This is a genomic window from Cupriavidus sp. FW306-1B-F12B, assembly GCF_058781795.1.
The window spans coordinates 1-96,079 of the sequence record NZ_JBYSXC010000021.1; the positions used below are offsets into that span (position 1 = coordinate 1).

Here is a 96,079-nt window from a genome sequence, read left to right on the forward strand (position 1 = left end):
GCCAGTTCGGATTTGGTCGGCAGCTTGCCGTGCACCAGCAGGTGGGCGATTTCCTCGAACTCGCAGGTCTCGGCGATGTCGAGGATGTCGTAGCCGCGGTAGTGCAGGTCGTTGCCGGTGCGGCCGACGGTGCACAGCGCGGTATTGCCGGCGGTCACGCCCGACAGGGCGACGGATTTCTTGGGCTTGGGAGTGACGAGCGGTTGCGCTTCGGACATCTGGGTCTCCTTTGTGTGACGCCTGGTATTGCCTGTCTGTTGTCGTGCAAGCGGCCGGGACAAAGCCCGGCCGCGCGTGAGTCTTGCTTACTTGCCCTTGCCTTGTGCGAAGAGCGCGTCAAGCTTCTGCTCGAAGTCATGGTAGCCGATGCTCTCGTAGAGCTCGGCGCGGGTCTGCATGGTATCGACCACGTTCTTCTGCGTGCCGTCGCGGCGGATGGCCGCGTAGACGTTCTCCGCCGCCTTGTTCATGGCACGGAAGGCCGACAGCGGGTACAGCACCATCGACACGCCGGCGCCGCCGAGTTCCTCGGTGGTGAACAGCGGCGTGGCGCCGAATTCGGTGATGTTGGCCAGCACCGGCACCTTCACCGCATCGACAAACTTGCGGTACATGGCCAGGTCGGTCATGGCTTCCGGGAAGATGGCGTCGGCACCGGCTTCCACGCACGCGACGGCGCGCTCGATGGCCTTGTCCAGGCCTTCGACGGCGAGCGCGTCGGTGCGGGCCATGATCACGAAGTTCTCGTCGGTGCGGGCGTCGACGGCGGCCCTGATGCGGTCGACCATTTCACCTTGCGAGACGATTTCCTTGTTGGGGCGGTGGCCGCAGCGCTTGGCGCCGACCTGGTCTTCGATGTGCATGGCCGCCGCGCCGAACTTGATCAGCGACTTCGTGGTGCGGGCCACGTTGAAGGCCGAGGCGCCGAAGCCGGTGTCGACGTCCACCAGCAGCGGCGTGTCGCACACGTCGGTGATGCGGCGGATATCGGTCAGCACGTCGTCCAGGTTCGAGATGCCCAGGTCCGGCAGGCCCAGCGAGCCGGCCGCAACGCCGCCACCCGACAGGTAGATGGCCCGGTAGCCGGCGCGCTTGGCCAGCAGGGCATGGTTGGCATTGATGGTGCCGACTACCTGCAGCGGATGCTCGTCGGCAAGCGCCTGGCGGAAGCGGGCGCCAGCGGAGCGCGCGAGGTCGGAAGCGGAGTAGGTCATGGCGTATGCGTTGGTGAACGGGACGGGCCTAATACTGCAAGCGGTGTGCCAGGCCTTTGCCTGGCCACACGGAATATCCGCCAGCCCTTGCCAGCGCTGGGCTGGCGGGCAGGGCGGCTGGCCTGGCCACCGATTTCATGTCATCCTTTCAACACAATTGAATTCCAAAATCACAAGTTTGGAATTCAAAGTTGAAATCCCAGGCCGCGTGGCGGACAATGTGCCAGCACTGTACGCCTGTTCGTCCCGGGTTTCACCACGCATTCCTTCCGCATTGCACCATGGCTCCTCCCGTTTCCACGCAAGCCCGTCCGCGCATCTGGGCCATCGGCATCAGCCGCCTGGCGCGCGCCTTTGCCGACCTGATTCCGGCCTACGCCGACCGGGCCGAATTCCGCATCGTCGGCAAGGGTTTCGAGGCCGCCGCCAGCGCCGTGGCGCGCGAGGCGCGCGAGGGCCGGCTCGACGTGGTGGTGGCGGGCGGCTCCAACGGCGCCTACCTGCGCCAGCACGTGGATGTGCCGGTGGTGCTGGTCAAGGTCACGGGCTTCGACGTGATGAGCGCGCTGGCCACCGCGCGGCGCATCTCGCCGCGGGTGGCGCTGGTCACGCACGCGTCGACGTATGCCGAGGTGGATGAATTCGTGCGCGCGTTCTCGCTGTCGGTCCCGGCCTATACCTACCTGACCGAGGACGACGCCGTGGCGCGCGTGAAGGCGCTCAAGCAGGAAGGCATCCAGGTCGTGGTCGGCCCCGGCCTGGTGACCGACCTGGCCGACCGCTATGGCCTGACCGGCGTGTTCCTGTACTCCGGCAACTCGGTGCGCATGGCGCTCGAAGACGCGATCGAGGCCGCGCGCCTGCGCCGCATCGAGGCCACCCGGCGCGACTACGTCAACACCATCCTGGCGCACCTGAACGAGGGCGTGGCGGCGGTGGATGCCGAAGGGCGCATCCAGTCGTTCAACCCGGCGATGGAGCGTTTTCTCGGCACTTCCGTTGCTGCCGCGGTCGGGCGCAAGCTGCAGACGCTGGCGCCAAACCTGGCGCTCGAAGGCGTGATGCAGAGCGGCGACAAGGAACTGGAAGCGATCCACAAGCTCGGCGACAAGATGGTGGTGGTCAACCGCATCCCCATCATCGGCGAGGCCGGCACCGCCGGCGCGGTGCTGACCATCCAGGACGCCAGCGCGATCCAGCGCGTGGACCGCAACCTGCGCTCGCGCGCCCGCACGCGGCCGGCCGGGGTGCGCTACAGCCTGGACGACCTGGCCGGCACCTCCGCGGCCATGACCGAGCTGCGCGAGCTGGCGCGGCGCTACGCGGCAGTCGATTCCACCGTGCTGATCGGCGGCGAAAGCGGCACCGGCAAGGAGGTGCTGGCACAGGGCATGCACGACGCCAGCCCGCGCCGCGCCTTCCCGTTCGTGGCGGTCAATTGCGCGGCCTTCCCCGAGGCGCTGCTGGAGAGCGAGCTGTTCGGCTATGAAGAGGGCGCCTTCACCGGCGCGCGCCGCGGCGGCAAGGCCGGCCTGTTCGAGTCGGCCCACAACGGCACGCTGTTCCTCGACGAGGTGGGCGACATGCCGTCCGCGCTGCAGACGCGCCTGCTGCGCGTGCTGCAGGAAAAGCAGGTGCTGCCGATCGGCGGGCTCGACGCCGTGCCGGTCAACGTGCGCGTGATCGGCGCCACCCACGGCGACCTGGCCGCGATGGTGCGCGATGGCTCATTCCGGCAGGACCTGTACTACCGCCTCAATATCCTGCGCATCGAGATGCCGCCGCTGCGCGACCGCTCCGAAGACCTGCAGGAACTGGCCGAGCTGCTGTACCGGCGCGCCCAGGAGCGCCTGGGCATGGACCGGCCGCAGCGCCTGCCCGCCGCGGCCCGCGCGCGGCTGGCGCACTACCGCTGGCCGGGCAATATCCGCGAGCTGGAAAACGTGACCGAACGGATCGCCGTGCTGGTGGCCGGGCGCCGGCTGGACAGCGACGCGCTGCAGCGCGAGCTGCAGGCAGCCGTGCCGGAGCTGTTCGGCGATGGCGTGCTGGCGCCGGCCGAGGCCGACGCTGAGCCCGCCGCGCCGGCAACACGCCCGCGCCGTTCACTGGCCGGCGTGAAGCAATCCAGCGAAGTCGAGCATATCCGGCGCGTGCTGGCCGAGTGCGGCGGCGACCGCGCCGCGGCCTGCCATGTCCTCGGCATCAGCCCGACCACGCTGTGGCGGCGGCTAAAGGCGGCGTGAGCCGCGCAGGCATTTACCCGGCGGGGCCGGCACGCCGGAACGGAATCGGCTGCAGCCCCTTGCCCTCCAGCCAGGCCTCATTGAACAGCCGTGCCATGTACAGGTCACCGCGGTCACATAGCAGCGTGACGATGGTATGGCCCGGCCCCATCTCGCGCGCCAGCGCCACCGCGGCGCCGACGTTGATTCCCGACGACCCGCCCAGGAACAACCCTTCCTCGCGCAGCAGGCGGTAGACCATGTCCACGCAGGTCTGGTCGACGATGCGCACCGCATCGTCGATGGGCGTGTCCTGCAGGTTGGCGGTGACGCGGCTGGTGCCGATGCCCTCGGTGATCGAACTGCCCTCGGACTTGAGCTCGCGGTGTTTGACGAAGTTATAGAGGGCGCTGCCGTGCGGGTCGGCCAGCACGATGCGCACGCCGGGCTTGTGCTCTTTCAGGCAGCGCGCGATGCCGGCCAGCGAGCCGCCGGTGCCGGTGGAGCAGGTGAAGGCATCGATATGCCCGCCGGTGGCGTGCCAGATCTCGGGGCCGGTGGTCTCGTAGTGGGCCTGGCGGTTGGCCAGGTTGTCGAACTGGTTGGCCCAGATCGCGTTGTCGGTCTCGTCGGCCAGCCGGCCGGCAATCTTCTGGTAGTTGTCCGGATCGGCGTAAGGCTTGGCGGGCACCGCGCGAACTTCGGCGCCGAGCATGCGCAGCCGCTCCATTTTCTCGGGCGACTGCGTATCGGGTATCACGACGATGCAGCGGTAGCCGCGCGCCGCGCACAGGTGGGCCAGGCCGATGCCGGTATTGCCGGCGGTGCCTTCGATGACCGTGCCGCCGGGCGTCAGCAGCCCGCGCCGTTCGGCGTCACGGATGATGTAGAGTGCCGCGCGGTCCTTGACCGAGCCGCCAGGATTGAGGAATTCCGCCTTGCCGTAGATATCGCAGCCGGTCTCGGCGCTCAGGCCGGCCAGCCGGATCAGCGGGGTGTGGCCGATGGTGCCGGCAAATCCATCCCTGACTTCCATGGTGCACTCCTGCCGTGCCCGCTGCGGGCGTCACATTGAGTGATAGATCGGTGCGGCGGGAATGACAAGCAGGGGGATGGCAGAAAGTGATCGGGATTGCCCGTGGCCGGGCGGATCAGGCGGCGTTGAGCCAGCGGAAACTGAAATCGCCTTCGACGAAATCCGCGCGCGATGCGTGGAAATCGCGCATATAGGGCCGGTTCAGGTGCGATTCGAGCGCGCGCTTGGAGTCCCAGACCATGTAGATCACGAATACCCGCGCATCTTCGGCGTCTTGCCCGACGTGGTAGTCCAGGCAGCCGGGCTCGGTCAGCCCGCGCGAGCGCAGCGTGGTGAGCTGGGATACCAGCGCCTCGCGGCGGTGGGTCTTGGCACGGGCGATGCCGACTAGCGTGTACGTTCCGGACATGGGTGAACGGGGGCGACTGGCTGGCGTCTGTGAGCACTGGGCAGGCCATTGTAGCGCCGGCGGCACCGCCCCCGGCAATGCCCGAGGACGCCGTCCGGGCATTCGGGCGGCGCTTGACAAGGGCGGGCGGCACGGTTCTTCCCCCGCAATGGGGGCTAAAGTCCTGCCGGCGGCTGCCGATAACCGGATCGACAACAAGAAAACCATCATCCGAGGGGGTAACGCATGTTGAGACGCATACGGTCGGAGCAACTGCAGGTCGGGATGTTTGTCGCCAGGCTTGGCGGCCCGTGGATCAACCATCCGTTCTGGCGCGCAAAGTTCCTGGTCGCCAATGAGGACCAGGTGCGGCAGATACAGTCGGCAGGGGTGCAGGAGGTCTGGATCGACATCCTGAAGGGCCGCAACATAGCAGCGCCGGACACGCCGGACACGCCGGAAATACCCGGACCGGTCCCGGAGTCCGCGCCCGACGCCATGGACCCGGCCACCGCGCCGCCACCCGCGGCCGCCCTTGATGCCGAGATTGTCCGCGCGCGCGAGCTACTGCAATCCGGCAAGGCCGTGATCGGCTCGATGTTCGCCGACATCCGCATGGGCCGGGCGCTGGAGGTCAACGGCGCGCTGCTGCTGGTCGATTCCGCCTCACGCTCCCTGTCGCGCCATGGGCAGGCGTTGCTGGCGCTGGCGCGGCTCAAGGCGCGTGGCGACGAAAACTACATGCACGCCTTCGCCGTCTGCGCGCTGATGATCGCAGTCGGCCGCACGCTGGGCCTGCCCGACGACGAGGTGCGCGAGCTCGGCCTGGCCGGCCTGGTCCACGACATCGGCAAGCTGACGCTGCCCGATACCCCCATGCACAAGGCCAGCGAACGCACGCCCGAGGAAGAGGAGATCTACCGCCGGCATCCTTCGGCTGGCTACCGCATCCTGAACGAGGCCCGGCTCTATTCGAACATCCCGCTCGATGTCTGCGTCCACCATCACGAACGCGTGGACGGGCGTGGCTTTCCCTACGGCCTGGCGGGGAGCGAACTGAGCGTGCACGCCAAGATCGGCGCAATCTGCGATGCCTATGACTCGCTCACTTCCAGCCGCCCGGGCCACCAGCCGTGGTCGCCGGCCCGCGCCATGGAATACATGGCCGTGCGTGTCGACACGCTGTTCGACCGGCGCGTGTTCAAGGCCTTCACCCGCACCGTCGGCATCTACCCGCTCGGCACCGTGCTGCGGCTGCGTTCGAACCGGCTGGCCGTGGTCTGTGCGCAGAACGAGGCCGACCCGCTGCGGCCGAAGGTGATGGCGTTCTATTCCGTGTCGCAGTCAAGGCCCGTCCCAACCGAACTGATCGACCTGCGCCATAGCGACGAAACGGTGGTGGCGTTTGAGAACGCGGCCGACTGGGGGTACACAGATGAGCAGTTGATGGAGATGTATGCGGCGGCGGCCTGAACCGGGGGCAAGTCTTCAGCCCGCCACCCATTCCCCTTGCCTCAGCCGCTCATACAGGAAATCGCCCAGCACCCGCACGCGCGCGCTGTGCCTGAGATCCGGATGCGTCAGCACCCATAAATCGGTATCCATGGCTTCATCGACTGGCGCCAGCCGCACCAGGTCTGGGTCGGCCCCGGCCAGCAGGCACAGCAGCATGCCGGCGCCCATGCCGTGCCGCACGGCATCCGCCATCGCCACCAGGCTGTCGGCACTGACGGCGCGGCGGGGTTCGGGCACGTGGTCGCGTATCCAGCGCGCCTGGGCAAGGTGTGACAGCGCTTCGTCCGGCACGACCCAGTCATAGGCCGCCCAGTCCGCCAGCCGCGGATGGTCGGCTTCCGTTGGCAGGCCGAGTTGCTGCAGGTAGCGCCGCGCCGCGTATGGTGCCGTCTGCAGCCGCCCGATACGACGGCCCACCAGGTACTCCGGCGGCGCATTCGCCGGCCGGATCGCCACATCGGCCTCGCGCCGGCTCAGGCTCAGGAAGCTGTTATTGATGACGATCTGCAGCTGGATGCGCGGGTGCATCGACCGGAATTCCGCAAACAGGGGCATCAGCAGGCCACCCAGCAGCGTGTCGGTCGTGGTCACGCGCAACGGGCCGCTCAACTGGCTGTCGAGGCCGGACAACTGGCGCTGGGCCGCATCGATCTGCTCGCCGACGCCGGCTAGGCGGTGCGCCAGGGCCTCGCCGGCAGCGGTCATGGCATAGCCGGTGGCATGGCGTTCAAAGAGCAGGGTGCCCAGGGTCTCTTCCAGCCGCGCCAGCCGGCGCAGGACCGTGGAATGGTTGACGTGCAGGGCGCGCGCGGCGCCAGCGAGCGAGCCGGACTGGCCCACGGCAAGGAAGTACTTCAGGTCGTCCCAGTCTGCTTCCTGCATGTTTGCATAGCCCCTTTGCAGAATTCGCCAGTTTTCGTGCTGATCTGCACAGCCTACAGTGGCGTGGCGTGCCCGGCAATGGGTGTCGGGCGGCACACCTGGATGAAAGACATGGCGATGGCGTGGATGCTGCTGGTGCTGGCGGGCCTGATCGAGATCGTGATGGCGCTGGCGCTCAAACATACCGACGGCTGGACGCGGCCCGGGCCGACGGCACTGGGCATCGGGGCGGCGCTGGTCAGTATCTTCCTGCTCAGCGCGGCGCTGCGGCATCTGCCGGTCGGGACGGCATACGCAATCTGGACCGGGATCGGGGCGATCGGGGTGACGGTGATCGGCTTCCTGTTCCTGGGCGAAAGCGCCGCGCCGATGCGGCTGGTGCTGATCGGGCTGATCTTCGTGGGGATTGGCGGATTGAAGCTGCTGCCGGCGTAGGACCTTGGGGGGAATCCGTTACGGATTCGGGGTGTGGCGGGCACGTTCTGTACACTATCTGGCCAACTCCCAGGCTATAAAGTCGCCCCTCCATGAGTTTCGATGCCCTGCTGGAGCTGTTCCAGCAACGTATTCCGGCCCATCCGTGGGCCCAGATTGCCTTGTACCTGCTGGTGCTGGTGCTGATCGCCGTGGTCGCGCAGTGGCTGTTCGGCCATGTGATGTCGCGCATCGCCCATCGCTTGCTGACGGTATGGGGCAAGGCGCCCTGGAGCAAGGCGCTGACGCGATATCGTGCCTATCGGCGCTTCGGCTATGCGGTCGGGTTCGGGGTGATCACCGTCGGCATTGGCGAAGTGCCGCACATGGGCCGCTATGCGCTGGCCATCGAGCGCCTGGCCCATGCCGGCCTGTGGATCTGCTTCTTCCTGATGCTTGGCGGCGTGCTGAGCGCCTGGCAGGACGTATACGCCAGCAGCCGCCAGGCGCAGACGCGCTCGATCAAGGGCTATATCCAGGTGGGGCGCCTCGGGCTGGGGCTGGTGTGCTCGGTGCTGGTGCTGTCGATCCTGATCAACCGCTCGCCACTGTGGATGCTGTCTGGCCTGGGCGCGCTGTCGGCGGTGCTGCTGCTGGTGTTCAAGGACACACTGCTGTCGCTGGTGGCCAGTACCCAGCTGACCTCCAACGACATGCTGCGCATCGGCGACTGGATCGAGATGCCCCAGTGCAATGCCGACGGCTACGTCAAGGACATCGCGCTGCATACCGTCAAGGTGCAGAACTGGGACAACACCGTGACCACGGTGCCGACCTACAAGCTGTTCTCCGAGAGCTACCGCAACTACCGGCAGATGTTCGAATCCGGCGCGCGGCGCATCAAGCGCACGTTGCGGCTGGATGCGGGCAGCGTGCGCTTCCTGGAGGACCGGGAAGTGAAGGCGCTGATGCGCTTCCGGCTGCTGCACGACTACCTGGAAGAGAAGCAGGCCGAGGTCGACGAGGCCAACCGCCTGCTGATTGCCGCCGGCAATGACCCGGTCAACCGGCGCCGGCTGACCAATGTCGGCACCTTCCGCGCCTATGGCATTGCCTACCTGAAGGCGCACCCGGAGATCCACCACGACCTGCTGCTGAACGTGCGCATGATGGAGCCCGATTCGCAGGGCATCCCGGTAGAGATCTACTGCTTTACCGCGCTGACCGCGTGGATGGACTATGAGCGCATCCAGGGCGATGTCTTCGACCACCTGCTGGCGATCCTGCCCGAACTGGGCCTGCGCCTGTACCAGGCGCCGTCAGGCGCGGACCTGACCGGCGTGCGCATCTCGCCGGTGCTGGCCGCGGCGCAGGTGGCGGCGGCACAGGCCGCCGTCCATCATGCGCCTGCCCACGGCGCCGCCGCGAGCAGCCATCCGATCTGAGCTGCGCCTGACGCTCAGCCGACCGCGCGCGGACGCACGCGGCTGGCAGCTTCCTTGGCGCGGGTGCGGGCGGTGTCGACATCGTCGGCGTACGCCAGCGCCACGCCCATGCGGCGCTTGACGAAGCTCTCGGGCTTGCCGAACAGGCGCACCTCGGTCTGCGGCACGCTCAGTGCCTGGTCCACGCCATCGAAGACCACGCCCTGGGCATCCACGCCACCGTAGATCACGGCGCTGGCGCCGGGGCTGCGCAGCGTGGTGTCGACCGGCAGGCCCAGGATGGCGCGGGCATGCAGCTCGAACTCGTTCTGCCATTGCGTGGCCATGGTGACCATGCCGGTGTCGTGCGGGCGCGGGCTGACTTCGCTGAACCAGACCTGCTCGTCCTTGATGAACAGCTCCACGCCGAACAGGCCCATGCCGCCCAGGTCTGCCGTGACCGCCTGCGCGATGCGCTGGGCGGTTTCCAGCGCGGCGGGGTGCATCGGCTGCGGCTGCCAGCTTTCGACGTAGTCGCCGCTGACCTGGACGTGGCCGATCGGGGCGCAGAACTGCGTTTCCACCTGGCCGCTGGCGCCCATGGCGCGCACGGTCAGCAGCGTGATCTCGTAGTCGAAATCGATAAAGCCTTCCACGATCACGCGGCCGTGGCTGACGCGGCCGCCGGCCATGGCGTAGTCCCAGGCCGCCTTGACGCCCTCGGGGCCGTCGATCTTGCTCTGGCCCTTGCCGGAACTGCTCATCACCGGCTTGACCACGCACGGGTAGCCGATGCCGCCGTCGATGGCAGCCTGCAGTTCATCCAGCGAATCGCAGAACTTGTACGGGCTGGTGGGCAGGCCGAGCGATTCGGCGGCCAGGCGGCGGATGCCTTCGCGGTCCATGGTCAGGCGCGCGGCGCGGGCGGTGGGGATCACGCGCACGGTGCCGGCGGCTTCCAGGGTTTCCAGCATGGGCGTGGCGATGGCCTCGATCTCGGGCACGACCAGGTGCGGCTTTTCCGCCTCGATCAGCGCCTTGAGCTGGTCCGGGTCGCTCATGGCGATGGTGCGCGCGTGGTGGGCTACCTGCTGGCCGGGGGCATTGTCATAGCGGTCGACGGCGATGGTTTCCACGCCCAGGCGCTGCAATGCAATCAGCACTTCCTTGCCCAGCTCGCCGGAGCCGAGCAGCATCACTTTGGTGGCAGAGGGGGAGAGGGGCGTTCCGAGTGTGGTCATGGCAGCGGGTGGGACGGGAAGGAAAGCCGAGATTGTACGTGCTGGGGGCTGTCTGCGGCGCCGAAGGGGGGCGCATATTGGTATGGGCCAGGGAAGGGCGCCTGGCGCGCGTGCCACCCAATTCAGCGACGAACCATAAAAAAACCCGCGCGGGGGCGGGCTTGAAAAGGCCTGAGGATCCAAGACCGGACCGCTCAGTGTTCATGCTAGGTGCTAAGCGCGCCCTCCGCATCCCCCGTTCGGGGCGGCCCGGCACAGTGTTTCAGGAAGTGGCCATCAGCGGTGGCTGCCGCCGCGTGGCCACGGCAAATGCAATTTGCGCCAGACCCGCGGCCAGCCCCAGCGTCACGCCGACCTGCCACGCCACGGTGTAGGAACCCAGCGCGTCGTAGACCAGCCCACCGCCGAAGGCGCCGAAAAAGCTGCCGATCTGGTGGCTGAAGAACGCCACGCCGCCCAGCATGGCCTGCCAGCGCAGGCCGAAGGTCTCGGCGATCCAGCCCGATACCAGCGGCGCCACGCCCAGCCACAGGAAGCCCATCACCGCGGCGAACACCAGCGTGCTCTGCGGCGTGGGCGCCGACGTGAAGTACCAGGTCAGCGCCAGCGAGCGAATCGTATAGATGCCGCCCAGCAGCATCAGCTTGTTGAAGCGGCCGCCGGCCCAGCCGAAGAAGATGCTGCCCAGCACGTTGAAGCCGCCGATCACGCCCAGCGCCTGCGCGCTCAGCATCGGGTCCATGCCGCATACGTCCAGATACGACGGCAGGTGCGTGGTCAGGAAGACCAGCTGCATGCCGCAGACGAAATACGCCAGCGCCATCACCACGAACGGCGCGTGCCGCAGCGCGGTGCCCAGCGCTTCACGCGCGCTGTCCTGGCCGCGCCCTGCGGGCGACACCAGCGGCAGCCGGTCCACGCGCCCGGCAAACCACGCCGCGGGCAGCATCACCAGCGCCAGCAGCACGAACGCTGCCAGCCCGGCGCGCCAGCCGTAGGCCTGCGTCACCATCTGCCCGATCGGCGCCGCCAGCAGCGCGCCCAGCGAGCCCGCGCCAGACACCAGCCCCAGCACCGTGCTGCGCAGTGCCGCCGACACCGGCCGCGCCGCCACCGCCATCGCCAGGGCGCTGCCGGTGCAGGCCATCGACGCGCCAATGGCCACGCCCGCGCCCAGCGTGACGCCGACCATGCTGTGCGCGGTCGCCAGCAGCACCAGTCCGGTCACATAGAGCAGCGAGCCGGCCAGCATCAGCGGCCGGAAGCCGATCCGCGTGGCCCAGGCCCCGGCCAGCGGCTGCAGCAGGCCCCACGCCAGGTTCTGTACCGCGATGGCGATGGTGAAATCCGATACCGAGATGCCGATGTCCCGCGTCAGCGGCGGCATGAAGATGCCAAGGCTCTGGCGCAGGCCCATGGCCAGGCTGAGCATCACGGAGGCGCCGATCAGGATCGGCAATGCCGGGCGCAGGGCTTCATAGCGGGAAGGCGCGGTGGGGGTAGGCACGGTGTGGTCTCGTCGCTTGTCGTTATCGTTGTGAGCCCCGGGGCGCTTTCCATGTCTTTACATTTAAGTGTGCGCTGAATATACCGCAGGGTAGGGCGAGGGTATGCCCCAGGCCCAACCGTGTCAATTTGGCTTTGGGCGGGTCCGCCTTCCGCTTTGCCAAAGGCGGCCCCACACCTCGCTAGTCCAGACTGACCTTGGATGCCCGGATGGTCTCGCCCCAGCGCTTGATGTCGCCGCTGACCAGCGCGGCGAACTTCGGCTGCGGTTCGCCGCCCGGGATGCCGCCCATGTCGCGGAACCTGGCCACCACCTCGGGGTCGCGCATGGCCTTGCCCAGCGCTTCCTGCAGCGTGGCGGCTATGGCCGGCGGGGTCTTGGCCGGCGCAAAGAAGCCCAGCCAGCCCATCACCACGAAATCCTTCACGCCGGCCTGCGCCATCGTCGGCACGTCCGGCAGGGCCGGCAGGCGCTCGGCGCTGGTCACCGCGAGCGCGCGCAGCTTGCCGGCGCGGATCTGCGGCAGCGCCTGCGTCAGGTTGTCGAACATGAAGGTGGTTTCGCCCGCCAGCACCGAGGTGGTGGCTGGTGTCGACCCCTTGTACGGCACGTGAATCACTTCGGTGCCAGTGCGCAGCCGGAACAGTTCCGCCGTCAGGTGCGTGGTCTGCCCGATGCCGGCCGACGCGTAGGAATACTTGCCCGGGGACTGCTTGAGCTGCGCCACCAGCTCGGCCACGCTGCGCGCCGGCGCCTGCGCGCCGACCACCAGCACGTTGGCGAACGAGATCAGGTCCGTCAGCGGCATGAAGTCCTGCGGCTGGTAGGACAACTGCTTGTAGGCGCTGTAGTTGATCGCGTGCGAGCCGGTATTGCCGACCAGCAGCGTGTAGCCATCCGGCGCCGCGCGCGTGAAGGCCTGCGTGCCGATGATGCCGCCGCTGCCGGGCTTGTTGTCGACCACCACCGGCTGGCCCAGGATGGCCGATAGCTTCTGCGCCACCAGGCGCGTCGGGATGTCCGTGGTGCCGCCCGGCGCGCCGGGCACGATGATGGTGATGGGGCGCTCAGGCCAGGCCGCGGCGCTGGCGGGCAGCGGCAGCGTGGCGGCGGCGGACGCCAGCAGCAGGGCCGCGGACGTGTTGAACAGCGATTCTGGCAGCTTGTGTTTCATGGGTCTCCTCCATGTTCTGGTCTGTGTGCTGCTTGGAATGTGCGAACGGCCGGCTTGCGGCCGGCCGTTCTCTAGCCCAGGGCGGATGACATCGATGCCCTCGGTCTGGCGTGGGCCATCACTTGCCCGTCCACACCGGCTTGCGCTTCTCGGCGAATGCGGCGGCACCCTCGCGGGCATCGGCCGAGGTGAACACCGGCGCCAGCAGCGGGCGCTGGCGCTCGAACATCTCCTCGGCGCTCCAGTCGGCGGACTCGGCCACGATCTGCTTGCTGACCGCTACTGCCAGCGGGCCGTTGGCGCCGATCTCGTCGGCCAGCGCCAGCGCGCCAGCCAGCGCCTGGCCCGGTTCGGTCAGGCGGTTGATCAGGCCATAGGCGTGGGCCTGCTCGGCGCCCAGCATATTGCCGGTCAGCGCGTATTCCATGGCGATGTGGTACGGCACCCGGCGCGGCAGGCGCATCAGGCCGCCGGCGCCGGCCACCAGCCCGCGCTTGACTTCAGGCAGGCCGAACTTGGCCGCCTTCGACGACACGATCAGGTCGCATGCCAGCGCCAGCTCGAAGCCGCCGGCCAGCGCATAGCCTTCCACCGCGGCGATCAGCACCTTGCGCGGCGGCTTCTCGGTCAGCCCGCCAAAGCCGCGGCCAGGCAGGCTGGGACGCTTGCCTTCCAGGAAGCCCTTCAGGTCCATGCCCGAGCAGAAGGTGCCGCCCGCGCCGGTCAGGATGGCCACGCTCAGGTCGTCGCGGCTTTCCAGCTGGTCGATGGCGGCGGCCAGCGCGGTCGCGGTCTCGAAGTCCATGGCGTTTTTCGCCTGGGGCCGGTTCATGGTGATCAGCAGCGTATTGCCGCGGGTTTCCAGTTGCAGCGTGTCGCTCATGGGTTCTCCAGTTTTTGTCCTTATCCGGCTCAGCGCGGTGCCATGCGAATGGCGCCGTCCAGGCGGATGGTTTCGCCGTTGAGCATGGGGTTCTCCAGGATGTGCAGCGCGGTGGACGCGTATTCATCCGGTGCGCCCAGGCGGGGCGGGTGCGGCACCATGGCGCCGAGCGAGGCGCGCACGTTCTCCGGCAGCTTGGCCAGCAGCGGGGTGTCGAACAGCCCCGGGGCGATGGTGCAGACGCGGATCGCGCGCTGCGCCAGGTCGCGCGCGGCCACCAGGGTCATGCCGACGATGCCGGCCTTGGCCGAGGCATAGGGAATCTGGCCGATCTGGCCTTCGTACGCGGCCACCGACGCGGTCAGCACGCACGCGCCGCGCTCGCCGTCGATCGGTTCGTTCTTGGCCATGCGCGCGGCCCCCAGGCGCAGCGCGTTGAAGGTGCCGATCAGGTTGATGCGCACGATCGACTCGTACTTTTCCAGCGAACCCGGCGAGCCGTCCTTCTCGACCACGCGCACCGGGCCGCCCAGGCCGGCGCAATGGATCAGCGCGCGCAGCGGGGCAATGGCTTCGGCGGCGTCGTAGACGGCGTTCATCTGGTCGGTGTCGGTTACGTCGGCCTTGAGGAAGCGGACCTTGCCGCCGAATTCGTCGACCGCGGCATTGCCGCGCTCTTCCGACAGGTCGGCGATCACGACGTCGACGCCGCGTTCCACCAGGCGCCGCACGCAGGCCAGGCCCAGGCCGGAAGCGCCGCCGGTCACGACGGCGGACATATTGGTCAGTTTCATGTTGTGTCTCCTTGACTGGATGTCTGGTTCAGGCGCCGCTTACAGGCGCTCGATGATGGTGGCGTTGGCCATGCCGCCGGCTTCGCACATCGACTGCAGGCCATAGCGCTGGCCGCTGTCTTCCAGCGCATGCAGCATGGTGGTCATCAGCCGCACGCCGGAGGCGCCCAGCGGATGGCCCAGCGCAATGGCGCCGCCGCGCGGGTTCAGGCGTGCCGGGTCGGCGCCGAGCGCGCGCTGCCAGGCCAGCGGCACGCAGGCAAAGGCTTCGTTGATCTCGTAGTGGTCGATCTGGTCCAGCTTCAGGCCGCTCTTCCTGATCGCGCGCTGGCTGGCGGGGATCGGGGCGGTCAGCATCATGACCGGATCGTCGCCGCACACGTCGAACGCCACGAAGCGAGCGCGCGGCTTCAGGCCCAGGCGCTGCGCCATCGATTCGCTCATCAGCAGCATGGCGGAGGCGCCGTCACTGATCTGCGAGGCATTGCCCGCGGTCACGTTCCAGCCGATCTGCGGGAAGCGCGCGCTGAGTTCGTCATTGCGGAACGAGGCCTGCAGCGTGCCCAGCTTTTCCACCGAGGTGCCCGGGCGGATGGTTTCATCCTGCTCGACCAGCCCGTTGGGCGTGCTGATGCCGAGGATCTCGCGGCGGAAGGCGCCGCTTTCGCGCGCGGCGGCGGCCAGCTCGTGCGAGCGGGCCGAATAGCTGTCCATGTCGTGGCGCGACAGTTCGTACTTGGCGGCCACCAGCTCGGCCGCAACACCCTGTGACACCAAACCCGGCGCATAGCGCGCTTCCATCGACGGGCCGTACGGGTTCTGGCCGATGCGGGCCGAGCCCATCGGCACGCGGCTCATCGACTCGATGCCGCAGGCGATGACGATGTCATAGGCCCCGGCCATGATGCCCTGCGCGGCGAAATGCACCGCCTGCTGGCTGGAGCCGCACTTGCGGTCGATGGTGGTGGCCGGCACGTGGTCAGGAAAGCCTGCCGCCAGCCACGCCACGCGGCCCGGGCCGGCGGATTGCTCGCCCGCCTGGGTCACGCAGCCGGTGATGACGTCGTCGACCAAACCCGGGTCCAGCTGGTTGCGCTCGACCAGGCCCTTGAGGACCTGGGCCAGCAACTCGGTGGCATGGAGTTCGGTGAAGGCCGAGCCGGGCTTGGAGCGGCCCATCGGGCTGCGGATGGCGTCGACGATGACGGCTTGTTGCATGCGGTGTCTCCTGAAAAGGCTGAGCGTTGCGAGTCGTGGCTGGGATATTGAGACGTTTGTACCGAAATTTGATCGTCCAATACGATGAATTGGGATTCTGGCTTCGGAAAATCGTCCTGTAAACTCAAAAACCACGGTTTGACTTTGGGAAAGGCGAAGGGCAACATCCGGGTTTTGAGACTCGCGTATCAAAAAACCTTGAATCAAGGCAATAACATGACGAATGCACCACAAGCCTCCCTGGCCCCGCCGCCCGCCGATGCCGACGGCGAGGCGCGCCTTGTCAGCGCGCTGGCGCGGGGCATTTCGATCCTCAACTGCTTTTCGCCGACAGTGCAGGAGCTCAGCAGCCGCGAACTGATGGAACGCACCGGCCTGGCCAAGCCGACCCTGTTCCGGCTGCTCGACACCTTGTGCGAGCTGGGCCTGCTGCACTATTCGGAGCGCTTGTCGCGCTACGTGCCCGGGGTCGGGCTGATCAACCTGGCCGCGCCCGCGCTGGCACGCATGACGATCCGCCAGCTGGCGCGCCCGGCCATGCAGGAGCTGGCCGACCATATCGCCGGACAGGTCGAGCTGATCGTCGGCAGCGGCAATGCGCTGACCTACGTCGAAATCGCCCAGGGCGTGGGCAGCCATGTGTTCCGGCCCGAGGTCGGCACGCGCGTGTCGGTCTCGCGCACGGGTTCCGGACGCGGCTACCTGATGCTGTTGACCGAGGCCGAGCGCGAGGCGTATCTCGCCCAGCTCCGCGCCGCCGATCCGCAGCGCGCCGACTGGCTGCAGGAACGCCTGGCCGATGCCGCCCGCGACCTGCAAGACCACGGCTTCTGCCGCGGCCACCGCGACCTGCACCGCGAGGTCGAATCGGTTGCCGTGCCGATGCGCACCCGCCGCGACGGCGAGGCGTGGATCTTTGCCGCCTCGGTGCCGGTGTTCAGCCAGCAGAGCAAGCAGATGGAGGAAGACATCGGCCCGCGCCTGGTGAGCCTGGTGCGCAATGTAGAGGGGGCGCTGGGCGTGGCCGGATAGTCGCCATGGCTTGCTCCGAGTGACTTAACTTGGCCCTGCCATGCCCTGCGACTATTCTGAGTCGCATGTGCCACGGGAGGGGAATCCGATGCAGCAGATCCGCTTGGCGGTAACGGTTGGCGTGCTGGTGCTGCTGGCGGCGTGCGTGTCGCGCACGCTCGGGCAAGTGGCAACCGAGGCCGTACCGGTGTGGCTGGGCAGCGGCGTCACCTTTGCCGCGCTGCTGGTGTGCGCGCGCTGGTCGTGGCCGGCGGTGCTGGCTGGTGTCGGCATCGCGCTGGCGGGGTGGGGCACGGTGATCCATGGCCTGCCGCTGCCCGGCGCGGCGGCATTCGGGCTGATCGAGGTGGTCAGCCTGGGCACGGCGGGCTGGGTTGCCACCTATGGGCGGCGCGATCCGCAAAGCCCGCTCGGTGCCACGCTGCTGATCGCTGGCGCGCTGGCGGGCGCCGCGCTGGGGGCTACGCTGGCGGTCGAGTTGTGGCGCTGGCAGCGGCCCGGACTGGATTTGCCGATCGAGTGGCGCGCCTGGTTCTTCTCCACGGCCGCGGGGCTGCTGCTGGTGGCCCCCGTGGTGGTAGCGTTCCGCGGCTTTCGCGTGCGCCGCTCGGGCGGCATGCCGATGCAGCAGTTCGCCGCCGGCGGACTCGCCTTCATCATCTTCGTGCTGGCGGTGCTGGTGGTGTTCTCGGCCAATGCCACGCAACGCTTCGGCGGCCTGGCCTCCACGCTGGCCTATGTGCCGATGCCATTCCTGCTGGCCACGGCGCTGCTGTGGGGGCCGCGCGGCGGCGCCGTCGCCACGCTTGTCGGCTGCCTGCTGATCATCTACCGCACCGCGGGCGGCGCGGGTCCGTTCAATGTCATCGAAGGCTTTCCCGGCGAGGCCGTGGTCGAGGTGCAGGGCTTTGTCATCGTCTGGGCACTGGTGATGCTGCTTGGCCGCGCACTGTCCGAAGGGCGCCGCTCGGCGCTGGAAGATGCCCGCGCCTGGCGCCTGCGCTACGCGCGCACGCTGCAGGCAGTGGGCGTGGCCAGTGTCGAATATGACGCCGTCACCGGCCGCGCCACCTGGAGCGAAGGCGCTGCCGAACTGCTGGGCGGCACCATCCGCCAGGTCAACAGCGTCGATGAATGGCTGGACCGCGTCGATGCCGCCGAGCGCGGGCTGGTGCAGGCCAACTGGTCGGCCGTGGCGCGCGGCGACGCGCCCGACAGCGTGCAGGAATACGCGGTGACGCTGCCAGACAGCGGCAAGGTGCGCATCCATGAGCGCCTGGCCGGCATCCGCGGCGCCGACGGCCAGGTGGAGCAGGTTGCCGCCTTGCTGCGCCGGGCCACGCCGGAGCCGGCCCATGGCTGAGCCCGGGGTGTTCCTGATCCACGGCCTGGGCGGCACGCAGTATGACCTGGGCTCGATGCACAAGCGCCTCAAGCGCGCGGGCTTCGTCACCCATTCGCTGACGCTGCCCGGCCACGGCTCGCGTCCCGAGGACCTGTGCGGCGTGCGCGCCGAAGACTGGCTGGAGGCGGTGCGCGTCAAATACCGCGAGATCGTCGACCAGCATGACACGCTGCACGTGATGGGCATGTGCATGGGCGCGCTGCTGGCGGTGGAAACGGTCAAGCGCGAGCAGCACACCAAGGGCCGCCTGGTGGCGCTGGCGCCGCCGGTCTATATCGACGGCTGGGCCACGCCCTGGTACCGCGCGCTGCGCACCGTGCTCTACCGCGTTCCCGGCGTGGCGGACCGCATGAAGGTCGAAGAGGAAGAGCCTTACGGCATCAAGAACGAGCAGCTGCGCGAGATCGTCAAGGCCAAGTTCGCGCGCGGCGAGAACTTCCACTACCGCTGGGTGCCGCTGGCCTGCCTCCGCGAGGTGAACCGCCTGCGCGGCTTCGTGCGCCAGGGGCTGCAGCGCATCGCCTGCCCGACGCTGGTGGTCCATGCGCGCCTGGACGAGCTGACCAGCCTGCGCTCGGCCAACTACCTGGTCGAGCAGATCGGGCACGGCAAGCGTGCCGGCCAGGCGCGCATGCTGGTGCTGGAAGACAGCTACCACATGGTCTGCGTCGACAACGACCGCGAACTGGTAGCGAGAAGCGTGCTGGAGTTCTTCGAGGCCAGCGTTCCCACCTCGCTCGGCATGCCCAGCGACGACGCCCGCATGACCCCGGCGCAGATGACCGAGCTGCTTGCCGCCGCGCGCGCCGACCTGGAGCGCGGCGATTTTGCCGCGCTGTATGCACGCGGCAAGGGCGATTTTGCGTGGTTCCAGCCCGGCAGCAACCGCGCCAGCGGCGTCTACCGGGGCGAGCGTGCGCTGCCGCGGCTGCGCGCGTGGGCGGATGCGGGAGCGGCGTTTACCGCGTTCGGCGCGCCGGTGCTCAATGCCGGCATGGCGGTGGTGCCGGCCACGCTGCGCAGCGGCTCGCTGGACTCGCAAGGCGTGCTGGCGTTTGCGCTGCGCGACGGCAGGCTGCTGGAGGGGCGCTGGTTCCCGGACGAGATCGCGCTGGAAGACGCGCACTTCGGCGGCGCGCTGGCGGCGCAGGGGCCAAGCCCCGCCGAACAGGCCTTCGAAGCCGCGGCAGCCTTGTCGAAGACCCTGCGCCACGCACCCGGCAACGACACGCTGCTGGACCTGTACGCGCTCTACAAGCAGGGCAGCGTGGGCGATGTCAGCGGCGAGCGGCCGGGCCTGATGGACATGGTCGGCCGCGCCAAGTACGACGCCTGGGCCGCGCGCCGCGGGCTGGCACGCGAGCAGGCCATGCGCGACTACGTGACGCTGGTCAACCAGCTGAAGTCGGCGGAAACGCAGTCCGCCTGAACCACAGTTGCCCCTCAGTTGCCGGTAAACACCGGGGTGCGCTTATCCAGAAACGCCTGCACTGCCTCACGGTGGTCGGCGGTCTGGTGCGACAGCGCCTGGAAGCCGGCGGACAGTTCCAGCAGCGTATCCAGGCGGGTATGCATGGCCTCGCGCATCAGGCGCTTGGCCAGGCGCACCGCGTGCGGCGGGTTGGCGGCGATGCGGCCGGCCAGTTCATAGGCCGTGGGCAGCAGCGCCTCGGGCGCGACCACGCGCGACACCAGGTTCCATTCCAGCGCCAGCCTGGCATCGATCGGCTGGCCGGTGAAGGTCATTTCCGCCGCCCGCGACAGGCCGATCACGCGCGGCAGCAGCCACGCGCCGCCGTCGCCGGGGATGATGCCGAGCTTGACGAAGGACTCGGCAAACTGCGCCCGCTCCGAGGCAATGCGGATGTCGCACATGCACGCCAGGTCCAGCCCCGCGCCCATGGCCGCGCCATTGACCGCGGCGATGACCGGCACTTCCAGGTTGAACAGCGCCAGCGGCAGCCGCTGGATGCCGCAGCGGTAGTCCTGCCGGATTTCCATGCCCGGCACTGCGCCGGAGGCCTGGCGTTCCATGTCCTTGATATTGCCGCCAGACGAGAACGCCGTGCCCGCGCCGGTAATGACCACCGCGCGCACGCTGCGGTCGCCGTGGATGCGGTCGATCGCGGCCAGGAACTCCGCCACGGCGGTATTGCCGGTCAGCGGGTTGCGGCGCTCGGGCTCGTTCATCGTCAGCGTGACGATATGGTCCTGCTGCTCGTAGAGAAGGAAGTTGCTCATGGTGATGTCTCCGGATACGGCGATGCGGGCTGGTTGCCTGCCTTGGCGCCAAGGCTAAGCCACCGGCGCCTGCACCGTCCAATATTCATTTCTTCATCAGCAATATCCGACGCATATCGCTCGGCAGGCTCGGGACGCCAGCCGCCTTGCGCCGGCTGCACGACTTTCTGCGGGTAATCCCTGTACCCATAATCGAATCGCTCACCGATTATCTATAGGCCCAGGCCACCGCCCGGCATCGCGCAGTTCCGTAATCCTGCAGTCCCGAATTCCAACAAGAATGCCCTCCAGGAGACGATATGAGCCATGCGTTGACGCAGGCGACGGACCCCGTTGCCCCCGATGTTGCAATCCACACCCACCGCGTCATGAGGCGCGCCACAGGCTTCCTGGCAGCGGCCCTGGCGCTGGTGATGCAGGTCTTGCCCGCCGGCGCCGCGGCGCCGCGCAATGCGGCAGCCAAGGTTGACGGCGCCTTTATCAGTGCCAACGCCAGCACCGCCCGCGACTGGCCCAGCCACGGCCTGGACTATGCCGAGACCCGCTTCAGCCGGCTCAGGCAGATCGATGCCGCCAACGTGCGCGACCTGGGACTGGTGTGGACCTACAACCTGGAGTCGACCCGCGGCGTGGAGGCAACCCCGCTGGTGGTGGACGGCGTGATGTACGTCACCGCGTCATGGAGTGTGGTGCATGCGGTCGATGCGCGCACCGGCAAGCGGCTCTGGACCTTCGATCCCAAGGTGGACCGTTCGCTCGGCTATCGCGGCTGCTGCGACGTGGTCAACCGCGGCGTGGCGCTGTACCAGGGCAAGGTGTTCGTGGCTGCCTACGATGGCCGGCTGATCGCGCTGGATGCGGCGAGCGGCCGCAAGCTGTGGGAGAAGGACACCATCATCGACCGCAAGTACTCGTACACCATCACCGGCGCGCCGCGCGTGTTCAAGGGCAAGGTCATCATCGGCAACGGCGGCGCCGAATATGGCGTGCGCGGCTACATCACCGCCTATGACGCCGGCAGCGGCGAGCAGAAGTGGCGCTGGTTCACGGTGCCGGGCGACCCTTCCAAGCCGTTCGAGGATGAGTCGATGGCTGCGGCGGCCAAGACCTGGGACCCCAGCGGCAAATACTGGGAGGCGGGCGGCGGCGGCACGGCCTGGGACACGCTGGCCTTCGACCCCGAGCTGAACCTGATGTACGTGGGCACCGGCAACGGCGCGCCGTGGTCGCACAGCAAGCGCAGCCCGGCCGGGGGCGACAACCTCTACCTGGCGTCGATCGTCGCGCTCGATCCCGACACCGGCAAATATGTCTGGCACTACCAGGAGACCCCGGGCGACAACTGGGACTACACCTCGACCCAGCCGATGATCCTGGCCGACCTGAAGCTCGATGGCCAGATGCGCAAGGTCATCCTGCACGCGCCCAAGAACGGCTTCTTCTTCGTCATCGACCGCACCAACGGCAAGTTCATCTCGGCAAAGAACTTCGTCGACGTGAACTGGGCCACCGGCTATGACGCCAATGGCCGCCCCATCGAGCGGCCCGAGGCACGCGCGACCGACAAGCCTTATGACTCGGTCCCCGGTCCGTACGGCGCGCACAACTGGCATCCGATGTCGTTCAACCCGCAGACCGGGCTGGTCTACCTGCCGGCGCAGAACGTGCCGATCAACCTGATGGACGACAAGGCCTGGAACTTCAATGAAGGCAAGCCCGGCACGCCGCATGGCAACGTGGGCTGGAACACCGCCAAGTTCCTGAACGCCGAGCCGCCCAAGGGCAAGCCCTTCGGCCGGCTGATTGCCTGGGACCCGGTGCAGCAGAAGGCCGCGTGGACGCAGGAACATGTGTCGCCGTGGAACGGCGGCACGCTGACCACGGCCGGCAGCCTGGTGTTCCAGGGCACCGCCGACGGCCGCTTTGTCGCCTATGACGCGCGCAGCGGCGACAAGCTGTGGGAGTCGCCCACCGGCACGGGCGTGGTGGCGGCGCCGGTCAGCTTCGAGTTGAACGGCACGCAGTATGTGTCGGTGGCAGTGGGTTGGGGCGGGGTCTACGGACAGGCCCAGCGCGCCACCAACCGGCAGGGGCCGGGCACGGTCTACACCTTCGCCCTCGGCGGCAAGGCACCGCTGCCGGCCTTTGCCGAGTACCGCACCGCCAAGCTGCTGCAGGGCGTGAAATATGACCCGGCGCAGGTCAAGGCGGGCACCGGCCTGTACGTCAGCAACTGCGTCCTGTGCCACGGCGTTCCCGGCGTGGACCGCGGCGGCAATATCCCCAACCTGGGCTATATCGATGCCGCCTATATCGAGAACCTGGACAAGGTGGTCTTCAAGGGGCCGGCGATGGCGCGCGGCATGCCGGACTTCACCGGCAAGCTGACGCCGGACGATGTCGAGAAGATCAAGGCCTTCATCCAGGGGACCGCTGACGCGGTGCGGCCCAAGCCCTGAGGGCTGGGCCGGCCCGAGCCTCAGTCCTCGGCCTGGAAGCCGGTCGCCTCCACGATCGGCTTCCAGGCGGCGCGTTCCAGCTGGATGCGGCGGCGGCCCTCCTGGCCGGGGCGGGCCACCACTTCCAGGCCCAGCGCTTCCAGCTTGGCCGCAGTGGCGGCGTTGGCCGAGGCGGCGAGGAACATCTTTTCCACCTGCGCCACCACGTCAGGCTGCGTGCCAGCGGGCACGAACACGCCGTACCAGCTGGTGGCGTGGTCGTACTGGCTGAAGCCCTGTTCCTTCATGGTGGGCACTTCGGGCAGCGCCTTGGCGCGGCGCGTGCCGCTCACCCCAAGGAAGCGCAGCTTGCCGCCCTTGTACAGCGGCATCATGCTGGCCACGGCATCCCAGCCGATCGACACATTGCCGCTGACCACATCCACCAGCATCGGCGATGCGCCGCGATACGCCGCGGGCGTGATGGCGATGCCTTCGGCCTTGCCCAGCGCCACCGTGCCCAGGTGGCCGGCGCTGCCGATGGTGGCCAGGCCCAGGCTGGCGCCGCCCGGGTTGCGCCTGGCCCAGCTCACGTATTCCTTCATGTTCTGGTAAGGCTGCTGCACGCCGGTCGCGACCGCGGTCGGCACATCGGTCAGCACCGCCGCGGGCACAAGGTCCTTGTCGGCGTCGTAAGACAGCTTCTTGTAGGTCAGAGGAAAGATCGTGAACAGGGGCGAGGGGCCAATGAACACGGTCTTGCCATCGGGCCTGGCACGCTTGACGTAGTCGAGCGCAAGGCGCGCCGACGCACCGGGGCGGTTTTCGACCACCACCGTGCCGTGGCCGTCCTGGCGCAGCTGCTCGGCATACAGGCGGGCGAGGCTGTCGGCGGCGCCGCCGGGGGCGTAGCCGACGATGATATGCATCGGCTCGGCATCGGCCGCGCTAACCGGAGCGGTCATGGCGAAGGTGGCGGCAGCGACGGCGGTCATGGCCAGCAGCCGGCGCGTCAATCGGACTTGATCAGTCATGGCAGTCAGGGAACGATGTTGAGAGGGTGTCAGGGCAGGGTGGGCCACTGGCCCGTGAGGTCATGGATCGATTCATACAAGGCCGCCGCACGCAGCAGCGGCGCGTCGCCGCGGAAGCGCCCGACCAGCTGCAGCCCGATCGGCAGCCCGTCGCCGCCAAAGCCGCAGGGCAGGCTGATGGCCGGATGCCCGGTCATGTTGAACGGCATGGTCCACGGGAACCAGTTCGCGCGCACATCGGGATAGTCCTGGCCGTCGATTTCGATCTGGCCGAACAGGTCTTGCTCCAGCGGCAGCGCGGTGCGTGTGATGGTGGGCATGGCGAGCAGGTCGGCGCGTCCCAGCAGCGCCTGCACGCGCAGGAACAGTTGCGAGCGCTCGAACATCGCCTGCTGGTATTCCACTGCGGTGAATGCGGCGGCGGATTCCACCTGGCGCACGAAGGTCGGGCTCAAGGCATCGCGATGCTGCGCCACGATCGGCGCAAAGCGCGTGCGCCACACCGTGTGGTTGATGGCACGCCAGACGGGCTCGACGTCGAACCCTTCGCCGCCGAAGGGCTCCAGTTCGGCGCCCAGCGCGCGCAGTTTGTCCAGGCTGGCCTCGAATGCGCGTGCCACGTCCGCCGACAGCGGACGGCCCGGCGGCGCCAGGCAATACAGGATGCGCCGGCCACGCAGGTCGCCCTGCGGTTGCGCTGCGGCCACGTAGTCGGCGGCGGGCACGCCGATCGACCACGGGTCGCACGCATGCTCGCCGGCCATGGCCTGCAGCATCAGGCCGGTGTCGGCCACCGTGCGCGTGGTCGGCGTCACGTAGGTCTGGTTGCCGAACAGGTCCTGCGCCTGGCTGTGCGGAATCACCCCCTGGCTCTGCTTGATGCCCACCACGCCATTGCAGGCGGCGGGAATGCGCGTGGAGCCGCCGCCATCGGTCGCCACCGCCAGCGGCGCGATGCCGCTGGCCACTGCCACCGCGGCGCCGCCGCTGGAGCCGCCACTGGTGCGCTCGGCGTGCCAGGCATTGCAGGTGCGCCCGAACAGCGGCGAATCGGTCAGGCATTTGGAGCCGAATTCCGGCGTGGTGGTCTTGCCGACCAGGATCGCGCCCTGCGCGCGCAACCGCGCCACCGCCACGGCGTCGTCGGCCGGCACGTAGTCGCGCATCGGCACGGCGCCAAAGGTAGTGCGCACGCCGCGCGTGTTGACGATGTCCTTGGCGGTGAACGGAATGCCGTGCAGCGGAGGCAGCGGCCGGCCGGACATCACTGCCGCTTCCGCCGCGCGCGCCGCGGCCATGGCCTCGTCCGCGCACAGCGTGATAAAGCAGTTCAGCACCGGCTGCAGCCGCTCGGCGCGCGCCAGCACCGCAGCGGTCAGTTCCACCGGCGAGATTTCCTTGCGCCGGATGCGCTGCTGCAGTTCGGCGGCGCTGGCAAGACAAAGCGCTTCGCTCATTGGACGGGCGTCTCCTGAAGATGGCCGCGCGTGCCGGTATCGGCGCGCGCAGGCGTGATGGCGATAAGCCAGGGCCTGTTCACATATAGAACGTTTTATATGTGAACAGGCCCTGGAACAGCCATCTTACAACCGGCCCGCACGCGGGGACTATCGCCGCCAGGTGCCATCGGCGAGGAAGCGTTCGGCAAGCTCCGGGATGCACTGCGCCACCGTGCGCGCAGCCTGCGTGAACGGACGCAGGCTGCTGGCCGCCAGCACCACCGACTGGCGCATGGCGCGCTCGCCCAGCGGCAGGGCATCCATCAGGCCGCTGGCCAGTTCTTCCGCCACGGCGTGGTAAGGCAGTACGCTGAAGGCCATGTGATCGGCCATGATCCGCTTGATCACGGCGGAGGAGCCGGCCTCCATCACCACCGCCAGGCTGAATTTCTGCCGCGTGGCGAGGTCGTCGAGGAGCGTGCGGATGGCATTGGGCGGCACCGGCAGCACCAGTGGGAAACGCGCCAGCTGCCGCGTGGCCAGCGGACCTGGCCCGATGCCCAGCTCGCGGCACCGTTCGGCCAGCCGCTCGCGGTGCCCGACCAGCATCAGCGGGGTCTCGAACAGGCGCCGGTAGCTGTTGCGCCCGGCGGCGCGGTAGCGGTTGACCACGCCGAGATCGATCTCGCCCTGCGACAGGCGCGTTTCGATATCGCCGCTATATCCCTCCACGATGCGCAGACGCACACCGGGATAGCGCGTGCCGATCTCGGCCAGCAGTGCACTGGACAGCGCCGGCGACACCGCTGGCACCAGGCCGATGGTGACCACGCCGCTGACATGGCCGGCGTGGCCGCGCGCGGTGTCCAGCAGCTCGGTCGCGCCGTCCAGCAGCGGCACGGCCTGCGCCAGCAACTGGCCGGCGAGCGAAGTCAGCGCCACGCCGCGCCCGTTGCGATAAAAGAGGGCCCCACCGATCAGGCGCTCCAGCGCCGCGACTTGCCGGCTGACCACCGACTGCGCCAGCCCCAGCCGTGCCGCGGCGCTGGTGACGCTGCCGGTGCGGGCCACCTCCACAAAGATGCCAAGTGCCTTCAGGGTAAGTTCGTCTTGCATGTTGCAGCGTTTTCGAGGTCAGCCTGGATTTGCTGTTAGTGGAATTCTGCTATGCATTGTAGACATTGATCGATGCCATCGGAGGCGTCTATCGTCCCCTCTACGCCATGGCCGTGCCCGATGGCCAGACCAAAAGGAGACATGCAGCATGCCAATCCACGCCGAACATCATCCGCTCATCTCACTGGAAGCCCCGGAAGCCGACATGCTGGCGCGGGTCCAGGCCCTGGTCCGGGAGCAGATCGGGCCGCAGGCCGAGCAGGTCGGGCGCGAGGACGTTTTTGCCTGGGACACGTTCCGGCTGCTGGCGGCCGAGGGCGTCATCGCCACCGCCTTTCCGCGCAGCCTGGGCGGCACCGGGGCTTCGATGCTGCTGCGCGTGCGCATCATCGAGGAACTGGCGCGGGCATGCAGCACGGCCGCGTCGCTGGTCACCGGCACGGACCTGTCGTCGCGGCCGATCGTCGCCGGTGGCTCGGATGCGCTGTGCAGTGCCATGGTACCGAAACTGGCATCGGGCGAGTTGCAGGCGGCCTTTGCGCTGACCGAGCCGGGTGCCGGGTCGGACCTGGCCGGGCTGCAGGCCACGGTCCGACGCGATGGCGGCCACTATGTACTGAACGGCACCAAGAAGTTCATCACCCGCGCGGGCGTGGCCGACATGTACGTGGTGGTGGCGCGCCTGGCGGACGGCCCGGCCGGCAGCAAGGGGCTGAGCGCCTTCCTGGTGCCGCGCGCCAGCGCCGGGATCTCGGTGTCGCCGACCATCCCCAAGATGGGCTGGAACGGTGTGCCGATCGCCGAGGTGTATTTCGATGAGGTAGCCGTGCCGGTCGGGAACCGCCTGGGCGAAGAAGGGCAGGGGATGGCGCTGGCGCAGGATACGCTGGTGCGGGCGCGCATCGGGCACGCCGCCATCGCGCTGGGCCGCATGAGCGGGGCGCTGCAGATCGCGGCCCAGTACGCGGATGTGCGGCAGGTATTCGGGCGCACGGAGGGAGAGCACCAGGGCATCCAGTGGATGCTGGCGGACATGGGCGCACGCATCGAGGCCGCCCGCTGCCTGGTCTATGCCTGCGCGCAGCGCTACGACCGGCAGGATCCCGATACCTCGATCCATGCCTCGATCGCCAAGATGCACAGCACTGACCTGTGCATGAAGGTGGTGGTGGACTGCCTGCAATTGCTCGGCGGCAACGGCTACCTGAAGGCCTATCCGCTGGAGCGCTTCATGCGCGACGCCAAGATGAACCAGATCGGCGAGGGGACCAGCGAGGTGCACAAGAACCTGATCGGGCGCTACCTGATGAAGACCGCGGCGGCAATGCCATGCCACCCGTGCCTGGACCTGGCACCCGACCTGTTCGGAGCCGCATGATGACGCACACGCCTGAGCAAGCGCGGCAGCAGGACGCCGGCCATGATCCGCTCACCAATCCCCTGTGCCGGCGGCTGGGCATCCGCTGGCCCGTGTATGGGCTGGCACACAGCATCGAAGTGGCCGCCGCCATCTCCAATGCGGGCGGGCTTGGCGTCTACGCGGCCGCGCGCGACGGCCCCGACGAACTGGCCGGCAAGCTGCGCGACCTGCGCCGCCTGTGCCCGGATCGCCCGGTCGGCGTGGACCTGCTGTTGCCCACCGCCTTGCCGGGCGCGGTGGATGCGGACACCGTCGCCGCGGCGGTGCCCGAAGGGCACAAGGCATTCATCGACACCCTGTTTACGCGCTTCGCGGTGCCGCCAGCCACGCAGGGCAACTTCTTCTCGCAGTATGTCCGCTCGCAGGCGCTCTTCGAAGAGCAGGTCGAGGCCGTGGCGCAGAGCGACATCGAAGTCTTTGCCGCCGGCGTGGGGACGCCGGCCGGCACGCTGGCGCGCGTGCGCAAGGCCGGCAGGACCACTATGGCGCTGGTCGGCTCGGCGCGGCATGCGCACAAGGCCATCGAGGCCGGCGTCGATATCCTGGTGGCACAGGGCTATGACGCCGGGGGCCATACCGGCCCGATCGGCACCTTCACCCTGGTGCCGCAGATCATTGCCGCGGCGCAGGGGCGGCCGGTGCTGGCCGCCGGCGGGGTCGGCACCGGAGCGCAGATTGCCGCGGCGCTGGCAATGGGTGCGCAAGGCGCATGGCTGGGCACGCTGTGGCTGGGCACCAGCGAGCAACAGCTGGCCGGCCCGCTGGCCGACAAGCTGATCGCCGCCGGCAGCGAAGACACCGTCATCACGCGCGCACATAGCGGCAAGCCTTGCCGCGTGGTGCGCAGCGCCTTCTCGGACGCGTGGGAGGAACCGGGCGCGCCTGCCCCGCTGGAGATGCCATACCAGCAGGCGCTCACCGGGCGGCTGCTGGCAGCCGTTGAACAGCATGCCGTGGCGCCGCTGATGTACGAAGCAGCCGGCCAGAGCGTGGCCTGGGTCCGCCAGGTCGAACCGGTGGCAACCGTGATGCACCGCCTGGTGCAGCAGACGCGCGAGGCACTGGCGGCGCTGCGGCCTTACCTGGAGGCCCGCAGCGCCTGACGTCCCGCAGACCCTCAAACGGCAAAGACCGTGACACGCATGGAGACCCGCATGAACCGCAGACAATTCACCATTTCGACAATGCAGGCGGCACTGGGACTGTCCGTGCCGGCATGGCTGCCAGCCGCGGCGCGCGCGTCCGCGCCGCCCCCGCCGGCTGGCTACCCGGGCCGCGTGGTGCACGCCGTGGTGCCATATCCGGCCGGCGGCGTGGTCGATATCACCATCCGCACCGCCACGGACCGCATGTCGCTGGCCATGCCGCAGCGCATCCTGGTGGAAAACCGGCCAGGCGCCGATGGCAAGATCGGCGTTGAGGCCGTGTCGCGGGCCGAGCCGGACGGCTACACCTTGCTGGCGGCCACGCCGGTACTGTCGGTGAGCGAGAGCCTGTATCCGCAGACATCGATCCGGGTCAGGGACTTCCGTGCCATCGGCGCCGTGGCCGCGGTGCCGGCCATATTCGTGGTGGCGGACTCGGTGCCTGCCAGGACGCTGGCGGAGTTTGTCGCCTGGGCCCGCGAACGGCCCGGCCGCATCAACGTGCCCAATCCCGGCACCGGCAGCTCCATCCACCTGGGGCAGGAGCTGTTCTTCGAGGCCACCGGCATCAAGGCCGTCAATATCGGCTACAAGGGGCAGCCGCCGTCCGTTCCGGACCTGGGCCAGGGGCAGCTGCATTTCGCGCTGTTGTCGCAGTCGATTGCCTTGCCGCTGATCAAGGCCGGGCGCGTGCGCGCGCTGGCCGCCAACGCCGGGCAGCGCACCCAGTCGCTGCCCGAGGTGCCAACCATTGCCGAGGCCGGCTACCCCGGCGTGCTGGTGCGCTCCTGGTATGGCCTGGCGGCGCCGGCGCGCACCCCGGACAAGGTGATCGCCTACCTGAGCGGGGTGCTGCAGCAGGCCATGGGAACGGCCGACGTGCGCACCAAGCTGGCCGGACTCGATGCGGAGATCCTGGCGCTAGACGCGCCGGCCTTCGACCGGCTGATCGCGGCGGAGCAGGTCCGCTGGGCCGCGCTGATCAAGGCCCGCAATATCCAGGCAAGTGCCTAGTGTCTCGCGGCGCGTCACAACTCAGGGACGCGCCGGGGATGCCAGGTACGCCTGAAGGCCGTCTGCCGGCAAGGCGCGTGAAAACAGCCACCCCTGGCCGAACTGCGCACCGCGCTCGCGCAGGAAGCGCGCCTGCTCCTCATGCTCGATGCCCTCGGCCACGACCTCGAAGCCCAGCGCCTCGGCCATGGCGATGATGTGCGGCGCCACCGAGCTGGAAGCCGCCTCGCGGCCGATGGTGTCGATGAACGACTTGTCGATTTTCAGCACATCGACCTTGAATACCTGCAGGTAAGACAGGCTGGAGTAGCCGGTGCCGAAGTCGTCGATGTAGATCGGGTGCCCGGCATCGCGGAAGGCCTGGATCACTTCGAGCGCGGTCTCGGCGTGCAGGAAGCTGCGTTCGGTGATCTCGATGCGGATCTGCCGGGGCGCGATCCCGGTGCCCCTCAGGCGCGCGGTAAGTACGTCGAGAAAACGCGGCGAACTGACGTCATCCGCGCAAACATTGATTGACACATAGAAGCCGGGCCTGGCGCGCAGCAGCGGACCCAGTTCGGCGATGGTGCGGTCGAGCACGAGGTCGGTGATCTGCGGCATCAGCCCGGCCTGCTCGGCCAGCGTGATCAGCAGGTCGGGCGGCACCGGCTGGCCGTCGCGCTTCCAGCGCAGCAGTGCCTCCGCGCCCACGCAGCGGCCGTCGTGCAGCGCGACGATCGGCTGGTAATGCACCTCCAGCCGGCGGCGGCGCACGGCATTGCGCAGCGCGCCCTCCATGGTCACGCGGCGCGACATGGCGCGAAATACCAGCGCGGCCAGCAGCACGCCGATCGCCAGCCCGGCCACGACGAAGGAGCCTACCAGCATTGGCCAGGTGGCCAGCAGCGCGGTGGGCGGCGCCAGAACCACGGCCGCGAACGGAATCCGGGTGGAACGGCGCACGGAACTGCCGGGATTGTCGAGTTCGTCGGCGCCGTTGGCGTTGCGCCGGTATTCCCGCTCCATCTGCGCCACGTCGGAGCCGGTGGTGGTGGCGATGAAGACGCCCGTGGCGGTATTGACTGCACCGATGTGCCGGCCATCGAGCTCAACGATGTCGACGAATGACTTGGGGTCGATCGATACGTAGTGGCCGTGGCGCCCTACCAGCATGGCGGGGCCGGGCGCGCCAAACGGGTTGTCGAGGTCGAACCAGTATTCAAAGCCCTGGGTGTCGCGCCAGTCTGGCTCTGGCAATGTCATATGCCGCCGGAAGACGTCGCCCAGCAGTGCCGAGCACAAGCGGTAATTGCCGGCATAGCGCCCGGCATCGCGCAGGTGGTGGAAGGTGAAGGTGATTCGCCTCAGGCTGGCCAGGTTGCCGTCTGAGCAAGGCGCGTCGGGCAGGTCTTCCATTTCATGCAGCGCGCCGGTGGCGTCTGCCATGACCATCCCCATGCGGGCGACGGCAGCATTGGCAAGCATCTGCAGTTCCGCCACCTCGCGCCGTGCGACCTCCTCTTCGGCCACGCGCATGCTGGCCGCAATCGGCAACACGGCCGCGGCAAACGCCAGTATCACTGCCATCGCAAGGAACAAAGGCCGCTTCATTGTTGTCCTGTCAGCCATGCGTTGTCGAAGGGTACTACGCGCCGTCGCTGCTGCGCAGCATGCGCCATCGTCGCGCGCATTCAGATTCTTTTTGCAAAGCGATGAATTTTTTCGTGCGCCGCGCAATAAGGCAAGCATGACTTGCGCAATGCCGGCAGAATCCGGAAAGTAGGGGGCACGAATGCCCGCATAGAGGACTTGGCCCATGACCACCGCCCCATTTGCAAGACAATTACCATCGGCCCGGCTTGCCGCCCGGCGCGTCGGCGGCCGGCACGCGCCGGCCGTGCCCCCGGGCAACGGCTGAGGGGGGCGCATGGCGCTGGTGCTGCTGATCGCGCTGCCCCTGCTGGCCGCGGCGCTGACGTGGTTGATCGGCATGCGCGCCGCGCGCATGCTGGCGCCTGTCGTCATCGGCTTGCCGCTGGCCGCGCTGGTGCTGCTGCTGAGCCTGCGCGGCGCGGTCTTCGAGCAGCCGGGGCATGCGCTGGGCTGGCGCGTGGCGTGGCTGCCGCAGCTCGGGCTGGACCTGTCGCTGCGGCTGGACGGCCTGTCGTACCTGTTTGCGCTGCTGGTGCTCGGCGTGGGCCTGCTGGTGATCCTGTACGCGCGCTACTACCTCGCGCGCAATGAATCCGCGGTGCGCTTCTTCTGCCTGCTGCTGCTGTTCATGGCGGCCATGCTGGGCGTGGTGCTGGCAGGCAACCTGCTGCTGCTGGTGGTGTTCTGGGAGCTGACCAGCATCCTGTCGTTCCTGCTGATCGGCTTCTGGTCATGGCGCACCGATGCGCGCCAGGGCGCGCGCATGGCGCTGGCGGTCACGGGCGGCGGCGGGCTGGCGCTGCTGGCCGGGGTGCTGCTGCTGGGCCATATCTGCGGCAGCTTCGAGCTGTCCGTGGTGCTGGCGCAGGCCGGCAAGGTGCAGCACGACCCGCTGTACCTGCCGATGCTGGTGCTGGTCCTGCTGGCGGTCTTCACCAAGTCAGCGCAGTTCCCGTTCAGCTTCTGGCTGCCGCATGCCATGGCCGCGCCCACGCCGGTCTCGGCCTACCTGCACTCGGCCACCATGGTCAAGGCCGGCGTGTTCCTGCTGGCGCGGCTCTATCCGGTGCTGGACGGCACCAACGGCTGGTTCTACCTGGTCAGCATGACCGGGCTGGCCACGCTCATCGTGGGCGCCGGCCTGGCGCTGCTGCAGCGGGACCTGAAAGGGCTGCTGGCTTATTCCACCATCAGCCACCTGGGCCTGATCACGCTGCTGTTCGGGCTCGATACCCAGCTCAGCACGGTGGCGGCCATCTTCCATATCATCAACCACGCGGTGTTCAAGGCGTCGCTGTTCATGGCGGCAGGCATCATCGACCATGAAACCGGCACGCGCGACCTGGACCGCCTGCACGGGCTGGCGCGCTACATGCCGCACACCGCGGTGCTGGCCATCGTGGCATCGCTGTCGATGGCGGGGGTGCCGTTGTTCAACGGCTTCCTCAGCAAGGAAATGTTCTTCGGCGAGACCCTGGCGCAGGGCCTGCTGGGCGACTTCAACTGGGTGATCCCGACCGCGGCGACGCTGGCGGGGGCGCTGACGATGGCCTATTCGCTGCGCTTTATCTACGGGGTGTTCTTCGGCGCCCGGCAGCCCGACGTGCCCAACTACCCGCCGCACGAGCCGCCGCGCTTCATGAAGGTGCCGGTGGAGTTCCTGGTGGTGATCTGCCTGGTGGTCGGGCTGGTGCCGGCCTATACCGTGGGCGACCTGCTGGCGGCGGCTTCGCTGGCCACGCTGCGCGCGCCCCTGCCGGAGTACAGCCTGAACCTGTGGCACGGGGTCAACCTGCCGCTGCTGATGAGCCTGGTGTCGATAGCCGGCGGCGCGGCGCTGTTCTTCCTGCGCCGCGACGCGCTGCGGCGCCTGCAGCAGGCGATCGACCACCTGAGCGCGCGCCAGTCGTTCGAACATGGCATGCATGCGCTGGAACGCGTTGCCGCGGCCGTCACGCGCTGGCTCGAGAACGGCTCGCTGCAGACCTATGTCGCCTGGATGCTGCTGGCGCTGCTGGCCGTGCCGGCATACTTCCTGGCCGACCTGGAATGGCTCGGCGGCAGCGTGCCGGCGGGCGCCATCGACCTGATCGGGGCCGCCACGCTGGCGCTGCTCGGGCTGTTCGGGGTAAGCGTGGTGGTGACGCACCGCCAGCGGCTGCTCGCGCTGGTGCTGCTGGGCGGCTGCGGGTTGATGGTGTCGATGGCGTTCCTGCGGTTCTCCGCGCCGGACCTGGCGCTGACGCAGATCTCGGTTGAGGTGGTGACGATCCTGCTGCTGGTGCTGGCGCTGTTCTACCTGCCGCGCGACACGCCGGAGCACGCCGGGGCTGCGCGCCGCGGGCGGGATGCGGTGCTGGCGCTCGGCGGCGGCACTTTGCTGGCAGTGGCGGCCTACGCGGTGATGACACGGCCTTATGACCCGGTGTCTGCCTTCTACATCGACCAGTCCGTGCCCGGCGGCGGCGGGCACAACGTGGTCAACGTGCTGCTGGTGGATTTCCGGGGCTTCGACACCATGGGCGAGATCTGCGTGCTGCTGATCGCAGGGCTGGCGGTGCAGGCGCTGCTCAAGGGCATGCGGCTGGACACGCCGTCGGCAGCGCCCGATGGCCTGCCGTGGAGCAGCCAGGCGCATCCGCTGCTGCTGGCCATGCTGGCGCGGCTGATGCTGCCGCTGACGCTGCTGGTGGCGGTCTTTATCCTGCTGCGCGGGCACAACCTGCCGGGCGGCGGCTTTGTCGCGGCGCTGATCACATCGGTGGCGCTGCTGCTGCAGTACGTTGCCAGCGGCGTGCGCTGGACCGAAGCGCGCATTGCGCCGGACTATCGCGCTATTGCCGGCGGGGGCATCCTGCTGGCGGGCCTGACCGGACTGGGCAGCCTGGCCTTCGGCTATCCGTTCCTGACCACCGCCTTCGGGCATTTCCACATACCGGGCATCGGCGAGGTGGAACTGGCCACGGCGATGCTCTTTGACCTGGGAGTCTTCTGCACCGTGACCGGAACCACGCTGGTGATCGTATCGCACCTGGGCGTGCGCAACCTGCCGCCGGCACAGGCCGCGGAGGACGCCTGATGGCCGCGCTCTACGCCATCACCGTCGGCATCCTGGCCGCGGGCGGCATCTACCTGCTGCTGCGCGAGCGCGTCTTCACCGTGGTGCTGGGGCTGACGCTGCTGTCGTATGCGGTCAGCCTGTTCCTGCTGGGCATGGGCCGCCTGTCGATCGGGCGGCCGCCGGTGATCGTGGCGGGCGCCAGCTATGCCGATCCGCTGCCCCAGGCGCTGGTGCTGACCGCGATCGTGATCGCGTTCGGCATGACGGCGTTCGCGGTGGTGCTGGCGCTGCGCTCGCTGGGGCTTACCGGCAGCGACCACGTCGACGCCGCCGGCCAGCCCGAGGGGCGCGCCGCCGATGGCGGTAAGCAGGGGCCGCGGCCATGAACCACGCCGTGCTGCTGCCCATCCTGATCCCCATGTTTGCCGGTGCGCTGCTGACCGCGATGCCGGCCCAGCGGCTGCGCGCGCAGCGCATCGTCTGCGCCGTGGCCACGCTGATGCTGGCACCAGTGGCGGTGCACCTGCTGCGCCAGGCGGCTGGCGGCGAGATTGCGGTCTATGCGGTGGGCAACTGGTCCGCCCCGTTCGGCATCGTGCTGCAACTGGACCGCACCGGCGCGATGATGCTAGCCCTGACCGTGGTGCTGGCCGTGGCAGCGCTGGCGGCGGCGGGAGAGGGCACGGCCCGGCAGGGCCGGCATTTCCATGCGCTGTTCCAGTTCCAGCTGATGGGCCTGAACGGCGCCTTCCTGGCGGGCGACCTGTTCAACCTGTTCGTCTTCTTCGAGATCCTGCTGATCGCGTCCTATGCCCTGCTGGTGCATGGGGCAGGGCGGGCGCGGGTCGGCGCCGGGCTGCACTACGTGATCCTGAACCTGGTGGCGTCGTCGTTCTTCCTGGTGGCGGTCGGCGTGCTGTACGGGCTGTCGGGCACGCTGAACATGGCGCACCTGGGCCTGCGCCTGGCCGGCCTGCCGGCCCAGGACCTGCCGCTGGCGGTGGCCGCCGGCGCCATGCTGATGCTGGTCTTTGCGCTGAAGGCGGCGTTGTTTCCGCTGTATTTCTGGCTGCCGCGCGCCTACGCCAGCGCCACCGGCCCGGTCGCGGCGCTGTTTGCCATCATGACCAAGGTCGGCATCTACGCGATGCTGCGTTGCGATGCGCTGATCTTCGGCGGCCCGCAGGGGCTGCTGGGGCCGTTCCTGCATGACTGGGTGTTCGTGCTGGCGCTGGTCACGCTGGCGGTCGGCGCACTGGGCGCGGTCGCCGCCGGCACGCTGCGCGCGATGACCAGCTACCTGGTGGTGGCATCGGTCGGATTGCTGGCCGCCTGCGTATCGATGCAGACGCAAGCCGGCTGGGCCGCGGCGATGTTCTACCTGCTCAGCACCACGCTGTGCACCGCCGCGCTGTTCCTGCTGGCCGACGCGCTGGAGCCGGAGCCTGGGCGCGAGGACGGGGCCCCGGTCAGTGCCTCGCGGCTGGCCGGGCTGCTGTACCTGGTGGGCGTGGTGGCAGCGGTGGGGCTGCCGCCGCTGTCGGGCTTCCTCGGCAAGGCCATGGTGCTGCGCGCGACCCCGCCGCCGTGGTTGCCTGCGCTGTGGTCCGCGGTGCTGGTGTCGGGCCTGCTGCTGCTGATTGCCGTGTCCCGCACCGGCACGCGGCTGCTGTGGCGGCTGCCGCATGAGGCGGAGCGCGTGCCGGAAGGGGATGAATACCTCGACGAAGACCATCCCGGCGCGGCACGCGTGCGCGTGCGGCCCGACGCGCGCAAGCTGGCCTGCTGCGCACTGCTGCTGGCGGGCAATGTCGCGCTGACGGTATGCGCGCGGCCGGTCAGCGACTATGTGGCCGACGCGGCGGCGCAGTTGCTGGACCGCGCCGCCTATCTCCGGGCAGTGCTGCCCGGGCAGCCGGGGTAGGCCATGCTGCAGCGCCTGCTTCCCCATCCCTGGCTGAGCCTGATCCTGATGATCATGTGGCTGCTGCTGACCAACAGCCTGGCCCCCGGGCACTGGCTGCTGGGGGCACTGCTGGGCTGGGCCATCGGCCGGCTGGCCGACCGCTGGCTGGTGCTGGGCGCCTTCCGCTTGTCGCGGCCGGACCTGATCCTGCGGCTCAGCATCCATGTGCTGTTCGATATCGTGAAAGCCAACGTGGAAGTGGCCATCATGGTGCTGGGCCCCACCGCGCGCCTGCGCCCCGCCTTTATCGTGGTGCCGCTCGATGTCGAGCACGAACTCGCCACCACCGCACTGATCAGCATCGTCTCGCTCAGCCCCGGCACGCTGTGCGCAGAACTGAGCGACGACCGCCGCGCCTTGCTCGTGCACGTGCTGGATCTGGAGGAAGAAGCCGCGCTGGTCGAGCTGATCAAGTCGCGCTATGAAACCCCGCTCAAGGAGATCTTCCAATGCTTGCCATCGTGATACCGGTCTGCCTGGTGATCCTGGGCCTGGCCTTCCTGCTGACCCTGGCGCGGCTGCTGCGCGGACCCAGCCTGCCGGACCGCATCGTGGCGCTGGACACGCTGAATATCAACGCCATCGCGCTGATCGTGGTGCTAGGCATCAGCCTGGATTCGGCACTGTTCTTCGAGGCCGCGCTGCTGATCGCGGTGATGGGCTTCGTCGGCACCGTGGCGCTGTCCAAGTACCTGCAGCGCGGCGACATCATCGAATACTAGGGAATGTCAGATGCTGCATCCTGTTGCGGAATTTATTGTGTGCGCGCTGCTGCTGGTGGGCAGCGTGTTCATGCTGGTCGGGGCGATCGGGCTGTTCCGGCTGCCGGACTTCTTCATGCGGCTGCATGGGCCGACCAAGTCGACCACGCTGGGCGTGGGCGGGGTGGTGCTGGCCTCGGTGGCGTACTTCAGCTTCCGGGGCGATGCCAGCCTGCATGAACTGCTGGTGACCGCCTTCCTGTTCCTGACCGCGCCGATCAGTGCCCACATGCTGGCCAAGGCCGCGCTGCAGCGCCAGCTGCCGGTGGATCCGCGCACGCGCGGCAGCGGCTGGATGCCGCGCATCCGCGATTAGGAATGGCCGCCACGGTTTACTTTCGCTCCAATGTGTCCTACACCCAGTCAGGCGATGCCGGCATCTTCCACGCCAGGGCAGGGGGTTTCATGGACTTGCAACACTCGGACAAAGTCTTCGCGGGCGCGATTCCGGAAGTCTATGAGGCCCTGATGGTGCCGATGATCTTTGCGCCATACGCTGCCGACATGGCTGCCCGCATCGCCGCGCTGCAGCCGCGCCGGGTGCTGGAACTGGCCGCCGGCACCGGCGTGCTGACCCGGGAAATCGCCGGGCGGCTGCCGGCCGATACCCTGATCGTTGCCACCGACCTCAACGCGCCGATGCTGGCGCGGGCGGAGCAGGCCGGCACCAGCCGTCCGGTGCACTGGCGCGAGGCCGACGCCATGGCGCTGCCGTTCGCTGATGGCAGCTTCGACATGGTCGCCTGCCAGTTTGGCGTGATGTTCTTCCCCGACAAGGGCCGCGCCTTCGCCGAAGCCCGCCGCGTGCTGGTGCCGGGCGGCACGCTGATCTTCAATGTCTGGGACCAGCTGGAGTTCAACGCATTTGCCCGCGATGTCACCGCGGCGCTCGCCACGCTGTTTCCCGACTCACCGCCCGAGTTCATGGCCCGCGTTCCGCATGGCTACCACAGCCAGGCCGCCATCGAGCAGGACCTGCGCCTGGGCGGCTTCCAGTCATCCCCGGTCTTTGAAACCGTCGCGGCAACCAGCCGCGCCAGCGCCGCCCGCATCCCGGCGGTCGCATTCTGCCAGGGCACGCCGTTGCGCGCCGACCTTGAGCGGCGCGGGCCGGATGCGCTCGGCCGGGCAACCGACCACTGCGAACAGGCACTCCTGAAGGCTTACGGCGCGGGTCCACTGGCTGTGCCGATGCAGGCGCACGTGGTGATGGTAACGGCGCCCGCCGGGTAAAGCTGCCTCGGCAGTTTGTCGCGGCGCCACCTGGGCAGTGGCCTGGCTGCAGCGGCTGGCTGCAGCGGCTGGCTTGAGACAGCACGGATCGTCGGCTACCATCAGCGCGGCGCGGTCCGGATTCCCTGGCGCGCACTGTCGGACGTTGACTACGATGCCCCTTGTACGCGTGCTCGCGATCGGTCTGTCCCTGGCTTCGCTGTCGGGATGCGATTTCCTGCGCGGCTATGCTGAAGGCGAATCCGCGGTCATGCGGGACTTCCGGGCCGGGGATCGTGCCGATGACCTCGGGGCGGCGCGCTTTGTCTTCGAGGACTTCGGCGGCCTGAGCACCGATACCCTTGAGACCAATGCACTGCCGTGGAAGCTGGCGACGACGGCGCTGCTGCTGGCCGGCGGCCCCGGCGTTCCGGTCACCCAGGATGCCTTGCGCCGGGCCCTGCGCGAGTTCGGCTTCATCTATCCCGATGCGGTCCGCAACTGGCCGCGCCAGCAACAGCCCAGGTTCGACAAGCCCCTGGGCGTGGTCAGCGGAATGATCGGCCGGAACCTCCCGAAGATCCGCCTGGAAGTGTCCAACCTGGGATGCGCATCGTGCCATGCGGGCATCACCTACGGCAAGGACGGGCGTCCCACCAACGATGTCTGGCTGGGCCTGCCGAATACCTCCCTCAACCTCGACGCCTTCGTCGCCGCGGTCTATCAGGCGGTGAAGCGGGTGAAATCCGATCCGGAAAAGCTCCTCTCGGCCATCCACCAGCTTTACCCCGAAACCAGCAAGGAGGAACTGGATACCATCCGGAAATTCGTCTGGCCGCGGCTGGTAAAACGGGTGGCGGAACTCGAAGCCAGCGGTGACGAGCCGCTGCCGTTCAGCAACGGCGCGGCCGGCAGCACCAATGGGGTCGCGGCACTCAAGTTCCAGTTTCATCAGCTCTCGGCGGGCACGGCCGCCAGTGGTTCCACCTCGATTCCGGAACTGGGCTACCGCAGCCTGCGCTCATCGCTGCTCTACGACGGCGTCTATACCAGCAAAGGCACGCCGCGCTTTGCGCCGGTGGCACCCGGTGCCGCCAGCGATGCCGGGAGGCTGGCGCATATCGTGGCCTTCTTTACCGTGCCGACCATGGGCATGCCACCGGATCGCGCCGGCCGCGCGATTCCGCAGGTGGAAGACGTCATGCGGTTCATGGCGGGCTACACCCCGCCGCCGTTTCCGGGGCCGGTTGACCGCTCCCGCGCCGCGCGCGGCCGCGCCGTCTTTGATGCCAACTGCGCCCAGTGCCATGGCAGCTACAGCCAGGACCCAGAGCGCCCGCGCCTTGTCAGCTTCCCCAACCGGCTGGTGGCGCAGGCGGATATCGGGACTGACCCGACGCGCTGGCAAGCAATCGATCCCGGCCTGCTGCAAGCCATCTCGCGCTCCGAGCTGGGCAGGCATATCGACGCGGCAAACACCGGTGGCTATGTCGCGCCCATCCTCTCCGGCGTATGGGCGACGGCACCATACCTTCATAACGGCTCCGTGCCCACGCTCTGGCATCTCATGCATCCGCAGGCGCGGCCCAGGCGCTTCTGGGTCGGCGGTCATGCACTGGACTACGGCAAGCTGGGCATCGCCGGCAGGCTTGATGCCGACGGTACCTGGGCCTATCCGGCCAGCTACCGGCCGTGGTCGAAACCCGTGCTCTACGACACGGCGACAGCGGGGCGCGACAACCGCGGCCATGAGAAGGAATTCTCTACCCTTGCCGAAAGCGACAAGGATGCGCTGCTGGAATTCCTGAAATTGCTCTAGCTGCCGTCAGAAATCCTGCAGCAGTTCCGCGACTGGGAGCCGGGCGCTTTGCGCAATGCCACGATCCGGCACCGGCCCGAAGCGCATCACATTGACGAGCCGATTCCCCCGCGGCAAGCGCTGGCTTTCGGCAAGCATGGCGGCATGGCCAGGTGAATCGGCCAGCGCCGACATCGGCACGCCGGCAAAGCCCCTGGCAGTCATGGCCAGCCAGAACCGGTACCAGCGGCGCCCGATGTCAAAGCTCGTGACCTCGGGTGCGGCATGGATCAGGACGATCCGCGCCGCGCTTTTCACTTTTGCGCTTTCCGATGTCAGCAGGCCGCTTAGCGAAAGCGCCGAGAGCAGCCGGAGCACACGAGGTCTCAGCGCAATCGACGCGCCCCAGGCTTCCCACCGCGACAGTGCCATGCATTCGGCCGAAAGCCCGTCGCGCGGCCAGCCTGGATCGTGCGGTGACAAGCGCAGCCAGTGGCAGAGCTCCTCGGCAAACCGTGGGTCATTCAATCCCGCAGCCGCGGCGTCGTCATACCATCTGGCGATTTGCGCCGTGCTGTTCTCGCTGGCCAGCGTGACGAACTCCGCGTGGGCTGCAGCGCATTCGCCCAACGACTTGATCTGTGCCGGGGTCGCACGGAGAAACTTGCCTCGATAGGCGCGGCGCGCGTCCACGAAGGCGGCTAGGGGATCCGGGCCCGCACCTGATGTGATCAGGCCGGATGCGGCCGCGCGCAAGCCCGGGGTAGCGGGCGGGTAGGGCAGGCCGGAGACCGCAGGCTGCGTGAGCCCCAACCCGAGCGTCGACAACGCCATGGCCATGCCTTCCCAGGCCATGCCCAGGGCGATCTGGTTGTCCCGCCCGGTGGGGTCGCCCACGGACAGCCATCGCGCAGGCTCTTCAAACAGTTCAACCTTGTCGCCGGCAAAGCGCCAGCGCGCGGGCTGGATATTGTGCGCGCTGGGAGCGCGGCCAGCCTGGGCAACCAGGGTGAGATGCTGATCGAGCGTGAGCATGTCGCTAGATGGCCTTTTTGAAGAGATGCAGCCGATGCAGTGGCCTGGCGCACATCTTCTCCATTTGCTTCTGGCTGGCGCCATTCGAATCCGACACCCAGCTGATGCCCAGGTGCGAGTACCCGGCACCGCGCATCGCCGTGAGCAGATGGTGCAGCATGACGCCGTTGACGCCGCGGCTGTGGTAGTCCCTGCGCACGGAAAAGAAGATGATCGCCGCACGCTTGCGGCTGGCGCGGAACCTGATCAGATGCCAGAGCGTGGACAGCTTCAGGCGGAAGCCGGTGGCGCGCAGAAACGGGTTGAGATCCGGCACGCACAGCAGCACCCCGATCGGCTCCCCGTTGAAATAAGCGGTACAGGACAGCCGCTCGTCGATGATCCACATCATGCCGGCGCAGGGAAACAGGAATTCCTCCGCCGTCAGCGGCACGAACATCGGGTTGCCGGAGAAACCATCGTTCAGGACAGTGCATGCCTCCAGCAGGCGCCGGTCAAAGCCGCGCCGCCGGATCGGCTTGAATTGCCAGGCGGGATCATCCAGCAGCGCGCGTTGCTTGTTGCCGATCAACTGCTGCGGATCGTAGCTGCGCACGTCGAGCTCGAACGTGCGCATCGGAAAGAACGGCTCGAAGCCGCATGCCTGGAGCAGCCTGGCAATATGCGGCGGTGTGTATTCCTGGTAGGTGTATGGCGGATGCTCGAAGCCCTCGGTGACGATGCCGATCATCTGCGTGATCGTCAGGTTGAAGCTGCCAGCCAGTTCGTCACAGCCGTTGCGCTTCACCCAGGCCGCCGCCGCGTCGAGCAGCGCTTGCGCGACCTCCACGTCATCGACGCAGTCGAACATGCCGAAGCAGCCGCGCTTCTGGCCGTATTGATGATTGGATGCATCGTGGATATGGGCCAGGATACGGCCCACGATCCGTCCGTCCCGATGGGCGGTGAACCAGGTGCGGCGCGCAAACTGCCGGAACAGCGGGTTCTTCGCCGGGTCCAGTGCGCGCGCAAGATCCCCCTTCATCGGCGAGACAAAATGGGTATCACGGCCATAGCAGGCGAAGGGCGCCTCAAAGAACGCGTCGAAATCGCCTTCACGCAGCACGGTTGTCATGCGGCCTCCCGCTGCCCGAGATGGCGCGCCAGCCGCAGGATCACCGCCGCGCGCAGCTCGCCGATCGCCGCGTTGGCGCCTTGCGGCAGGTTCAGCAGCACCACCTGCGCGGGCTGGCGCGCGATCAGCAGGGCATGGGTCATTTCATGGCGCTCGAGCAGGTCTACCAGCTGTTCCGCAGCCTCGACCCCATCGCCTTCCCGGATCCTGGCCCAGGCCCTGGCGTCGCCGATCGAGACGGGCTCACGCCGCCTTCCTGCCAGGTCGAACAACGCGTCCAGCGCGTAGCCCGCAAGCTCCGCGTTGCCGAGCACCACATGGTCGGTGGTCTGCGGCAGGCGCCTGAGCGAATGCAGGAAACCCTCTGGCGTATCCAGCCGGGCGTGGAGCAGCCAGCGCAGGAACGCGTTGCCATCACCAGCCAGCGAAACGGCGCGAATGCGGACAAAAATGGCCGTCAGCAGCACCCATGCAATGGCAACGGGCATGCCGCGCAGGCCGGCCTCTGCAAAGCCCGGGCCGGGCCCGCGCGAAGCCAGCGCCATCACGCTGGCCAGCACGACGGCGAAGAGCAGGGCGGCTGCGATATGCACCAGCAGCCCGCGCACGACCCGCTGCGATTCCGACAGGTTCAGGAACACATAGACAAATGCCAGCGCCCCGAGCGCCCCCAGGCGAACCGGCACATGGCCGAGCTCCTCGCGGAAGTCGGTGGCCGCGAGCGGGACGGCCAGGGCCACGACCACCACTACCGCCCGGGCCAGGCGTTCCTCGTTGTCGGACAGTTCGGCATCGCGCAGCCACAGCAGGAACCAGCCATTGCTTGCGGTCACCACGGCGAAGCAGCCAAGGAACATCAGCAGCAGCGGCGTATTGCCCGGCAGATCGGTAAAGAGATTGATGACGAAGAACACCACCGACACGCCCAGCGCCAGCAGCTTCAGCCACAACGGGTGGTGGCGCCGCACCAGGTGCTCGGCAAACAGGGTCATGGCAATGGGCAGCAGGGTTGCCGCCGCAAACACCAGCTGAGCCAGCACCGTGCCGCCAAGCAGCCAGGAAAAGCCCCGCACTGCCAGCAGCGCCGTCAGCACCCCGAACAGGAACAGGCCCGTGCCGGCCCCGGCCTCGCGCCGGGACCAAAGGAAATGCAGGCAGAGCCCACAGCCCACCGCGCCGAGCCAGGTAACGGCCACATCGCTTGCCAGGGCGTCAATCACGCGTCAACCCTCATCTCGCATCAACCTCGCCATGAAGCGCCGTACCAGCGCGCGCACCGCCCATGCCGTCAGCGCATTGCGCGGCGTCTCGACACGCATGGTCCAGGGATTGAAGAAATAGCCGCGCACACCGGCCAGCCGCGGCCGGCCGAGCACCAGCTTGATCACCTCGAACGCCATCAGGTTGCCGGTGGTGATCACCATCGGCGCAAACGACATGCGCTTGCGCTTGCCGGTCAGCAGGTCCTTGGCGATGCCTAGCTCCACATGCCGGACCGAACTCGAGTTGACCATCACGTATTCCAGTTCCTTGCCCAGGCATTCCTGCCTGAGCTCCGGCGTCAGGGACTTCCAGTCCATGCCGGCCGTGGGATAGGAAAGACGCTCCTCGGGCCGGGGATCTTGCGGACGGACAACCGTGACGGAGGGCAGGGGAGCGGTATAGGCGTCGATGACGGTCGCACCATGCTCCCGCGCCTTGCGATAGAGCGCGAGGCCCGCGGCCATGTCATCCATGCCGTTGACCACGATCTTGTAACGGCCCAGCAGGTCATCGAGCCTGTCGGTCCACTCGGCGCCGAAGGTCTCGATGGCAAGTTCCGGGTTGATGCGCCGGATCTGCGCCACGGTGGCCTCGACCTTGTTCACGCCAACGGTATCCAGGCTGGCAAACACCTGGCGGTTCAGGTTCGACACGTCGAACGCATCGAAGTCCGCCAGCGCAAAGCCGCCAATGCCCACCCGTGCCAGCGCCTGCAGGCAGGCGCCGCCCATGCCGCCGACGCCACAGATCAGCACCCGTGCATTGCGCAATTGCTGCTGTTCCGCGTCGGTCACGAAACCGATGTTGCGGGTCGTGAATTCCTCGTAGGAGAAGGGTGGAATCATTGACTCTTCCTGGCGCGCAGGTCTCCCAGCGGCTCGCGCGGATTCAGCCAGTGGAACAATGGCAGGACGATCCGACCGACAGCCAGGAACGCAATCTGATAAAGGATGGCGGGCAACGAGTCCCGAGGCACTTCCCGCAACAGGTATTTCCGCGCGCTGGCCAGGTCCAGGCAGGCGACCTGCAGGAAATCGTCGCCGCGCTGGTAATCGAGTTCCCGCCGGCAGAGTTCGTTGGCGCGCTCGTCCCGATGCTTCGGCGCCTGCTCGAACGTCTTCTTGAGATTGTCCGAGCCGCCGGTATAGGCATCGGTAATCACGAACCGCGCCTCGTCAAATCCCGCCGCCCCGTCAACGCCAAAGACATGCCGATGCGATTTCATGATCTCGCGGGCCACGCTCAGGTGTTCAAAGCTGCGCCGCGACGGCTCAAAGGGATTGGGATAGGCCGTGACAAAGACCTCGGCGACCTTGCCGATAATGGCCGGCACCTGGGTCACATTGCTGATCCAGATCGGGCGCAGGCCGCGGCGGAAGAAAAGCAGGATGCAGGTCAGCCCGTACAGCACCCAGGACAGTCCTTGCGTGCGATAGCCCGGATCGACCATCACCAGCCCAAGGTGAATCGCCTCGACCGGACGGCCCTTGACCTCGATCGGCATGACCGACAGCGCATTGAACGCAATCGGCTGGCCGCTGTCCCGGTCATAAAGCAGCGTGATCACGGCCCGCCGCAGCCTTTCAGGGTCGCCGGAAAGCACCCCGTAATCGAGATCCTTGCCGATTCCCCGCTGCACGATGCCGCGCATCTCGGCCAGCATGGCTTCAAGCTGCCGGGCATCCATCCACAAGCCAGGCCGTTCGACGACGCGGATCCGGACGGACCGGCTGGCCTTCAGGCTCAGGTCCAGGTAGCGCAGCCGCTGTCGAAAACGCCCGATGAATTTGAACATGCAGGTTTGGCTGATGCCTTGTTCTTGTGTGCCGGCCTGAAAGGCAAGTGTGGCTTGGAGCATATAACAGCCGGTCTGTGGTGTCACGGGCGTAGCCACGGGAAGAAAGCCGGCAGCAGGTCAGTTTTGGCAAGGGTATGACATGCTGTTTGGCCAAGTACGCCAATACTAATTGGCCCATATCTCGATACTCGCATAATGTATATTATGTTAAATTGTGATTCGATCGTTAGCGATGGCCTGGGTGGCAGTTTCAGGGTCTTCTGCCTTAGCGGCCCGATGGAGCGAAACTCCATGTGTCCACAATGCGCATTCGGATCAAAGGTTACTGCATGAGCCAAACGCCATAATTTGTTCAGTAAACTAGTCTAATCTGCAGATTTTGCCTAAAATACTGGACATATGCCAGCCTTCACTGATACCACCTCAGTCCTCGAGCGTCACTTGCTGCTGCAACTAGGCGACCGCATCAAACGCCTGCGGAAGGCCAAAGGGCTTGGCACGGTCGAGATGTCCAAGCGCGTTGGCATCTCCCGGACGACTCTCGCTGCCGTTGAGGCAGGCGACCCCGCGCCGACCATGGGCACATACCTGCGCGTCATGTCCGTCCTGGGAGTTGCCGGTGACCTTGCCCTGTTAGTCAGCGATACTTTCCAACCGGCGCCGGCGAACTCTGCTGCCGCCTCATCCAAGCGGGCCATACCGCAGGTTCAGGTTCGGGTCAGGACTGATCCCAGCCGCCATGAAGTTCAGGACTTGCAGAGCATGGCGCTTCACAAGGAAGCGATCCGCCTGATTCAGGATGACCCCGCGCTACTGGCCCGGGCCCAAGAGGTCCTCAGACGATGGCGCGCGCAGGGAGACTCACGGTCCGATTCGCTCTGGTCCGAGTGGGAAACGATTCTTGCGAACCGGTCGTGGCGCAAAGCGCTCGGCCGGACTCGGCGTGCTCAAGAGCTTCGCCAGGCCTCTCCCCTGCCCACAGTTCTACCAGATGCCCTTCGGCAGGATGTGCTCGCACAGGTCCAAGCGTTGAAGACAGGCGTTGTCCTGGGAGACCAGGAATGAACCGGGAAAATCTGGAACACATCATTCGGGCTGCAGCCGACATCACAGACGAATATGAGTTCGTTGTCGTTGGCAGCCAATCAATCCTGGGGCCGATCCCTAATCCCCCGGCGGTCTTCACGATGTCCGCAGAGGCCGACATCTACCCGCTCAATGCCACCCACAAGGCGGATGCGATTGATGCGGCGATCGGCGAAGGCTCGCGCTTTCACGAGACATACGGTTACTACGCGCAGGGCGTCGGGCCAGAGACAGCGTGTCTTCCAGCCGGGTGGCAACGCCGCTTGCAGCGTATCCAGACCGTGGGCACGAACGGGCGGGTTGGCTATTGCCTGGACGTCGTTGATCTCTTTATGGCCAAGGCGGCAGCGGATCGCGACAAAGATCGTGTCTTCTGTATGGCCCTGATGCAGCACGGCTACGTCTTGCCCGGCACAGCGATCAGCCGCGTCAATGACATGCCGATAGAAAGAGCTGCACAGGGACGACTGCGTGCACGTATCAAGCGCTGGACAAAGGCCTTGCGGGATCAAGGTCATGCGGTTCCCGCAGACGAAGCCTAGCTCTGCTTTCAGCAAACGCCTCAACTCTCGCCGTGACACTTTCGGCCTTGTCGTGCCGTCGTCCAGGGGCCTGCCAGCGCCGGCAAGGCGGCGCCCGGCCCACGGTTTGTGCGAAACGAGCAAGTACGCGGTCACCCACCAGGTGTCCGTGCTGATCATTGATGCGCTTGACGTGGTGGATATTCATCAGCAGCAACGAGGTGGCTGGTCGCTGCTACGCCGGTTATGTGGATATTCATCAGCGTCTGCCGGGCTTCCTCGCGGATGCCCCCGGCGCAATCAGAATCGGCCATCTTCAGATGCCCACGATATCTGATGTGTTCGGGCTGCGGCTGGAGCCTGCGTCGGGTTGCCCAGCCCCCTATTTCGGAATATATTCCTCTCCACAAGGACCCCATCGGGGAGACTCCCCTATGAGCGTATACGTCGCACGTGATCGAGCAAGCGCGCTTGAGCACATCAGTTCGCGCATAGATAGTACCGTCGATCTAGACTATGAAACCGCGTGGGAAGACGCGCTCGAACTCGGACGACTTGGGCAACAGCGCGGCATCGTCGTACAGTTCCGAACCATCGAACATGTCTGTGTGGAGTCTGCAGATGCGCTAGCCAGAGGGCTCCGCGGAGAAAAACTCACATTCCGACAGCGACACCTCTACTGCCGGTTCGACATGACGGCATTGTCCGAGGACTGTCTGTGCGAACTCGAGGCACTCGCTATCGAGCACGGCGACTACATCCTGCCTGGTCACTTGCTGCAAGAAGCCACGCTCATCTGGAACTAGCCAGTTCATGCTGTCCCAACAGCGATACGTTGGGCGGCATCTCGCATGTCGGGCCACCGGCTGACGCAGGCAAGGGACTTCGCGCTCGCATGCCATCGCAAAAGAACTCCGCTGAAGAGCAAGAATGTTGTCTGCCCGCCATGCCAGCCAGACTGCTTCCGGGAGATAGCAAATCTACTTAAGAAGAATCCCTACGGGCGGAAGCATCCCGGCAAAAGTAGGATGACGGGGACGAACTTTGCATGAAGGAATATGTCATGCGTCCCCGCTATGCGACTGAGAAGGATTGGCCTGAGGTTGAGGCCCTCCTGCGTGCTTCCTCACTTTGCGTCGAGGGGGTACGCGAACATATCACCCATTTCATCATGGTCCGCGACAATGCCGGGCTTCTCGGATGTGCCGGCGTGGAGCGCTATGGGGAAACAGGACTTCTTCGAGGACTGGCTGTTGCGCAGCGCGCAAGGTCTGCAGGTCTCGGCGAGCTTCTGCTTTCCGCAATCGTGGCAGACGTCCGGCTGCAAGGGGTCGCATCAATAGTGTTGCAGACCAAGACCGCATCCGGCTATTTCGCGCGCCTCGGCTTCGCGCCAATCAACCTTTCTGACCTGCCGCCTGCCGTAATGCACTCGCAGGAACTCAACTGTCCCCCAGCCGATGTCGGGACGCTGATGCAAATTGCCTTGTAGTAGCTCGCTCGCAAGTTCATTCGCCGGAGCGGGCAGCCAGGCGCGTTGCGGAGCCACGGAGGACGGCTCGCAAGGTTGAAGTCGATGCAAGAATTTCCACCACGCCAGGCTCATCGCGGCTTTGGCTTCCTTGACCTTGCTGCCCTATTCCCTTCGAGCGGCTTGATTTCCCGCAGTCTTCTTCATGCGCCCTTCTCCCGACCGTGGGCCTTTCGGGGAGCGGTTTAAGCCATTAGCGGGGCACGATTTGAGGCCGACAGCCGTGTTCAACCGGCACCGACTTCGTTCGTGAGCGGCTTGCCGCTTTCGAACTCCGTCACGCTGCGCAAAGTTGTTTCGCAAATGGTCGTCACGGCCTCGCGCGTGAGGAAGGCTTGGTGCCCGGTCACGATCACGTTAGGAAACGTGATTAGCTGCTGCAGCACGGAGTCGTCGACGATGGTGCCGGACAGGTCGCGGAAGAACAGGCCCGCCTCCTGCTCGTACACGTCGATCGCCAGCCCGCCGAGCTGCCCGCTCCGGAGCGCTTCGATGACTGCTTCCGTGTCGATCAGCCCGCCGCGGCTAGTGTTGATGAGCAAGGCCCCCGGCTTGGCGCGCGACAGCGTTCCGGCATTGATGATGTGATGGGTCTCGGGCGTGAGCGGGCAATGCAGCGAGATGCAGTCCGCGCTTGCGCCGATTTCTCCCTCGTCCGCGTAGCGTCCACCAAGGGCCTCGAATTCCGGGGACGGGTACTTGTCGTAGCCGATCACGTTGCAACCGAACCCGACCATGATTTTCGCAAACACGCGCCCGATCTTGCCGGTGCCGATCACGGCCACGGTCTTGCCGCACAGGTCGAAGCCCATCAGGCCTTCGAGCGAGAAATTGAAGTCCCGCGTGCGGTTGTAGGCCCGGTGGATCTTGCGGTTGACCGCCATCAGCAGGGCCGCCGCGTGCTCGGCGACCGCGTTGGGCGAGTAGTCGACAACGCGCACTACCTTGATCCCGAGCGCCTGCGCGGCGTTCAGGTCGACGTTGTTGAACCCCGTGCAGCGCAGCGCGACCAGCTTGGTGCCGCCGCGTCCGAGCGCTTCCAGCACGGTCGCATCGGCCCGGTCATTGACGAAGATGCACACTGCGCCGTGGCCCGCGGCGAGGCCCACCGTCTCATTGTCCAAGGGAACTTCGAAGTACTTGAGCTGATGGCCTTCGGCCGCATTCGCGGCATCGAGATGTTGACGATCGTAGGACTTTGCGCTGAAGACGGCGATTTCCATGATGTGGTCTCCGCGGCGAATCGCATGGCGCGCTTCGCCCAGGTTGCCCTGCACTATCCGCCAGCCAGTGTGGCGGCGACCTGTACGAATAGGATTTTCACGATGGTCATTGACGGGAAGATCATCGAGTAGCCGAGGTCGGGTCGGTCGGTGGGCGCGACGCGGTTGGCAAAGGCAAGGATGGCGGGATTGCCGGTCGCGCCGCAGATCACGCCCACCGCCAGGTCGAACGGCAGCCTGAAGACCCAGAGGCAGAAAATCGCAGTAATCAGCAGCAGGGCAAGCAGAATCACCACGCCATAGATCAGGAAGGACACCCCGGTCACGCCGATGGTGGCGAAGAACTTCGGCCCGGATGCAATGCCCACCTGTGCGAGAAAGATGGTCAGCCCGAAGTTGCGCAGCACCAGGTTGGCCGACAGCGGCATGGTCCAGACGAACGGCCCGAGACGGCGCACCCGGCCGAGCACGAGGGCGACCAGCAGCAGCGCCGCTAGCCCCAGCGCCAGGGTGCCGACGCCGGGAATCGGCACCGGGATCAGCCCCACCAGCAGCCCGAGGGCCGCGCCGATGCCGATCGAGATAAAGCTCAGCTCGGCGGTGCCCTTGATGGAGTCGCCGAACAGCGCGCGAATCGGCTTCATGTGGGCGCGATTGACCAGCAGGCCGACGCGGTCACCGAACTCGAGGGTGAGGTCATCGCGGGGCATCAGGTCCGCATCACCGCGCCGCACATGGGCGATCGAGCAGACCATGCCTTCGGGAAAACGGATATCGCGCAGCGTGTGCCCGACCACGAGCCGGCTTGAGGCGAACACGCGCATATAGTCCAGGTCTTCGCGATGGCTTGTCATGCGGCCCGGCTGCAGTTCCCCGCACAGCGAGGTGGCTTCACGCAGCACGGCCGGGTCGGTGGCGGTCGCGAGCAGCACGTCGTTGGCCTGCAGGACCAGGTCGTCGGCGGAGGGGTGGTTGTGGTGGGCGCGACGCACGGCGGCAATCGCCACCCCGTCCGGTAGGCGCGCTACCACCTCCGACAGCCGCGCTCCGATAAACGCCGGGTTCGTCAGCGCAATCTCGGCGGTCTCGATCAGCTTTGGCGGCGGCCGCACGATATTCGGCTTGAGCAGCGCGGTGAGGGCATACAGAAACAGGATCGGCCCTGCCACGCCGACTGGGTATGCGACGCTGTAGCCCACCGCGGCGCCGTCGCTCTTCATCGCCGCCATCGCGGCCTGCAGGCTTGCCGTGCTGGTGCCCGCGCCGGCGAACATGCCTAGCGACTCGTCTAGCTTCACGCCGACCAGCGGCACCAACGCAACCGCGAGCAGTCCGGAGCCAACCACGCCAAGGATCGCAGCGGCGTTGGCCTTGATGCCATCGGGGCTGGTCAGACCCTTAAAAAACTGCTCCCCGTACTGGATCCCAATGCCATAGAGAAAGAGCAGCAGCCCTAGGGTGCCAAGGATGGCAGGCGGCGCGGACTTCGGCGCGAACCCGCCGATCGCCAGCCCCACGAACAGCACCGCGCCCGAACCGAGCGACACGCCCTTGATATTGATCTCGCCGAAGACATAGCCCAGTGCAACCGTGAGGAACAGCGTGAGCAGCGGCTGGGTTTCGAGCAATGTCCGGACTGCATCCATGGCAGCTCCTTTCTGATGGGCAGGAGCAAGGGGGCAGCGATACGCAACTACGCAGGGTCACGCGCGCACTGCGCGGACGGGGTTGACAACCGTTGTTCCGGGCATGCGTTATAGAGTGCGGCTTGTATGAACCGATCATCTTGACAGGCACCGGCCGGCACGGCGGCAACCACCGGAATGCCCCTCGAAAATATACGATGCGCCGCACAAGTTCAAGAATTGAAGCGGCGCGCGGTCAAACAGGCGGTTGGCACCTCCAGACACAAATCTTCTTTCAAGCCCTATCTCCACCTTACGGTAGCGCCGGCCTCACTTTCCCCCACATGCTGCGGCCAACCGCGCGCTAACCAATCGAGGCGAACATCGCGTCGGCGAGATCCTCGCAGCGCATCCAAAGCCGCCGGAGATCCACCAATCTGCTGGCATCCGGTATGTCGGGTGGGAACAGGACGAATCCGTGCGGAATATGCAGGCTATCGCCGGTCAATTCAACGTACGGCTCAGCTTCCAGGATCCATCAGAAGGCAGCCCGGTTTCTGGCGTCACGCTGATCCTGCCAGGCTGCGGTGCAGGCAATACCCGCAAATCGGGCTGTGCGACAACGCTGCATGGGACTAAATTACGGCAATGCCGAATCCCCTTACTCCTGCTCCCGAAACAGCCGGCACCGGACGCCTGCCATACCGAATCGACCTGGAGTTCGCGCGTGGCCTGGTCTGGTTCCGGCGCGACCTGCGCGCCGACGACCATGCAGCGCTGCACTATGCCCTCAAGCCGAGGTTGCAATGCCCACCGGCAGTGATGGCGCCCATGCACTGTTCGATGAATTCATCGACCGCATCGGCGATTATGGCTACCGGCGGGATTTCCCCTCGCTGCGCGGCCCGAGCTACCTGTCGGTACACCTGCGCTTCGGCACGATCTCGATCCGCACGCTGGCGCGAGCCGCGCTTGACGCCGTACTGCGCGGCGGCAGCGAAAGCGCCGGCGCGGCCGTCTGGCTATCCGAACTGATCTGGCGCGACTTCTATTTCATGATCCTCCACCACCATCCCCGCGTGGCCGACGGCAAGTCTTTCCGCCCCGAATACGATGCGCTGCAGTGGGTCGACTCTGTCACGGGCGACAGGTACTTTCAGGCATGGTGCGACGCGCAGACCGGCTATCCGCTGGTCGACGCCGCGATGCTGCAGATCCGCCAGAGCGGCTACATGCATAATCGTCTACGGATGGTGACTGCGAGCTTTCTCGTCAAGGATCTCGGCGTCGACTGGCGACGCGGCGAGCAATATTTCGCCGACCAGCTCAATGATTTCGATTTCTCGGCCAACAACGGCGGGTGGCAGTGGGCTGCGTCAACGGGCTGCGATGCACAGCCGTACTTCCGTATCTTCAATCCGGTCAAGCAATCGGAGACATTTGATCCACAGGGGCGATTTATCCGCAAGTACTTGCCGGTGCTGACACAGATGCCAGACAAGTACATCCATGCGCCATGGACGGCGCCTGTGAATGTACTGGCTACAGCGGGGGTGAAGCTTGGGGAGAACTATCCACCCCCGATCGTGCAGCACGAAGTTGCGCGGAAAGAGACCCTTGAAAGGTATGCGGCGATAAAGAAATCGATATAGCCGTTGCAGACCGCGATTCCGGCTAATGGCGTTCGACCGGCTCGAGCGCCCTCCACTCCCCGGCTGTTCTCCGGGCCATCGCACCAAGCCACTAGGGCGCGGAAAACGCCGCGCCGATTTGCCGGGCCCGTTTCATCTCGTCGCCGTGCAGGTAGATCGAGGTGGTCGAGATCGAGGCGTGGCGCAGGTTGTCCCTCACTGTCGTCAATTCCGCGCCGCGCGCCAGTGCATGAGTCGCATGGGTGTGCCGCATCCAGTGCGGGCTCGCCTGCCGCAGCTTGTCGGCGGCGGAAGGGTGATCCGCCTGGATCAAGTCCGCCACTTGCCTGAAGAAGCGCCGAAACACGCCCCACAGGCGCGTGCCGGTGATGCCACTGGCCGGATCCTGGCCAAGGCCGCCGATCAGCGGGGTATGCGGATCCCATCGCGCCGGCGTGACTGGCAGGCCTCGTTCCACCAGATAGCTGTCGAGCGCCAAGCGCGCCAACGGTGGCAGTGCCACCTTGCCAGCCTTGGCTCCTTTGCCAACCAGCTTGAGCCAATGGTCGCCATGGGGATCGCTTTCAACGTCCCCGAGCGTCGCACCGACGAGCTCGCTGGCGCGCAGTCCGGTGGCGTAGCCGAAGTCCAGCACAAAGCGCAGGCGCTGGGCCGCCGGGCCGTCCCAGCCATAGGACCATTCGAGGCCGTCGGCAATGGTGCGGATCAGCAGCCATTCGCCTTCCGTGAACGCGTGCGAGCTGTCCAGCGCCGCCGACCGCCCTCCTCCGCGCACCTTGATCCCGGCGAACGGATTGGCCAGCACATAGCGCTGCTGGATCAGCCAGCGGAACATCGCCCCCAGTATGGACAAGGCATGGGCGGTGGAGCGCGCCGAGAGGCTGCCGGTGAACGGACGCCAGTCGGGCGAGGTACGTGGTCTCGCTGGCCCTACCCAGCGTTCCCGGGGCGCCGGCCGCCGCAGGAAGCTGCGATAGGCCGTCGCATCCTCAGTGGTCAGCGACGACAACGGCCGTTCGCGCTCGACAATCGCCCACAGGATCAGCCGCTCGGCCTCTTTGCGATAGGTGCGCTGCGTCGCTGGCGACTCATGCAAGGCCAGCCACGCTTGGATCGCCGCGTAATCGTTGTCCGCATTGAGGGCGCAGGTCGCACGCGGCGCGCGGAACTTCCCCTGCGACCCATCCACGTCATGCGGCAGCCGCAGTTGCTCCCATGGCACGACCATGCCCCGCGGCGCCTGCGCGAGCAGCGCCCGGGCGCGTTCGGTCAGTTGCGGGTGCCGGGCAAAGAAGGCTTCGACCTGCCGGGCCCCGGCCGCGCCCAGGCCAGGGATCGCGGCCCACCAGCGGCGCCGGCGCGGCACCCGAACGGTCAGTGCCGCCAGCGTGTCGATGCCCTGCGCCCGCAATGCAGCGACCGTGCGCGGCGCCAGCCACAAGCCGATGTCGTCACTGATGGCCGGTGCCGGCGGCGGCAGCGTGCGCAGCGTCTCGATGGCATGGTCCGCTGCCCTGCCCTTCTCCGCCCGCTCGGCCGCGGAAATTCCAAACAGCGCAGCCAGGTCCTCGCGCTGGCGGCTGCGCGCGTATGCCGCAAGCTGGCGGCGGATGCGCCCGAGGATGCCGCGCGACGACTGGCCCTGCGCCCGCTCCTCGCCCAGATATCGTGCGACGGCTTCGCGCGTCGTCAGCCCGGCATGCCAGGCGCGCAGCGCGGCGAGTGAGGTGGCATCGGGGAAGCCGGATGGCGGGGTCGGTTCCGGGGCGGTCAGGGTCAAGCGAGTTTTCATATACGCCAGTTTAGCGCATCGATGTAGCTATTACGATAAGGATACTTATCGTAATAGCTACACGGATACACACAGCCATTCACGATGACTCCACTCCGCTTACACTTGGACTCCCACGCAAGTACTGAAAGAAACGTGATGACGATGCGAGCGGCTGTTGCCTGGCACAAAACCGGACCCTTTGCTTGTCACGAACTGGAACTCGGCGATGCACGTCCGGATACGGCCCTGGTTCGGCCCGCGCACCCACACCACCCCCATCCACCGACACGCCCGTGCAAGCCAGTCTGGCGTTCGCTTGCCGTGGCCTGGCTCGCCGTAGGCGGTCTGCTCGGAACCGCGTCGCACCGCGTACACGCCGGACAGATATGCGATGCGCCCTATGTCCATGACGGCGGACGGATCCGCTTCGAAGCGGACGGATTGACGCCGATGACAACCATTGCCTTCTTCCGCAACGTCAACGACCTCGAGCGCGACCTTTGTTCGTTCGACCTGGATATCTATTCCAAGTCCGCCCTCCGGCGCTTGATGGGGCCGCCCGTCGAGACGGTGCAGCGTCACCGGCTGGTGATCGACGAACGCTCGGGACAGCCAGTCGTGCGCAGTCTGAATGCACGCGTTCAGGCCCACGGCCAGTACACCGAGCTGGTCGGGGAAATGAGTACCAACTCGAACGGACTGCTGCTGTATCCGCCGGCGCTGACGGAGGGCCAGGTACTCCCCGCGGAAACGTTCGCGTCCCGCTACAACTTTCGGATTGTGGATCGCCGCACCGGCACCACTGTCTCTGATTTCGTTGGCTCCAATGTTCGCCTGACTTTGTCTGAGCGGACGGTGGGTCCGCTGCAGCGCCTGAAGCTTGCCACCGGCACCCTGCTCTGCTGGCCGATCCGATATACCAAGTTCGTGGATCCTGGCCGCTTCCGGCTGGTCGATACGGATATCGAGCTGGAGCCGACGGTGCTTGACATGACCGACTGGTATTGTCCCGCCCGGCGATTCGTCATGCGCCAGGAAGTCCGCTACAAGAATCAGCACCAGGTTGTCGATGTGGTGGAAATTGAGTAGGGCAGCCGCGCGCTTGGCGCAAGCACCCCATGCCAGGAGACCGCGTTGTCCCCAGGAACGGCCTCTTCTATCGTTGGTGGAAAGCCATTCAGGGTGCATCTGACCGCGCCGGGACGTTCACGCCACGGCTGAACGGAGGCGCCAGCCAAGCCTGGCCTGCAAGGCAAGGTTGCCGTCATTGCCCGCGCTGGCTACGCTGCAAGCGTGGCGCACGCCAGCTTCTGCGTGACGGCCGGCTGGCCGTCCCCGGCCGGCTTGCTCGCCGTTCCTTGCACATATCCTTCCCGGAGATTGCGGCATGGCCATCCAGCTCAACCACACCATCGTCTTTTCTCACGACAAGAAGGTCTCCGCCGACTTCCTCTGCGAGATCCTCGGACGTCCCCCGGCCGAGCCGTTCGGGGGGCGCTTCAGAAAACGGACAATATTGCACGCTAGGCTTTTGGAAACCCGGCCAGAGGCTCGCTACCGTGCGGCAAAGGCCTGATCCATCTGGCGTGCTCGCTTGACCTCATCGCTTTGCAGGTAGATCGAGGTGGTGGCCACCGACGCGTGGCGAAGGTTATCGCGCACGGTGGTCAGCTCCGCGCCGCGGGCCAGGGCATGGGTCGCGTGCGTGTGCCGCATCCAGTGGGGACTGGCCCGGCGCAGCTTTTCCGCGACTGCCGGGTGATCGCCGGCGATGATGTCCGCAGCCTGGCCAAAGAAGCGCCGCATTACCGTCCACAGGCGGGTGCCGGTGATGCTGATTGCGCTGTCCTGCTCCAGGCTGGCGATCAGGGGCATCTTGGGATCCCAACGGGCTGGCGTTACCGGCAGGCCGCGCTGCACAAGGTGCTGATCGAGCGCCGTGCGCGCAAGCGGAGGTAGCGCCACTTTCCCCGGCCGACTGCCCTTGCCGACCAGGTGGAGCCAGTGGCCGTGGTGTTCGTCCGTGTGGATATCGCCAAGCGTCGCGCCAATCAGTTCACTGGCCCGCAGACCGGTCGCGTAGGCGAAATCGAGGATGAATCGCAAGCGTTGCGCTGCGGGCGCGTCCCAGCCGTATGACCATTCCAGGCCATCGGCAATGGTGCGCACCAGCAACCATTCGCCTTCGGTAAAGCCGCGCGAGGTATCGAGTGCCGCGACTCGCGTGCGGCCGCGCACCTTGATGCCGGCAAAAGGGTTGGCCAGGACGTAGCGCTGTTCGATCAGCCAGCGAAACAGGGCGCCCAGCACCGAGAGCGCGTAGGCCGTCGAGCGTGCGGACAGCCCCCGTGCGAAGGGGCGCCAGTCGGGCGCGCTGCGCGCTCGCGGAGGTCCGATCCACCGCTCGCGCGGGGTCGGCCGCCGCAGAAAGCTGCGATAGGCGATGGCGTCCTCAGTCGTGAGCGATGACAGCGCCCGACCGCGCTCGACAATCGCCCACAGGATCAGCCGCTCGGCTTCCTTGCGGTAGGCGCGCTGCGTGGTCGGCGCTTCGTGCAGGGAGAGCCAGGCCCGCACCGCTTCGTAGTCATTGGCGGCGTCGAGCGTGCAGGCCTGCTGCGGTGCCCGGAAACTCCCCCGCGAGCCGTCCACCTCGTGCGGCAGGCGAAGTCGCTCCCACGGCACCACGGCGCCCGGCGGCGTGGCGGCAATCAGGGCGCGCGCCCGTTCCGTCAACTGCGGATGGGTGTGGAAGAACGCCTCGATATGCCGCGCGCTCGCTTGCCCAAGTCCCGGGATCGTACTCCACCAGCGGCGCCGGCGCGGCACGCGCACGGTCAGGTCCGCCAGCGTCCGGATGCCATGAGCCCGCAGCGTGCGCACGGCCCGCGGCGCCAGCCAAAGTTCGATGTCGTCAGTAACCTGTGGCTGCGGCGCCGGGAGGGCGCGCAGAACGTTGATGGCGTGGCCAACAGCACTCGCGCGCGGCAGCCGTTCGTTGACCGGATGCCGCAGCAACTCGGCCAGGTCGGCGCGCTGGCGGTGCTGGGCGAAGGCGATCAGTTGCCGGCGGATTCGGCCGAGGATGCCGCGCGCCGACTGGCCGGGGGCCTTCGCGTGGGGCAGATAGCGCTCCACCGCCGCGCGGGAAGACAGGCCCGCATACCAGCCGCGCAGTGCGGCGAGCGAAGCCTCATCGGGGAAGTCGTGGGACTCCGGGATGCCGAGTGCGGGGGGCGGTGTCTGGCGTGATTTCATGGTTGCCAGTTTACGACAGAAACAGATTTGTTGTGATAAGAAGGATTATCTGAATAGAACGCTTTAAACTCCGCACTTTTTCCCGAAACCTGACCCGCGGAAACCGGCGCGGCACGACCGTTTCCACTCGATCGAAAGCATTGGCATGCCACGTCGTACTGTACTTTCCACCACTGAGCGGGAGAGCCTCCTCGCTTTCCCAGACAGCGAGGACGAACTCATCCGTCATTACACGTTCAACGAGTCAGATCTCGCGCTGATCCGCCAGCGTCGCGGCGCCGCCAATCGGCTCGGGTTCGCCGTCCAGCTTTGCTACATGCGCCATCCCGGCATCATGCTGGCCGCCGGCGAGGATCCTCCCTCGACCTTGCTGGAGATGGTCGCGCAGCAGCTACGCCTTGCGCCCACGCATTGGCGGGACTACGGGCGGCGCGATCAGACCCGAAGGGAGCACCAGGCGGAACTGCAGACGGTGCTTCGGATGCGTCCTTTTACGATGGCAGACTATCGCGCCGCCGTGCAGTCGCTGTCGGAGCTGGCGCAGCAAACCGACAAGGCCGTCATCCTTGCCACCGCATTGATTGACCACCTGCGTGAGCAATCTTTGCTGCTGCCGGGCATGAACGTGATCGAACGCATTTGCGCGGAGGCCGTCACGCGAGCCACCCGCCGCATCTACCAGATACTGACCGAGCCGCTCACGGAACACCACCGGCAACAGTTGGATCATCTCTTGCAGCGCCGCCCGGACGGGCGCCTGACCTGGCTGGCCTGGCTGCGACTGCCACCGGGCAAGGCCAGCTCCCGACAGATGTTGCAGCACATCGATCGGCTGAAGAGGTTGCGGTCCGTCGGCTTGCCAGAAGGCATCGAGCGGTTGGTTCACCAGAATCGGTTGCTCAAGATCGCCCGCGAGGGCGGCCAGATGACGCCCCATGACCTCGCCAAGTTCGAGCCACAGCGCCGTCACGCGACCCTGACCGCCATCGTGGTCGAGGCCTGCGCCACCGTCACCGACGAGATTGTCGATCTGCACGACCGTATCTTGGGGCGCCTGTTCAATCTGGCGAAGAAGAAGCACCGGGAGGAGTTTCACCTGTCCGGTAAGGCGGTCAATGACAAGATCCGGCAGTACTCAAAAGTCGGCCGGGCCCTCCTGGAGGCGAAGGAGCGCGGCGGCGACCCCTTCGAGGCGATCGAAACGGTGATGCCGTGGCATATCTTCACCAAGAGCGTCACTGAGGCCGAGCAGCTCGCCCAGCCTGAGGCGTTCGACTTCCTCCATCTGGTCGGCGACCATTTCTCGACGCTGCGACGTTACGTGCCCGAATTCCTAGAGGTCCTGAAGCTGCGTGCCGCGCCGGCTGCCAAGGATGTGCTGGCCGCCATCGACACCATCCGAAAGATGAATGTCAACGATGCACGCAAAGTCCCGGCCGATGCGCCCACTTCCTTCATCAAAAAGCGCTGGGAGCCGCTGGTACGCGCCAAGAATGGCATCGACCGTCGCTACTATGAGCTGTGCGCGCTGTCGGAGCTCAGGAATCGGCTGCGTTCCGGTGACATCTGGGTCCAGGGCTCGCGGCAATTCAAGGATTTCGATGAGTACCTGCTGCCCCCAGAGAAGTTCGTCGCGCTCCAACAGAGCCGCCTGCTGCCGCTGCCGGTCGCCACCGATTGCGACCGCTACTTGCATGAGCGGCGCCGGTTGCTCGAACTGAAACTGGCAACCGTCAACCGGCTAGCCACCGCGAACAAGCTGCCGGACGCGATCATCACCCAGTCCGGCCTGAAGATCTCGCCGCTCGACGCCGCCGTCCCAATGGCGGCACAGACGTTGATCGACCAGACCGCGTTCCTGTTGCCACGCGTCAAGATCACGGAACTGCTGATGGAAGTCGACGGCTGGACCGGATTCACCCGCCATTTCACGCACCTGAAGACGGGCGAACCGGCCGCCGACAAGACGCTATTGCTCACGACTGTCCTTGCCGACGCCATCAATCTCGGCTTGACCAAGATGGCGGAATCCTGCCCGGGCACCACCTACGCCAAGCTGTCCTGGCTGCAGGCGTGGCATATTCGGGACGAAACCTATTCTCAGGGCCTTGCCGATCTGGTCAATGCGCAGTCCGCCCATGGGTTCGCTGCCCATTGGGGGGATGGCACCACGTCATCGTCGGACGGTCAGCGGTTCAAGGCCGGCGGCCGAGCCGAAAGCACCGGGCACGTCAATCCGAAGTACGGCTCCGAACCCGGCCGGATGATCTACACGCACATCTCGGATCAGTACGCGCCTTATCATTCCAAGCTGGTCAACGTCGGCATTCGGGATTCGACCTACGTGCTCGACGGCCTGCTGTACCACGAGTCGGACCTGCGGATCCAGGAGCACTACACGGATACCAACGGCTTCACCGACCACGTCTTCGCTCTGATGCATCTGCTCGGATTCCGGTTCGCGCCCCGGATCCGCGATCTCGCAGACACGAAGCTGTACATCCCGGGCAGCCCAGACGACTATCCGGCATTGGCACCGATGATCGGCAGTGCGTACAAGGAAAAACTGATCCGGTCACACTGGGATGAAATCCTGCGCCTGGCCACGTCGATCCGCCAGGGCACGGTTACCGTCTCATTGATGCTGCGAAAGCTCGGCAGCTACCCGCGACAGAACGGTTTAGCGGTAGCACTTCGCGAGCTTGGCCGCATCGAACGGACATTGTTCACGCTGGACTGGTTGCAGGACCTGCAGTTGCGCCGTCGTACCCATGCGGGCCTCAACAAGGGCGAGGCCCGCAACGCGCTTGCGCGATCCGTCTTCTTCTACCGGCTCGGCGAAATTCGCGACCGCAGCTTCGAGCAGCAACGCTACCGCGCCAGTGGACTGAACCTGGTCACAGCGGCAATCGTGCTGTGGAACACCGTCTATCTCGAACGTGCTGTGCAGGCACTGATGGGCTGCGGCATGGCAATCGATCCCGCACTGTTTTCCTACCTGTCCCCGCTGGGATGGGATCACATTAACTTGACCGGCGATTATGTGTGGCGCCAAAGCAACAAACTGCAGGCAGGGAAGTTCCGGCCGCTACGGCTGCCGGAGCGCTGAGTCGCCTATAGGCGCTTTGATTCCATCAACGAGACCGCGCACTATGCCAGTCGCTACGTTGGTTGGTACCCATGCGCCGAAGAACAGCACTGTCGCCATGGATAGATTGGAGCGCTTTGCAGCGCAGGGTCGGCGCTTACCGGCCAACCTGCTCGACGTTGCCGACTAGGACTCAGGCCAGAACGCCGTGTCGAAGATCCAGGCCGAAATCGGGCCCATCGCAGGAAGTCCCAACGACACCGTTGCATCCGCGGCAACCGTTTGCTACGAATAAATAGAAGGGAGGCCCCAAATGGAACTCGGAACCCGTGTTGCGACGTGCGCTCATTCTCGATGACGATCCCAACGGGGCTTGCGCGCTTTGTGAACTATTGCGGCAATCCGGGTGGGACGCCCGTTGGTCCGACGACGGCGAGACCATGTTGCTACTTGCAGCGGTCTTTCAGCCGCAGCTGTTCGTGCTCGATCTGGACATGCCGCGAATCACTGGTTTGGAGGTTGCCCGGCGCCTGCGTGCCCAACCCTGGGCCCAGCAAGCCGTGATCGTCGCCTTCAGCGGTGGGCGTGGCGACACGATGCCCAGTGAAGTTCTGGAGGCGGGCTTCGATCATTTCTGCCCCAAGCCTTACCGTCCGGAATACCTTCAGCTATGGGGTGCACCACGTAGCGGCTCGGCCTGAGGAATCCTGGCTCTTCGCTTGGCCGGGCGCGCCCAAGCGGAGCCGAAAGTCCTGGCGTAGAACTGCGATGAAGAACTGCTCAGGACTCTACCCCGCACCGTAGCGGTCGCAACCTCAGCGATGTCGCGCCCGAGCAATGACCAAGTGCGGCTTACTTCCCCAGCCAGAGCTTTCCTATTATTCCATGAGTGTCGACCAAGAGATCCCGGGAGCGCTCTATCCCCGTTGGTCTGCCTTTTGCAGCCACGCTCGTAACCAGTCAGGGTGCGGTTGTTTTTTGTCTTTTGCCCGTGCGGTGCCATCGTGGTGTCTAGTCAACTCGCGTCAGCGACTTCAACTCACCTGGCGTGAATACGCCGGCGATGGTGATCCAAGGTAACTGGACAAACGAGTCTGGCGCGATGAGGAGGTAGTTGCCATCGAGCAGACACCGGAAGTACCGTGCGCCCTTCGTCGGATGGACCACCCGGTAACGGCCGCCATCGACCAGTTCAAACTCGACCTCGGCCAAATGGTATCTCACAGGTGTTCATTTGTTGCGGCTTCTGCCGGCTGCCGGCTCTTTCCGACGCAGTTCAGCCGATGAAAAGCCACTCGTCAAAGCCTAGTTGCGTGGTGCCTGTGGCGATCTCGTTGCGCCATTCGTAGTAGCGGGAGCGAGGACGTGGGAGCGACCGAATATTAACGGATTGAGACTTCGAGGGCATATCTCCGCAGCGTTCCGTTCAGTGCACCGAGACGCCGACGGCGAAGCTTCTTGGGGTCGGTCGCCGCAACGCAACAGGGCCTGCTCGCCACCTTGCGCGGCCATGGCCGCCACCTGCGGCGCCATGTAGCGCAGCAGCCGCACCGCGAGCGCGCTCGTATAGCGGTACCTGGCCGCGTACGGCTCCCGCGCGCTGATGGTGACGGTGCCGAAGAAGCGCTCGCCCAAGACGAAGACAAAGGTGGCCGAGCGGGTCACCGAGCGTGACGCGACCAGCCGCCCGCCCGGGGCATACACCTGGAAGCGCTGATCGCCGGTGCCGGTCTTGCCGGCCACCGGCAGCGGCGCGCCGCCCCTGCCGGGGACCGCGAACGTGCCCCGGATCGACCTGGCCGTGCCCCGCTCCACCACGTCCAGCATCGAGCGCCGCACCAGGGATGCCACTTCGGGCGGCAGCAGTCGCTTGCCCGGCGCCGGCTGCAGGACAAAGCGCGTGGCATAGGGGGTGTTGGCGGCAAAATCCAGGCTGCGCACGGTGGCCGTCTGGGTGCTCACCCCGCCGTTGAGGACGATGCCGGCCAGTTCTGCCAGCGCGGCGGGCCGGTCGCCCGAGGCGCCAATGGCGGTGGCATACGACGGCGTCAGCGAATCGAAGGGGTAGCCCAGGCGCTGCCAGCGCTTCGCAATGCGCTGGAAGGCATCCTGCTCCAGCAGGGTGCGGATGCGGTTGTCCTGGCCGGCCTTGCTGCGGGAGCGGAACAGCCAGCGGTATACCTCCTGGCGTTCGGCGGTGCTGTCGCGCAGCATCTGCGCCAGCGTCGCATCCGGATGCTTGCCAAGGTATTCCACCATCCACAGTTCCAGCGGGTGGATGCGCGACAGGTAGCCGCGGTCATTGAGGCTGAACTTGTCGTGGCCGTACTTGCGGTAGAGCGCCGGCAGGTCTTCGCCGGCGAGCTGCTTGGCTGGCAGCCGCGAGCGCATGATGCGGATGAAGCTCTCTTCGTCGAGGGCCGGCCGCGCGCTTAGCAGCGTCACCGACAGGCGCACCGCGGAGTAGTGCGGCGTGCTCAGGCGCACGCGGCCAAGCAGCGTTGCCAGGCGCTGGTCCGAATTCTTGCCGCGGTAGTGCTGGTAGAAGCCGGTCATGTACGCGCTGCCCTCCTGGTCGGCAAAGCGCTCCAGGTAGGCGCGGCGCTCGGGCGAGTTGCGGTCCTCGAAGATGTCGCTCATGTCGGACTTGGCGTGGAACATCTCATGGCGCACGATGTCGCGCATGAGGCGGATGAAGACCAGGTTGACCGAATGCTGGAAACCTTCGCGCACGGTCATGATGCGCTCGCCTTCCCAGCGCTCGAAATTGCTGAAGCTCTGCCGCCCGCCGCCGGTAAAGAAGGCTTCGCCCGGGTTGCCGGAATACTTGCGTTCCATGGCCGCTTCCAGCATCGGCGTCAGTTCGCGCTCCGCCGGGGAGCGCGCCTGGCTCAGGTAATCGACCGCCCAGTGGCTGAGCGAATCCTGCTTCGCCAGCTTCACGCCGGCGAGCTCCGCGCGGCTCATGCCGCCATAGCGGCCGTGCAGCTCGGCGACGATTTCCAGGTAGGTCACCAGCGTGCGCAGCTTGGCGGTGGATCCCAGATTGAAGCGCGCCCCGCTATTGACATCGAACGGCTGATCCACATTGTCCGCCTGCACCCGCACCACACTGGCATTGCCCACGCGCTCGAACAGCGTGAAGCTCGCCGTCAGCTTGGACGGGTCATCCTGGTCGCGCAGCAGGTTGTGGCCGTAAAGGCCCATCTTGCGGGCTTCGTCCTTGTCGCGCATCCGCAGCAGGATATCGGTGACGATGCGCTGCGCCTCCCGGTTGATGGTGCTGTCCGCGGTCAGGTCCAGGCGGTCCATGTCGTAGCGGTTGTCGATGCCGGTCACCCGGCTGATATCCGCGCGCACGCGGTTGACGGCCTTGCGCGTGACGAAGGGCTCCGGCTCGGGCTTGGGCGGCGGTGCCGCCTTGGCCAGCGGCTGTCGCAGCGCGGCGTCGCGCAACGCGGGCGTGATGACGCGGTTGGCCGCCAGCAGACGCAGGTAGCTGCCGGTCAGCGCCTCCAGGTTGGTGTCGTCACGGCGCAGGTGGTAGGAAGGCCGGCGCTGCGCAATGATCAGCGCCAGCGCGCGCTTGAACGCCTGCGCCTCGCGGCCGGTGGGAGCGTGCGGGTCCATCTGCGTCATCAGCCGGTTGGCCTCGGCGAAATCCTCGCCATACCAGACCCACAGCGCATCGCCAATGCCGTTGACCTCGCCAAAGTCCACCCGCGCCGATAGCGGCACCGTGTTGAGATAGTCGACCACAATGCGTTCGCGCGCACGCCGCGTGTCCGGCCCATCCAGATAGGCGCGCAGCGAGGCCGAGGCCATCTGCCGGAATTTCTCCGCAATCGACTGCGTGCGGCCATCCGGGGAATGCCGATACTTCTCGAGCTGCGTGGCCAACGTGCTGCCGCCGGGCGATTCGTGCGACTGGTCGGCCAGGCGGATCACCTGGTCCATCACCGCCCGCGACAGGCGCTTCCAGTCGAGCGCTGGGTTCAGGTTCGGGTACTCCGGATTCAGCAGTCCCTGGTTCTCGACGAACAGCAGCGCGCCGACCAGTACCGGCGGCACGGCCGCAAAGTTGTCATATTGCCGCTGCGGATAGCGTTCGAACGCCAGCGTCAGGCCGTTGCAGTCGCGCAGCGCCAGGCCGGCCTGGTTCTTCTCGCGGTAGGGCGGGAAGATGCCGTAGTCCATCAGCCGAACCATTGCAGGCGACATGCGCGCCTGCTCCGCTGGTACGTAGCCGTGTTGCGTCAGCCGCTCGGTGAAGTCCGGCATCCGGCCGTAACCCAGACGCGCGTCATAGGGGCCGGAATGGGGAAAGCGGATGCTGTCGCTGGCGCCCGACTGCACGTCGAAGCTCAACTGCCTGGTGAAGCGACCAAGATAGTGCGCCTGCCATTGCGAAGTGCGCACTTCGTTGGCAACAAGGCCGTAGGCGACATAGCCACCCACGCACAGGGCGACTGCCACGCCAGCGAAAATCCAGCCACGACGCGACACTTCTTGGCTATCCGAGTGTGCTACCGGCGCCCGTCGGCACGGGGATCATGCCGGCTCCAAGCGCAAGCGAGGCGGGCCACCTTCGCGCACACCGCCTCACTTAATATTACAAGCGAGCAGGCGCGTTGCAAGCGCCTGCCACGCTGCCAGCCGCGATGGCCGGGCTGAGCGCGGGCTGATCCCCCATCGTATGCCCATGCGGGCGAGCACCTGTGGCGCGAGATATGCGTGTGCGCCAGAGGCACCAGCCAAGTGCGCTCAGCTATTAGGGGCGAAGCCGGGCGGGTCCTCGGTTCGTAGGCTTTACGCTCGCGGAGGCAAGACGAGCACAACGGCACCAAAGAGGAGGGAGCATGAACACGCTGACCTACACACTGGTCACCTACCGTCCCGATGGCGCCAATCAGAGCGCGCACGACATTGTCGTCAGCCGAGACTGGCAAGAGGTGGTACGTCGCACCGCGATCCTGCTCGACCAGAACGCCACGCGCGGGAGTGACCAGCCGTGGAAATTCTACCTGCTGGTGGACGGTCAGCTCGCCGGCGCCTACACGCAAGAACGGCTGATGAAGGCGGCGACCACCTACCCCAACCGGTGCGAAGAAGACAAGCCCTTGGCGCCGCCCTCGGGAACCACCTAGGATCAGATGGCACATCGCTTCAGGCTGCGGCGTCTGTATTCTGTACGGGCGTCGGATTCGGCAAGACGCCGCCTCCACCGCATAGGAGACATCGCCATGAACACGACCAAGAGCGATTCGCGATTGGCGAGCGCAAGTGAGATCCGCGAGATTGTGGGTCCCGTTGACGATGAAGTGATCGCACGGATCCTGGACATCGAGCCGACAGTTGAGGATGTGCGGCGGGCCTGCGAACGGTTGCGCGCCGACGAGCCTCAATTGCGCAACCCTGAGTCCAGCTTGGGACGCAAGGCGGAAGAGGTGTTCGAAATTCTGGACGACGAGTCGCCGGATTTCGATTCGTCGGGCCGCCCAGGGTAGCCGGCGATCCGGGCATGGCTCGCCCGACGCTCGCTCCATGGTCCAAGCTCTCATGGGGGGGCCATAACGCAAGCGATAGGCCGCCTCTGCCGCCGGGCTGCATGGCGCGCCGGCCACATAGCTGGCAATGCTGACGAACCGGCTAGCCGTACGGCGTGCTGCGCGACCTTGTAGTCCGTCTGTAGCTGCCTACACTGGCAACAAACCGACTCGGCGACCGAGTTCGATGGCAATCTCGGTTTCGCTCCTGGGGTATTGCAATGCAACAGATTGACTTCCCTCGCACCGAACCGTGCTGCTGACTTAAGCCTCGAATGCGCCGCGCGCGTGGACGGAACGCCCGCATGTTATGCCATTACGGCGGAGGCGCTTGAGGATCACTTTGGGGCGCGGCTCGCATCGGCCAGAGGAGCTGGTACAGGCCCTACAGGGACATCGCGATAATATTGAAAGCGTCGCACGCACCCTATTTGACTTGACTGGATCACGCAATATCGTGCTGCACAGTGGGCATTTCCGTTTCGCCCTGTAACGGCCGTGCATTGGCGATCGGATTGGTTGGGTGCCCTGAACCGGCACACCCACTTGCGAGTTTTGGTTGCACGCCGTGGTGCCAGGGGGAGTTTGCCCTTGGTGTTTTGGCTCAGGCCAGCCGAAGCGGGCAACTTCAGCCCAACAGCAACTGGCCCCCCGGGGGAATGCGGCCGCAAGCGTGCTGGCGAGGCCCACGCGTGGTGAGGCCCTTCGTGAAGAGAAGTCGGATGTTGGCTGCAATCGTCCCGCGGCGCGATAGGCTATTGCAGCCGACTGTGTTCAACACAGGGCGCGTTAGCCAGTCGGGGCACCCGAGATACGACCACGTGGCTGCAAACACATTGCGGGGATGTCGTGAAACTGCTGGTGAGATACCAAAACATCGCCGAGGCCTCGCACGCGCGGTGCGAGCAGATGCTCACTGAGTCTGCTGCGCATTATCTCAAGCGTCATCTCAAACGGTTCTTGGCGGAACGGGCGCTGCTGCGCGCCGATCTAGCGATGGACGCCGCCCACCCCTCCTATCATGTCAGGCTGCGGCTGGCGCTGCCGCGTGGCACGTTAGTCAGCACAGAAGACGGGAAGTCGATCCGAAGCGCGCTGAGGGCGTCGTTCGTCGACCTTGAACGCCAGATCGAGCGCCACCTCGCACGCCTGCGCCGGGAAGATACTTGGCGGCGCAAGCAGCGCCGTGAGGGGCTGCGACGAATTAAGGCCGCCACCACGGCGACCCCGGCGGAATCGGCACGTTTCGACGAACAGGTTCGGGCACTGCTGTCGCCACTGCGACGCTTCGCGCAGCGCGAGTTGTCCTATCTGCGGGCACGCGGCGACTTGGCAGAAACGGATCCGACCTTGGACGATGTGGTCGACGAGACACTGACTCGCGCCCTCGAGCGACTGAACCAGGCTCCGCAGGTGGTACTGAGCGAGGATGAACTGCATGGCCTCGCGCTGGCCGTGCTGGAAGCTGAGGTTGTGCGGCGGCGCAGCGAAGAAGGCCGCTGGGTCTCGCTCGAGGCCAAGGCCACGGTTCTGCCGGCACGCCCTCATGATGAGATTGATGACGCGGTGTTCGAGTACTGGCAACCGGATGAGTTGCTGCGGATGGAAGATATGGTGCCTGACGCTGCCATTAGCCCGGACGCGGTAGCCGCCCAGAACGAATTGCACGAGATTGTCGGCAAATTGCTATCGCAGCTGCCTAACCAGTGGCGTCGAACTGTGCTGCTAGCACGCGTGGACGACGTTCCAGTGAACAACATTGCGCGCTTGCTGAACACACCGGAAGGCGAAGTGCGCAGCTGGCTGGATCACGCCGATGCCTTTCTCAAGGCCAGGCTCGAAGAGGTCGGGCTGCAACCAGTGAGTGGGACTGGCCAGAAACGACACAGGCGAGCAGGTGACGGTACCGAGACGGCGGACCAACTGGCTGACACCTGAGCAGATGTCGGGATTGGACGTTGGGTACGCGGGGTCGATGCTGGCTGGGGCGCTAATGGACGGGGTCACACACGTAGGTTCCACGGCGAGTCTGAGCTTGATACTGTGTAGATTGCCCCTGCATCATGTAAGTCCCGGTCCAGAGGGCCGGTCTGACGGAGAATCAACCCATGCAGCCTCGTCGCTGGTCACGCGCCAATCCGTCCGGGCCAACCCTCGTTTCCCATTTGCCGACCCAATCTGATCATGCCCGACCTGCAACCGGCGCCGCTTCGCGGCTTTGCCGCCTTTCTCCAGCGGCGCCGAACCGCCCTGACTGAGCGGTGGATGCGCGCTGTATCTGCGGATGAAATCCTGACGGAGGCCGACCGGCTGACGTACGAACAGCTCGCTGACCATCTGCCCCAGATTTTCGACGGCATCTGCGTGGCGCTCGAGGCGGAAGATCTCGACCATGCCGAGCCGGAGATCGGACGGGAGGCGCGTCAGCACGGCAATGTGCGCTGGCGTCAGGGTTACCAGATCGTGGAACTGGTGCGTGAGCTGGACCTGTTCGGTCAGGTGCTAGATGACGCGCTCGACGAATATGCGCAGTCGGTCCCGAGCTTCAGCCGACAATACGAAGCCCGCGCGCGCCGCCTGATCGATGAGGCGCGCAGTTTCGTGACGCGGACATCGATCCGGGCGGTCGTGTCCGAGCGCGAGCGCAAGATCGACCAATATACTGCCCGTCTCGAGCGCGCCAATCATGAGCTCGAACTCAGGCAGCGGCTGGTAAGCGAGCTGCACGAGTCGCGCATGCAGATCACGCGCGGCGTCGTGCACGACCTGCGCAATTTCCTGAATGGGTTCTCGATTGCGCTGCAACTGATCTCCCGCGCGCCGGCGCAAGCGGAAACCGGCGTTGCACTGGCGAGCCGGCAGGCGGCCGACATGAAGCAACTGGTCGACCAGATGGTGGAGTATTCAGTCGTCCTCGGCGACGTCTCACCAGTCCTCCCCGACACGGTTGACCTGGGCGAGCTTTTCGACGAACTGGTGGCGACTTCACGTCCGCTGGTTGAAGAAAGAGGCTTGCGGCTCGAAGCCGAGCGGGATCCCGGGTTGAGTTCCGTTCGCTCGCACCGGCTCCGGCTTAAGCAGGTGGCGACGAATCTGCTGTCGAACGCCCTGAAGTACACGCCCGAGGGCGAGGTTCGCCTGACGGTGGGCAGGGTGGACGCGGATCACTGGTATCTGCGGGTGTCGGATACGGGCGTGGGCATTGCGCCATCTGACCAGGCACGCGTGTTCAACGAATTCGAGCGGGCGGCAGAGGGGGACATCCCGGGCAACGGACTGGGACTGGCAATCGTGAAGGAGCTTTGCCGGACGCTTGAGGGCGTCATCCTTTTCGAATCGCGTAAAGGGCACGGCACAAGCTTTGAGATCCATTTTCCGGTGAGTCTCAGGGAGCCGGAGACAGGCGGGACCTGAATGCGTCCGGTGATCACCGGTGCCCTTGTCCCGTAGGCCGTACTGGAGTCGAACCAGCGACCAACGGATTAAGAGTCCGCTGTCCGCTGCTGCTGAGCTAATGGCACGGCTCGCACGATATCCGCCCGACACCAAGCCACTTCTTGCCTGCTAGCCAATATCGATCGTGCGACTCGCGGATCGCGCCGGCTCCGATTTCGGCACGGTCAACGTAAGCACACCATTGTCAAACTTTGCCAGGGTGTGATCGGGGTCGGCGTTTTCCGGCATGGGAATCGTGCGCACGAAGCTTCCATAGGCGCGCTCTAGCCGGTAGCAGCCATCTTCCTCGCTGCGCACGTCCTGCTTTTTCTCGCCGCGCAGCACGATCGCCCCGTCCTCGACGCTCACGTTCAGGTCTTCGCGCTCCATCCCTGGCAATTCGGCGGTCACGCGCAGCACCTGCCCTTCGTCGACCACGTCGATGCGGGGCTGGAAGCGCGAGGAACTGAAGTCGCCAAACCATCGCTCGAGCGCACCACGGCCGGCAAACGGGTCATGAAAGAACTCCTCCACTACGCGCCACGGTTCGCGTGAGAACAGTCGCGGAATGTCAGGCCAGGAGGCACGCCACTGTTCGCTTGCCGGCGGGCTTTCCGGGCTGTCCGCATCGGACTTGCGGGCCGCCCCGCGAAGGAACTTGAAGAGATTCCACTTTTTCGGGTCGGTGTTCATCGTATCCTCCATTAAGAGGTCTGGCAGGAGAACCGGATTCCAATCGGTGTCAGCCGCATCGTCGATGATCTGTGGGCCGCAGGAGCCCACTGATGTGCGGTTTTCTGACGGTTCACAAATAGCACACGGGGTAATCTCCATGAAGACATCTCACAGATGGCAGCCGCAGCAGGACCGGTATTGGGGGCGGTTTTCGGTAAGGTTATGACACCCGTACGAATTGGTCTTTGGTTCCCGGCGAAGGCGTCAGTCGGTGCTAACCGGTTTGATGAGCCTCTGACTGTCGCGGCCACACATAGGCGTGTTCTTGGCCGTATATGCCGGCCGCGAAGTCATTACAAGAAAACACCGGCAGAGGTCGCTAACGCACAAGAGAGCCGTTTCTTGAGGACACCCCACGTTTGACGTCGGCTGGCTTACTGCTTGGCCCCTGCTTCTTTGAACTCAACATCCTCCACGTTCTCGTCTTTCTTCTCGGCGCTCGCCTCTTTCGCGTCCGCGGCGCGATCGGAGCCACTGTCCGGCTGAGCCTGAACGTCCGCATAGACTTCTTCGCCAAGCTTTTGGGAGGCCGAGGCCAGGGCCTGCGCCCTGGCCTCGATCTCGGCCTTGTCGGAGGTCTTCAGTGCCGCCTCGAGGTCCTTGATTGCGGCTTCGATCTTCTCCTTCTCGCCCGCCTCCAGCTTCTCGCCGAATTCGGCCAGCGCCTTGCGCGTACTGTGCGCCAGTGCGTCGCCATGGTTGCGCGCATCGACCAACTCGCGTTGTCGACGGTCTTCGTCGGCGTGGGACTCGGCGTCCTTCACCATGCGCTCGATCTCGCCTTCAGACAGGCCGGAGTTGGCCTTGATGGTGATCCGATTCTCCTTGCCGGTGGCCTTGTCCCTCGCCGACACGTGCAGGATGCCGTTGGCGTCGATGTCAAACGTCACCTCGATCTGCGGCATGCCACGCGGCGCCGGTGCAATGCCCTCCAGGTTGAACTCGCCCAGCATCTTGTTGCCCGTAACGATCTCGCGTTCGCCTTGGTACACCTTGATGGTTACTGCCGCCTGGTTGTCGTCGGCCGTAGAGAAGACCTGTGAGAACTTGGTCGGGATGGTGGTATTCTTCGTGATCATCTTGCTCATCACACCGCCCAGGGTCTCGATCCCGAGCGACAGCGGGGTGACGTCGAGCAACAACACGTCCTTGCGCTCACCGGTGAGTACCGCGCCCTGGATCGCCGCACCCACCGCCACCGCCTCGTCGGGGTTGACGTCCTTGCGCGGCTCGCGGCCGAAGAACGCTTTGACCTTCTCCTGCACCCTGGGCATGCGGGTCATGCCGCCCACCAAAATCACGTCGTCGATCTTTTCCACCGATACGCCGGCGTCCTTGATGGCGATGCGGCACGGCTCCATCGTGCGCTCGATCAGGTCTTCGACCAGGGCTTCGAGCTTGGCACGCGTGAGCTTCAGGTTCAAATGCCGCGGCCCGCTGGCGTCGGCAGTGATGTATGGCAGGCTGATTTCCGTCTGCAGGCTCGACGAGAGCTCGATCTTGGCCTTCTCCGCAGCTTCCTTCAGGCGTTGCAGCGCCAGCACGTCGCGCGACAAGTCAACGCCTTGGTCTTTCTTGAATTCGCCGATGATGTAGTCGATGATCCGCTGGTCGAAGTCTTCTCCGCCCAGGAACGTATCACCATTGGTCGACAGCACTTCGAACTGCTTCTCGCCTTGCACGTCAGCGATCTCGATGATGGAGATGTCGAAGGTGCCGCCGCCGAGGTCGAACACGGCGATCTTGCGGTCGCGGCTTTCCTTTTTGTCCAGGCCGAACGCGAGCGCCGCCGCGGTCGGCTCGTTGATGATCCGCTTGACGTCGAGGCCGGCGATGCGACCAGCATCCTTCGTCGCCTGGCGCTGGCTGTCGTTGAAGTAGGCGGGCACCGTGATGACGGCTTCGGTGACGGGCTCGCCGAGATAGTCTTCGGCGGTTTTCTTCATCTTGCGCAGCACTTCAGCCGAAACTTGCGGTGGGGCGAGCTTCGTGCCCTGCGCTTCGACCCAGGCATCGCCGTTGTCGGCCTTCAAGATCATGAAGGGCATCAGGCCGATGTCCTTCTGCACTTCCTTTTCCTCATAGCGGCGGCCGATCAGCCGCTTGACCGCAAATAGCGTGTTCTTTGGATTCGTGACGGCCTGTCGCTTGGCCGGTGCGCCGACGAGGATTTCCTCGTCGTTCACATAGGCGACGATGGATGGTGTCGTGCGTGAGCCTTCGGAGTTCTCGATCACTTTGACCTGGTTGGCTTCCATCAGCGCCACACACGAATTCGTAGTGCCGAGGTCAATGCCGATGATCTTGCTCATGATGTCCTCCACAGCCTATGGGACCGGCCGCACGCCTTGCGTGTCCCCGTCAATACTCCAGCTCCGGTGACACCGCTGCGACTTTGCCGTGGTCTTTCGGCATCTCTACCACGGTCGCGTCCGTGGTCAGAATCAGCCCGGCGACCGAAGCCGCATTCTGCAGTGCGGTACGGGTCACCTTGGTTGGGTCAATCACGCCCATCTCGAACAGGTCGCCGTATTCACCGGTGGCCGCATTCCAGCCGAAGTTGCCGTCATGACCGAGTACCCGGCTAAGCACCACCGACGCTTCCTCGCCGGCATTGGCGGCGATCTGCCGCAGCGGCTCCTCCAGGGCACGCAGCACGATTCGGATGCCGGCTTCCTGGTCGGCGTTGGCGCCCTGAAGCGGCGCAAGCTGGGCGCGGGCGCGCAGCAGCGCGACGCCGCCGCCCGCCACGATGCCTTCCTCGACCGCGGCCCGCGTGGCGTGCAGGGCGTCTTCGACGCGCGCCTTCCTCTCCTTCATTTCCACCTCAGTGGCGGCGCCAACCCGGATCACCGCCACGCCACCGGCCAGCTTGGCGACCCGCTCCTGCAACTTCTCCTTGTCGTAGTCGCTGGTGGCCTCGTCGATCTGCCGCCGGATGGCCTTGATGCGGGCTTCGACTGCCGCGTGCTCGCCCGCGCCGCCGACGACGGTCGTGTTCTCCTTCTCAATTTCGACGCGCTTGGCGTGGCCCAGATCGTCCAGCACGACATGCTTGAGCTGCTGGCCCGTCTGTTCCTCAATCAGCGTGCCGCCGGTCAGGATGGCAATGTCTTCCAGCATGGCCTTGCGCCGGTCGCCGAAGCCCGGTGCCTTCACCGCGGCGGCCTTGAAGGTGCCGCGCAGGGAGTTGACGACCAGGGTCGCAAGCGCCTCGCCTTCCACGTCTTCGGCCACGACGAGCAACGGCTTGCCGGTCTTGGCCACGGCCTCGAGCACCGGCAGCAGATCGTGAATCGCCGAGATCTTCTTGTCATGCAGCAGGATGTACGGCTCTTCGAGCATGACGGATTGCTTCTCGGGCTGGTTGATGAAGTACGAGGAAAGGTAACCGCGATCGAACTGCATGCCTTCGACCACCTCCAGCTCGCTCTCCAGCGACTTGCCGTCTTCGATCGTGATGGCCCCGTCCTTGCCGACCTTGGCCATCGCGTCAGCGATGATCTTGCCGATCGCCTCATCGGCATTGGCGGAGATCGCGCCGATCTGGCCGATCTCCTTGCTCGTAGTGCAGGGCCGGCTCAGTTCTCGCAACGCCTCGACGACGGCCCCCACGGCGAGGTCCATGCCGCGCTTCAAATCGATCGGGTTCAGGCCCGCCACCACGTCCTTCATGCCTTCCTGAACCATCGCCTGGGCCAGCACGGTGGCGGTCGTGGTGCCGTCACCGGCCACGTCAGAAGTCTTGGACGCAACCTGCTTGACCAACTGGGCCCCCATGTTCTCGAACTTGTCGCCCAGCTCGATTTCCTTGGCGACCGACACCCCATCCTTGGTGATCAGCGGGGCCCCGAACGATCGCTCGAGGACCACATTGCGCCCCTTGGGACCGAGCGTGACCTTGACCGCGTTGGCCAGCAGATTGACACCCGCTACGATGCGGCGGCGCGCGGACTCCTGGAACTGGATCTCCTTGGCTGCCATGATGAGACTCCTCGCGAGACGCTAGCCTTCTGTTCCTTCCTCTATTCGACGACGCACAGAATGTCCTCGTCACGCATCACCAGCACCTCCTCGCCTTCAAGCTTGACGGTGGTGCCCGTATATTTGCCAAATAGCACGCGCTCGCCAATCTTCACGCTCGGCGCGCTGACATGGCCATCGCCCAGGCGCTTGCCGGGGCCGACAGCCAGGACTTCGCCCTGGTCCGGCTTTTCGGCGGCGGCATCGGGGATGACAATACCGCCGGCCGTCTTGTGCTCTGCGTCCAGGCGTCTGACGATGACGCGATCGTGTAGTGGACGGATGTTCATAGCCTTGCTCCTCGTCCGATCTCTGTGATCACCGGCTTGTCCGGCCGACCCGTCCGCGTTCAGGGCGCGAAAGCCTCGACGCCGGTGTCTGGATTCACGGCATAAGCGTCATTGGCCAGGAAGCCCGAGTGTGGCGCTTCACTGAATGGGCGGCACGGTCCCGAGCTTCTCCGCCAGCATTCGCTCATACACGCCAAAATGCGTATCCACCTCAGCCTGACTGACGACGACGATGTCAATCGTGACCTGCTCAGGCGTCAAGCCGAACATCGTGGCCAGCGCCACTTCGAGGTGGGGAGCCGCCACTCTGTCCTTTTCGAACGTCGTGCCGATGCTGATCACGTAAGCATCGCCTTGCGCCGTGACGTCGACCAAGCGGGCCCGCGCGCTGAGGTTATTATCGATCGCGACTGTGACCAACTCCGCCACGCGCCGCGTCCGCTCGGTAGGAAAGCCGCGCGTGCACTTAAGCCGCACCCGATGCCTGCCTAGCGTCACCCACTCAGAATCGAATTCCATCGAAGTCTCCATCTTGGAAAGTGCTTGCCGCCAAAATAGAGCCCAGTCCGGCGATTTCAAGACCTCAGCATCGCCCCCGGATCTGCTGCTGGGCCGCAAGCCAGCACCGCGCGTTCCGAGCGCCGCCTATACCAGGGAGGGGCATGGGCGGCGCCATGCATGGCCAGCAGGAATTCCTGGCTGAGCGCAGCAGGCTCAAGGGTGCCAATAATCTTGAGGCAGCTCGCCATCTTCCGCTCACTTCACCTCGATCTTCCTTACCGAAGACTGCGACGTACCGGTCTTTGGCAGACGCAGCGTCAAGACACCTCGGTCAAACTTCGCATCGATGTGATCGAGGTCGACGCCATCGGGCAGCGGAATACTGCGCATGAAGGCGCCGTATGCCCGCTCCAGCCGGTAGCAGCCGTTTTCCTCGCTCCGAATGTCCTGCTTCTTCTCTCCCCGTAACACCAGCGCACCATCTTCGATGGTGGTCGTCAGGTCCTCGCGATCCATGCCGGGTAGCTCCGCCGTGATCCTCAGCGCCGAGCCATCATCGACCACATCGATCCGCGGCTGGAAGCGCGACGAACTGAAGTCGCCGAACCATCGATCCAATCCCCCGAAGCCCGCAAAAGGTTCATGCAGAAACTCGCCCATCGCACGCCAGGGATCGCTGGAAAACAGCCGCGAAATGTCAGGCCGGTCCGGTGTCCAGTGCCTTGGCGCGGGAGCATTGGACGACTCGCCCGTCGGTTGCCTGTCCTCTGTCGATTTGCGTAGGAACTTGAAGGGGTTCCATTTGCCCAGGTCTGTTTTCATCTTGTCCTCACCGAATGTCAGCCAATTGCCGCGGGCACTGCGGTGGCGCCCTTGCGGACGCCACCGGTGCCCGAGGGGGCGACGGCAACTCACGCCACGTTGACTGCAATGCGGCGTGGACGCGCTTCGTCGCGACGCGGGATCGTCAGCTTGAGCACGCCGTCCTGCAGGTTCGCCTCGATCTTCGACGCGTCAAGATCCGCGCTCAACGAGAAAGCGCGTGCGAAGTGCGGCTGGCGAATTTCCGCGTGTTGCACCCGCAGTCCTTGGGGGGTGGGTACGACCGCTTCCGCCTCGATATGAAGGTTGCCGTCGTGCACATTCACCTCGAGCTTGTCCTTGGTCACACCTGGAAGGTCCGCCCAGAGGGTGACGCCATTGCTGTCCTCGACGATGTCGACCGCGGGAAGCAGCGTCATCGTCGGCGTCGACCTGTCCTCCTGACCTTTTGTCACCGCGTTCTGGTTGCGTTCCGCCACTTGGGTAGTCTCGTTCATGGCATTCTCCTCGCGTTATTGAACCGTGATCGCCCGGGGCTTCGAGGTTTCGCGCTTGCCGACACTGATAGACAGGCAGCCGTTGGCATAGCGCGCCTGAACTTTGTCGGGGTCGGCGCTCTGCGGCAATTCGACCACACGCCGGAACGTGCCTGTGAATCGCTCTTGCGCGTACATCCGGACCTCCGGATCATCCTCCGCTTGCGCCGCTTCACGCTCGCCGCTGATGGTCAGCAAGCCCTTGTCGATCGACACCTCGAACTTGTCTGGCTTGAGCCCCGGTGCGAACGCGACGATCTCAATGGAATCGTCCGTGGCGCCGATATTGACGGGGGGAAATGCCCCGAAGCGGCCGGAGCGGATGCTGGATGGGAAGCCGCCGAACAAACTCGCCATCTGCCTTTGCATGCGGTCGAGTTCGCTGAAGAGGTCGGTTCCTAAGAAAAGATCGCTCATGGTCGTATCCTCCTTCGATGCAGCAAGGAGGCGAAGGGGCATACGCGCTCCCATCCACCTGCCAAGCTGCTGGCAAACAAACAGAAACACGCAGCGCGCAATGATCGCGACTGCCTGAGCGAAAATAAAATAGTAATTGGCCACGCAAATTTCAAGGGGGCAAGTCTGCGCCGTTCCGCGAAAAGACGTCGGGCGATTCGTGCTGCACCGGTCACCTTGGTCACATTCGCTTGGCATCGCATCCGGGGGCTCCCGTTGCACTGCGCCCAAACATGCCGGTGCATGGCTTAATCGCCAAAGCCGTGGCAAAGTTAATCGCAAATGTAATCCAAGCGCCACTCGCTGGAATATGCCCTCGACGGCAGCGCCGGCTTGCGCCTCGTTGAGCAGAATCGGCTGGTCATAAAATAAAGAAATGCCGCCGCGAACGTGGGGTGTACGGGTAGGTGTACATGCGAGGCGGTGCGCCGATGCGGATCCATTGGGGGGCTAGGTTTGGGGGTACTAGCAGACGGTCGCCGGCTCGACGCGGCGGCCGGCGTGGAAGGGGCCTGCCAGGGCTGTGCCTCCAAAGCGACCGCGGGTGGCTCGGAACTGAAGGGATTAACAGGATCTCCGAATTCTACGGATCCGGTCTTCGTCACCCAGTAGTTGGCGCCTGGCGGTGGGCTCGTAATCGCTTAGCGTGCAAAATTTTCCCTTTTCTGAAGCGACCCCGTTCGGGCCGTTTCTCGGCGTACGGCTGGACAATGACGTGACCCTGGACTTCATGGACGCGGAGGGCGATGTTGCTCTGCAGCACTATGCCTTCCTGGTCAGCGACGCCGAATTCGATCAGGGCTTTGCCCGCGTCCGCGCGCGCAACCTGACCTACTGGGCGGACCCGTACCGCCGCCGCCCGGGCGAGGTCAACACCGACGATGGCGGCCGCCGGATCTACTTCGAGGATCCGAGCAAGCACTTTCTGGAGATCTTTACGATGGGCTAGTGTCCTGCCATGAGCCTTTGACGAGACACTGGCGCCCTGCCACGCCAGCTCGATGCTTTGCAGCGTTGACTGCGCTTGGTTGATGCGGTTGCACCCCATAGAATGAAGTTGCGCCTTGGAAAGCGGCTCTGGTTTCTGCCGCATCAAAGGAGGATGTCATGGAACTTCATATGCAATCGCATCGCTACGCGCACCGGTGGCCGGACTGGCGTGCGGCGGCGCTGGCGGGCCTCGTCGCCGGGGTGGTATTCCTGGTGCTCGACTTGCTGGCGGCCATGCTGATGGGGGCCGGCGTGTGGAAGCCGCTGACCATGATCGCGGCCATCATGCTGGGCCCTGATGTGCTGGCGCAAGCCGCCACCTTCCAGATGAGCGTGCTGGTAGCGGCCGTGGTGGTCCACTTCGTGCTCTCTGTCGTGTTCGCGGTGATCCTGGCAGCGATCATGGCGCCGTTCCGTTTCGATTCGAGCGTCGGCATGGCCTCGGTGGTGGGAGCGCTGTTCGGCCTGGTCCTGTACCTGGTCAATTTTCACGGCATGACTGCCGTCTTCCCATGGTTTGCCGAAGCGCGAGGCTGGGTGACCGCCATTGCCCACATCGTGTTCGGCCTGGTCGCGGCTGACTCGTACCTGAAACTGGAGCGGCACGTGGATGCGTCCGCCGGCGGCACTGGCGGTACATAGGAGAGCAAGCGCAAAACGAGCAGCGGCAAGGCGCGCGATCCATGCAGGCCGTCGCCTATCCCTATCAGCCAGTGCCTGAACGGGGCACCCTGAGGTGCTTCCTGCTGGCCTTGTTCATGCACCTGCTGCTGGGTGCCCTGCTCTACTACGGCGTGCGCTGGCGCAGCGCGGCGCCTGAAGGTGTCGCGGCCGAACTGTGGGAGGCGATCCCGGAAGCCGCAACGCCAGCGCCTGCAATCACGCCGGTGCCAAGCCCGAAGCCGGTCGAAGAGGAAGACGCCGACATCTCGCTGCAGGAAAAGCAGCGCAAGGCCGAGCAAGCCGCGCGCGACCAGGCACAAGCACGGCAGCGCGAGAACCAGGCCCGTGCCGAAGCAGCCCGCAAGGAGGCGCAGCGCAAGGCGACGGAAGCGCAGCGCCAGGCCGACAATGCCCAGCGCCAGGGCGAACTGGCGCGATTGCGGTCGCAGGCGGGCAATTCGGGAACACGGGTCGGCTCCGGCTCCGGCACCAAGCCTTCGTCCGGTTATGCCGAGCGGGTCCGGCAGCGGGTCAAGCCGAACATCATCTTCAATGAAGACGTCAGCGGCAACCCGGCGGCGGTGGTGGCCGTGGGCATGGCGCCGGATGGCTCGGTGCTGTCGGCGCGGCTCGCCAAGTCAAGCGGCAATGCGGCCTGGGACAACGCCGTGCTGCGCGCGGTGCAGCGCTCCGACCCGCTGCCGCGCGACGAGAACGGCGTTGCGCCCTCCAATATCCTCATTACCTTCTGGCCCAGGGACGAAGGCGGCTAGTAGTGCCGCCTCCTGTGCCCTGTCCAGGCGCTACGCCTCCATGTAGCCCTTGCGCAGCTTCTCCGCCACCAGCTTGTCCGCCTCGCGCCGTGCCCGCTCGGCGCTGTCGAACGTCTTCACGCTGGTCTGCCCTGTGCTGCCGATGCGGCCATAGGTGACGGAGAGCTCCGCCCCGCGTACGCTGGCGCGCCAGAACTTGCGCGAAGTGCCCTGCTCGAAGCGAAGCGTCCGCACCAGTTCCGCTTGCGCAGCCGATGCCATCGCCGCGTCCGTCCGGGCCTCGCCCGTTGACGCCGCATCCTGCACCGCGGCCGGCTTCGCCAACGGCACCGGGATCTCGACCTCCACGTCCAGCGCGCGATCCTCGCCATCGGCCAGCATGGCCTCGATGCGGGCCAGCACCGCGTCCCGATCGTCGAGCCAGTCCTTGCCGGGGATGTCCAGCACGCGCCAGCCGAAGCTGCGCAGGATGCCGGGGCGGAACACATAGCGCTCGGCGGTGTCCGTTACCGCCTCCGACGGCGCATCGAGCAGGATCGCCAGCGCGTAGCCTTGTCCCGACGCAGCGGCGATGGCCAGGTCGCAGCGGAACTGCGAGCGGCCGACGTTGGCGTGCACCTGGTGGCCGCGCGCACGCAGCGCCTCGGCAAGTGCGTCGCGGACGCTGTCTGGCGTGGGCTCGCGCGTAAAGGCGTCGCGCGCGCCGGGGTTCAGCGCGCCGAGCACCGACTGGGCGCGTTCGAACTGTCCGCGCGCGCTGGCCTGCGCGAACTGCAGGAACGCACGCAGCGCGGCAGCGCCATCGTTGTGCACGTTGGTGATGGCCTCGGCCTGGATCGTCGACACCACCGCCATCCGATGGCGCGCGCGGCTGAAGATCACGTTCAGGCGCTTCTCGCCGCCGCGCTGGTTGATCGGGCCGAAGTTCATCAGCATCTTGCCGTCCGGCCCAGGCGCGTAGCAGATGCTCAGGATGATCACGTCGCGCTCGTCGCCTTGCACGTTCTCCAGGTTCTTGACGAACAGTCCGTTGAACTGGTCGTCATCCTCGCGCACGTACTCGCGCTCGAGGCGCATCGCGAAGTCCGCGTCCTCGGCTGCCAGCGCCTCGAGCGCGGACTCGATGGCGCCCTGCTGCGCCTCGGAAAACGCCACGATGCCCAGGCTCAGCCCGGTCTCGCGGCGCAACAGCTCGCGCACGGTCCGGGCGATGTAGCCCGCCTCGGGCGCATTGCGGCGGTCGGCGTAGACGCCGTCGGCCAGCCGGTGGAAGCTGACCGGCCGCGCCAGCAGCGCGTCGGCGCCCGCGATGCCGGCATCCTCCTGGTCCGAGCGCAGCGCAGGCGCCTCGTCCTCGGCCTGCTCCAGCAAACGGTCGGGGACGGTGACGAGGCGCCCGTCGTAGAACGCCGCGTTGGAAAAGCTGATCAGCGATTCGTGACGGCTGCGGTAGTGCCACGCCAGCAGCGTGGCAGGCAGGTTGCGCGCGGCCTGGTTCAGCAGGCTGTCCGAATCGAGGTTGATGGCGATGCGTTCGCCCTCCTCTTCCACGACGATCTCGTCGTCGCCCTCGGCGCCGCCGGCCGTGAAGAAGCTCGTCGGCGGCAGCTGCATCTCGTCGCCGACCACCACCACCTGGCTTGCGCGGCTCAGCGCGGGCACCGCCTCCTCGGTCGGAATCTGGCTGGCCTCGTCGAAGATCACCACGTCGAACAGGTCCGGCGACAACGGCAGTGTATCGGACACCGACAGCGGGCTCATCAGCCAGATCGGCTTCAGGTCGTTGATGACGATGCCGGTCTCGTCGTCGGAGAGATCGCGGATGGAGCGGTGGCGCATGCTCTTGCCGAACTCGTGCTCCAGTTCGCGGCGACCCGTGGCGTATCGTTTCTTGAACGCCTTGCCGTCGGCGTCCAGCATCGTGGCCGACAGCGAGGACACGCGCACATGCTCGGCGAACTGCTTGTGGCGCGTGGCGCGCACCACCTGGGCGTTCAGCGCGAGCAGCTCGCGCTGACTCTGCGCCACGGCGCGCGCAGCCTGCGCCAGCGCCGCGCCGCCAACGCGCGCCAGCACCGGGTTCTCGCGCGCGAGACGGCGCAGTGCCTCGTCGGCGACCAGCGCCTCGAGCTGCACCGGTGCGTGATCGAGCCACTGCAGCGTGGCGGCGCAGGCGGGGTCGCCCGCATGCACCGCGCGCAAGAGCGGCAACAGGTCGGGCAGGTCGTCGAGCGCCTCGCGCAGGTCGCGCAGCAGTTCGGCGATGTCGCCGAGGCGCGCGTCGTCGGCCAGCACCAGCCCGTCGCGCACGCGCTGCGCGAGCTTCTCCAGCGCCTCGCGCGCACCGGCCTCGGCGCGCGCCGCTGCGACCGGGTCGATGGCCTGGCGCAGGTGCGCGACCAGTTCGCGCGGGCCTGCGCCTGACTGCAGGCGCTGCTCGAGTTCGCCGAGCGCGCGCAGGAAGGCCTGCATCTTGTTGACGCCGTAGCGCCGGCGGCTGTCGGCATCGGCCGCGGCCAGCGCGGCGCTCGCGGCATGCTCGGCGGCCAGCGCTTCCAGCACCTTGCCGTAGCCCGGATGGACGGCGTGCTTGCCGAAGTCATAGCGGCGCTTCAGTTCGCCGCGCAGCCGCCACCATGCGGGCTGCAGCCAGCGCGCGAACGACGGCTCCAGCCGCCGCGCGAGCGCCAGCGCCGATTCGGTATCGCCGGGGCTCAGCTTGTCCTGCCAGTTCGACGTTGCGGCTTGCGCGTCGGCGAGTGCCTGCGCGCGCCGCTCCAGGTCCGCCCGGATCTCGCGCAGCGCGCCTTGCGCCGGCGAAGCCGGATCGAGCAGGTCCAGATGCGCGGCCAGGCCCGTGTCGAGCAGCCACTGGCTGTCGGCGGCAATTGCGCGTGCCTGTTCCAGCGCGGTGTCCTGGCCTGTCAGGCTGGCGGTACTGTCGAGCAGCGGGTCGAGCGCATCGAACAGCGCCTCGGCGTCATGGCACAGCTGCTCGGCGCGGCCATAGGCGCGCTCGTCGGCCAGCAGTTGCGGCGACAGGCGCGCGAACGGATGCGCGGCCAGGCTGTCGACACCGAAGCGCTCGCGCATCGCGCGGTGCACGCGGTGCGCGAGATCGCGCTGGCGGTCCCAGGCGGCCAGCGCCGGCAGGCGTTCGCGCAGCGCAGGCCCTGCCTCGGGCACAGCGGGCAACGCGGCCACGCGGCGCAGCAGCGCACGCACGCTGTCGCCGAGTGCCTCGGGCGCGCTGGCCATCGCCGACTCGAATGCGTCGATGCGCTGCTGGAATGCGTCCAGCGCCTCGGCGACCTGCGTGCGGCGGGCCGCCAGCGTGTCGCCATCGTGCGGCTGCGCGATCCACTGCTCGTAGCAGGCACGCAGGTCGGCAATGAAGGCCTTCTTGTCGGTCTGCGAGTCGTGGATCAGGCAGCACAGCGAATCCAGTCCGCTTTGCTTGAGCCGGTGGAACACCACGTCGAGCGCGGCGCGCTTCTCGCAGACGAACAGCACGCGCTTGCCGCGTCCGGCGTAGTCGGCGATCAGGTTGGTGATGGTCTGCGACTTGCCCGTTCCCGGCGGGCCCTGGATGATGAAGCTGCGCTGGCTGCGCGCGAGGCCGACGGCGGCGTTCTGCGTCGCATCGGCCGCCACCACGTTCCACTGCTCGGCCGGTGCGAGCGGCGCGGGCGCTTGCGTCTCCACGTCGCGCGGATCGATCGAGAACACGCGGTCGAACGCCGGATTGGCGCCGGGCTCGTCCAGCAACTGCGTGTAGTCGCGCACCAGCGACATCTTGCGGTAGTTGAAGTTGGCGAGCGTCACCTGCGTCAGGTCCAGGTCCCAGGCATAACGGTGGCCTTCGGACTCCTCGAGCACGTAGCCCTGGCGCTCGTCGCTTTCAGCGGCGGCGGGGCCGCTCATGTGCGGCTGGCGCGGACCGGCTCCCGGTGTGGCGCCCGCCTCGAAGCGCTGTGGCAGCTCACTCGGCCGCACCCAATGCTCGAACAGAGCGCGTCCCAGCGGCCGGTAGTCGTCCTGCGCATAGCTGTACGGCGGCAGCCAGCCACCGGTGCGCGCGGCGGCGGGGCCCGGCTTGCGGCGCTGGAACTGCTGCATCCGCTGCAGCGCCTTCTGCCGCACAAGCCGCACCGCGGCCTTGTCGACCAGGCGCAGCTCCACCGAGGGCTCCGAGCGGCGAATCTGCGCAAGGATGCCGGCATGGATCTCCTCGAGCGAGGTCTTACCGAGATCCACCGTCTCATCCAGCCGGATGTCGTACAGCTGGCTCAGGTAGTGGCGCAGCACCGGGTTGAACTCGGCCTCGCCGCCCGCGCACTGGATCACGTACTGGTCGCGCACGCCCTTGCGTTTGACCAGCTCCACCGGCAGCCACAGCAGCGGCGTCACGATGCGCTCGTCCGGCGCCTCCTTCAGGTTGTGCCAGCGCAGGAACGCCACCACCAGGCGCAGGTTGCTGAAGCCGTACTCGGCGCGGTCGCGGCGGGTCTCGGCAATCAGGCGGTCCAGCGACGCCGGCAGGTATGGCTGGTCGTCGAAGCGCAGCCAGCGCTGCAGCGACACCGGCTTGCCCGCTACCAGGTCGGCGGCGAACGGTCCGCCCCAGGTGCAGATATGCTCGGGCCGCACGCTTTCGATCTGCAGCATCAGCGGCACGCTGGCCACGGTCACGTTGACGGTGGCCGCGGTCGGACGGAAGTGCAGCAGGCGATTGCGCCGCGACAGATCGAACAGGCGGTCGCGCAGGTGCGTGAGCACGGCGGCGCGGCGCGGCGTGGCACCGTTCGTGCCGGCCAGCGCGCGTTCGACGTCCAGTCCCAGCGGCTGCTCGCGCCACGTGCGCAGCCGGGTCGCCAGCGCGGCAACATCGGTGGCGCGGTCGTGGCGGTTGATCTCGGTCATCTCGACGATCACCGCGGCGACGATCGGATGCAAGCGCTCGTGCAGCAGGAACAGGTTGCGGCGATGCGCCACGAAACTGCGCAGGTCGTCCTCGTCGGCGAAGTCCAGGCCGCAGGCCAGGCTGGCGAGCACCATGCCGAGCAGGAAGACGTCGCCGATCTCGTCGTGGTGGCCAAGCAGGCGTTCCCAGCTGGCCGGGCCGCGTAGATAGACCGGACGTTCGACCGGCGCCGTAGCGTCAAGCTGCAGCACCAGGTCGGTCTGGTCGCGCTGCCCGTCGTCGGCGTGGCCGAGCTGCAGCGCGCCGACGATGTTCAGGCCCGAGGCCGGATGCGGCTGCACGCGATGCACCGCGCCGATGTCCATGACCGGTGCCTCACCATCGGGCCGGCGCAGGCGCAGCGCGCCTTCCTCGTCCACCAGGATGCTGTCGGGATCGAGCGCGGCCACCCTGCCCTGCGCGTGCAGCGCGGCAACCTGCGCGAACAGGGGCAGCACCAGCACCAGGACGTCGTCGGTGGGCAACGCCGCGCCAGCCTGCGCGTCGACCAGGGCGCGCAGCGTGCGCGGCTCGCTGCTGCCGGCCATATCCGGAATGGTGTTGGTGCCGTGGGTCGTGCTGTCAGTCATGCCCGGCCCTCCCTGGCCAGTTCGCGGTGGAGTTGGCGCTGGTAGCGGTCCAGCTCGCGCTTGCCGAAGCCGGCGTCGCGGCGCAGGTTGCCTTGCAGCGCTTCCAGGCTGCCGAGCGCCTGCGCCACCTGGCCGGCGCGCAGCAGCGCCGCGTCCTGCTGGTCGGGGTCGGCGAGCGCCAGATCCATCATCAGCGCGTTGAGGTAGCCGCGCACGCTGTCGTCGGCCACGTCCGGCCCCAACCCCTCGGGGCCGATCGCTGGTTCGTCGTCGCGCCAGTCGGGGAACATCATGCGCACCTGCGCGAGCACTGCCTCGCTCGCCAGCGGCGTGCCGGCGAGGAAGTGGGCGAGGAAGCCGCGCGTCAGCGCCTGCAGCCGGATCTGTCCCGGCAGGTCCAGCTTCTCCAGCGCCAGCGGGCCGTGCAGGCGGGTTTCGATCCACGGATCGAGACCGGCCGCGCCCTCCCACCACAGCGCCAGCGCGCGCGCCCGGATAAAGGTCTCGGGATGGCTGTGGGCGGCGCTCGCGCCCGCTTCGTGGGCTTCGATCTCGGCCGCCTGGCGCAGGTAGGCGGCCGCGTCCACGCTGCCTATGCCGGTCTGCACCTTGACCAGCGTCGATACGGCCGGCGCCACCGCACGGGCGGCCACGGCGCCGCCGCGGTCGGCGAACAGCTCGGTGTGCAGCGCGTATCGGCGCCAGGTCTCGCGATGGCTGGCGCTGGCGCCGGGCGCGGCCAGCGCATCGTTCAGGATGCGGTCGGCCACCAGGAACTGGCCGTCGTCTCGCGACCACAGCAGGTAGTGGGCCAGTTCATGGCCGAACACCGCCAGCAGCTCCGGCGGCGACAGCCGTTCCAGCAGCGGCCCCTGCAGGACGATGTGGACCTCGGCGGGCACGTAGACCAGCGAGGCGTTCATGTCCAGGCCCGGGGACTGGTAGAGCGTGGCGGGCGCGTCGATGCCGAGCCGCGCCATCGCCTCGGCCAGCGCCGCGTGCACGTCGGCGTGCGCGTCCGCCTCGATGCGGTAGGTGTCGCGCAGCAGCATCGAGCGCAGTGCCTCGCGGTGATCGGCGCCGGTTGCACGGGCGCCGGCCCAGCGCCAGACCTCGGGCTCATGGCGACGCAGGTAGTCGACCACCGTTGCGTGATAGGCCGGCGGCACCAGCGCGCCGCGATCCGGGGCGTGAGAGTCCATGCGGGACGTTCCAGGGTTGCGTGGAAGCCGATTCTACAGGGGGAGCATGGCGTTGGCGCCATCCATCAGCGCGGGCCATGCCCGTATGGGCATGGCCAGCTTGACGCTGTCGGGGGTAGTCGGAGACGGGAATGCCGGCGCGGGAAGTGGCTGACGGCTGAAGCTGTTGGTTTGGGTGGGCGGCTGATACGCCGCAAGTCTGTTTCTGCCCAACATTTGCTCCGCCAATCGGGCGGAATTCGCTGATGACGGGGCTGCCGCTCCATTTTTGTCGGTCCGCATCCGGTGGCACAGCTTCTGCGTATAAGCGAGAGGACGCCGCCGCGTTCTGCCCTTCTTACCGCAAATCGGAGTACCGCCATGATCCGCCAGCTCGCCAACACGATCTTCGCCACCGCCGCGATTGCAGTCGCCTGCACTGCCGGCATTGCCCATGCCGCCGCCCGCGACAGCGCTGCTGCCGGCGACAGGTCCGGCTGCACCTTCCGCGTCGACATGCGCGACGTCTATAGCAACAGTGCGCGGGCCGGCCGCTTCGACGTCTTCATCGACGGCACCCGCGTCGAGGCTTCACCCGTCAAGGAGCACTCGGTTTCTGGCCTGAACCGTAGTGGCGTGTCGGCCGATCCTGCCCGCAAATTCGACATCTACACTGACGGCGCCCTGGCCGGCATGGACCGCAGCGGTCCTTCAGCCGATCCCGCGCGCAAGTTCGACGTCTATACCGACGGCGCCCTGGCATAGCCCACGCTCAGTGAGCCTGCCCCAGGCAGGCAGCCATCGTCAAACGCGCTTGTGCGCCCTTTGGAACGTATTTCTCCCGGCTCCAAAGGGCGCTTTTTTGCTGGCACGACGCCGGCAGTGCGGCGCGCCGCCGGCGTCCGGGCCGGAGCCCGCGTCAGCCCAGCGCCGGGTAGTCGACGTAACCGTGCGCACCATTGCCGCCGTACAGTGAAGCGTCCTCAAAGGGGCGGTTCAGCGGCTTGTTTTCGCGGAAGCGGCGCGGCAGGTCGGGGTTGGTGATCATCTTGCGGCCGAACGAGACCATGTCGGCACTGCCGCTGCGAATCGCCTCTTCGGCCATCTCCCTGGAGTAGCCGTTGTTGACCATCCATACGCCGGTGTACAGGCGGTGCAGCGCTTCATAATCGAAAGGCGCGTTGTCGCGCGGGCCGCCGGTGTGGCCTTCTACGACGTGGATATACACCGGATGCAGCTTCTCCAGTTCACGCACGACATGTTCGAACAGTGGCTGTGGGTTGCTCTCCAGCGCGTCGTTGACGGGCGAAACCGGTGCCAAGCGAATGCCGACCCGGTCGGCACCGATCTCATTGACCACGGCAGCCATGACTTCGAGCAGGAAGCGCGCGCGGTTTTCGATGCTGCCGCCATACGCGTCGGTGCGATTGTTCGTGCCATCGCGCAGGAAGGCGTCAAGCAGGTAGCCGTGCGCGCCATGGACTTCGACCCCGTCGAAGCCGGCCTGGATGGCATTGGCTGCAGCGGTGCGGAAGTCATCGACAATACCAGCGATCTCGGCCGTCTCGAGCGCGCGCGGGACCGAGCATTCGACGTAGCCTTTGCCGTTGATATAGGTCTTGGCATTGGCAGCGATGGCCGACGGTGCGACCGGGGCCTGGTTGTCCGGCTGGAAGTGCGTGTGGGACATGCGGCCGGTGTGCCAGATCTGCAGGAAGATCCTGCCGCCCTGCGCGTGGACCGCGTCGGTCACCTTCGTCCAGGCGGCGATCTGCTCGGGGGTATAGATGCCCGGCGTATTGGTGTAGCCCTGGGCTGTGGTCGAGACCTGCGTGGCTTCAGCGATGATCAGGCCGACGCTGGCGCGCTGGCTGTAGTACTCGACCACCATGTCGGTCGGCACCAGGTTGTCGTCGGCGCGGCTGCGCGTGAGCGGCGCCATGGCCATGCGGTTGGCAAGTTCGAGCTTGCCCAGCCTGATCGGCTGGAACAAAGCATCCGCGAGAAAGGCTTCTTTCTGTGCGCCCATGAATGGCTTACTCCGTGGTTGGTCTATGGCTTGCAGCGGCCACAACGTTGGTAGCGGCCGGCTGGAACAGGTGGTCGAACATCAGGTCGACGCTGCGGCGCAGCGGCTCGACCGAGCGTTCGAGCTTCATGCGCAGCAAGGCGCCCTCCCAGGCATCCCAGACCAGCCCGGAGAGGTCGGCAGGCGCAATGTCCGTACGGATTGCGCCGTGCGCCTGGGCCTGGCTGATCATGCCGGCCAGGCGTTCGCGCCAGGCCATCTGGGCTGCCTGCAGGGCGGTCCGGCAGGTGTCGCTCGACAAGGCAATCTCCGCCGCAAAGTTGCCGATCAGGCACCCTGCCTGCACCGTCCTGGACAGGTGGTAGGCAATCATCTGGGTGAAGACGTAGCGGATTGCCGCCATCGGCTCTGGCGGCGCGGCCTCCATCATGGCTTCCCACGACCGCTGCAGGTAGTCCGCGTACTGCGCGACGATGACCGCGGCAAACGTTTCCTTGCTTTCGAAATGGTTGTAGAACGAGCCTTTGGGCACGCCGGCGTGGTCGGTGATCTGCTGGATGCCGGTGGCGTTGTAGCCGTGGCGCGAAAACAGTTCGCGCCCTGCCTTCGTCAGGCGGTCAGGGATGTCGGTCTTGTCTGCGGTGCGTGCCATGGCTAAATAATATGACCAGTCGTCTTAAAAAGTCAAACGATCCTGGTCATCGCGGCTATCTTTACGGTATGCAGTTGCGGGCACCCAGAATTGGGTGCGGGCTACTTGTGGCGTGGGCGTATTCTGGGGCAATCCACCTCGTCATGCGGCCGCGCCACGGCGCGCCCCTGGAGCTGGTATTTGGAAAAACCCGTGCCCACCACGCCATGGTCGGTCATATCGTCAACCGCGATGATGCGTCGGCTCATGTGCTGGCCTCGCCCATCCACGTCCAGACAACCAGCGCTTCATCAGATGGCGAAAGCCCGAAGCGGATCATCGGCATCCCTTTTTGCCGCAGGATGCCGGACTTGCTGGCCACCCAATCCGCCTGAGGGTGTCCGGTCGGAAGCGAGGCGCGCCAGATGCCGGACAGAGGTGTGGTTTCGCCTGGGCGCACCGTGACCGGATCGCCGGTCTGCGTCGGCGGTGCGTTCACGCGGAAGCGCACACCATCCAGCAGCCTGTCCCAGAGGGCCACGGCTTCCTCGTCCGTCAGCGAGGCCTGATCCGCAGCGCCGATGCGATTGGCCGCCACCTTGGTGTACATCTTGGCGCCGATCACCGCTGGATGCAGCGTCGTTCGCTCCCTGCCAACAGCTTCCCACTCGAAGTCATGCGTGCCATCCGCACGGCGGACCAGCGATTCTTCCCCTTGCCAGACGCCGACCGTGCGCTTGCCCTCGCGCAGGGTCGTCAATTTCGGGTAGCGGCTACCCAGGTACTTCCTTTGCTCGGCAATCGAAGTCAGCAGACCAGGTTCGCCGTCCACGCTGGCCAGCTTGTTGGAGTCCACCGAAAAGCTGACATCGGGCAGGCTGGGCAGCCGAATGCCTGCGCCAAAGATCTCCTGATAGCTGCCGGACGCGTCCGCGACGAAGCCGTGGTCGATGCAGACGCCGGGGGTCGTGGGGATGTCTGCGTTGTCGCGTGCCCGGATACCACGCACTAAGGGGGCGAGCTTATCGCCACCAGTAAACCACTCGAACAGATTCGAACCAGATGCTACGAAGGTATGCTTCATTTCCACCCCGTAGTCGATCGAGAGCTGGTCTTCAAAATATCGAATTTCCCAGCTTCGCGAAGTCGCCGCCTGACCAAAATAGCTAATCTTGGCAGTTCGATCCTTACTAAGAATCTCGCGGCGAAATGACTCCGCTCGTTCTTTCAAGCGCTCCGCTTGTCCGACGTGCGTAATAATCTTGCCGGGAAACTCCCGGAATCCCCACAGCATCTCGGCTTCGACCGGGACTTCCATCACATAGCGGCCAAAGCACACCGGTTTGGTCTTGGCGAAAAGGGTCTGCAGGCGCGGCGACAGCGCAACGGGTTCCGACATCTTGTTCTCCGGATACGCAAACGATTGGCAGCCCGCGAGCAGCAGGCCAGCCAAGACCTTGGTGAAGCCGCGGCGGGTCATTGGCCCCACCATGTCGCAGTGTTGGCAATCCTGATGATCGAATACAGCGCGCTCGCCAGCACCTGGTCATTCTGATAGCTGCCCTGATGCTCGTAGCCAGTTTGCCGGAATAGCGTACCGCGCACGGCTTCGGCGGACGCCTTGGCAGGCACCGTCTGGTCACCTGCGTCAATCGGTGGCTCCAGGCAAAGTGTCAGCGGCTGTCTGCTCTTGGTGCGCACCACGATGCGGCCCTCGGCATCCTCGCTCTCGATGGTCCACGTGAGTGGGTCGCCATGTGGCGCCAGATCGGCCGTCTCCGCCCGCCAGGTCACGCTGCCGTAGGACTTCTGCGAACTGTCTTCGCCGTAGCTGGCATAGGTCGTGGGGTGGTACAGGTCCTTGATGTTCTTGTGGAAAAGCTGCGCGGCGGCAATCCGCTTCTTCGCAAGTGCGTACGGCTCCGCCCCTCTAAGATCCTTATCTGCCGGATTAATCCATTCCGGATTCAGCAGCCGCCACCATGCCTGAGGATTGCGCGTGTAGATATCGTAGACCGGATCGCCCACCGCCATCGGCGGCGCAGGCTTGTCCACGCCCAGCTTCTGATGCAAGTCCAGATCGCTCAGATACGCCTTCAACGGTGCATCCGAGGTAATCGGCAGCGCCATGGCCTGCCGGTAGTCGCCGGTCTGCAGACGCAACCATCCTCGCGGATAGGAGGCGGTCGGCAGCAGCTCCAGCGGCCCCGAGGCATTGGCAAATACCGCCGTCACTTCCTTGCCCGTTCTGCCCATGACATTGCGGGCAATGTTCCCAACCAGATTGTCCTGCACGTCGGACCCTGTGCGCACGCGCTTGTAGGCCGCCCCGGCCCCGAGCGCAGGCTGGACGCTATGGTAGACGCCGAGAATCTTGTCCTGCGCGTTGCCGTAGTCCGGATGCAGCAGTGCGCGAGCCACCAGGCCACCCATCGAGTGCGTGACCACGATCACCTTTTTGCACTGCCGCCCGTTGGCCGTGTACATCCCGATGATTTCGTCGATGCGCCTGGCCAGCTTCTTTGCGGACGTGCCATTGCTTTCCAGCCAGTTGTAGCCCATCGCGTAGACCGGATACCAGCAGTTCGCCACGCGCAGGACATCGGCCTCGGTCAGCGTATCGCCGGCGCCGCCCCAATAGGCGGGGGTGACGCCCAGCACTTCCACCTTCTTGCCCTCCTTCCAGGTCGGCGAGAGATCCCTGGCCACCAGCATGTCATTCAGGTGAGCCTCCATGAGCTTGATCACCTCGCCGTAGGTCTCGAACATGACTTCGCTCCAGCCGCGCCAGCGGGCCTTCTGCGCGGCGGTGGCCTCGTGCTTGCCGCGCCTGGCCTTCCACTGCTCGGCGGCAGGCGGCAGTGGCGCGCTCATCAGCAAGCCGATATCGGGCAGCCCATCGGGGACGTTGCCGTGCCGCTTGTCGGAATTGACCGTCTCTTTGCCGGTCATGTCGAACCTTCCGGCGTCCTCGGTGATCTCGTAACGGTCCACTTCGGTTTCGTCGGGATCGAAGTTCATTTGCCGCCGGCCCGGAGAGTCGTTGCGGCGGGCAAGCGTGTCCCCAGTGTCATCCGGCCGCCAGGCAATGTTGTCATCGCGCTTGAGATCCTCCTGCCGCTTCCGGCTCATGCGAAGGTGGCTCCCCATGATGCCCGGCAGGAAGATGACCGGAATCACCTTGTCAGGCGGCACCGGCAGACTGACGCGGCGCGTGTCGGTCGAAGGTGTGAGTGCAACGACGGCTCCGGCGTGCCCGCCAATTTCTTCGCCGGTTTTCAGATGGATGCGATCAGCGGCCACTTGCGGACTCCAGAATCTGAATCATGATGTTTTCGGCGCCCTGGCTTTGCTGGAGCTTGGTCAGCCCATCGGGGCCGGTGACGCCCTCGATCACGCTGCCGTCGGATTGCGTCAGGCGGAATTTCCGGTTCCTGGCGGGCGAGCCGTCGGGCAGATGCAAGTACACTTCCTGATCGAAATCGCTCTGCGGTAGCGCCAGGGCGCTGGGGTTCATGCCATCCGGGCCATCGACACTGAAATCGGTCGCGTGAATCTGCCTTACCCCGCTCATGCCCTCGACGATCTGCGAGGGAGTCACGCGCATATAGGTCTGTCCGACCTTCAACAGAATGCCCTGGTCGGCCTCGAGAACGATGTCGCCAAGCGCGCGGAAATGAATGTTGCGTTTGGCGGTGCCCTTGATGTCGCCATCCTGCGCTTCGAGCGCAATGTGGTCCGTGGCGGCCACCAGCCGTATGCCGAGGCTGTGCGCGAACAGCGCAATCCGTCGCGCCGCGCTGGCAAAGATGCCGCCGCTGCTGACGATGGATGCGTGCTTGCCAGTCGTGACAGCCAGATGCTCGCCGCTGTGCAATTGGGTGGATTTGGCGGTCGTCGCGGCCAATCCTGCTGCCGACGCAAGGACGAGATGAGGCGCGGTCAACTCGCCATTGACCTCGCCCGAACCGCGGATTTCTTCATCCTGGGCCTTGAGCGCCTTGGCGACGTCCTGCTGTTCCTCATCCTGCGCGTGATGGTGCTGCGCGAGCTGGCCCATGATGTCGTGGGCATGCTGGGCCTGCTGCAGCCGGTCAACCGTCTCGCCCATGTCCTTGTGGTGCGCCCTGGCATCGGGCCGGGCCTCGGTGCTGATCAGCAGGCCATCGCCGCCGCGCACGGCACCGTGCCCATCGGTGCGCAATTCGAAGCCGTTGCCCCGATGATCCTGGCGACCCCGGTGGTCCTCGATGCGGCTCAGGTAGCCCAGGCTCAGTTGCGAGCGCTGGTAGTCCGAAGACAGCTGGGACTGGATTTGCCCCTTGGTATCGTCGAACACCAGATGACCGCTGCTGGAGCCATCATGCTCACGGCTGCGGATGCCGGTCAGCGCATGCTGATGCGGTAGCTGCCACGGCGGCATGTTGAGGCTGTTCGGCACCGCGCCCATCACGATGGGCTTGTCCGGATCACCGCCGTCCAGGAACATCACCAGCACTTCGCTGCCGATGCGCGGGATGCTGACCTGGCCGTACTGCGAACCCGCCCATGGCGTCGCCACGCGCACCCAGCAGGACATCTTGTTGAAGCGGTCCCACGGAAACTGCACGCGCACGCGCCCGAAGCGGTCGGGCCATACGGTATGGCCTTCGGGGCCAACTACCGCCGCGCTTTGCGGGCCAGTGACCACTGGCCACGGGATGCTCAGTGCCGGGCGGAAGACCTCATGGGTGGGGTGACACTCGAATTCGACGCGGCATTGCCACCGCTGGCCTTCACCCGAGGCTTCGGCCACGTCTTCCAGCCTGAGGCTGGCGCCAAGCACCACGTACTCGCGGTTGGCCGCCTGCTGGGGGTGTCCCTTCACGTGCATGGTGCAGCCGGGCACCACCGCGCGCAGGTTGCCGGTGCCAAAGCAGCGCAGGCCGCGCGAACGGATCTCCTCCATGCGGATGCGCGCGATCATGTCGCCTTCGTCCCACGGGCGGTTGTCCGTGGCCGGCTGGGCATGCTCGCTAGGGAAGTCGTACACTTCCTGGTGCAGCGCGCCAGTGTTCAGGCCCGTGTCTCGCGGGTCCGAACTGCAGGCGGTCAGGTTGCCGCGCGGCTGGGTGAAGCTGTAGGCATTGGTCGTGTACTTGCCTGCGACCACGGCATCGACGACCGAAAAAGCATCGAGGTGTTCCTGATCGACCCTGACGCCAGGCGGAAGGATTTCCAGCACCTGATACGCCTCGCTCTGCATGCTGAAATAACCACCGACGTGATCGACCAGAACCAGGCGGTGCTTGCCGTCAGAATGTTCGAAGAACCACGATATTCCCCAGTGCTGCATGAGGCGGGCGATGAAGGTGTAGTCGCTCTCGTCGCACTGGGTGCGGTAGACCCGTCTGGGGTATTTCGCCACGTCGAGCCTGCGCTCAACCGGAAAGGAGTACGCAGACAGGACCTCTTCGATGATCTCGATATCGGTGCGGTTCTCGAAGACGCGGCTGTTCCTGTTCTGGGAGGCGATCCAGAGCCAGGGACGCAGCGTCAGTCCGTAGACGAAGTGCCGCCCTTCGGCGCGCAGGTAGCGGGCACGATCGACAATGCCGCTGATCTCGCGCGTGCCTGCGCCAATGTGTCCCGCCAACCCCGTACCCATGCCGTCGAGTTCGATATGCACGGTCAGCTCGCGCCCGTTCATCTCGCGCAAGTCGAAGTTGCCTTCCGGGCCGTGGAAGTTGTAGGCCTTGTCTGGCGTTTTCAGTTCGATGTCGTATTCGAACAGGCCGCAGACGCCTTCCTTGCCCTCCAGGCGTACGAAGGTGAAGGGGGATTGCCCGAGAATTTCCGGCAAGGCGGGGCCGGAGACCGTGACGGTGCGGGCGGGAAAAGGCAGATTGTCGCGGATACCCATGCGAGCGGCCTCCTGAGAGAGGATTACCGCATGGCACCCGTGTTACGCGCGAAGCACCATCTGCGGAGCGCAGGCGATGTTATCCGCAAAACGGACGTTACACGTGTCAAAGATTGCAACGTTTATCCAAGCCACAGCAAATTAAGACGATTCCTAGCCATCATGCAGCATTTTCCGCTGCTGCCAGCAGTGCCGCCCAGCCCCGATGATCGGAAGCCCGATCAAGGGCGGCTCTCTCGCCGGGTAGCCAGCGCACATTTTGTCGAAAGTTGCCAGAACGTTTTCCGGACCACCAAAGACAAAACCCCTCGCAGCACACGCTGTCGAGGGGTTTTGGGAATAAGAGCCTGGCGATGACCTACTTTCACACGGGAATCCGCACTATCATCGGCGCGGAGCTGTTTCACGGACCTGTT

At 66.2% G+C, this 96,079-nt stretch carries 79 protein-coding genes and 2 pseudogenes; 37 read left to right on the forward strand and 44 right to left on the reverse strand.

The features are described from left to right. Both AC3WLE_RS27670 and prpB read right to left on the reverse strand, forming a co-directional pair. On the reverse strand, positions 1 to 218 hold a 218-nt coding region (locus AC3WLE_RS27670), incomplete at its 3' end, for a citrate/2-methylcitrate synthase (RefSeq protein WP_492363606.1). Positions 219 to 305: 87 nt separating this feature from the next. Then, the gene (gene prpB, locus AC3WLE_RS27675; protein ID WP_035816536.1) at positions 306 to 1,214 is read right to left on the reverse strand and encodes a methylisocitrate lyase; all 909 of its coding nucleotides are present in this window, start codon (positions 1,212 to 1,214) and stop codon (positions 306 to 308) included. A 281-nt stretch (positions 1,215 to 1,495) separates the two neighbouring features. Between prpB and prpR the strand changes: the two genes are divergently transcribed. Next, positions 1,496 to 3,460, forward strand: a complete 1,965-nt coding sequence (gene prpR / locus AC3WLE_RS27680; protein WP_492356743.1) for a propionate catabolism operon regulatory protein PrpR — start codon at positions 1,496 to 1,498, stop codon at positions 3,458 to 3,460. 13 nt (positions 3,461 to 3,473) lie between these two features. On the opposite strand, the gene AC3WLE_RS27685 is transcribed toward prpR, so the two are convergent. After that, entirely contained in the window at positions 3,474 to 4,475 is a 1,002-nt protein-coding gene (locus AC3WLE_RS27685; protein WP_492356744.1) for a cysteine synthase A, read from the reverse strand. A gap of 115 nt (positions 4,476 to 4,590) precedes the next feature. Further along, entirely contained in the window at positions 4,591 to 4,884 is a 294-nt protein-coding gene (locus AC3WLE_RS27690; protein ID WP_010812104.1) for a putative quinol monooxygenase, read from the reverse strand. 225 nt (positions 4,885 to 5,109) lie between these two features. Here AC3WLE_RS27690 and AC3WLE_RS27695 point away from each other — a divergent pair, with 225 nt between their 5' ends. Beyond that, entirely contained in the window at positions 5,110 to 6,336 is a 1,227-nt protein-coding gene (locus tag AC3WLE_RS27695; RefSeq protein WP_492356745.1) for an HD-GYP domain-containing protein, read from the forward strand. 15 nt (positions 6,337 to 6,351) lie between these two features. Here the strand turns inward: AC3WLE_RS27695 and AC3WLE_RS27700 are convergent, their stop codons facing one another. Beyond that, complete coding sequence (locus AC3WLE_RS27700) at positions 6,352 to 7,260, reverse strand: LysR family transcriptional regulator (protein ID WP_492317756.1); 909 nt, start codon at positions 7,258 to 7,260, stop codon at positions 6,352 to 6,354. Positions 7,261 to 7,377: 117 nt separating this feature from the next. Between AC3WLE_RS27700 and AC3WLE_RS27705 the strand changes: the two genes are divergently transcribed. Both AC3WLE_RS27705 and AC3WLE_RS27710 read left to right on the forward strand, forming a co-directional pair. Continuing rightward, on the forward strand, positions 7,378 to 7,695 hold the full coding sequence (locus tag AC3WLE_RS27705; RefSeq protein ID WP_492356792.1) for a DMT family transporter: 318 nt from the start codon (positions 7,378 to 7,380) through the stop codon (positions 7,693 to 7,695). Between the two features lie 92 nt (positions 7,696 to 7,787). Next, positions 7,788 to 9,119 (forward strand): mechanosensitive ion channel family protein, encoded by a 1,332-nt coding sequence (locus AC3WLE_RS27710; RefSeq protein WP_492356746.1) that lies wholly within the window; start codon positions 7,788 to 7,790, stop codon positions 9,117 to 9,119. A gap of 14 nt (positions 9,120 to 9,133) precedes the next feature. Here the strand turns inward: AC3WLE_RS27710 and purT are convergent, their stop codons facing one another. From purT to AC3WLE_RS27740, 6 genes are all read right to left on the reverse strand, one after another. Further along, on the reverse strand, positions 9,134 to 10,339 hold the full coding sequence (gene purT, locus AC3WLE_RS27715) for a formate-dependent phosphoribosylglycinamide formyltransferase (protein WP_492352615.1): 1,206 nt from the start codon (positions 10,337 to 10,339) through the stop codon (positions 9,134 to 9,136). A 262-nt stretch (positions 10,340 to 10,601) separates the two neighbouring features. Further along, the gene (locus AC3WLE_RS27720) at positions 10,602 to 11,846 is read right to left on the reverse strand and encodes an MFS transporter (RefSeq protein WP_492352614.1); all 1,245 of its coding nucleotides are present in this window, start codon (positions 11,844 to 11,846) and stop codon (positions 10,602 to 10,604) included. A 181-nt stretch (positions 11,847 to 12,027) separates the two neighbouring features. Beyond that, positions 12,028 to 13,020, reverse strand: coding sequence for a Bug family tripartite tricarboxylate transporter substrate binding protein (locus tag AC3WLE_RS27725; protein WP_492317752.1), 993 nt, complete (start codon positions 13,018 to 13,020; stop codon positions 12,028 to 12,030). A 118-nt stretch (positions 13,021 to 13,138) separates the two neighbouring features. Further along, the gene (locus AC3WLE_RS27730; RefSeq protein ID WP_456807027.1) at positions 13,139 to 13,903 is read right to left on the reverse strand and encodes a crotonase/enoyl-CoA hydratase family protein; all 765 of its coding nucleotides are present in this window, start codon (positions 13,901 to 13,903) and stop codon (positions 13,139 to 13,141) included. 29 nt (positions 13,904 to 13,932) lie between these two features. After that, positions 13,933 to 14,697: an SDR family NAD(P)-dependent oxidoreductase gene (locus AC3WLE_RS27735; RefSeq protein ID WP_492317751.1), complete on the reverse strand. Its 765-nt coding sequence runs from the start codon at positions 14,695 to 14,697 to the stop codon at positions 13,933 to 13,935. A gap of 39 nt (positions 14,698 to 14,736) precedes the next feature. After that, positions 14,737 to 15,915: a thiolase family protein gene (locus tag AC3WLE_RS27740; RefSeq protein ID WP_492352612.1), complete on the reverse strand. Its 1,179-nt coding sequence runs from the start codon at positions 15,913 to 15,915 to the stop codon at positions 14,737 to 14,739. 216 nt (positions 15,916 to 16,131) lie between these two features. On the opposite strand from AC3WLE_RS27740, the gene AC3WLE_RS27745 reads away from it, so the two are divergent. The 3 genes from AC3WLE_RS27745 to AC3WLE_RS27755 all read left to right on the forward strand — a co-directional run bounded on the left by AC3WLE_RS27745 (position 16,132) and on the right by AC3WLE_RS27755 (position 19,781). Then, positions 16,132 to 16,947, forward strand: coding sequence for an IclR family transcriptional regulator (locus AC3WLE_RS27745; protein ID WP_492356747.1), 816 nt, complete (start codon positions 16,132 to 16,134; stop codon positions 16,945 to 16,947). An 88-nt stretch (positions 16,948 to 17,035) separates the two neighbouring features. Next, positions 17,036 to 18,310 (forward strand): MASE1 domain-containing protein, encoded by a 1,275-nt coding sequence (locus AC3WLE_RS27750; RefSeq protein WP_492356748.1) that lies wholly within the window; start codon positions 17,036 to 17,038, stop codon positions 18,308 to 18,310. Beyond that, positions 18,303 to 19,781 carry an acyl-CoA-binding protein gene (locus AC3WLE_RS27755; protein WP_492356749.1) on the forward strand — a complete coding sequence of 493 codons (1,479 nt, stop codon included), beginning with the start codon at positions 18,303 to 18,305 and terminating at the stop codon, positions 19,779 to 19,781. Before AC3WLE_RS27750 ends, AC3WLE_RS27755 begins: the two co-directional genes overlap by 8 nt. A gap of 14 nt (positions 19,782 to 19,795) precedes the next feature. Here the strand turns inward: AC3WLE_RS27755 and AC3WLE_RS27760 are convergent, their stop codons facing one another. Beyond that, entirely contained in the window at positions 19,796 to 20,593 is a 798-nt protein-coding gene (locus AC3WLE_RS27760; RefSeq protein WP_010812087.1) for a crotonase/enoyl-CoA hydratase family protein, read from the reverse strand. A 299-nt stretch (positions 20,594 to 20,892) separates the two neighbouring features. On the opposite strand from AC3WLE_RS27760, the gene AC3WLE_RS27765 reads away from it, so the two are divergent. After that, entirely contained in the window at positions 20,893 to 23,052 is a 2,160-nt protein-coding gene (locus AC3WLE_RS27765) for a PQQ-dependent dehydrogenase, methanol/ethanol family (protein WP_492356750.1), read from the forward strand. 20 nt (positions 23,053 to 23,072) lie between these two features. Here AC3WLE_RS27765 and AC3WLE_RS27770 read toward each other — a convergent pair whose 3' ends face one another. From AC3WLE_RS27770 to AC3WLE_RS27780, 3 genes are all read right to left on the reverse strand, one after another. Next, positions 23,073 to 24,026, reverse strand: a complete 954-nt coding sequence (locus tag AC3WLE_RS27770) for a Bug family tripartite tricarboxylate transporter substrate binding protein (RefSeq protein ID WP_492317939.1) — start codon at positions 24,024 to 24,026, stop codon at positions 23,073 to 23,075. Between the two features lie 68 nt (positions 24,027 to 24,094). Continuing rightward, positions 24,095 to 25,522, reverse strand: coding sequence for an amidase (locus tag AC3WLE_RS27775; protein ID WP_492356751.1), 1,428 nt, complete (start codon positions 25,520 to 25,522; stop codon positions 24,095 to 24,097). A 150-nt stretch (positions 25,523 to 25,672) separates the two neighbouring features. Continuing rightward, on the reverse strand, positions 25,673 to 26,620 hold the full coding sequence (locus tag AC3WLE_RS27780; protein ID WP_492317744.1) for a LysR family transcriptional regulator: 948 nt from the start codon (positions 26,618 to 26,620) through the stop codon (positions 25,673 to 25,675). A gap of 148 nt (positions 26,621 to 26,768) precedes the next feature. On the opposite strand from AC3WLE_RS27780, the gene AC3WLE_RS27785 reads away from it, so the two are divergent. Genes AC3WLE_RS27785 through AC3WLE_RS27795 form a run of 3 tightly spaced genes read left to right on the forward strand, consistent with a single transcriptional unit; the run spans position 26,769 to position 30,199 of the window. Then, complete coding sequence (locus AC3WLE_RS27785; RefSeq protein WP_492317743.1) at positions 26,769 to 27,998, forward strand: acyl-CoA dehydrogenase family protein; 1,230 nt, start codon at positions 26,769 to 26,771, stop codon at positions 27,996 to 27,998. Continuing rightward, the gene (locus tag AC3WLE_RS27790; protein ID WP_492356752.1) at positions 27,995 to 29,143 is read left to right on the forward strand and encodes an NAD(P)H-dependent flavin oxidoreductase; all 1,149 of its coding nucleotides are present in this window, start codon (positions 27,995 to 27,997) and stop codon (positions 29,141 to 29,143) included. The genes AC3WLE_RS27785 and AC3WLE_RS27790 overlap by 4 nt, the downstream gene beginning before the upstream one ends. Positions 29,144 to 29,194: 51 nt before the next feature. Then, entirely contained in the window at positions 29,195 to 30,199 is a 1,005-nt protein-coding gene (locus AC3WLE_RS27795) for a Bug family tripartite tricarboxylate transporter substrate binding protein (protein ID WP_492356753.1), read from the forward strand. A gap of 21 nt (positions 30,200 to 30,220) precedes the next feature. On the opposite strand, the gene AC3WLE_RS27800 is transcribed toward AC3WLE_RS27795, so the two are convergent. Further along, a complete protein-coding gene (locus AC3WLE_RS27800; RefSeq protein ID WP_492352603.1) occupies positions 30,221 to 31,789 on the reverse strand; it encodes an EAL domain-containing protein in 1,569 nt (522 codons plus the stop codon). Positions 31,790 to 32,105: 316 nt separating this feature from the next. Between AC3WLE_RS27800 and AC3WLE_RS27805 the strand changes: the two genes are divergently transcribed. The 8 genes from AC3WLE_RS27805 to AC3WLE_RS27840 all read left to right on the forward strand — a co-directional run bounded on the left by AC3WLE_RS27805 (position 32,106) and on the right by AC3WLE_RS27840 (position 40,650). Next, positions 32,106 to 34,910, forward strand: coding sequence for a monovalent cation/H+ antiporter subunit A (locus AC3WLE_RS27805; protein WP_492356754.1), 2,805 nt, complete (start codon positions 32,106 to 32,108; stop codon positions 34,908 to 34,910). Beyond that, positions 34,910 to 35,278 carry a Na+/H+ antiporter subunit C gene (locus AC3WLE_RS27810; RefSeq protein WP_492317738.1) on the forward strand — a complete coding sequence of 123 codons (369 nt, stop codon included), beginning with the start codon at positions 34,910 to 34,912 and terminating at the stop codon, positions 35,276 to 35,278. Before AC3WLE_RS27805 ends, AC3WLE_RS27810 begins: the two co-directional genes overlap by 1 nt. Next, positions 35,275 to 36,816 (forward strand): monovalent cation/H+ antiporter subunit D, encoded by a 1,542-nt coding sequence (locus tag AC3WLE_RS27815; protein WP_492356755.1) that lies wholly within the window; start codon positions 35,275 to 35,277, stop codon positions 36,814 to 36,816. The genes AC3WLE_RS27810 and AC3WLE_RS27815 overlap by 4 nt, the downstream gene beginning before the upstream one ends. A 3-nt stretch (positions 36,817 to 36,819) precedes the next feature. Then, positions 36,820 to 37,323, forward strand: coding sequence for a Na+/H+ antiporter subunit E (locus tag AC3WLE_RS27820; RefSeq protein WP_010812079.1), 504 nt, complete (start codon positions 36,820 to 36,822; stop codon positions 37,321 to 37,323). Further along, the gene (locus AC3WLE_RS27825; RefSeq protein ID WP_013956829.1) at positions 37,308 to 37,580 is read left to right on the forward strand and encodes a K+/H+ antiporter subunit F; all 273 of its coding nucleotides are present in this window, start codon (positions 37,308 to 37,310) and stop codon (positions 37,578 to 37,580) included. The genes AC3WLE_RS27820 and AC3WLE_RS27825 overlap by 16 nt, the downstream gene beginning before the upstream one ends. A 10-nt stretch (positions 37,581 to 37,590) precedes the next feature. Continuing rightward, the gene (locus AC3WLE_RS27830) at positions 37,591 to 37,935 is read left to right on the forward strand and encodes a Na+/H+ antiporter subunit G (protein ID WP_013956828.1); all 345 of its coding nucleotides are present in this window, start codon (positions 37,591 to 37,593) and stop codon (positions 37,933 to 37,935) included. 89 nt (positions 37,936 to 38,024) lie between these two features. Continuing rightward, positions 38,025 to 38,852: a class I SAM-dependent methyltransferase gene (locus AC3WLE_RS27835; RefSeq protein ID WP_492317736.1), complete on the forward strand. Its 828-nt coding sequence runs from the start codon at positions 38,025 to 38,027 to the stop codon at positions 38,850 to 38,852. Between the two features lie 154 nt (positions 38,853 to 39,006). Beyond that, positions 39,007 to 40,650 carry a c-type cytochrome gene (locus AC3WLE_RS27840; protein ID WP_492356756.1) on the forward strand — a complete coding sequence of 548 codons (1,644 nt, stop codon included), beginning with the start codon at positions 39,007 to 39,009 and terminating at the stop codon, positions 40,648 to 40,650. A 6-nt stretch (positions 40,651 to 40,656) separates the two neighbouring features. Here the strand turns inward: AC3WLE_RS27840 and AC3WLE_RS27845 are convergent, their stop codons facing one another. From AC3WLE_RS27845 to AC3WLE_RS27865, 5 genes are read right to left on the reverse strand one after another with little or no spacing between them, the layout of a single operon-like run. Then, positions 40,657 to 41,664 carry a nitroreductase family protein gene (locus AC3WLE_RS27845; RefSeq protein WP_492317734.1) on the reverse strand — a complete coding sequence of 336 codons (1,008 nt, stop codon included), beginning with the start codon at positions 41,662 to 41,664 and terminating at the stop codon, positions 40,657 to 40,659. Between the two features lie 4 nt (positions 41,665 to 41,668). After that, positions 41,669 to 42,778: a GNAT family N-acetyltransferase gene (locus AC3WLE_RS27850; RefSeq protein WP_492317733.1), complete on the reverse strand. Its 1,110-nt coding sequence runs from the start codon at positions 42,776 to 42,778 to the stop codon at positions 41,669 to 41,671. Beyond that, the gene (locus AC3WLE_RS27855; RefSeq protein WP_492317732.1) at positions 42,775 to 43,998 is read right to left on the reverse strand and encodes a hypothetical protein; all 1,224 of its coding nucleotides are present in this window, start codon (positions 43,996 to 43,998) and stop codon (positions 42,775 to 42,777) included. Before AC3WLE_RS27855 ends, AC3WLE_RS27850 begins: the two co-directional genes overlap by 4 nt. 3 nt (positions 43,999 to 44,001) lie before the next feature. Beyond that, positions 44,002 to 44,886, reverse strand: a complete 885-nt coding sequence (locus tag AC3WLE_RS27860; RefSeq protein ID WP_492317731.1) for a HesA/MoeB/ThiF family protein — start codon at positions 44,884 to 44,886, stop codon at positions 44,002 to 44,004. Continuing rightward, positions 44,883 to 45,923 (reverse strand): hypothetical protein, encoded by a 1,041-nt coding sequence (locus tag AC3WLE_RS27865; RefSeq protein ID WP_492356757.1) that lies wholly within the window; start codon positions 45,921 to 45,923, stop codon positions 44,883 to 44,885. Before AC3WLE_RS27865 ends, AC3WLE_RS27860 begins: the two co-directional genes overlap by 4 nt. Positions 45,924 to 46,238: 315 nt before the next feature. Between AC3WLE_RS27865 and AC3WLE_RS27870 the strand changes: the two genes are divergently transcribed. Continuing rightward, positions 46,239 to 46,904 (forward strand): helix-turn-helix transcriptional regulator, encoded by a 666-nt coding sequence (locus AC3WLE_RS27870; RefSeq protein ID WP_492317729.1) that lies wholly within the window; start codon positions 46,239 to 46,241, stop codon positions 46,902 to 46,904. Next, the gene (locus AC3WLE_RS27875; protein WP_492317728.1) at positions 46,901 to 47,467 is read left to right on the forward strand and encodes a DUF6036 family nucleotidyltransferase; all 567 of its coding nucleotides are present in this window, start codon (positions 46,901 to 46,903) and stop codon (positions 47,465 to 47,467) included. Before AC3WLE_RS27870 ends, AC3WLE_RS27875 begins: the two co-directional genes overlap by 4 nt. Here AC3WLE_RS27875 and AC3WLE_RS27880 read toward each other — a convergent pair. Beyond that, positions 47,406 to 47,654: a diguanylate cyclase domain-containing protein gene (locus tag AC3WLE_RS27880; RefSeq protein WP_492356793.1), complete on the reverse strand. Its 249-nt coding sequence runs from the start codon at positions 47,652 to 47,654 to the stop codon at positions 47,406 to 47,408. The two genes, AC3WLE_RS27875 and AC3WLE_RS27880, sit on opposite strands and share 62 nt — an antisense overlap. Positions 47,655 to 47,880: 226 nt before the next feature. Here AC3WLE_RS27880 and AC3WLE_RS27885 point away from each other — a divergent pair, with 226 nt between their 5' ends. Further along, the gene (locus tag AC3WLE_RS27885) at positions 47,881 to 48,252 is read left to right on the forward strand and encodes a PHA-granule associated protein 4 (RefSeq protein WP_492317727.1); all 372 of its coding nucleotides are present in this window, start codon (positions 47,881 to 47,883) and stop codon (positions 48,250 to 48,252) included. A 242-nt stretch (positions 48,253 to 48,494) separates the two neighbouring features. Next, complete coding sequence (locus AC3WLE_RS27890; RefSeq protein ID WP_492352592.1) at positions 48,495 to 48,938, forward strand: GNAT family N-acetyltransferase; 444 nt, start codon at positions 48,495 to 48,497, stop codon at positions 48,936 to 48,938. A 266-nt stretch (positions 48,939 to 49,204) separates the two neighbouring features. Here the strand turns inward: AC3WLE_RS27890 and AC3WLE_RS27895 are convergent, their stop codons facing one another. Next, positions 49,205 to 50,200 carry a 2-hydroxyacid dehydrogenase gene (locus AC3WLE_RS27895; protein ID WP_492356778.1) on the reverse strand — a complete coding sequence of 332 codons (996 nt, stop codon included), beginning with the start codon at positions 50,198 to 50,200 and terminating at the stop codon, positions 49,205 to 49,207. A 53-nt stretch (positions 50,201 to 50,253) separates the two neighbouring features. Next, entirely contained in the window at positions 50,254 to 51,846 is a 1,593-nt protein-coding gene (locus AC3WLE_RS27900; RefSeq protein WP_492356779.1) for an aspartate:alanine exchanger family transporter, read from the reverse strand. Between the two features lie 773 nt (positions 51,847 to 52,619). On the opposite strand from AC3WLE_RS27900, the pseudogene AC3WLE_RS27905 reads away from it, so the two are divergent. Beyond that, positions 52,620 to 53,477, forward strand: a pseudogene (locus tag AC3WLE_RS27905) (cryptochrome/photolyase family protein); the annotation flags it as partial. Positions 53,478 to 53,568: 91 nt separating this feature from the next. On the opposite strand, the gene AC3WLE_RS27910 reads toward AC3WLE_RS27905, so the two are convergent. Continuing rightward, a complete protein-coding gene (locus AC3WLE_RS27910; RefSeq protein WP_492356780.1) occupies positions 53,569 to 55,269 on the reverse strand; it encodes a site-specific integrase in 1,701 nt (566 codons plus the stop codon). 303 nt (positions 55,270 to 55,572) lie between these two features. Here AC3WLE_RS27910 and AC3WLE_RS27915 point away from each other — a divergent pair, with 303 nt between their 5' ends. Both AC3WLE_RS27915 and AC3WLE_RS27920 read left to right on the forward strand, forming a co-directional pair. Further along, positions 55,573 to 56,340: a hypothetical protein gene (locus AC3WLE_RS27915; RefSeq protein WP_492356781.1), complete on the forward strand. Its 768-nt coding sequence runs from the start codon at positions 55,573 to 55,575 to the stop codon at positions 56,338 to 56,340. A gap of 298 nt (positions 56,341 to 56,638) precedes the next feature. Then, on the forward strand, positions 56,639 to 56,827 hold the full coding sequence (locus AC3WLE_RS27920) for a hypothetical protein (RefSeq protein ID WP_492356782.1): 189 nt from the start codon (positions 56,639 to 56,641) through the stop codon (positions 56,825 to 56,827). On the opposite strand, the gene AC3WLE_RS27925 is transcribed toward AC3WLE_RS27920, so the two are convergent. Further along, positions 56,806 to 58,509, reverse strand: coding sequence for a site-specific integrase (locus tag AC3WLE_RS27925; RefSeq protein ID WP_492317122.1), 1,704 nt, complete (start codon positions 58,507 to 58,509; stop codon positions 56,806 to 56,808). The genes AC3WLE_RS27920 and AC3WLE_RS27925 overlap by 22 nt on opposite strands. 145 nt (positions 58,510 to 58,654) lie before the next feature. Here AC3WLE_RS27925 and AC3WLE_RS27930 point away from each other — a divergent pair, with 145 nt between their 5' ends. Together AC3WLE_RS27930 and AC3WLE_RS27935 are read left to right on the forward strand one after the other, a co-directional pair. Next, positions 58,655 to 61,618: a Tn3 family transposase gene (locus tag AC3WLE_RS27930; protein ID WP_492317123.1), complete on the forward strand. Its 2,964-nt coding sequence runs from the start codon at positions 58,655 to 58,657 to the stop codon at positions 61,616 to 61,618. 308 nt (positions 61,619 to 61,926) lie between these two features. Then, positions 61,927 to 62,298, forward strand: coding sequence for a response regulator (locus tag AC3WLE_RS27935; RefSeq protein WP_492317124.1), 372 nt, complete (start codon positions 61,927 to 61,929; stop codon positions 62,296 to 62,298). Positions 62,299 to 62,608: 310 nt separating this feature from the next. On the opposite strand, the gene AC3WLE_RS27940 is transcribed toward AC3WLE_RS27935, so the two are convergent. Both AC3WLE_RS27940 and AC3WLE_RS27945 read right to left on the reverse strand, forming a co-directional pair. Beyond that, positions 62,609 to 62,809: a hypothetical protein gene (locus AC3WLE_RS27940; protein WP_492317125.1), complete on the reverse strand. Its 201-nt coding sequence runs from the start codon at positions 62,807 to 62,809 to the stop codon at positions 62,609 to 62,611. Between the two features lie 93 nt (positions 62,810 to 62,902). Further along, complete coding sequence (locus AC3WLE_RS27945; protein WP_492317126.1) at positions 62,903 to 66,103, reverse strand: transglycosylase domain-containing protein; 3,201 nt, start codon at positions 66,101 to 66,103, stop codon at positions 62,903 to 62,905. A 353-nt stretch (positions 66,104 to 66,456) separates the two neighbouring features. Between AC3WLE_RS27945 and AC3WLE_RS27950 the strand changes: the two genes are divergently transcribed. The 5 genes and pseudogenes from AC3WLE_RS27950 (at position 66,457) to AC3WLE_RS27970 (ending at position 70,557) form a co-directional block, all read left to right on the forward strand. Continuing rightward, positions 66,457 to 66,744 (forward strand): hypothetical protein, encoded by a 288-nt coding sequence (locus AC3WLE_RS27950; protein WP_492317127.1) that lies wholly within the window; start codon positions 66,457 to 66,459, stop codon positions 66,742 to 66,744. Positions 66,745 to 66,840: 96 nt separating this feature from the next. Next, on the forward strand, positions 66,841 to 67,104 hold the full coding sequence (locus tag AC3WLE_RS27955; RefSeq protein WP_492317128.1) for a hypothetical protein: 264 nt from the start codon (positions 66,841 to 66,843) through the stop codon (positions 67,102 to 67,104). Positions 67,105 to 67,364: 260 nt separating this feature from the next. After that, a pseudogene (locus tag AC3WLE_RS27960) lies at positions 67,365 to 67,636 on the forward strand (DUF1488 family protein). 356 nt (positions 67,637 to 67,992) lie between these two features. Continuing rightward, positions 67,993 to 69,081: a sigma factor-like helix-turn-helix DNA-binding protein gene (locus tag AC3WLE_RS27965; RefSeq protein ID WP_492317129.1), complete on the forward strand. Its 1,089-nt coding sequence runs from the start codon at positions 67,993 to 67,995 to the stop codon at positions 69,079 to 69,081. 246 nt (positions 69,082 to 69,327) lie between these two features. Then, entirely contained in the window at positions 69,328 to 70,557 is a 1,230-nt protein-coding gene (locus AC3WLE_RS27970) for a sensor histidine kinase (protein ID WP_492317130.1), read from the forward strand. Between the two features lie 150 nt (positions 70,558 to 70,707). Here AC3WLE_RS27970 and AC3WLE_RS27975 read toward each other — a convergent pair whose 3' ends face one another. The 8 genes from AC3WLE_RS27975 to AC3WLE_RS28010 form a co-directional block, all read right to left on the reverse strand. Next, positions 70,708 to 71,271, reverse strand: coding sequence for an Hsp20/alpha crystallin family protein (locus tag AC3WLE_RS27975; protein WP_492317131.1), 564 nt, complete (start codon positions 71,269 to 71,271; stop codon positions 70,708 to 70,710). A 416-nt stretch (positions 71,272 to 71,687) separates the two neighbouring features. Continuing rightward, positions 71,688 to 73,625 (reverse strand): molecular chaperone DnaK, encoded by a 1,938-nt coding sequence (gene dnaK, locus AC3WLE_RS27980; RefSeq protein ID WP_492317132.1) that lies wholly within the window; start codon positions 73,623 to 73,625, stop codon positions 71,688 to 71,690. Between the two features lie 49 nt (positions 73,626 to 73,674). Further along, complete coding sequence (gene groL / locus AC3WLE_RS27985) at positions 73,675 to 75,297, reverse strand: chaperonin GroEL (RefSeq protein WP_492317133.1); 1,623 nt, start codon at positions 75,295 to 75,297, stop codon at positions 73,675 to 73,677. A 41-nt stretch (positions 75,298 to 75,338) separates the two neighbouring features. After that, positions 75,339 to 75,626, reverse strand: coding sequence for a co-chaperone GroES (locus tag AC3WLE_RS27990; RefSeq protein ID WP_492317134.1), 288 nt, complete (start codon positions 75,624 to 75,626; stop codon positions 75,339 to 75,341). Between the two features lie 138 nt (positions 75,627 to 75,764). Continuing rightward, positions 75,765 to 76,145, reverse strand: a complete 381-nt coding sequence (locus tag AC3WLE_RS27995) for a hypothetical protein (RefSeq protein WP_492317135.1) — start codon at positions 76,143 to 76,145, stop codon at positions 75,765 to 75,767. Between the two features lie 237 nt (positions 76,146 to 76,382). Then, entirely contained in the window at positions 76,383 to 76,949 is a 567-nt protein-coding gene (locus AC3WLE_RS28000) for an Hsp20/alpha crystallin family protein (RefSeq protein WP_492317136.1), read from the reverse strand. A gap of 89 nt (positions 76,950 to 77,038) precedes the next feature. Beyond that, complete coding sequence (locus tag AC3WLE_RS28005; protein ID WP_492317137.1) at positions 77,039 to 77,446, reverse strand: Hsp20/alpha crystallin family protein; 408 nt, start codon at positions 77,444 to 77,446, stop codon at positions 77,039 to 77,041. Between the two features lie 15 nt (positions 77,447 to 77,461). Continuing rightward, on the reverse strand, positions 77,462 to 77,902 hold the full coding sequence (locus AC3WLE_RS28010) for an Hsp20/alpha crystallin family protein (protein ID WP_492317138.1): 441 nt from the start codon (positions 77,900 to 77,902) through the stop codon (positions 77,462 to 77,464). 754 nt (positions 77,903 to 78,656) lie between these two features. Between AC3WLE_RS28010 and AC3WLE_RS28015 the strand changes: the two genes are divergently transcribed. The 3 genes from AC3WLE_RS28015 (at position 78,657) to tolA (ending at position 80,367) form a co-directional block, all read left to right on the forward strand. Beyond that, the gene (locus AC3WLE_RS28015; protein ID WP_492356783.1) at positions 78,657 to 78,890 is read left to right on the forward strand and encodes a VOC family protein; all 234 of its coding nucleotides are present in this window, start codon (positions 78,657 to 78,659) and stop codon (positions 78,888 to 78,890) included. 158 nt (positions 78,891 to 79,048) lie between these two features. After that, the gene (locus AC3WLE_RS28020; protein ID WP_492317701.1) at positions 79,049 to 79,573 is read left to right on the forward strand and encodes a hypothetical protein; all 525 of its coding nucleotides are present in this window, start codon (positions 79,049 to 79,051) and stop codon (positions 79,571 to 79,573) included. Positions 79,574 to 79,614: 41 nt separating this feature from the next. Continuing rightward, complete coding sequence (gene tolA, locus AC3WLE_RS28025) at positions 79,615 to 80,367, forward strand: cell envelope integrity protein TolA (protein WP_492356784.1); 753 nt, start codon at positions 79,615 to 79,617, stop codon at positions 80,365 to 80,367. 30 nt (positions 80,368 to 80,397) lie between these two features. On the opposite strand, the gene AC3WLE_RS28030 is transcribed toward tolA, so the two are convergent. Both AC3WLE_RS28030 and AC3WLE_RS28035 read right to left on the reverse strand, forming a co-directional pair. After that, positions 80,398 to 85,920 (reverse strand): AAA domain-containing protein, encoded by a 5,523-nt coding sequence (locus AC3WLE_RS28030; RefSeq protein ID WP_492356785.1) that lies wholly within the window; start codon positions 85,918 to 85,920, stop codon positions 80,398 to 80,400. Continuing rightward, the gene (locus AC3WLE_RS28035; protein WP_492356786.1) at positions 85,917 to 87,122 is read right to left on the reverse strand and encodes a M48 family metalloprotease; all 1,206 of its coding nucleotides are present in this window, start codon (positions 87,120 to 87,122) and stop codon (positions 85,917 to 85,919) included. The genes AC3WLE_RS28030 and AC3WLE_RS28035 overlap by 4 nt, the downstream gene beginning before the upstream one ends. Before the next feature lie 360 nt (positions 87,123 to 87,482). On the opposite strand from AC3WLE_RS28035, the gene AC3WLE_RS28040 reads away from it, so the two are divergent. Next, entirely contained in the window at positions 87,483 to 87,866 is a 384-nt protein-coding gene (locus tag AC3WLE_RS28040) for a hypothetical protein (RefSeq protein WP_492356787.1), read from the forward strand. Between the two features lie 154 nt (positions 87,867 to 88,020). Here the strand turns inward: AC3WLE_RS28040 and AC3WLE_RS28045 are convergent, their stop codons facing one another. The 6 genes from AC3WLE_RS28045 to AC3WLE_RS28070 all read right to left on the reverse strand — a co-directional run bounded on the left by AC3WLE_RS28045 (position 88,021) and on the right by AC3WLE_RS28070 (position 95,663). Then, the gene (locus tag AC3WLE_RS28045; protein ID WP_492317696.1) at positions 88,021 to 89,130 is read right to left on the reverse strand and encodes an alkene reductase; all 1,110 of its coding nucleotides are present in this window, start codon (positions 89,128 to 89,130) and stop codon (positions 88,021 to 88,023) included. A gap of 7 nt (positions 89,131 to 89,137) precedes the next feature. Continuing rightward, on the reverse strand, positions 89,138 to 89,782 hold the full coding sequence (locus tag AC3WLE_RS28050) for a TetR/AcrR family transcriptional regulator (protein ID WP_492356788.1): 645 nt from the start codon (positions 89,780 to 89,782) through the stop codon (positions 89,138 to 89,140). 101 nt (positions 89,783 to 89,883) lie between these two features. After that, entirely contained in the window at positions 89,884 to 90,030 is a 147-nt protein-coding gene (locus tag AC3WLE_RS28055; RefSeq protein ID WP_492317694.1) for a hypothetical protein, read from the reverse strand. After that, positions 90,027 to 91,241, reverse strand: coding sequence for a T6SS immunity protein Tli4 family protein (locus AC3WLE_RS28060; RefSeq protein WP_492356789.1), 1,215 nt, complete (start codon positions 91,239 to 91,241; stop codon positions 90,027 to 90,029). The genes AC3WLE_RS28055 and AC3WLE_RS28060 overlap by 4 nt, the downstream gene beginning before the upstream one ends. Further along, complete coding sequence (locus tag AC3WLE_RS28065; protein WP_492356790.1) at positions 91,238 to 93,064, reverse strand: esterase/lipase family protein; 1,827 nt, start codon at positions 93,062 to 93,064, stop codon at positions 91,238 to 91,240. Before AC3WLE_RS28065 ends, AC3WLE_RS28060 begins: the two co-directional genes overlap by 4 nt. Then, on the reverse strand, positions 93,054 to 95,663 hold the full coding sequence (locus AC3WLE_RS28070; RefSeq protein WP_492356791.1) for a type VI secretion system Vgr family protein: 2,610 nt from the start codon (positions 95,661 to 95,663) through the stop codon (positions 93,054 to 93,056). Before AC3WLE_RS28070 ends, AC3WLE_RS28065 begins: the two co-directional genes overlap by 11 nt. Positions 95,664 to 96,079 lie beyond the last annotated feature (416 nt).

Bases quoted from the DNA above. Each gene is read 5' to 3' on its own strand.
- AC3WLE_RS28050 (WP_492356788.1), bottom strand. From the start codon at position 89,782: ATGGCACGCACCGCAGACAAGACCGACATCCCTGACCGCCTGACGAAG.
- AC3WLE_RS27900 (WP_492356779.1), bottom strand. From the start codon at position 51,846: ATGGATGCAGTCCGGACATTGCTCGAAACCCAGCCGCTGCTCACGCTG.
- AC3WLE_RS27805 (WP_492356754.1), top strand. From the start codon at position 32,106: ATGGCGCTGGTGCTGCTGATCGCGCTGCCCCTGCTGGCCGCGGCGCTG.
- AC3WLE_RS27775 (WP_492356751.1), bottom strand. From the start codon at position 25,522: ATGAGCGAAGCGCTTTGTCTTGCCAGCGCCGCCGAACTGCAGCAGCGC.
- AC3WLE_RS28055 (WP_492317694.1), bottom strand. From the start codon at position 90,030: ATGAGCCGACGCATCATCGCGGTTGACGATATGACCGACCATGGCGTG.
- AC3WLE_RS27725 (WP_492317752.1), bottom strand. From the start codon at position 13,020: ATGAAACACAAGCTGCCAGAATCGCTGTTCAACACGTCCGCGGCCCTG.
- AC3WLE_RS27845 (WP_492317734.1), bottom strand. From the start codon at position 41,664: ATGCTCACGCTCGATCAGCATCTCACCCTGGTTGCCCAGGCTGGCCGC.
- AC3WLE_RS27740 (WP_492352612.1), bottom strand. From the start codon at position 15,915: ATGCAACAAGCCGTCATCGTCGACGCCATCCGCAGCCCGATGGGCCGC.
- prpB (WP_035816536.1), bottom strand. From the start codon at position 1,214: ATGACCTACTCCGCTTCCGACCTCGCGCGCTCCGCTGGCGCCCGCTTC.
- AC3WLE_RS27790 (WP_492356752.1), top strand. From the start codon at position 27,995: ATGATGACGCACACGCCTGAGCAAGCGCGGCAGCAGGACGCCGGCCAT.
- AC3WLE_RS27730 (WP_456807027.1), bottom strand. From the start codon at position 13,903: ATGAGCGACACGCTGCAACTGGAAACCCGCGGCAATACGCTGCTGATC.
- dnaK (WP_492317132.1), bottom strand. From the start codon at position 73,625: ATGAGCAAGATCATCGGCATTGACCTCGGCACTACGAATTCGTGTGTG.
- AC3WLE_RS27765 (WP_492356750.1), top strand. From the start codon at position 20,893: ATGAGCCATGCGTTGACGCAGGCGACGGACCCCGTTGCCCCCGATGTT.
- AC3WLE_RS27690 (WP_010812104.1), bottom strand. From the start codon at position 4,884: ATGTCCGGAACGTACACGCTAGTCGGCATCGCCCGTGCCAAGACCCAC.
- AC3WLE_RS27870 (WP_492317729.1), top strand. From the start codon at position 46,239: ATGCCAGCCTTCACTGATACCACCTCAGTCCTCGAGCGTCACTTGCTG.
- AC3WLE_RS27810 (WP_492317738.1), top strand. From the start codon at position 34,910: ATGGCCGCGCTCTACGCCATCACCGTCGGCATCCTGGCCGCGGGCGGC.
- AC3WLE_RS27820 (WP_010812079.1), top strand. From the start codon at position 36,820: ATGCTGCAGCGCCTGCTTCCCCATCCCTGGCTGAGCCTGATCCTGATG.
- AC3WLE_RS28000 (WP_492317136.1), bottom strand. From the start codon at position 76,949: ATGAAAACAGACCTGGGCAAATGGAACCCCTTCAAGTTCCTACGCAAA.
- AC3WLE_RS28040 (WP_492356787.1), top strand. From the start codon at position 87,483: ATGATCCGCCAGCTCGCCAACACGATCTTCGCCACCGCCGCGATTGCA.
- AC3WLE_RS28070 (WP_492356791.1), bottom strand. From the start codon at position 95,663: ATGGGTATCCGCGACAATCTGCCTTTTCCCGCCCGCACCGTCACGGTC.
- AC3WLE_RS27955 (WP_492317128.1), top strand. From the start codon at position 66,841: ATGAACACGACCAAGAGCGATTCGCGATTGGCGAGCGCAAGTGAGATC.
- AC3WLE_RS28045 (WP_492317696.1), bottom strand. From the start codon at position 89,130: ATGGGCGCACAGAAAGAAGCCTTTCTCGCGGATGCTTTGTTCCAGCCG.
- AC3WLE_RS27995 (WP_492317135.1), bottom strand. From the start codon at position 76,145: ATGGAATTCGATTCTGAGTGGGTGACGCTAGGCAGGCATCGGGTGCGG.
- groL (WP_492317133.1), bottom strand. From the start codon at position 75,297: ATGGCAGCCAAGGAGATCCAGTTCCAGGAGTCCGCGCGCCGCCGCATC.
- AC3WLE_RS27930 (WP_492317123.1), top strand. From the start codon at position 58,655: ATGCCACGTCGTACTGTACTTTCCACCACTGAGCGGGAGAGCCTCCTC.
- AC3WLE_RS27990 (WP_492317134.1), bottom strand. From the start codon at position 75,626: ATGAACATCCGTCCACTACACGATCGCGTCATCGTCAGACGCCTGGAC.
- AC3WLE_RS27800 (WP_492352603.1), bottom strand. From the start codon at position 31,789: ATGAAGCGGCCTTTGTTCCTTGCGATGGCAGTGATACTGGCGTTTGCC.
- AC3WLE_RS27700 (WP_492317756.1), bottom strand. From the start codon at position 7,260: ATGCAGGAAGCAGACTGGGACGACCTGAAGTACTTCCTTGCCGTGGGC.
- AC3WLE_RS27745 (WP_492356747.1), top strand. From the start codon at position 16,132: ATGACGAATGCACCACAAGCCTCCCTGGCCCCGCCGCCCGCCGATGCC.
- AC3WLE_RS27835 (WP_492317736.1), top strand. From the start codon at position 38,025: ATGGACTTGCAACACTCGGACAAAGTCTTCGCGGGCGCGATTCCGGAA.
- AC3WLE_RS28005 (WP_492317137.1), bottom strand. From the start codon at position 77,446: ATGAACGAGACTACCCAAGTGGCGGAACGCAACCAGAACGCGGTGACA.
- AC3WLE_RS27815 (WP_492356755.1), top strand. From the start codon at position 35,275: ATGAACCACGCCGTGCTGCTGCCCATCCTGATCCCCATGTTTGCCGGT.
- AC3WLE_RS27885 (WP_492317727.1), top strand. From the start codon at position 47,881: ATGAGCGTATACGTCGCACGTGATCGAGCAAGCGCGCTTGAGCACATC.
- AC3WLE_RS27695 (WP_492356745.1), top strand. From the start codon at position 5,110: ATGTTGAGACGCATACGGTCGGAGCAACTGCAGGTCGGGATGTTTGTC.
- AC3WLE_RS27780 (WP_492317744.1), bottom strand. From the start codon at position 26,620: ATGCAAGACGAACTTACCCTGAAGGCACTTGGCATCTTTGTGGAGGTG.
- AC3WLE_RS27830 (WP_013956828.1), top strand. From the start codon at position 37,591: ATGCTGCATCCTGTTGCGGAATTTATTGTGTGCGCGCTGCTGCTGGTG.
- AC3WLE_RS27755 (WP_492356749.1), top strand. From the start codon at position 18,303: ATGGCTGAGCCCGGGGTGTTCCTGATCCACGGCCTGGGCGGCACGCAG.
- AC3WLE_RS27785 (WP_492317743.1), top strand. From the start codon at position 26,769: ATGCCAATCCACGCCGAACATCATCCGCTCATCTCACTGGAAGCCCCG.
- AC3WLE_RS27770 (WP_492317939.1), bottom strand. From the start codon at position 24,026: ATGACCGCCGTCGCTGCCGCCACCTTCGCCATGACCGCTCCGGTTAGC.
- AC3WLE_RS27840 (WP_492356756.1), top strand. From the start codon at position 39,007: ATGCCCCTTGTACGCGTGCTCGCGATCGGTCTGTCCCTGGCTTCGCTG.
- AC3WLE_RS27860 (WP_492317731.1), bottom strand. From the start codon at position 44,886: ATGATTCCACCCTTCTCCTACGAGGAATTCACGACCCGCAACATCGGT.
- AC3WLE_RS27880 (WP_492356793.1), bottom strand. From the start codon at position 47,654: ATGAATATCCACCACGTCAAGCGCATCAATGATCAGCACGGACACCTG.
- AC3WLE_RS27750 (WP_492356748.1), top strand. From the start codon at position 17,036: ATGCAGCAGATCCGCTTGGCGGTAACGGTTGGCGTGCTGGTGCTGCTG.
- AC3WLE_RS27795 (WP_492356753.1), top strand. From the start codon at position 29,195: ATGAACCGCAGACAATTCACCATTTCGACAATGCAGGCGGCACTGGGA.
- AC3WLE_RS27705 (WP_492356792.1), top strand. From the start codon at position 7,378: ATGGCGTGGATGCTGCTGGTGCTGGCGGGCCTGATCGAGATCGTGATG.
- AC3WLE_RS27910 (WP_492356780.1), bottom strand. From the start codon at position 55,269: ATGAAAACTCGCTTGACCCTGACCGCCCCGGAACCGACCCCGCCATCC.
- AC3WLE_RS28035 (WP_492356786.1), bottom strand. From the start codon at position 87,122: ATGGACTCTCACGCCCCGGATCGCGGCGCGCTGGTGCCGCCGGCCTAT.
- AC3WLE_RS27975 (WP_492317131.1), bottom strand. From the start codon at position 71,271: ATGAACACCGACCCGAAAAAGTGGAATCTCTTCAAGTTCCTTCGCGGG.
- AC3WLE_RS27850 (WP_492317733.1), bottom strand. From the start codon at position 42,778: ATGACAACCGTGCTGCGTGAAGGCGATTTCGACGCGTTCTTTGAGGCG.
- AC3WLE_RS27895 (WP_492356778.1), bottom strand. From the start codon at position 50,200: ATGGAAATCGCCGTCTTCAGCGCAAAGTCCTACGATCGTCAACATCTC.
- AC3WLE_RS28010 (WP_492317138.1), bottom strand. From the start codon at position 77,902: ATGAGCGATCTTTTCTTAGGAACCGACCTCTTCAGCGAACTCGACCGC.
- AC3WLE_RS27950 (WP_492317127.1), top strand. From the start codon at position 66,457: ATGAACACGCTGACCTACACACTGGTCACCTACCGTCCCGATGGCGCC.
- AC3WLE_RS27735 (WP_492317751.1), bottom strand. From the start codon at position 14,697: ATGAAACTGACCAATATGTCCGCCGTCGTGACCGGCGGCGCTTCCGGC.
- AC3WLE_RS27685 (WP_492356744.1), bottom strand. From the start codon at position 4,475: ATGGAAGTCAGGGATGGATTTGCCGGCACCATCGGCCACACCCCGCTG.
- AC3WLE_RS27925 (WP_492317122.1), bottom strand. From the start codon at position 58,509: ATGAAATCACGCCAGACACCGCCCCCCGCACTCGGCATCCCGGAGTCC.
- AC3WLE_RS27920 (WP_492356782.1), top strand. From the start codon at position 56,639: ATGGCCATCCAGCTCAACCACACCATCGTCTTTTCTCACGACAAGAAG.
- AC3WLE_RS27760 (WP_010812087.1), bottom strand. From the start codon at position 20,593: ATGAGCAACTTCCTTCTCTACGAGCAGCAGGACCATATCGTCACGCTG.
- purT (WP_492352615.1), bottom strand. From the start codon at position 10,339: ATGACCACACTCGGAACGCCCCTCTCCCCCTCTGCCACCAAAGTGATG.
- tolA (WP_492356784.1), top strand. From the start codon at position 79,615: ATGCAGGCCGTCGCCTATCCCTATCAGCCAGTGCCTGAACGGGGCACC.
- AC3WLE_RS27710 (WP_492356746.1), top strand. From the start codon at position 7,788: ATGAGTTTCGATGCCCTGCTGGAGCTGTTCCAGCAACGTATTCCGGCC.
- prpR (WP_492356743.1), top strand. From the start codon at position 1,496: ATGGCTCCTCCCGTTTCCACGCAAGCCCGTCCGCGCATCTGGGCCATC.
- AC3WLE_RS27970 (WP_492317130.1), top strand. From the start codon at position 69,328: ATGCCCGACCTGCAACCGGCGCCGCTTCGCGGCTTTGCCGCCTTTCTC.
- AC3WLE_RS28030 (WP_492356785.1), bottom strand. From the start codon at position 85,920: ATGACTGACAGCACGACCCACGGCACCAACACCATTCCGGATATGGCC.
- AC3WLE_RS28060 (WP_492356789.1), bottom strand. From the start codon at position 91,241: ATGACCCGCCGCGGCTTCACCAAGGTCTTGGCTGGCCTGCTGCTCGCG.
- AC3WLE_RS27825 (WP_013956829.1), top strand. From the start codon at position 37,308: ATGCTTGCCATCGTGATACCGGTCTGCCTGGTGATCCTGGGCCTGGCC.
- AC3WLE_RS27875 (WP_492317728.1), top strand. From the start codon at position 46,901: ATGAACCGGGAAAATCTGGAACACATCATTCGGGCTGCAGCCGACATC.
- AC3WLE_RS28020 (WP_492317701.1), top strand. From the start codon at position 79,049: ATGGAACTTCATATGCAATCGCATCGCTACGCGCACCGGTGGCCGGAC.
- AC3WLE_RS27890 (WP_492352592.1), top strand. From the start codon at position 48,495: ATGAAGGAATATGTCATGCGTCCCCGCTATGCGACTGAGAAGGATTGG.